Annotated in this window: 105 protein-coding genes and 1 pseudogene (1 of these 106 only partly in view); 64 read left to right on the forward strand and 42 right to left on the reverse strand. The window is 36.5% G+C overall.

Features of this window, described 5'->3' with window-relative positions:
- Positions 1-263: 263 nt before the first annotated feature.
- Positions 264-671, forward strand: coding sequence for a hypothetical protein (locus D1868_RS05590; protein ID WP_156006365.1), 408 nt, complete (start codon positions 264-266; stop codon positions 669-671).
- A gap of 46 nt (positions 672-717) precedes the next feature.
- Here D1868_RS05590 and D1868_RS05595 read toward each other — a convergent pair whose 3' ends face one another.
- The 3 genes from D1868_RS05595 to D1868_RS05605 all read right to left on the reverse strand — a co-directional run bounded on the left by D1868_RS05595 (position 718) and on the right by D1868_RS05605 (position 4,562).
- Entirely contained in the window at positions 718-2,697 is a 1,980-nt protein-coding gene (locus D1868_RS05595) for an acetate--CoA ligase family protein (RefSeq protein WP_156006367.1), read from the reverse strand.
- A 61-nt stretch (positions 2,698-2,758) separates the two neighbouring features.
- Complete coding sequence (gene pyk, locus D1868_RS05600; protein ID WP_231112480.1) at positions 2,759-4,123, reverse strand: pyruvate kinase; 1,365 nt, start codon at positions 4,121-4,123, stop codon at positions 2,759-2,761.
- Positions 4,083-4,562, reverse strand: a complete 480-nt coding sequence (locus D1868_RS05605) for a DUF2299 domain-containing protein (protein WP_156006369.1) — start codon at positions 4,560-4,562, stop codon at positions 4,083-4,085. Before D1868_RS05605 ends, pyk begins: the two co-directional genes overlap by 41 nt.
- Positions 4,563-4,633: 71 nt before the next feature.
- On the opposite strand from D1868_RS05605, the gene D1868_RS05610 reads away from it, so the two are divergent.
- On the forward strand, positions 4,634-7,006 hold the full coding sequence (locus D1868_RS05610) for a hypothetical protein (RefSeq protein ID WP_156006371.1): 2,373 nt from the start codon (positions 4,634-4,636) through the stop codon (positions 7,004-7,006).
- 371 nt (positions 7,007-7,377) lie between these two features.
- Entirely contained in the window at positions 7,378-7,944 is a 567-nt protein-coding gene (locus D1868_RS05615) for a ferritin family protein (RefSeq protein WP_231112481.1), read from the forward strand.
- Between the two features lie 313 nt (positions 7,945-8,257).
- On the opposite strand, the gene D1868_RS05620 is transcribed toward D1868_RS05615, so the two are convergent.
- Positions 8,258-8,851 (reverse strand): class I SAM-dependent methyltransferase, encoded by a 594-nt coding sequence (locus tag D1868_RS05620; RefSeq protein ID WP_156006373.1) that lies wholly within the window; start codon positions 8,849-8,851, stop codon positions 8,258-8,260.
- Between the two features lie 38 nt (positions 8,852-8,889).
- On the opposite strand from D1868_RS05620, the gene D1868_RS05625 reads away from it, so the two are divergent.
- Genes D1868_RS05625 through D1868_RS05640 form a run of 4 tightly spaced genes read left to right on the forward strand, consistent with a single transcriptional unit; the run spans position 8,890 to position 11,427 of the window.
- On the forward strand, positions 8,890-9,096 hold the full coding sequence (locus tag D1868_RS05625; protein ID WP_156006375.1) for a MoaD/ThiS family protein: 207 nt from the start codon (positions 8,890-8,892) through the stop codon (positions 9,094-9,096).
- Between the two features lies 1 nt (position 9,097).
- Positions 9,098-9,778, forward strand: a complete 681-nt coding sequence (locus D1868_RS05630) for a hypothetical protein (RefSeq protein WP_156006377.1) — start codon at positions 9,098-9,100, stop codon at positions 9,776-9,778.
- On the forward strand, positions 9,769-10,893 hold the full coding sequence (locus tag D1868_RS05635) for an FAD-dependent oxidoreductase (RefSeq protein ID WP_156006379.1): 1,125 nt from the start codon (positions 9,769-9,771) through the stop codon (positions 10,891-10,893). Before D1868_RS05630 ends, D1868_RS05635 begins: the two co-directional genes overlap by 10 nt.
- Before the next feature lie 6 nt (positions 10,894-10,899).
- A complete protein-coding gene (locus D1868_RS05640) occupies positions 10,900-11,427 on the forward strand; it encodes a DUF1955 domain-containing protein (RefSeq protein WP_156006381.1) in 528 nt (175 codons plus the stop codon).
- Here the strand turns inward: D1868_RS05640 and D1868_RS05645 are convergent.
- Together D1868_RS05645 and bax1 are read right to left on the reverse strand one after the other, a co-directional pair.
- Entirely contained in the window at positions 11,420-11,788 is a 369-nt protein-coding gene (locus D1868_RS05645; protein WP_156006383.1) for a hypothetical protein, read from the reverse strand. The genes D1868_RS05640 and D1868_RS05645 overlap by 8 nt on opposite strands.
- Positions 11,766-13,211, reverse strand: a complete 1,446-nt coding sequence (bax1, locus tag D1868_RS05650; RefSeq protein ID WP_156006385.1) for an endonuclease Bax1 — start codon at positions 13,209-13,211, stop codon at positions 11,766-11,768. Before bax1 ends, D1868_RS05645 begins: the two co-directional genes overlap by 23 nt.
- Before the next feature lie 32 nt (positions 13,212-13,243).
- On the opposite strand from bax1, the gene D1868_RS05655 reads away from it, so the two are divergent.
- The 7 genes from D1868_RS05655 (at position 13,244) to D1868_RS05685 (ending at position 20,547) form a co-directional block, all read left to right on the forward strand.
- Entirely contained in the window at positions 13,244-14,575 is a 1,332-nt protein-coding gene (locus D1868_RS05655) for a DEAD/DEAH box helicase family protein (protein WP_156006387.1), read from the forward strand.
- 105 nt (positions 14,576-14,680) lie between these two features.
- Complete coding sequence (locus D1868_RS05660) at positions 14,681-15,508, forward strand: winged helix-turn-helix transcriptional regulator (protein ID WP_156006389.1); 828 nt, start codon at positions 14,681-14,683, stop codon at positions 15,506-15,508.
- Positions 15,509-15,599: 91 nt separating this feature from the next.
- Positions 15,600-16,832, forward strand: a complete 1,233-nt coding sequence (locus D1868_RS05665; protein WP_156006391.1) for an ABC transporter permease subunit — start codon at positions 15,600-15,602, stop codon at positions 16,830-16,832.
- Complete coding sequence (locus D1868_RS05670) at positions 16,829-17,596, forward strand: peptide ABC transporter permease (protein ID WP_156006393.1); 768 nt, start codon at positions 16,829-16,831, stop codon at positions 17,594-17,596. Before D1868_RS05665 ends, D1868_RS05670 begins: the two co-directional genes overlap by 4 nt.
- 27 nt (positions 17,597-17,623) lie before the next feature.
- Complete coding sequence (locus D1868_RS05675) at positions 17,624-18,454, forward strand: ABC transporter ATP-binding protein (protein ID WP_231112482.1); 831 nt, start codon at positions 17,624-17,626, stop codon at positions 18,452-18,454.
- Positions 18,430-19,278 (forward strand): P-loop NTPase family protein, encoded by an 849-nt coding sequence (locus D1868_RS05680; RefSeq protein ID WP_156006397.1) that lies wholly within the window; start codon positions 18,430-18,432, stop codon positions 19,276-19,278. Before D1868_RS05675 ends, D1868_RS05680 begins: the two co-directional genes overlap by 25 nt.
- 111 nt (positions 19,279-19,389) lie before the next feature.
- Complete coding sequence (locus tag D1868_RS05685; protein ID WP_156006399.1) at positions 19,390-20,547, forward strand: MFS transporter; 1,158 nt, start codon at positions 19,390-19,392, stop codon at positions 20,545-20,547.
- Here D1868_RS05685 and D1868_RS05690 read toward each other — a convergent pair.
- Entirely contained in the window at positions 20,544-21,359 is an 816-nt protein-coding gene (locus tag D1868_RS05690) for a DMT family transporter (RefSeq protein ID WP_156006401.1), read from the reverse strand. The genes D1868_RS05685 and D1868_RS05690 overlap by 4 nt on opposite strands.
- Before the next feature lie 36 nt (positions 21,360-21,395).
- Between D1868_RS05690 and D1868_RS05695 the strand changes: the two genes are divergently transcribed.
- Both D1868_RS05695 and D1868_RS05700 read left to right on the forward strand, forming a co-directional pair.
- Positions 21,396-21,791, forward strand: a complete 396-nt coding sequence (locus D1868_RS05695; RefSeq protein WP_156006403.1) for a hypothetical protein — start codon at positions 21,396-21,398, stop codon at positions 21,789-21,791.
- On the forward strand, positions 21,788-22,324 hold the full coding sequence (locus tag D1868_RS05700) for a hypothetical protein (protein WP_156006405.1): 537 nt from the start codon (positions 21,788-21,790) through the stop codon (positions 22,322-22,324). Before D1868_RS05695 ends, D1868_RS05700 begins: the two co-directional genes overlap by 4 nt.
- On the opposite strand, the gene D1868_RS11055 is transcribed toward D1868_RS05700, so the two are convergent.
- The 3 genes from D1868_RS11055 to D1868_RS05710 form a co-directional block, all read right to left on the reverse strand.
- Complete coding sequence (locus D1868_RS11055; RefSeq protein WP_231112483.1) at positions 22,319-22,771, reverse strand: winged helix-turn-helix domain-containing protein; 453 nt, start codon at positions 22,769-22,771, stop codon at positions 22,319-22,321. The genes D1868_RS05700 and D1868_RS11055 overlap by 6 nt on opposite strands.
- A complete protein-coding gene (locus D1868_RS11060; protein WP_231112484.1) occupies positions 22,726-23,106 on the reverse strand; it encodes an Lrp/AsnC family transcriptional regulator in 381 nt (126 codons plus the stop codon). Before D1868_RS11060 ends, D1868_RS11055 begins: the two co-directional genes overlap by 46 nt.
- Before the next feature lie 123 nt (positions 23,107-23,229).
- Positions 23,230-24,708, reverse strand: coding sequence for a carboxypeptidase M32 (locus D1868_RS05710; protein WP_156006407.1), 1,479 nt, complete (start codon positions 24,706-24,708; stop codon positions 23,230-23,232).
- A 73-nt stretch (positions 24,709-24,781) separates the two neighbouring features.
- On the opposite strand from D1868_RS05710, the gene D1868_RS05715 reads away from it, so the two are divergent.
- Positions 24,782-28,204: an MMPL family transporter gene (locus tag D1868_RS05715; RefSeq protein ID WP_156006409.1), complete on the forward strand. Its 3,423-nt coding sequence runs from the start codon at positions 24,782-24,784 to the stop codon at positions 28,202-28,204.
- On the opposite strand, the gene D1868_RS05720 is transcribed toward D1868_RS05715, so the two are convergent.
- On the reverse strand, positions 28,194-28,802 hold the full coding sequence (locus D1868_RS05720; RefSeq protein WP_156006411.1) for a class I SAM-dependent methyltransferase: 609 nt from the start codon (positions 28,800-28,802) through the stop codon (positions 28,194-28,196). The genes D1868_RS05715 and D1868_RS05720 overlap by 11 nt on opposite strands.
- A 102-nt stretch (positions 28,803-28,904) precedes the next feature.
- Here D1868_RS05720 and D1868_RS05725 point away from each other — a divergent pair, with 102 nt between their 5' ends.
- The gene (locus tag D1868_RS05725) at positions 28,905-30,383 is read left to right on the forward strand and encodes an ABC1 kinase family protein (RefSeq protein ID WP_156006413.1); all 1,479 of its coding nucleotides are present in this window, start codon (positions 28,905-28,907) and stop codon (positions 30,381-30,383) included.
- A 65-nt stretch (positions 30,384-30,448) separates the two neighbouring features.
- On the opposite strand, the gene hsp14 is transcribed toward D1868_RS05725, so the two are convergent.
- Positions 30,449-30,829 carry an archaeal heat shock protein Hsp14 gene (gene hsp14 / locus D1868_RS05730; RefSeq protein ID WP_156006415.1) on the reverse strand — a complete coding sequence of 127 codons (381 nt, stop codon included), beginning with the start codon at positions 30,827-30,829 and terminating at the stop codon, positions 30,449-30,451.
- Between the two features lie 282 nt (positions 30,830-31,111).
- Here hsp14 and D1868_RS05735 point away from each other — a divergent pair, with 282 nt between their 5' ends.
- Complete coding sequence (locus D1868_RS05735) at positions 31,112-31,699, forward strand: hypothetical protein (RefSeq protein ID WP_156006417.1); 588 nt, start codon at positions 31,112-31,114, stop codon at positions 31,697-31,699.
- 1 nt (position 31,700) lies between these two features.
- Here the strand turns inward: D1868_RS05735 and D1868_RS05740 are convergent, their stop codons facing one another.
- On the reverse strand, positions 31,701-33,425 hold the full coding sequence (locus D1868_RS05740) for a hypothetical protein (RefSeq protein ID WP_156006419.1): 1,725 nt from the start codon (positions 33,423-33,425) through the stop codon (positions 31,701-31,703).
- A 208-nt stretch (positions 33,426-33,633) separates the two neighbouring features.
- On the opposite strand from D1868_RS05740, the gene D1868_RS05745 reads away from it, so the two are divergent.
- Genes D1868_RS05745 through D1868_RS05760 form a run of 4 tightly spaced genes read left to right on the forward strand, consistent with a single transcriptional unit; the run spans position 33,634 to position 36,713 of the window.
- A complete protein-coding gene (locus D1868_RS05745; RefSeq protein WP_156006421.1) occupies positions 33,634-34,491 on the forward strand; it encodes a heterodisulfide reductase-related iron-sulfur binding cluster in 858 nt (285 codons plus the stop codon).
- Positions 34,488-35,639, forward strand: coding sequence for an LUD domain-containing protein (locus D1868_RS05750; RefSeq protein ID WP_156006422.1), 1,152 nt, complete (start codon positions 34,488-34,490; stop codon positions 35,637-35,639). The genes D1868_RS05745 and D1868_RS05750 overlap by 4 nt, the downstream gene beginning before the upstream one ends.
- Positions 35,614-36,018: a hypothetical protein gene (locus D1868_RS05755; RefSeq protein WP_156006424.1), complete on the forward strand. Its 405-nt coding sequence runs from the start codon at positions 35,614-35,616 to the stop codon at positions 36,016-36,018. Before D1868_RS05750 ends, D1868_RS05755 begins: the two co-directional genes overlap by 26 nt.
- Before the next feature lie 2 nt (positions 36,019-36,020).
- A complete protein-coding gene (locus D1868_RS05760) occupies positions 36,021-36,713 on the forward strand; it encodes a zinc ribbon domain-containing protein (RefSeq protein ID WP_156006426.1) in 693 nt (230 codons plus the stop codon).
- Here D1868_RS05760 and D1868_RS05765 read toward each other — a convergent pair.
- Positions 36,699-37,253, reverse strand: coding sequence for a hypothetical protein (locus D1868_RS05765; protein ID WP_156006428.1), 555 nt, complete (start codon positions 37,251-37,253; stop codon positions 36,699-36,701). The two genes, D1868_RS05760 and D1868_RS05765, sit on opposite strands and share 15 nt — an antisense overlap.
- A 125-nt stretch (positions 37,254-37,378) precedes the next feature.
- On the opposite strand from D1868_RS05765, the gene D1868_RS05770 reads away from it, so the two are divergent.
- Together D1868_RS05770 and D1868_RS05775 are read left to right on the forward strand one after the other, a co-directional pair.
- The gene (locus tag D1868_RS05770; RefSeq protein ID WP_156006430.1) at positions 37,379-37,615 is read left to right on the forward strand and encodes a DNA polymerase II; all 237 of its coding nucleotides are present in this window, start codon (positions 37,379-37,381) and stop codon (positions 37,613-37,615) included.
- A complete protein-coding gene (locus D1868_RS05775) occupies positions 37,593-39,320 on the forward strand; it encodes a DNA polymerase domain-containing protein (RefSeq protein ID WP_156006432.1) in 1,728 nt (575 codons plus the stop codon). The genes D1868_RS05770 and D1868_RS05775 overlap by 23 nt, the downstream gene beginning before the upstream one ends.
- A gap of 320 nt (positions 39,321-39,640) precedes the next feature.
- Here D1868_RS05775 and D1868_RS05780 read toward each other — a convergent pair whose 3' ends face one another.
- Positions 39,641-39,952, reverse strand: coding sequence for an Sso10a family chromatin protein (locus D1868_RS05780; protein WP_196770205.1), 312 nt, complete (start codon positions 39,950-39,952; stop codon positions 39,641-39,643).
- A 577-nt stretch (positions 39,953-40,529) separates the two neighbouring features.
- Here D1868_RS05780 and D1868_RS05785 point away from each other — a divergent pair.
- Positions 40,530-40,820 (forward strand): DUF4898 domain-containing protein, encoded by a 291-nt coding sequence (locus tag D1868_RS05785; RefSeq protein ID WP_156006436.1) that lies wholly within the window; start codon positions 40,530-40,532, stop codon positions 40,818-40,820.
- 61 nt (positions 40,821-40,881) lie between these two features.
- Positions 40,882-42,039 carry an acyl-CoA dehydrogenase family protein gene (locus D1868_RS05790; protein WP_156006438.1) on the forward strand — a complete coding sequence of 386 codons (1,158 nt, stop codon included), beginning with the start codon at positions 40,882-40,884 and terminating at the stop codon, positions 42,037-42,039.
- 144 nt (positions 42,040-42,183) lie between these two features.
- On the opposite strand, the gene D1868_RS05795 is transcribed toward D1868_RS05790, so the two are convergent.
- Together D1868_RS05795 and D1868_RS05800 are read right to left on the reverse strand one after the other, a co-directional pair.
- Positions 42,184-43,029 (reverse strand): hypothetical protein, encoded by an 846-nt coding sequence (locus D1868_RS05795; RefSeq protein WP_156006440.1) that lies wholly within the window; start codon positions 43,027-43,029, stop codon positions 42,184-42,186.
- 150 nt (positions 43,030-43,179) lie between these two features.
- Positions 43,180-44,277 (reverse strand): hypothetical protein, encoded by a 1,098-nt coding sequence (locus D1868_RS05800; RefSeq protein WP_156006442.1) that lies wholly within the window; start codon positions 44,275-44,277, stop codon positions 43,180-43,182.
- 95 nt (positions 44,278-44,372) lie between these two features.
- Here D1868_RS05800 and D1868_RS05805 point away from each other — a divergent pair, with 95 nt between their 5' ends.
- A complete protein-coding gene (locus D1868_RS05805; RefSeq protein WP_156006444.1) occupies positions 44,373-45,176 on the forward strand; it encodes a M48 family metallopeptidase in 804 nt (267 codons plus the stop codon).
- Here the strand turns inward: D1868_RS05805 and D1868_RS05810 are convergent.
- The 5 genes from D1868_RS05810 to D1868_RS05830 form a co-directional block, all read right to left on the reverse strand.
- Positions 45,164-45,403, reverse strand: coding sequence for a DUF504 domain-containing protein (locus tag D1868_RS05810; RefSeq protein ID WP_156006446.1), 240 nt, complete (start codon positions 45,401-45,403; stop codon positions 45,164-45,166). The genes D1868_RS05805 and D1868_RS05810 overlap by 13 nt on opposite strands.
- Entirely contained in the window at positions 45,400-46,662 is a 1,263-nt protein-coding gene (locus tag D1868_RS05815; protein ID WP_156006448.1) for a DNA double-strand break repair nuclease NurA, read from the reverse strand. Before D1868_RS05815 ends, D1868_RS05810 begins: the two co-directional genes overlap by 4 nt.
- A 35-nt stretch (positions 46,663-46,697) precedes the next feature.
- Positions 46,698-47,600, reverse strand: coding sequence for a tRNA guanosine transglycosylase family protein (locus D1868_RS05820; RefSeq protein ID WP_156006450.1), 903 nt, complete (start codon positions 47,598-47,600; stop codon positions 46,698-46,700).
- Positions 47,601-47,784: 184 nt separating this feature from the next.
- Positions 47,785-48,330 carry a DUF5591 domain-containing protein gene (locus tag D1868_RS05825; protein ID WP_156006452.1) on the reverse strand — a complete coding sequence of 182 codons (546 nt, stop codon included), beginning with the start codon at positions 48,328-48,330 and terminating at the stop codon, positions 47,785-47,787.
- 38 nt (positions 48,331-48,368) lie between these two features.
- Positions 48,369-48,782, reverse strand: coding sequence for a hypothetical protein (locus D1868_RS05830; protein WP_156006454.1), 414 nt, complete (start codon positions 48,780-48,782; stop codon positions 48,369-48,371).
- A gap of 228 nt (positions 48,783-49,010) precedes the next feature.
- Between D1868_RS05830 and D1868_RS05835 the strand changes: the two are divergent.
- The 11 genes and pseudogenes from D1868_RS05835 to D1868_RS05885 all read left to right on the forward strand — a co-directional run.
- Positions 49,011-49,214: pseudogene (locus tag D1868_RS05835) on the forward strand (cytochrome bc complex cytochrome b subunit); the annotation flags it as partial.
- Positions 49,215-49,219: 5 nt separating this feature from the next.
- Entirely contained in the window at positions 49,220-49,516 is a 297-nt protein-coding gene (locus D1868_RS05840; RefSeq protein ID WP_156006456.1) for an antibiotic biosynthesis monooxygenase family protein, read from the forward strand.
- A gap of 718 nt (positions 49,517-50,234) precedes the next feature.
- Positions 50,235-50,783, forward strand: coding sequence for a hypothetical protein (locus D1868_RS05845; RefSeq protein WP_156006458.1), 549 nt, complete (start codon positions 50,235-50,237; stop codon positions 50,781-50,783).
- A 430-nt stretch (positions 50,784-51,213) separates the two neighbouring features.
- Entirely contained in the window at positions 51,214-52,329 is a 1,116-nt protein-coding gene (locus D1868_RS05850) for an MFS transporter (RefSeq protein WP_156006460.1), read from the forward strand.
- A 259-nt stretch (positions 52,330-52,588) separates the two neighbouring features.
- Positions 52,589-53,173, forward strand: a complete 585-nt coding sequence (locus D1868_RS05855; protein ID WP_156006462.1) for a YkgJ family cysteine cluster protein — start codon at positions 52,589-52,591, stop codon at positions 53,171-53,173.
- 206 nt (positions 53,174-53,379) lie between these two features.
- Positions 53,380-53,871, forward strand: a complete 492-nt coding sequence (locus D1868_RS05860) for an amino acid permease (protein WP_156006464.1) — start codon at positions 53,380-53,382, stop codon at positions 53,869-53,871.
- Between the two features lie 8 nt (positions 53,872-53,879).
- A complete protein-coding gene (locus D1868_RS05865) occupies positions 53,880-54,968 on the forward strand; it encodes an APC family permease (RefSeq protein ID WP_156006466.1) in 1,089 nt (362 codons plus the stop codon).
- Between the two features lie 11 nt (positions 54,969-54,979).
- Entirely contained in the window at positions 54,980-56,224 is a 1,245-nt protein-coding gene (locus D1868_RS05870) for an amidohydrolase family protein (protein ID WP_156006468.1), read from the forward strand.
- Between the two features lie 55 nt (positions 56,225-56,279).
- Positions 56,280-57,554: a glutamine synthetase family protein gene (locus D1868_RS05875; protein ID WP_156006470.1), complete on the forward strand. Its 1,275-nt coding sequence runs from the start codon at positions 56,280-56,282 to the stop codon at positions 57,552-57,554.
- Positions 57,555-57,596: 42 nt separating this feature from the next.
- Positions 57,597-58,619 (forward strand): amidohydrolase family protein, encoded by a 1,023-nt coding sequence (locus D1868_RS05880; RefSeq protein WP_338055775.1) that lies wholly within the window; start codon positions 57,597-57,599, stop codon positions 58,617-58,619.
- Positions 58,620-58,754: 135 nt separating this feature from the next.
- Positions 58,755-60,356: an APC family permease gene (locus tag D1868_RS05885; RefSeq protein WP_156006474.1), complete on the forward strand. Its 1,602-nt coding sequence runs from the start codon at positions 58,755-58,757 to the stop codon at positions 60,354-60,356.
- On the opposite strand, the gene D1868_RS05890 is transcribed toward D1868_RS05885, so the two are convergent.
- Positions 60,334-61,323 carry an acetamidase/formamidase family protein gene (locus D1868_RS05890; RefSeq protein WP_156006477.1) on the reverse strand — a complete coding sequence of 330 codons (990 nt, stop codon included), beginning with the start codon at positions 61,321-61,323 and terminating at the stop codon, positions 60,334-60,336. The two genes, D1868_RS05885 and D1868_RS05890, sit on opposite strands and share 23 nt — an antisense overlap.
- A 32-nt stretch (positions 61,324-61,355) precedes the next feature.
- Between D1868_RS05890 and D1868_RS05895 the strand changes: the two genes are divergently transcribed.
- Entirely contained in the window at positions 61,356-62,603 is a 1,248-nt protein-coding gene (locus D1868_RS05895; RefSeq protein ID WP_231112313.1) for an FAD-binding oxidoreductase, read from the forward strand.
- A complete protein-coding gene (locus D1868_RS05900; RefSeq protein WP_156006479.1) occupies positions 62,593-63,504 on the forward strand; it encodes a DUF1177 family protein in 912 nt (303 codons plus the stop codon). Before D1868_RS05895 ends, D1868_RS05900 begins: the two co-directional genes overlap by 11 nt.
- Here D1868_RS05900 and D1868_RS05905 read toward each other — a convergent pair.
- Positions 63,483-65,027 (reverse strand): APC family permease, encoded by a 1,545-nt coding sequence (locus tag D1868_RS05905; protein ID WP_156006481.1) that lies wholly within the window; start codon positions 65,025-65,027, stop codon positions 63,483-63,485. The genes D1868_RS05900 and D1868_RS05905 overlap by 22 nt on opposite strands.
- Before the next feature lie 206 nt (positions 65,028-65,233).
- Here D1868_RS05905 and D1868_RS05910 point away from each other — a divergent pair, with 206 nt between their 5' ends.
- The 4 genes from D1868_RS05910 to D1868_RS05925 all read left to right on the forward strand — a co-directional run bounded on the left by D1868_RS05910 (position 65,234) and on the right by D1868_RS05925 (position 69,975).
- The gene (locus D1868_RS05910; RefSeq protein WP_156006483.1) at positions 65,234-66,181 is read left to right on the forward strand and encodes an aromatic ring-hydroxylating oxygenase subunit alpha; all 948 of its coding nucleotides are present in this window, start codon (positions 65,234-65,236) and stop codon (positions 66,179-66,181) included.
- Between the two features lie 33 nt (positions 66,182-66,214).
- On the forward strand, positions 66,215-67,477 hold the full coding sequence (locus D1868_RS05915) for a dihydroorotase (RefSeq protein ID WP_156006485.1): 1,263 nt from the start codon (positions 66,215-66,217) through the stop codon (positions 67,475-67,477).
- A 132-nt stretch (positions 67,478-67,609) separates the two neighbouring features.
- On the forward strand, positions 67,610-68,749 hold the full coding sequence (locus D1868_RS05920) for an FAD-binding oxidoreductase (protein ID WP_231112495.1): 1,140 nt from the start codon (positions 67,610-67,612) through the stop codon (positions 68,747-68,749).
- Positions 68,746-69,975 carry an amidohydrolase family protein gene (locus D1868_RS05925; RefSeq protein WP_156006490.1) on the forward strand — a complete coding sequence of 410 codons (1,230 nt, stop codon included), beginning with the start codon at positions 68,746-68,748 and terminating at the stop codon, positions 69,973-69,975. The genes D1868_RS05920 and D1868_RS05925 overlap by 4 nt, the downstream gene beginning before the upstream one ends.
- Here D1868_RS05925 and D1868_RS05930 read toward each other — a convergent pair.
- A complete protein-coding gene (locus D1868_RS05930) occupies positions 69,955-70,752 on the reverse strand; it encodes a carbon-nitrogen hydrolase family protein (protein ID WP_156006492.1) in 798 nt (265 codons plus the stop codon). The genes D1868_RS05925 and D1868_RS05930 overlap by 21 nt on opposite strands.
- A gap of 155 nt (positions 70,753-70,907) precedes the next feature.
- Between D1868_RS05930 and D1868_RS05935 the strand changes: the two genes are divergently transcribed.
- From D1868_RS05935 to D1868_RS05945, 3 genes are read left to right on the forward strand one after another with little or no spacing between them, the layout of a single operon-like run.
- Positions 70,908-72,854 carry a xanthine dehydrogenase family protein molybdopterin-binding subunit gene (locus D1868_RS05935; RefSeq protein ID WP_156006494.1) on the forward strand — a complete coding sequence of 649 codons (1,947 nt, stop codon included), beginning with the start codon at positions 70,908-70,910 and terminating at the stop codon, positions 72,852-72,854.
- Positions 72,855-72,856: 2 nt separating this feature from the next.
- A complete protein-coding gene (locus tag D1868_RS05940) occupies positions 72,857-74,164 on the forward strand; it encodes an amidohydrolase family protein (RefSeq protein ID WP_156006496.1) in 1,308 nt (435 codons plus the stop codon).
- On the forward strand, positions 74,161-75,327 hold the full coding sequence (locus D1868_RS05945) for an amidohydrolase family protein (protein ID WP_156006498.1): 1,167 nt from the start codon (positions 74,161-74,163) through the stop codon (positions 75,325-75,327). The genes D1868_RS05940 and D1868_RS05945 overlap by 4 nt, the downstream gene beginning before the upstream one ends.
- Here the strand turns inward: D1868_RS05945 and D1868_RS05950 are convergent.
- The 4 genes from D1868_RS05950 to D1868_RS05965 form a co-directional block, all read right to left on the reverse strand.
- Positions 75,319-75,777: an Lrp/AsnC family transcriptional regulator gene (locus D1868_RS05950; protein ID WP_156006500.1), complete on the reverse strand. Its 459-nt coding sequence runs from the start codon at positions 75,775-75,777 to the stop codon at positions 75,319-75,321. The genes D1868_RS05945 and D1868_RS05950 overlap by 9 nt on opposite strands.
- 67 nt (positions 75,778-75,844) lie before the next feature.
- Positions 75,845-76,240, reverse strand: a complete 396-nt coding sequence (locus D1868_RS05955; RefSeq protein ID WP_196770207.1) for an alpha-E domain-containing protein — start codon at positions 76,238-76,240, stop codon at positions 75,845-75,847.
- Entirely contained in the window at positions 76,237-77,037 is an 801-nt protein-coding gene (locus D1868_RS05960) for a transglutaminase family protein (RefSeq protein WP_156006504.1), read from the reverse strand. The genes D1868_RS05955 and D1868_RS05960 overlap by 4 nt, the downstream gene beginning before the upstream one ends.
- A complete protein-coding gene (locus tag D1868_RS05965) occupies positions 77,025-78,338 on the reverse strand; it encodes a circularly permuted type 2 ATP-grasp protein (RefSeq protein WP_156006506.1) in 1,314 nt (437 codons plus the stop codon). Before D1868_RS05965 ends, D1868_RS05960 begins: the two co-directional genes overlap by 13 nt.
- Positions 78,339-78,578: 240 nt before the next feature.
- Here D1868_RS05965 and D1868_RS05970 point away from each other — a divergent pair, with 240 nt between their 5' ends.
- The 8 genes from D1868_RS05970 to D1868_RS06005 all read left to right on the forward strand — a co-directional run bounded on the left by D1868_RS05970 (position 78,579) and on the right by D1868_RS06005 (position 84,944).
- The gene (locus D1868_RS05970) at positions 78,579-79,556 is read left to right on the forward strand and encodes a metallophosphoesterase family protein (protein ID WP_156006508.1); all 978 of its coding nucleotides are present in this window, start codon (positions 78,579-78,581) and stop codon (positions 79,554-79,556) included.
- A gap of 173 nt (positions 79,557-79,729) precedes the next feature.
- Positions 79,730-80,056, forward strand: a complete 327-nt coding sequence (locus tag D1868_RS05975) for a hypothetical protein (protein ID WP_156006510.1) — start codon at positions 79,730-79,732, stop codon at positions 80,054-80,056.
- A 277-nt stretch (positions 80,057-80,333) separates the two neighbouring features.
- The gene (locus D1868_RS05980) at positions 80,334-80,996 is read left to right on the forward strand and encodes an urease subunit gamma (protein WP_156006512.1); all 663 of its coding nucleotides are present in this window, start codon (positions 80,334-80,336) and stop codon (positions 80,994-80,996) included.
- Positions 80,993-82,666, forward strand: a complete 1,674-nt coding sequence (ureC, locus tag D1868_RS05985) for an urease subunit alpha (protein ID WP_156006514.1) — start codon at positions 80,993-80,995, stop codon at positions 82,664-82,666. Before D1868_RS05980 ends, ureC begins: the two co-directional genes overlap by 4 nt.
- Before the next feature lie 9 nt (positions 82,667-82,675).
- Positions 82,676-83,158: an urease accessory protein UreE gene (locus tag D1868_RS05990; protein ID WP_156006516.1), complete on the forward strand. Its 483-nt coding sequence runs from the start codon at positions 82,676-82,678 to the stop codon at positions 83,156-83,158.
- The gene (locus D1868_RS05995) at positions 83,145-83,747 is read left to right on the forward strand and encodes an urease accessory protein UreF (RefSeq protein ID WP_156006518.1); all 603 of its coding nucleotides are present in this window, start codon (positions 83,145-83,147) and stop codon (positions 83,745-83,747) included. Before D1868_RS05990 ends, D1868_RS05995 begins: the two co-directional genes overlap by 14 nt.
- Positions 83,744-84,373: an urease accessory protein UreG gene (ureG, locus tag D1868_RS06000; RefSeq protein ID WP_156006520.1), complete on the forward strand. Its 630-nt coding sequence runs from the start codon at positions 83,744-83,746 to the stop codon at positions 84,371-84,373. Before D1868_RS05995 ends, ureG begins: the two co-directional genes overlap by 4 nt.
- The gene (locus tag D1868_RS06005) at positions 84,351-84,944 is read left to right on the forward strand and encodes an urease accessory protein UreD (protein ID WP_156006521.1); all 594 of its coding nucleotides are present in this window, start codon (positions 84,351-84,353) and stop codon (positions 84,942-84,944) included. Before ureG ends, D1868_RS06005 begins: the two co-directional genes overlap by 23 nt.
- Here D1868_RS06005 and D1868_RS06010 read toward each other — a convergent pair.
- Together D1868_RS06010 and D1868_RS06015 are read right to left on the reverse strand one after the other, a co-directional pair.
- Positions 84,935-85,567 carry a type 1 glutamine amidotransferase gene (locus D1868_RS06010; protein WP_156006523.1) on the reverse strand — a complete coding sequence of 211 codons (633 nt, stop codon included), beginning with the start codon at positions 85,565-85,567 and terminating at the stop codon, positions 84,935-84,937. The two genes, D1868_RS06005 and D1868_RS06010, sit on opposite strands and share 10 nt — an antisense overlap.
- 44 nt (positions 85,568-85,611) lie before the next feature.
- Complete coding sequence (locus D1868_RS06015) at positions 85,612-87,015, reverse strand: nitrite/sulfite reductase (protein WP_196770208.1); 1,404 nt, start codon at positions 87,013-87,015, stop codon at positions 85,612-85,614.
- Positions 87,016-87,247: 232 nt separating this feature from the next.
- On the opposite strand from D1868_RS06015, the gene D1868_RS06020 reads away from it, so the two are divergent.
- Positions 87,248-88,693 (forward strand): cytosine permease, encoded by a 1,446-nt coding sequence (locus D1868_RS06020; protein WP_156006527.1) that lies wholly within the window; start codon positions 87,248-87,250, stop codon positions 88,691-88,693.
- Positions 88,694-88,802: 109 nt separating this feature from the next.
- On the opposite strand, the gene D1868_RS06025 is transcribed toward D1868_RS06020, so the two are convergent.
- The 4 genes from D1868_RS06025 to D1868_RS06040 form a co-directional block, all read right to left on the reverse strand.
- The gene (locus tag D1868_RS06025; RefSeq protein ID WP_156006529.1) at positions 88,803-89,993 is read right to left on the reverse strand and encodes an FAD-binding oxidoreductase; all 1,191 of its coding nucleotides are present in this window, start codon (positions 89,991-89,993) and stop codon (positions 88,803-88,805) included.
- Positions 89,994-90,175: 182 nt separating this feature from the next.
- Positions 90,176-91,471, reverse strand: coding sequence for a M20/M25/M40 family metallo-hydrolase (locus tag D1868_RS06030; protein WP_156006531.1), 1,296 nt, complete (start codon positions 91,469-91,471; stop codon positions 90,176-90,178).
- A gap of 136 nt (positions 91,472-91,607) precedes the next feature.
- The gene (locus D1868_RS06035) at positions 91,608-92,669 is read right to left on the reverse strand and encodes a saccharopine dehydrogenase family protein (protein WP_156006533.1); all 1,062 of its coding nucleotides are present in this window, start codon (positions 92,667-92,669) and stop codon (positions 91,608-91,610) included.
- A 6-nt stretch (positions 92,670-92,675) separates the two neighbouring features.
- Positions 92,676-94,265 (reverse strand): APC family permease, encoded by a 1,590-nt coding sequence (locus D1868_RS06040; RefSeq protein ID WP_156006535.1) that lies wholly within the window; start codon positions 94,263-94,265, stop codon positions 92,676-92,678.
- 397 nt (positions 94,266-94,662) lie between these two features.
- Here D1868_RS06040 and D1868_RS06045 point away from each other — a divergent pair, with 397 nt between their 5' ends.
- Both D1868_RS06045 and speB read left to right on the forward strand, forming a co-directional pair.
- Positions 94,663-95,976 (forward strand): aspartate aminotransferase family protein, encoded by a 1,314-nt coding sequence (locus D1868_RS06045; protein WP_156006537.1) that lies wholly within the window; start codon positions 94,663-94,665, stop codon positions 95,974-95,976.
- A 13-nt stretch (positions 95,977-95,989) separates the two neighbouring features.
- A complete protein-coding gene (speB, locus tag D1868_RS06050) occupies positions 95,990-96,886 on the forward strand; it encodes an agmatinase (protein WP_156006540.1) in 897 nt (298 codons plus the stop codon).
- A gap of 1,055 nt (positions 96,887-97,941) precedes the next feature.
- On the opposite strand, the gene D1868_RS06055 is transcribed toward speB, so the two are convergent.
- Together D1868_RS06055 and D1868_RS06060 are read right to left on the reverse strand one after the other, a co-directional pair.
- Complete coding sequence (locus tag D1868_RS06055) at positions 97,942-98,466, reverse strand: zinc ribbon domain-containing protein (protein WP_156006541.1); 525 nt, start codon at positions 98,464-98,466, stop codon at positions 97,942-97,944.
- A 6-nt stretch (positions 98,467-98,472) separates the two neighbouring features.
- On the reverse strand, positions 98,473-99,741 hold the full coding sequence (locus D1868_RS06060; RefSeq protein ID WP_196770209.1) for a glycosyltransferase: 1,269 nt from the start codon (positions 99,739-99,741) through the stop codon (positions 98,473-98,475).
- Between the two features lie 310 nt (positions 99,742-100,051).
- On the opposite strand from D1868_RS06060, the gene D1868_RS06065 reads away from it, so the two are divergent.
- Together D1868_RS06065 and D1868_RS06070 are read left to right on the forward strand one after the other, a co-directional pair.
- Positions 100,052-101,821: a hypothetical protein gene (locus D1868_RS06065; protein WP_156006543.1), complete on the forward strand. Its 1,770-nt coding sequence runs from the start codon at positions 100,052-100,054 to the stop codon at positions 101,819-101,821.
- Positions 101,822-102,101: 280 nt separating this feature from the next.
- Positions 102,102-103,277 carry an MFS transporter gene (locus D1868_RS06070; protein WP_156006545.1) on the forward strand — a complete coding sequence of 392 codons (1,176 nt, stop codon included), beginning with the start codon at positions 102,102-102,104 and terminating at the stop codon, positions 103,275-103,277.
- Positions 103,278-103,422: 145 nt separating this feature from the next.
- Here D1868_RS06070 and D1868_RS06075 read toward each other — a convergent pair whose 3' ends face one another.
- The 3 genes from D1868_RS06075 to D1868_RS06085 all read right to left on the reverse strand — a co-directional run bounded on the left by D1868_RS06075 (position 103,423) and on the right by D1868_RS06085 (position 107,598).
- Positions 103,423-104,601: a metal-dependent hydrolase family protein gene (locus D1868_RS06075; protein ID WP_156006547.1), complete on the reverse strand. Its 1,179-nt coding sequence runs from the start codon at positions 104,599-104,601 to the stop codon at positions 103,423-103,425.
- Positions 104,602-104,736: 135 nt separating this feature from the next.
- On the reverse strand, positions 104,737-105,003 hold the full coding sequence (locus tag D1868_RS06080) for an aquaporin (protein WP_231112314.1): 267 nt from the start codon (positions 105,001-105,003) through the stop codon (positions 104,737-104,739).
- 42 nt (positions 105,004-105,045) lie between these two features.
- Positions 105,046-107,598 carry a GH116 family glycosyl hydrolase gene (locus D1868_RS06085; RefSeq protein WP_156006549.1) on the reverse strand — a complete coding sequence of 851 codons (2,553 nt, stop codon included), beginning with the start codon at positions 107,596-107,598 and terminating at the stop codon, positions 105,046-105,048.
- A gap of 265 nt (positions 107,599-107,863) precedes the next feature.
- Between D1868_RS06085 and D1868_RS06090 the strand changes: the two genes are divergently transcribed.
- The gene (locus tag D1868_RS06090) at positions 107,864-109,831 is read left to right on the forward strand and encodes a GH116 family glycosyl hydrolase (RefSeq protein ID WP_156006551.1); all 1,968 of its coding nucleotides are present in this window, start codon (positions 107,864-107,866) and stop codon (positions 109,829-109,831) included.
- A gap of 82 nt (positions 109,832-109,913) precedes the next feature.
- Here the strand turns inward: D1868_RS06090 and D1868_RS06095 are convergent, their stop codons facing one another.
- Together D1868_RS06095 and D1868_RS06100 are read right to left on the reverse strand one after the other, a co-directional pair.
- Positions 109,914-111,044 (reverse strand): hypothetical protein, encoded by a 1,131-nt coding sequence (locus D1868_RS06095; protein ID WP_156006553.1) that lies wholly within the window; start codon positions 111,042-111,044, stop codon positions 109,914-109,916.
- Between the two features lie 148 nt (positions 111,045-111,192).
- A complete protein-coding gene (locus D1868_RS06100; RefSeq protein ID WP_156006555.1) occupies positions 111,193-113,196 on the reverse strand; it encodes an ABC transporter substrate-binding protein in 2,004 nt (667 codons plus the stop codon).
- A gap of 299 nt (positions 113,197-113,495) precedes the next feature.
- Here D1868_RS06100 and D1868_RS06105 point away from each other — a divergent pair, with 299 nt between their 5' ends.
- Together D1868_RS06105 and D1868_RS06110 are read left to right on the forward strand one after the other, a co-directional pair.
- Positions 113,496-114,530: a MupG family TIM beta-alpha barrel fold protein gene (locus D1868_RS06105; RefSeq protein ID WP_156006557.1), complete on the forward strand. Its 1,035-nt coding sequence runs from the start codon at positions 113,496-113,498 to the stop codon at positions 114,528-114,530.
- Positions 114,531-114,865: 335 nt separating this feature from the next.
- Positions 114,866-115,343, forward strand: the 5' end (the start) of a protein-coding gene (locus D1868_RS06110) for an ABC transporter permease (RefSeq protein ID WP_156006559.1). It continues 524 nt past the right edge of the window; only the first 478 of its 1,002 coding nucleotides appear in the window; the start codon lies at positions 114,866-114,868; the stop codon falls past the right edge of the window.

A 115,343-nucleotide genomic window follows, 5' to 3' on the forward strand; every position in this document is an offset into this window, starting at 1 on the left:
TGACAAAAATTAGACAATAATTTTTGGAATAAAATTAATAAATCTTATACGTTATACCTTTTATAAATGAAAAGGCTGATATTGTCTTTATTTTCCTAGCAATAGCAATTTTAGTAATTCCTACAAATGCAGAAGTTCTTCTCATTGCACAACCTTTATATCTAGCAGTCTATCCCCTTTATACTGTTATTAACGTTGTAAACACCACGTATGTCGGTGCTACAAGCTATTTCAATAACAACGTAACAGATATAATAGATTTTGTGGCTCATAATTCTTCTATAAAAATCATAATAAGTAATGCAACCACTGGAGTTCAGATAGCGTGTTTACAAGCTATTATACCTAGTCAACTTTATAAATATGTCTATTACAGTCCTCAGTTAGGTTTGGCAATATTTCTCGTAAATGTTAGTGACGCTAACAAGTTTTATCAGATACCCTTAGGAGATCTGCACTTGGGAATTCTGCAGGTAGAGACTATTAACGGTACGTATACTAACAATATCTATGTTATACCTCTAGGACAATTATACACATTACAAGGAGGTACTCTTGTCTATGTTAACACTACTTCAATATTTCAACATTATCTTAACGGGACTCAAGCGATATATCAAGATGTTAAAGAAGATTTAGAAGGAGCATATGTGCTTATTTTCGTAAGCTAATTTCTTTTTTAAATATTATTATTTCCTCATTTTTATGAAAGATTTATTACCTTAGTACAATTCTAACGTCGGTAGCAAAGGCCCCTCTTTCGTTTACGAATAATGGGTTTATGTCCATTTCTTTAATGTCGAGGTCTACTATCATTCTCGAGACAGTAATTACAGTCCTTATTAGTGATCCCTCATCATAACCTCTTTTTCTTGCATGAAGCATGTCATGAATCTTACTCTCTTGTAACAATTCTTGTGCCTCGTCTTCATACACTGGGGATAGTGCGTAGGACACGTTTTTCAGGACGTCGACGTAGATTCCTCCACTTCCTACGAGCACAACATGCCCAAAAACTGGATCCTTCAGTCCTCCCACGAATATTTCTAAACCTGAAAGTTGCTCCTGAATTAGCACTCTTTTTGTCTGTTTGCTCAACTGTTTATATACTTCTTTAACTTGATCCTTCTCAACGTTTACAACTACTCCCTTCAACTCCGTTTTATGAATCGGCTGGTCAGGAGAGATCTTCATAACAACTGGGTAACCTATGTTGTCTGCAATTCTCTGAGCTTCATCCTCGCTCTCTGCTATACCCCACTTAGGTGTTCTAATACCGTAAATTTCCATCAATTTTAAAGCTTCATAATCACGTAAAGTGGTTTTTCCTTTAGTGAGTTCAACAGCAGCCTCAATGGGCTGTGCTATTCTTATTTTCTTTCTAGGCTCGGGTTTTTTAACGAGATACCTTATTGCCTTAACAGCATCTTCTGGGAAAGTATAAGCTGGTATCCCAGCGCTCTCGAGTATTTTAAGTGCATAGTCCTCATCGAGACCCATGGTTATTCCGATAATTCCCTTTCCCTTGAAAGATGTAATAACCCTGGCTACGTCGGAACAACTTACCATTGGTAAGGCTTGGACTATTACTAGTTTAGTGCAGTCTAAGTTAGAGACAATTTTTAGTGCAGATAAGTATCTGTCTCTGTTAGCATCTCCGGTTAAATCTAAAGGATTCTTAGGCATGGAGGTAGGAGGTAAGGCTTTCCTTAATTCCTCCTGCATCCATGATGGTATTTCGACTAACTTCAATCCGTTCTTTTCAATTTCGTCAGACGTTAATACGCCATGTCCTCCTGAATTAGTGATCACTAATATTTGATCTCTTATAGGTTCGGAGTACATTAGTAGCTTGGCTAGGTTTAATAGGTCATGGAGGTTTTCAACTAAAATTCCTCCACCAATCCTCACGGCGGCTTTGAAAACCTCAAATGATCCAGCCAAAGAGCCGGTATGGGTTTTAGCAGCTGCTGCACCGTTAGATGTAGTTCCTCCTTTCAGGAATACTACTGGTTTTCTCTTAGTTACTTCAGGGAGGGTCTCTAAGAAAGCGTTTCCGTCTGATACTCCTTCTAAATACACGAATATTGCTTTAGTTTCGGCGTCATGTGATAAGTATTCCAACACCTCATACTCCTTTATATCTGCCTGGTTTCCTAAACTCACCATATAACTTATGCCTATTCTGTTTTTCTGAGCCCAATTTAACATGTAAACACCTAGCCCACCGCTCTGAACCACTAGTGCGATATTCCCTCTCTTGACATCAGAGTAGGCGAAAGTGGCGTTTAACTCTGGAGTAATAATTCCAAAGGTATTAGGCCCTAATACCCTAATACTACCTTTTCTGGCTATACTGATAACCTCGTTCTCCAGTTTTTCCTCTCCAACCTCCTTAAACCCTGCAGTTATCACTATAGCAGCCTTGACTTGTTTTTCTACTGCTTCTTCCATTACAGTCGGTACTGCTTCTCGGGGGACTGTAATTACTACTAGATCTATCGGGTCTGGGATCTCTTTTACGCTTTTAAAAGCCTTTACTCCTTCAACGTCCTCAGCCTTTGTGTTTACTGGATATAATTTGCCGTGATATATTGCGAGTAAGTTTCTGAAAACAACGTTTCCTACCTTTTCTTTGTGCCTCGAAGCTCCTATAACAGCTATACTCTTGGGTTTAAACAGAGCATCTAATGTCATAACTTTCTCTTTTTGAGATTATGTATAAAAATTTTTACTTCGGCCTCTAGGTGATAAATCATTAATCTAACTCTTCTACTTTTAAAAATCTAGTAGTTTCTCCTTTATCTCCGTACACTCCTCCGACTATAACTATAAATCCCTTCTGACCCATTTGAATCGCTTCTTCCTTAGCTCTCTTCACAATGTCGTCTAAACTTTTCAGTTCCTCCACTTTTTTGGGATACACACCGTAACATATTTTCAGGATTTTAGTTAAGTCCTCAGACGGTGTTAAGGTTATTATAGGCACAACAGGTCTTAATCGTGATATTCTTATTGCTGAGGATCCAGTCCTAGTATACGTTATGATAACTGAGGCGGAAGAAAGTACGCTGGCTATTACTGCAGAATATGCAACAGCCTCATCAACGTTCCTGTATAGCTTAGTCTTTTTAGGTTTGAAAGTTTTTTCGACGGATATTATCAGATCGTTTATAGTCTTAACCGCTTCTAGAGGGTATTTACCCATAGCGGTCTCGTCACTTAGCATTATCGCATCAACTCCTTGTGAAACTGAATTAGCTACGTCAATAGTCTCTGCTCTTGTAGGTAAAGGCGAGTTAACCATTGACTCGAGAACTTGTGTGGCGAGAATTACGGGCTTACCGTACTTTCTTGACACGTTAATTATTTTCCTTTGTGTTTGAGGAAGATTAGGTAGACCTACTTCTACACCTAAATCGCCTCTGGCGACCATTATTGCGTCAGCTTCATTCACGATATTTTTCAAGTTCTTGAGAGCAGCTTTCTTCTCAATTTTAGCTACGACCCACGCTTTTCCTTTTACTATTTCCTTAACTTTTCTGATATCGTCCTCACTTACCACGAAAGATAAGCCTATGTAATTTGCACCTAAATCTAATGCCTCTTTTAAAAGCTTAAGATCCCTTGGAGTGATCCCTAAAGGAATATCGGCGTCAGGAATATTGATCCCTTTTCTCGAAGTTAATAACCCTCCTTCTTTTACTATGCCTTTAGCTGAGTTTTCATTGACTTCAGTTATCTCTACCCTTATTACACCATCAGCTATGAGTACTTCTGTCCCTACTTTTATCAGCTTAAAGAAAATGGGGTCTTCTATCGGAATTCCTTTATCTCCGAATGTCACTACATCGCCGTTTTTTAATGTGATAGGTCCTTTCTCTAATACACCAATTCTCAGCTTGGGTCCCGGCAGGTCTACTAGGATAGGAGCCCTATTATTCACCAAGTCAAAATATTTTTTATGTTGATCCTCGTCCCCATGGGCAAAGTTTATCCTTATAACGTCTACGTATTTCAGTAACTCGTCGATGAGTTTTTCACTAGCAGGACCTAAAGTCGCAATTATCTTTGTTTTTCTTTTATACATACCTAAGAGATCCCTTACTTTCTCCTTGGACATTACCGAATTTGTAATTTATTTTAGCTATAACTAACATCCCGGCGTTTCTTACTGTATAATATACATTTAAGAACTCGTTAGGGGTTAGGGAGTCCATAAAGACTAGTCTTAAGACTTGAATTACCTCAGGCGTTTCAGTCCCCGGAGGTAAAAAGGCAAAGTCAACACCCATCTTAAGGAGGTCTTCCGTTAGTTCCTGAAAGAACTTCTTCTTATCTTCCTTTTTCATTTCATTGATAGCGGCTTTGTGATTAGGGTGAATTAGTATACCCATTGAGATGAGATAAAACTTCGATGAGTCGTTCGGTCTGATAATATCTATTGAGGGAAACCCTTGGGGAGGTGCAGTTACTATGTGATAAGCTTCTTTAGCTTGAGGTGGAATAGTTATAGAAAGGCCTAGCTCTTTTATTAAAGCTTCTAATTCTTTGTCGTTCATCACATGTATTTGGAAACCTAAATTATAGCACTTTCGCTTAATCTTTTAATCCTTTTTAGTTAATAACACGTGTGGAAGTAAATAACAAGATCGTACTTGGACTTCTAGTACAATTTTCAGCTGCCGTCATCTTAGTATCCTTTCACCAAGAATTAAGTCTATATTACTTTCTTGCTATTTTTCTGTCCGGAATCTCGATAAACACACTTTTCGGGGAGCCAAAGTTCAACCTTTTAACAATAGGTTTAGCACTCCCTTTCATCTCAATTTATTCCTATCCAGAGTTTACCTTAGTAATAATAGGTTTATCAGCAATATCTTCATATTATTATAGAGATTTCGCTCAAGTTCTCCTAGTCCTAGCCTTCAACTTGTTCGTCCTCAATTTCTCTGACATAGTACTTTTTCTCTCCTTCGTTACACTGGTTATAGCCTTTAAGCTTAGTAAGCTGGACATGAGAGCTATAATCGCCTCAGGGCTTATCATGATAGTGATTGCTGCCTATAAGTCTGCTCTGACCGTAACCCTAGGTGACGTAGCTTACTTTGATTTGTTGTTTGGTACTATAGGAATAATAGTAGAGGGGGCTAGGTCAAAGATTCCGAGTAAATTAGTGGTTCCGTTGACCCTACTAGTAATTCCCCTCATTTCATGGCTGTTACCCTTACCTGAAACGTATTACTGGTGGTCTCCGAAGTCCTTCTTTTTCAATTATGGGATCATAAACGTCTGGCTCCCGGGTCTACAATATTTTCCTCTAATTGAGATGTTCCCGATATATTACATAGCTCACTTTCTTGTGTATAAAACAAGTGATTACGTGGCCTCTCACTTGTTCATTTCCCTAATTTATTACGTCTCGTCCCTTTCTTCCTATCTGTTTTTTTCCAGTTTCAACAAGCCCAGAAGGGTACTACTTATTTCCTCGATTCTATATGCAATGTTAACTCCTATTACTTCCATACCTTTGTCCGTGACATACTCACTCTTGCCTTTTGCACTTTATCTAGCAAGGATATTGAGTTTACGTAATTATGTAATCTTTTTCACTATTTCATTGATCTCTTCAAGTATAGCTTACCCCTTTAACTTCGCTTTTGCGAGTGTAACTAATGAGAAAGTCAGAAAGGAATATATAGCGGTAGCCTTTACAGCGTCTCTGTTCTGGATTATTCCATATTTCTTGCTAGGTTACCCGTCTTCATCATTGTCGTTTTACACTATTTTCAAGCCCATAGCAATATATTACGCACTATTCATCGTGGGTTTGGGTGTGGCGTTTGTAACGAGAAACAAAGTAGCTGGTATTAGCGTGTTACTCAGTTTAGCATATATCTTGTTTGGTTTACCTTACTTCTATCTCATTTACCCCTTTGTGATTTTAACCTTATTTGCAGCTCTCCTTTCCACAGAACTTAATAGTTTAATGCCAGTATTCTTTATTTCAATTTTCTTAATATCGGCTTATGCAAACGCTACTCAACCCTTTTTAAACATTCCCTCTTCAGCGAAATCTGTCGTTAAGCAGTTAGAAGGTTTACCCTTCGGTCTAGTCTACTGGAATTCATCTTATAAATTACTGTCTCCTCTGCCAGTCACGAATATCACGGCTTATGCAAGTTACATAGTAGAAAATGACATCGTCACGAACAATACCAACTTTGTAGGTTATCCGTTAGTGGTGGTTCTGTCTCAAAAAGCTTACAGCCAATACATTAGTCTCAACGTGAGTCCACTATTAAATTCTCACGTTGTCAGATATAACGGGTCTTTTGAATGGATAGTAGAGCAAGGAGGTAAGGAGAGTGAAGTGGCTCTAACTTTAAACCTCCCTCAACGCCTAGTGGGTAATCTGCTAATTGTCATTAATATAACGAATTTAGAATACTTCTACATATCAGTTCTAACTAATAATGGATATAAGATTTATCATAACACTACAATTATTCCCCTTAATACTACAGTATATGCTATAGACCTCATTTGTTATAATCCACAGCCTCATCAAGTCTATAACGTGAGTATCTTCTACGTTAACTCCTCAAATGAAAAGCTAAACTTACTCTTAATTCCTCCTAAACCAAGTACGCCCGTATTTATCCAAAAAGATAACTTTACTGACGGAAACTTAATGATCCAGATAACCTCTGAAGTTAGCTTCAACATAACATTTAACCCAGATCCACAACTTAACTTTACCATTAACGGAGCTAGTGCTAATATTACACAGACTTACGAGCTAAAGCCCGGAAAGTATATTATTGTAGGCTCATTCGCTTACAAGGACTATTTTATTTACGGGGAATACGCGACTATAGCCGGTTTTATTATAGGTTTTGTTTACGTCGTGATTGTATCACACGAGAATCTCAGGAATAAGCTCTATCGCGTACTCAAAATAGAGAAAATAAAAAGATATGTAGAGAGCAGAAAAAACAAATGAGACCTCCCATTTGACCGAGTAAATAGCCCTATAAACAATAATCAACGGTAAAGCCGATAGGATGAGCCCTATATCACCAAGTAATGTTACGAAAAGCGAACATATCATTATACTGAGCAGAGCAGAGAAAAAGCCCCTAACTATTTGAAAGTTGTGAGTAAATATTTTCGATAGAAATTCTAAAAATACTAGTGAAATAAGGAGAAGTATTGCGAAGTGTACTGACAGTATCACAATACGCGGTACGTGAAACTCACTCACTTTAACAATAATCATTAAACGACGTTTTAAATGTTTTCTAGCTAGAGTATAAACTTTTGTTAAATATTTTGAATAAAAGATTAATTAAATTTATCTTATTCATTTTTGGTATGGACTCTAACTGGAGGAGTGCGCCGGTTGAGATTAGAGAAGGCATAAGGTATCTTTCAGCTCATTTCTACCCGGAAGGGATGATGAGTAGATGGAGCGAGTTAAAGAAACTATCATTTAATGCTGCCAAGATGATAAAACTCTACTCATTACAGCAGGTAATAGAAGAGTTGGAACACTTCGACTTTTTCAAGGAGTACTTCAAGGAAGAACCACTTAAGGATGTTAAGCTTCCTCCATCGTATGTAGAGTTGTTTGACGGTTTAATTCAAGATTTTAAGACCGCTAATTGGAAGGACAACGTAGCAACTAGGTTTCACATGATCACTGAAGGAGTTTTAGCTACTGTAGGTCTGAAGATCCTTAACGAGACCTCCAAGAATTACGGTCTTAATAAATTCAATGAAGGTATAAGAACTATCATAGAAGATGAGGCAAGGCACGTAAACTTCGGGTTTTCGCTCATAGAGAATAAAGAGTATGCTATAAAGCGTATTGAGGAACTCTTTCCGTTAGCAGTGAGAATAGTAAAGGAAGGTAAAGAGAAGATAGAGCCAATGGGCTGAATCCTTTTTCATAACAATAGAAATCTTTTTTATGTTTATTTATCAACTAATTTCTTGAAGAGGATGATGAGGACTAAGGAGTTTTATCAACCCGATGGGGGCAATGCCCCAAGGGTTAGAGAGATAAGTGGAGATGTGAGCCCCGTGCCGTTGGGCTCGAATGAGTCCCATGACCCTTGTGGACTATGTGTCCACAAGGTTGAGGGCTAAGTCCCTACACTTGATCGTGAACATAAAATGAGTGAATGAAAGTGTAGGAACAAACGGTACAATATTGATGAACTGATAGCTCTGATGGAGGATCTGAAGAGGGCTAGGATCGAGCACATTTCTTCCCTAAGTAAATAGAATTGTTTGGAAAAATTGAATTTGCTCTATAGTTTTTCGAGAATAATGTAATGAAACCGAATTTTTCCATGAGTTTTTTCAGCTCCCACGGGTAATAAAGCTTATAGTACCTCTCAACTATTTTACCATTTATCGAGCTCCTGATAACGACGTGTCTCCTAAAGAAGAACTTAGGCTGTATTAACCAAACAGTAACTAAGATGTCACCCCCTTCTTTAAGTACCCTTACTGCCTCTGTTACTGCTTTATTGGGATCGCTCAAGTGGTGTAAAGAGGCTATATAAAGTAGCGCATCTACTGACCCATCTCTAAAAGGCACGAATTCCATGTCAGCTAAAACGAGGTTCTCGCACCCTCTCTTCTTTGCCTCCATTAGTTGTCTTTCTGAAAAGTCTAAACAAACTTTGAAATCTGCATTTGTCGCAAGACAGTTTTGTCCAGAGCCGCATCCTACGTCCACGACTGTTTTTTTCTTTCCTAATAGTTTCAAGTACTCTAAAGGCTTTCTTCTGTGTACAATGTATTCGTAGGCCTCCCTTGTCTTTTCTTTCTCGTTCACATAAGATTTTTCAGCTCGGTTGAATAATTAAATATCTTGTGAAGATTATAGTGAATCTAATAAGGGAAAATAAGAGGCTCGAAGTAGAGCTTCCTGAAAAAGCTACCGTTAGGGATTTACTCAAGAAAATTGGGTACAGAGTTCAAGGGAGTGTAGTCGTTAGGGGTGACGATCCTTTGATAGAAGACGAAAGGCTGAACGACGGAGACGAGGTCAAGGTATTCTTGGCTGCTTCAGGTGGTTAAAGTGGAGCAAAACATTAACATAAGGGAGGTTTTAAGGGAAAAGAAGGTCTGGTTGGACAAACTAAAAAGCCCTAACAAGGACGAGAGGGAAAAAGCTTGGGAAATGATAAGGCTTATCATTGATACAGGTAACGGTAACGAACTCAAAGGGTATTTAGGTTATTTGCGCTCACTGTTGTGGAACTCGTTGCAAGGAGTAAGAGAAGACGCATGGAATAACTTGGATGTATATAAAAAGCTTCTTGTGAAAGGGGTAGAGAGGGGTCTGACAGCTAATTCGGACAGAATAAAGTGGAGTGCTTGGTCAAAAGTTCTCGATATGATCTCCTTGGGTTTAGTTACCAAAGACCAAGTGATTCAAGTACGTTATTCCTATTGGAGGTTATTGAGGAGTAGGTGGATGACAATAAGGAAAAAAGCCTGGAGACTGTTCGTTAGGTTGGTGGAGGAAGGCATATTCCAGAGTAAGGACAAGGAGAGATTCATAGACTTTTTAAGGCATAGGAAAGCGGGTGTGAGAATTTATGCGTGGGATGCTGTACCGCGTTTACTTGAACTAGGTTTTATCACAAAAGAAGATATAGTATCTCAGATTCAATACTTAAAAGATCTTACTTCTCAAGAAAGTAATATAAAGAAGAGAGCAGAAAAGATCTTAAAGGGTCTTGAGAGTTGGAAGTAGCCGTAATAGGAGGAGGGATCGTAGGTTTATTCACAGCTTATTACTTATTGAAGGAAGGAGCAAACGTAACAATTTATGAAAAAGCTTTTCTTGGAAATGGTTCTGTTCACGCTGCAGGTCTAATTGAGCCTTACAGGTTCGACAAAATCAATAGTGTAGCTATGATAAGAAAGATGTTAAAATACAAGAAACTTGGAGTGACCGATATAAAGTCTGTAAATACATCTTGGTTATTTGCGCTTCTTGCTGAATTAGAGAGACCGGCTCCTTCGGAAGCATGGGAAATAATGAGGTCTATGGCTTCGTTTTCCTTAAGGGAATATAAGAACCTTGCAGAAGAGAAGAACGACTTCGACTATGAAGAAAGCGGACTTCTAGAGTTATATTACGATAAGAACGCATTGGAAAAAGCTATAGAAGAGGAGAAACAAAGTCCCTTCAAACCTAAATTCGAGGTGATAGACGTCAAGAATTTCGCTGGCGGGGTCTACTTCCCTGAACTATCCAAGGTCGATACGTTTAAGTTCATTGACAGAATAACGAGAGAGATAGCTAAGGCTAAAGTTATAATTAAAGAGGTAGGAAGGGTGACTTCTAACGGTGTAATAGACGGTGGAGAAAAATACGACAGAGTGGTCCTAGCTTCAGGCATTTCCTTAAGAAAGTTCGGTCTACCTGTTATGGCATTTAAGGGTTACGGTTATAGAGTTAAAGGTAATATAAATATAGGTGTAAATTACCCGTTTGTCTTAGCAGAATACGGAGTTGCAGTTGCTAAAAACACAGATAATATAAAAATAACTGGAGGGTTTGACGCTGACTTCTCTGATGATTCTAGTAGGGCTGAGTTCTTCCTTAGCATGGCTTCGAAAGTCGTTGACATAAATTATGTTTATGACTTGACCATGGGTTACAGACCTTGTTCTCCTGATGGATTTCCTATAATAGGACAATATGACAGCTTAGTGTTCAGTACTGGAGCGTGTAGGTTAGGATGGAGTTTCGCCCCAGCTATGGGAAAGATGACTTCTGACATGGTCTTAGGGAGAGTGAGTTCTTACGGTTATCTCTCACGGTATATTAGTGGAAGAAATTTAAGAGTGGACTCAAGATAATACATTATGGCTATTGTTAAGTCGGACCTAATTAAACGTCTAATGGACGCGAAGAAGTTCTTCATCAACGGATATGTTGATGAAGGCGTTAAGATAGTTCAAGATGTTCTGAAACTCTCACCGCAGAAAGAGGAATATAATTGGTTTATATGCAATGTAATTGAGAGTGTAGATTGTAAATACTTATTCACGATTCTTGACAAGATAGGTTCGAGTTTTGATATTTCAAAGTGTCAGAATCTTAAAAACGTGGTAATGTGTGGTATAATACAAAACATCTATAACACTCACGTAGATTTAGCACTGAACTCTCTAGTGGCTCAAGGAAAAAGGGACAGACTGGAGGACATAACTAAGGAGATATTTAAGGTAAATCCCGATGTAAATGGAGAGATCTTATACAAATTGGCTGAGGCATTAAGGAAAGCAGGAGATGAGAGAGATGCAGTGTTACTGTTACAAGAGGCATGTAAGAAAGGAATAAAGGAGGCATGCTCCAACGCCATGGTTCCTCCGCCAAGATCTGTTATGTAATCTCCTCTATTTCCCATTCGATCTCTTCCCCGAACTCTTTTCCTATTTCGTAAACAGTTACGCTCACAGTTTCGAAAAGTTCAGGATAGATCTTATCAACGAAAACTTTCACCTTGTTTTCTTCAAATATAACTTTCCTAACTCCATTTATTTGCGTTAACTTTTCTTTCAGTTCCTCTTTGATGGACTTAAACTTAACACTGTCTATAGTAAAATCTACTTTGTCTCTAACATACACTACTATCTCGTTTTTGTTCTCTTCGAGAGTAACTTTAATTAAATTATCTCCTAATTTCTCTCTTAATTCAATAAATTTCATTACAAAACGAAAAATTCTTTCATCGTTTTTCAGTTCCACCATTTTGTCGAACCACTACAGCATCAGTTATATTCTTCCACACTATTTTGTAGCCTAAATATTCTAATACTTCTATGATGTACTCACCATATTTTGACCTCAAAGAAGATAGACTCTCTCCATTAAAATCTACCTTACGTAACTTCTCCAACAGTTCCTCCTTTATGTAATAGTTCTTGAGGAACACATAGCCTGGGAACTGCCTGAGGTTCTTTCTGATCAAGTTGTTTGGGACTTTAAGTTTCTCCGCTATCTCCTTAATACTTACCACATCCTTATTAAGGGAGTATTCAATTTTCACGTTCTCTAAGCTCTTTGCCTCAAGGTCTTTAAGCCACTTATAAACTTTCATTACGTCTACTTTTTTCTTAAATTTGATTACGTTGTCTCCATCATAATCTCCTAAGCTCAGTTCCTCGTTTAAAAGTATTAAGATCGGTTCCTTTACCTCCTTAAGTTTCCTTACTTTTTCCCTGATGTACTCGTCAGTCCAAAAGCCTACTATCTCTATATAGACTTTCAGGTTCCCCTTCTCGACAAGGAAATCGGGGATGAATATCTTATCTCCAACCACTATCGGTTCTGGTTCCCTTAGCAATTTCCAGCCTGATGACAAGGAGTTAAACTCATAATAAAACCTCTCTTCAACTGAACTGTCGAAGACTTTTTCATCTACAGTTTCCTTTAGAATGTTCCTATAATCTTCTATCTCTAGCTTATATATCCTCTTCTTCTTTTTTCCCAATACGATATCAGCCTCTATCCTCCAGTGGCCTGCAGAGACGATATAAGGTAATAGAATGGCGAAATTCCGTCCGTATTTTTCATTCATTTTTAATAAGGTAGCAGGTCCGATGAACTCAAGCCTTAAGGGTTTATACGCGAAATACATTAACCCTAATAATTTTGCTCTCCTCACTATTTCCTTCCAGTTAGACGATACATAAACAGAGAGCTTGTAAGCTTTAAACAGTAGAGTTTGCAATAGGGATAGGTTATAAGCTTTAATCACATCTTGTGGCGTCAGGGGCGGTAATTCCATAATTTTCTTTTCATCTTCGAGATCGGAGAACATGTACTTTATAGGGTCTATTCCTAATTCTTTGCTTATTTTTTCTATGACTTTTTCTCTTTCTTCATTTTCTATTACCGGTCCGTACTCGTATAATTTTCTTCTTATAATTAAAGGATCTATAGGAGAATCCTCCTCAAATTTAGTGTATTTCACTATGACTTTGAATATACCCCTTATGAGTTTATAATTATAAATTTTCTCTAAATATTTTAGTTCTTCTTTTATCTCTCCTAAAGTTAACCCGACCTTAAACTTAGAGAGGATCTCTTCGACTATCTCAGGCTCTTCACAGAACAAAGGTACTACTTTATTCTTTGCGAGCTTAAATCTCGCTAACGACCAAGGTAACACATTTAATATTAAATGTAGAAATTTAAAACAGTTTGGTAACGCTCAGATACTTTAAAGGTCTACTCGTATTAGACGTATATGCTCCAGGGGCTAAGTGGTCCGATGAGCTAAAGGCATACATAACTTATGCCTATAAATATGCCGAAGTAAAAAAGTATTTCAGAAGTGAGGGTGTGGATATACAAGACTATGTATTTGATAATACTCCTCCTTTTCCGTCGATCGTTGACGAGATAAAACTTAGGGACTACCAGTTCGAGGCCCTGAGGTCTTGGATATTACGAGGAAAGAGGGGGGTAATAGTACTTCCTACTGGAGCTGGGAAAACTATTGTCGCTTTAAAGGCTATCGCTTCCTTAAGGGAGAGCACACTGGTGGTAGTGCCGACAATTGATCTAATGCATCAGTGGGCAAATTCCATAAGGGAGATATTGAAGGCAGATGTAGGGGAAATAGGAGGAGGAGTGGACAAGGTCTCTGGCATCACGGTAATAACTTATGACTCAGCTTATACAAGGGCTGAAGAGTTAGGTAACAAGTTCTTTTTCGTAATTTTCGATGAGGTTCATCATCTTCCTTCCGAAGGTTACTCTCTCATGGCTAAAATGTATGCAGCACCGCACAGGATGGGCTTGACAGCGACTCCTGAAAGGGAGGACGGAAAGCATATAATGTATCCGGATTTGGTAGGACCTATAGTCTATCGAAAAGGGGTAGAGGACTTTGCAGGAAAATACATAGCCAGTTTCGACATAAAGAAGGTTTATGTTAAAATGACTGAAGAGGAAGAGAGAAAGTATAAAGAATTAAGGTCTAATCTAAAGAAATTTCTCGAGAAAAGAAACCTGACTTTACGTAGCTTAGATGACTTTAACAGACTTGTGAGATTAGCCTCGAAAGATAAGGAGGCTAGAGAAGCCCTTTTAGCTTGGCATGAATCCTTAAAGATTGCGGTAAACTCAAAAGCTAAGGTAGACAAATTAAAGGAGCTTTTGAAGGAGTTCAAGGACGAAAAAATAATCATATTCACGAGGGACACACAATTAGCCTATGACCTTAGTAAGTTATTTTTAATTCCCGTTGTGACTTATAAGACCAGTAAGGACGAAAGGAAGGAAATTTTGGAAAAGTTCAGGAAGGGAGTTTACAGAGTGATAGTTGCATCTACTGTGTTTGATGAAGGAGTAGACGTTCCTGACGCTAACATAGGCATAGTATTGGGCGGTTACGGTACTAAGAGACAGTACTTACAGAGGCTCGGCAGATTATTGAGAGGAAAGGACAAGAATGCTCTCCTTATAGAGATAATAACTAAGGGTACAGCAGACTACAAGCTAAGTAAGAGGAGGAGTTATATCTCGTAATACTAATACGGCTCTGAGGTCGTGGTGTCACTAGTTAGTTAGAAATTTTTGTATTAGATAGATTTAGATAAAAGTATATAAATAAGGTCTCAGATTAGGCAATTAATGGATGGAATAGATAAAAAGATTATTATTTCATTATTCAAGGACGGTAGGATTTCACAGAGGAAGATTGCTGAAGATGTTAATCTCTCTGCTACTTCACTTAATTATAGGTTTAACAAGTTAATTGAAGATGGAGTTATAAGGTCATTTAAGCTTACCGTCAATCCCAATTTTTATAATAAGTATTACGCGTTCGTCTCTTTCAAGAACGAAAAGGACTTTAACGCACCATTTATAAACGTGAAAGTAAAGTGCTTAGAGGAACTTAACGTTTACAGAATACAAGGAGATTCTTACAATGACCTAACAGATAAGATATCTACAATGGCTAAGGAATTAGGAGAACCAAAGATGACTTATATTCCTGTTCAAACACCTGCTAAGCCCTCTGGAGTAGATATAGAGATAGTTAAGGAGTTGTTAAGGAACCCAAGGGCTGAACCTAGTGAACTAGCGAAGGTAATAAATATACCTACAAAGACAATTCAGAGGAGGATAAATGCGTTAATAAGTAAAAACGCTATAAAGGTGATACCTATAGTCGATTTGTCAAGGGCTGATATTGTAGTATTTGCTGTGTTCTCTAAGATAGTCACGAAACTGACTATGTTGGATAGCTGTAAGTTCTTATCATTTGTGGAAGGAGAAAGAGGACTTACCGTTTGTGCCACAGAGAACATAAAGGTTGCAGACGGTTATGTGAAGAAAGTTAGGGAAATAGATAACGAAGCTGAAGTAATGGTCGCTACAGACTATGATATAAATAATGACGTAGTACTAAAGGAACTTGAGGATATAGAGAATAGGGCTATAACTTCGGTTAAATGATCATTTTCGACAATTAACAGTTATTGCGTTTTTATAACATTATTTAAAATAACCTTATAAGGAGAAATCGCTTCTCATCTCCTGAACACAGTTGAAATTAAGCTTACTATTACTACTCTTATCAATTTCACTACTATTACTCGGTATATTAATTTCTGTAATTTCTATACAGCAAAAATATGTGGAAATATATAATTTCGGCTACGGAAACGTTGCAATTCCTCCAAATGATTGGCAAGAGTATTACTGGGCTGTTCTAGTAAAAGGTTATCCTAGTGCTACAGTATTTTACGATGGTAAGTTCGTAAACCTTCAAAATGTGTGTAATTACACTTTGCCAGCAACTTCATATTATACATACGTTGTGAAGGGATATGTTCAACCCTACGCTTTTCTTTCGCCGATAAGCATGTTTTTAATCCTTACTGGTACACTAATCGGTTTTAAGGGTACTACTCTCTTCTTTCAAGAGAGAATTTTGGGAGAAGATCTTGTAAAGGGTTATGCTGTAGGCGGTTCATTAACTAGATATGCTCTGAAACGTTTAAGTAGCTCATTAGTCTCGTTAATACTGGCCTTCGTAGTAATAATAATCCTTGAGTACTTACACGGTAGAAATCTTTATTACGCCTTATTAGGGTTCCTTGAGTTTAATGCAGGAGTTTCATCTTACTTTAAGGTAAGTATCACCAGCCTCATATTGACTACGCTGTCATATACCACGCTATTGCTAGGTATATCCTTCTCTCTAACGGTATACCTTAGCGCTTTCTTGGTAATTTACGGGTTACAAAGTCCATTAATAAGTAAGATTATGGACATGTGGAAATACATAGGCTCTGCCTTAGCTTCTTGGGTATTTGCTATGATTATAGTTTACCTCCTTCACTTTTTCACTGGCCTTCTTCCCTATGGAACGCCTAAAAATGATATACTGCCTTATTTAGTAATGCCAGTAATCTCACTGTTCTTCCCCTTTATAGGCATTTTCGTTAATAGAATGCTAACTACAATCCCTACAACGCCATTTTCCATAAAGGGACTTGATAGAAAGATCGTCATATACAGACACGTATTGGGAAATGCCACTGTAGTTATGCTTTCTTCTATTTCATCAGCATTTGTTGAGATGTTACTTGCGGAGATGTTGGTAGAAGGCATTTTCCAATGGCCTGGTTTCGGACTACTGTTAAAATATGCTGTTTTTAATGGAGACTATAAGGTAGTTGAGGGCTCGATGCTAACATATTCAACCTTAGCAGTCCTTTCCAATTTGGTTACTGATTTAGTTTACGGTGTGTTAGATCCGAGGGTGACTAGATGAGGAGGAGATTTGTCATTGTTTTTACAATATTTCTTATAATTGTGAGTATAAGTGTATTTTTTGACGTTTATAAGCTTCCTAAGGAAGAACCTTTACAGCCACCCTCCTATCAGTATCCCTTAGGGACTTACATAGATGGTAGTAACATGATCAATCTAAATGCTATAGCAATAGTTGACACGCTAATGTTCGGAGGGCTAGTAGGGGTTGGAGAGGTAACTTTAGCATTGGCTTACGGTATTATGGCCGGAGTTTATGGAGGAGTAGTGAGGAGTGTCATGGTGAGATTTATAGACGCTCTGAATTCTTTACCTAGGTTACCCTTACTTCTTTCCATAGCTCTATTTTACGGTGTACCTACTGGTAACTCGTTGAAGGCTAACTTCTTCTTAACAGTATTAATTGTAATGCTCACGGGTTGGAACATATATGCAAGGCAGATAACAGAGTTAGTTTACACTTCCTCAGTAGGTAAATCCACTAGAAGGATTTTAGGTAAAGTAGACATCAAGTTGGTGTTTAGAAGTGTCAAAAGACAAGGGTTAAACCTCTTAGTGCCGAGTTGCATTGATGGAATTGCTACATATACTGGAATGGGTGTAATAGGTGGAGTTGGAGATCCTAATTACCCTACTTTAACTACTTTACTGAATATAGCTTCTCATTTACTTTATGATTGGTGGCTGTTCTTAGTTCCTGCTGTTTTTAGGGGAATAGTTCTTGTTCTGTTACTTATTCTTGCAGACGAGATAAGGAGGTTATGATGGATGTTGGAGTACGAGTGTCTAACCGTGGATAACAAGTTAAACTGTTTTACAGCTGTAATTAATGATCACACTGGAATATTAGGTCAAAGGGATAGTGGAAAGGAAGAAATATTTAAGGCAACATTTAGGGTAGTAAAGGCTAAAGGAAGGATAAGTTTAGATGGAGTAAACATCCTAGAATTAGGAGAAGAAGATCTTAGAAAAATCCTTTGGACTAGAATAAGCTGGATGCCTTATGATGTTTCTCAACTTTTTAACCCTATCTACGATGTTGCTTCACACTTTGTTGAAATTGTTGTTAGCCACAACTTAGGAAGTTCAGAATACGCATTAGACTTAGCTAAGGAAAAATTGAAAATTCTTGGTCTAAACCCCGAGGAAATACTCAAGAGTTATGTCTTTCAGCTGTCTCCGTTAAAGTTAAAGAAAACTGCTATAGCGTTAGCAACTTTTATTGAACCCGATTACGTATTCATAGACGATATAGAATACGGGATCAGTGAGGTTGATCAAATACAAATAGTCAACTCACTTATAGACCTCATGTCTGTAATGCCTAGTAAGTTTTTAATCTCTGATAATGACGCTGCTGTTCTCTCCCGTCTTACTGATAAGGTTATAGTAATTTACAATGGTGAAGTAGTTGAAGAAGGATATAACGTGTTATCAGATCCACTTCATCCTTATACTATAGACGTGATAAGAGGATATGTAATCCCTGATGGGAAAACTTCCTCAGGATGTGTGTATAGTAATTCATGTTTATACTCCTCTCTTAAATGTCAAACTAAAAAACCTGAGCTAATTAGAATCGGTAAAAGGATGGTAAGATGTCATCTCTATCCGACCATGTAATTTTACAATTAGAATCTGTTTATGGGAACTTCGTTAAAGATATAAGTTTGAGTATTCACAGTAGAGAACTTACTCTTATTGTGAGTGAGTTGGGTAAGGGCACTGAAGAATTATCGATGTTATTGACTGGTGAAATAAAGCCGAAAAAAGGGAGAATTGTCCGAATTATAGATAAGAAACAGATAAGGCTTATTCCCAGAGAATTTATATCGAGTGAATTAAAGATAAAGGATATTTTGAAACTATATGAGAAAAAATTCGGAAAAGGAGATGAATTTTGGATTAAAACAATATTGGGAGATAGTATTATTGAAAATACAAAAATTAACGACTTGAGTGAAATTAATAAGTTCAAATTAGAAATTTTATCAATATTTTTCGGAAAAGTAAGCTTGATAGTAGCAGAAGATTTTCTATCAACGATTGATACACAGTTAACGGAATACGCTCTTAAGATGTTAGTCAAGGTAACGAAAATAAAGTCGGCAAGTTTAGTCCTATTCAATCCCTCTGTGATTTACCCCTACGTCTTTGATAAAATAGTGGTTTTATTCGGTAACGAAATCATAGAGGAGTCGAGTAAGAAGGAGTTTTATCATCCTTATTCTTTACTTATTCAAAACACGAAGCTCAAATTAGGCAAGCCTAGAGAGAAAATTCCTATAAAAGAGATAGGGGATCCATCGGACCACGGTTGTCCTTATCACCCTTACTGTGATCTAATTACCAAGGAGCTAAGAAAACGATGTTATACTGAAAATCCTAAATTATTCAACGTCAAAGGTAATAAGGTAAGATGTTGGTATTATGAAAATATTAAATAAGTATTTTAAGTATTTTAAGATATTTTTAATTAAAATGAATATAGTATCTATATAGTGACTTAAACATTAGTAGTTAAGCTTAAATTCGGTATCGAACTATTTTCTCAAGCCATGGCGGAGAACAAGTCAAGTTTAATATATGCAGCTATATTTCTTGTTTTAATAACACTATCAGATAGAGCAACTAATAACATGGTAACTACAACAGTTCCCTTACTTGGAAAATATGTTTTGCATTTCTCTAACACAGTAGTAGGACTTCTATCTACGGTAATCTTTGCCTTTACTTTCGTGGCTACATCATATATTAATCCTTCGTTGAACGCAATTACTAGGAAGAGAGTATTCATAATTTCTAACGGTTTTATCGTTTTGTCTCTTCTACTTTATTATTATTCTAACGTATTTACAATCTGGATCATATCAGCTTTAGCAGGTCTGATATTTGGCTTAGTTATGCCGAATCTAATAACCGCAGCGAGCTTAGCAAACGATCAAAAATCAGCCGAAAGGTTGTTGGCATTATATTCTACAAGTCTGAGCCTAAGCCTAATAATAGGTCCGGCACTTGAAACTTACCTCCTGACGAGGGTTGGTTACAGAGAAATCTTCTTGTGGTTCATTCCGTTAGCTATGGTAGCGTTTATTTTATCCACTAAGCTGAAATTCCCAGAAGTGAAAAGGGAAAGTAAGGGAATATCAGCCTTAAAGAACAAAGGTTTTATCTCTTCAATACTGTCAATAACGACTTATAACGTACCTTTTGCGGCATTTACAACTTTCTTAGCTATCTTAGCCAAAGAGAGATTTAATGTTCCGGACTTTGAGGCGTATTCTGTTTTCCTGCCTTTCTTTACAATATCATTTCTGACTAGACTTTCAATGACTATTAGACCCTTCAGTGATCTTAGAATGCCTTTAGCAATATCGATAGGTATTACAATTGCTGGACTGCTTGGAATTCTGTATGCTCCTTCATACACAGCTTTTCTCCTGGTAATAGCTTTGCTCGGTATACCTCACGGCTCTATCTTTCCAATGTCTACGATAATGATAAGCAGAGCTACTACAATCGCGGAAAGAAACGCTGTAAATTCATATTTCTTGGCTTATAATAATGTTTTATTCCTGGCAGTTCCAGCTGTAGTAGGGTTTGTATCGACATATTTAGGTTTGTCCCTGACTATGACGCTTCTGGTGCTCCCAGTGTTAGTTACGGCGATAACGTTCTTTAAGATGTTTTGGAGAGACAAGATTTTGAGGGGTTAGAACGAGACTAAAACAGCAGAGACTATTATTACGAGCGATCCTAGTAGTTGCAAAAACGTCAATACTTGATGTAGGATAAAAAAGGCGAGGATAATTGTAAACACTGGCTCTAAGGTAGAGATTACCGTTGCAGTTACAGAATCACTCTCCCCCATCCCTTTGTAGAAGAAATAGTATGGTAGAAGAGTAGCAAATAAAGCTAAATACACCCCCGTGTATATAGAGGCTACTGTAAGACCAAATGAGTTAAAGAAGAGGAAAATGAGTGAAAAGGGAAAACTCCACAAGGATTGTGAGGCTATTATCTCTATATTTGTCATTCTTCTTAGTTGAAGTCTTCTCGACTGGATTATTAAGAGTGCATAGGTTAAACCTGAGGCAAGTCCTAGGTATAAGTCTTTAAGAGTTATATTTGAGAGGTACATCAGGTAGACCCCTAGAAATACGGAAAAACTAGCTATTATTTTCCTAAGGTTAATTTCCTCGCTCTTAGAAATTAAGGAATATAATAATACCCATATGGGAGCTGTATATAAGAACACAGCCGAGAGAGATGCGCCAAGGTAGTTTATTGTATAGATATACGTTTCGTAAAACGCCAAGGTAACTATTCCAAGAAGAATTGAGGGGAAGTTTAGGATCCTCCTAATCTTAATAAGCGGTAAGATCAAAATGGAGGATATCAGCGATCTGATCATGACCATTTGAAAAGGGTTTGCACCTTCTTCATAACCTATTTGTACAGCTATACCTATTGTTCCCCACAGGAAAGAAGAGATGAATAGGTCTGTTATCCCTTTTTTCAGCTTCACAAGAAAAGTAATAAGGTGAGAAGATAATAAGCCAGTATGAACTGGGGTAAGATACTCGGTCTGGTCGGGGCGTTGATTTTTATCTTAATATATCTAAATTACATAACAATTACTTTTCATTATGGTATTTTACAAGTAGAGAATTTGAGACTGTTAAAGAGCCTCAACGTCAGTATAGTAGGAGCTAATTCTTCAGCAATTATAATTAGAATAAATAATCCGTTGAATGTGTCTGTGACTGTTTGTAATATTAGTGGAAAATACTTAGTCTTTGGAAAACCTATCGTAATTCCTCCCCAAACTTCTAAAAATATAACAATTGGGATAACTAATTATCAAGCCCTAGTAAATCAGATAAAAAATAACGATGAATACATTTCAATTAAGCTTAAGATTCAAAATACAACCATAACTTCGGTGAACTTAGTATGAGGACAACAGATAGAGTTCTGTTATCATACTACGTGAGTTCTATACTGATAGCATTTATTCCCTTACCTTGGTGGTACTATAGCGTTGGAGGAATTTTCGTAGTTTATGATTCACCCTTTCAGATTTCTGCAAGCCTTTTGGGTAGTAACTTGATCCTAGCTCAACTACTAAACTTATTTTTAAATGCATTTAGAATATACGTAGGAATAAACTTAGTGTACAATTGCTTGATGTTAGTGAAGGGTAGACAAGCGGCCAAATATTCCACAATGGCATGGTTACCGGTATTCTATATATTAGATCCTTTGCTAATTTACGTAGTATTTAATTACGTGGTATCTTCAGTAACGGGAGACACTTTTAGATATCCCTTACTTATTATAGGTGTCGAGAATTTTGTCACCTCATATAATAATGTGAACATAGATATGCTGATCTTTTCATACCCTACTCTACTTTACTGGTTTACTTTTATTCCTACAATACTTTACATAACAGCATTAGTAACAGGAACTAAGTCCTCAAAGTCATAAGGAAAAACTGGTGTTTATTTGATAGTCATAGATAACCATGACGTCGGCTTCTTTATCTGCTACGTTTCTCACAGCTTCTATGTACTTCCTGACGTTCTCTATTTTATCCGTTATACAACCTATTATACCTGCCTGGCCGTCGTTGATCTCTAAGATCTTACATGAGTCGAGGATTTTTCTAGTCTCTGCTACTCTTCTACTGAATATAGAGAACATAACTATATCAGTCTTCTTTAAGTCTATTATTGGAATTAACTTTACTATACCCTTTTCTAAGAGGATCTTAGTTCTTTTCTCCACAAGTTTCTGAGTCAAACCTGTCTCTTGAGCTATTTCTGCAGCTTGTGCCCTAGGGTTTCTGACAAGGTATTTAACTATTTGTAAATCATAAGGCTTAGACTCTATGATCTCCTGTTTAGGAAAGTACTTAAGAGAATAATCACCCAAGATTTTTTCATTCCTTCTATTTTATCCTCTATCTCTGGGATAGAACTTCCCTCAACTCCATAGACGTTTAACCACTCTAAGCACTTGAATTTGAAGAATATTCCTTCTCCTATATAGTCATAATAGTTCTTAAAAGCTACAAAGCTGTAATACTTACCGTAAAAGTTAGGATTTACTAAAACCGTGTAGCCTTGGAATACTCCTTCATCTTGGAGTTTTTTAATACGATAAGTTAGGGAAGGAGGCGTAAGGCCCAATTCCTTAGCTATATTTCGTTGGGACAGAAAAGGATCCCTAAAAAGATAAATTAAAATCTTCTTTTCGAGTTCATCCATCGTAATTACTGTATATGTAATACACTTAACCGTTTAATAGTTTTTCCTTCAAATAAATATACAATTACTTGCTAAATATGAAATCTAGATGTATAAACTTATTTTGTAATTCTGGTAAAGAAATTAACCGATTCCCTTCAGATTAATGTATTTGTCCCTTAAGTATGACAGTAACCCCTCAGGATCATATTCTTTTCCGAAGGACCTCCTCAATAAGGTCTTGGGTGGATAAGTAGCGCCGTATTTACAAATTAACTCTTTCAAAATCTCCTTTATCTCGTCGAACTTCCCTTGAGAAACTAAGTTGTAAAGGTTAGGAATCTTAAGGTAAAGCATTCCAGCCACAATATTACCTAGAGTATATGTAGGAAAATAGCCTATAGAGCCCTGAGACCAATGTATATCCTGCAGCACTCCTTCAGCATCGTTTTTAGGAGTAATGCCCAGATATTTCTCCATCATATCGTTCCAAAGGGAAGGTACTTCCTTCACCGTCATCTTTTCGTTTATTAGTCTCTTCTCAATCTCATACCTGATTGCAATATGGAAGTTGTAAGTAACTTCATCCGCGTCAACCCTTATAAGGCTCGGCCTTACAGTATTGAAATACTTGTAAATATCCTCATCGCTGTACTTACTTAAGAAGGGTAAGTTCTCCTTTAATGTCGGATATACAAGTTTTATAAATTGTATACTTCTACCAATAATATTCTCCCAAAATCTGGACTGAGACTCATGAATACCTGTTGATGCACCAGTAGCTATAGGTGTACCTTCAAATCTAGGGTTTATGAGGAGCTCGTAAATAGCATGTCCACTCTCGTGTATTACGGAAAACATCGTCTCCTTAAAGTCCTTTCCTTCATATCTTGTCGTAATCCTCACGTCGCTACCAGATATTCTAATTGTAAATGGATGAGCCGAGACGTCCAGTCTGAACTTGTCTGAAGGCATGTTAAGTAACTTTATCAAGAACTCGTTGACTTTCTTCATTCTTTCCGTTTCGTATTGAACATTCTCTAGTTCGTGACTTGAAGGGAAATATTGTGCCTCTTGAACCTTTTTAAGTATACCAGATACCTCGGGAAGAAGAGTGTTAAAGATTCTATCTCCATCTCCAGTGGTGAAGCCCTCCTCGTAAAGGTCTAGTAGAGCATCATAAGGTTGTTTTTCATAACCTAAGTAGTCGGCTATCTTCCTCGATAGGTCTAGTATCTTCTCTAGGTAGGGAGAAAAGAGGTTAAAATCGGACTTAGCCTTAGCATTTCTCCATATTACTACACTCTCATTTGTGGTCTTAGTGAATTCCTTTATTACCTCTATTGGGACTTTAGTATAGTATTTTATGCTCCTCCTCAATACTCTAACAATTCCCTTTTCTTCATCACTAAGCTTTTCCTCGTCTATTTTATCTAATTTTTCAGAAATCTTCAAGTAAACCTGTTTTTCCAGCTCATTAAATACGGAGAATACTTCACCCCTCGTAGAGGCATCAGCTTCCGGCATATAAGTTTCTGTGTCCCAGGCCATTAATGCTTCTGCATATCCGTATGCCCATAATTTCTTATATTCCTCTAATATCTCCTTAACATTATCAAACATATGTACCAAAATATTATATGAATTGGAGATATTTAGAGTAATGCTTTTTAAATTAAAGATATATCTATATTTTATGTTCGATGCACTAGGTAAGTTCATTGTTAACAAGTGGTATGTTGTTATCGCATTATGGGTCATTACGCTTGTCATCGCTGCGCCTCTATCTAGTCTATTCTTTAAGTCCGTTAGTTACAAAGTGACTATCTCCGTACCAGGTAGTACTTCAGAGAAAGCTGAAAGCATAGTGAGTAACTATTTCAACCTAAGCGGGGCTGCTGGCTCGAATGCCGTAATAATTGTGAGGGGGAATGTTACTCCTTACATTGGATATTTCGCAAACCTGACCAATCATGGAAACATATCCATTACCAACTATTTCTCGATAGAGAAATCTTTGCTCAATAAGACGTTGTATTCGTTAAATAAGGAGATAAGTAACCTTACAGACGTATTACAGAATATCACGAAGAGTGAAGCTAATGTCTCCAGTTTTCTCTTTAAAGTGAGGGAAAATATGACATCTGAAGTAAACAACCTCTTAAAACTTCATAATGCTACGCTAAAAGTGGAACAAGAGTTCGTTAACCTCTCCTACAAGATTAATTCGACTTCGGAACAACTTGTAGAGCTACATAACGCAATGATTCAAAACTATTCGACATTTGTTAAAATTCATGAAGGAGAAATACAAACTAATCAGACCGCTTATAACATTTCTAGATTCCTATACGTGCCGGTTTCTATTTTCTTAAATTACTGGGAGTATTACTATAATTTAACTCATAACGTTAGTGAGGCTAACTTTTACGCCTTTGAAAAGACTTATCCACTACTCAGCGGAAAAGAAGCAGAATACTTCTACTTGTTTTATCAGAAGTGGAGCTCATCACAACCTTTACCTGATCCATACGCTGTAGCACAACTAGTTGTGGAGAATGTAAGTGATGAAATTTTCAATTCTTCTCAGCTATTCTTCGTCAATTTCATGTTTAAGTATGTAAATCTGTCGAATTTCAATAATCCACTTTATGATGAAATTTTCACGATTTATTACTTCAATTACACATACAATGTACCTTTAAACTTGGCAAAATTACTTCTCTATAATACCCCTCAAACAGTCCTCTTCTTGGTCTACTCCGAAAAGACCGGAATACCTATAAATGTAATACAAGATGTGTTTTATGCTACTCCCTCAAATGTTAGTAAAGTCTCCTTATCTCTAATACTCTCCAAAGTAAACTCTACCAGTGAAAGAGAGTTCATCCAATGTGTTTACGAAAACCTAAGCGAAAACCCAAGTACCTTTGCGGTAAGATACGTAAGTGTCCATGCTAACGTTAGCTATGATATAGTAAGAGACTCACTTAACATAAATTCTACTTCAGATGCTGTCGCTTTCCTAGCTGAGGAAATATCTAACAAGACGGGTCTTCCTAGTTGGATGTTTTCTTCTCTTTATTATAAAGGTAATGTGAGTAACCTCTCAGCTTATTTAGTTTCACTTCACCTTAACAAACTGGAAAGCCTTCTTAAGGCCAGCAACTTAACCGCGAAACAACTTGCATTAAGGCTACTTAATAATACTGAGCCAAGACCCCTTGCTGTAACTTTGATTGTGAATTACATTAATTCGACCTCTCCCATAATAGTCCTAAACAAGACGTTGTTAATACAAGACTTATTACACAATTATACGTATTACCAAGTCCTGTTATCTGGAAAGTACCCAGTATATCTGAACATCAGTAATGAGCTTTACTCTAACGATACTCTATTACTTTTCTTAAAAGGGAACTTCACGTATAACGAAGCCAGCGATCTAGAGAAAATGATAGAAGGTCAGACCCACCTAAACTTAACATTAACAGGTTCGGAACCTATATCACAACAGCTTAAAGACGTCGCTTCAGTTGCCTATTCAACGGCTATACCAGTAGGTATAGCCCTTGCAATACTTTTAGCTGGTATCTACTTCAGGTCTTTCATTGCAGCCTTTATGCCGCTTACAATTTACTTCTCAGCGTTTTTCGTATCCTCTGTATTCCTTTACGTACTGGTGATTAAAGTTTTACATATAACGGTCAATTTCCTTACTCCGAGCGAAGTTTTATTGCTGTCACTGGGACTTGGCACAGACTATGTGGTGTTTATAGCTAGTAGGTATGTAGAAGAAAGAGAGAAGGGAGTTTCCAGTAAAGATGCTGTATACGAAGCAGTGAGGTGGGGAGGTAGGGCTGTAACAATAACAGCCCTCATAGTGATGCTATCGTTCTTCTTCATCTACATTTATCGTATCCCGTTCTTCTCTGACACTGCTATATCCGATATGCTCAGCGTCATAATTATATGGCTTGCTGCAATAACTTTGTTCCCTGCTATCTTAAGAGTCGCCGGTGATAGGCTGTTCTTCCCGAGAAGGTTTAATAAGAAGGAGGAGATTAAACCTAGAAGTTTGAAGAACCCGGGCAAAATTGTAGGACTTATCTCGGCTATAGTAATAGTGGCTTCTCTTTTCGCGTTATTCACACCTTTAACCCTTAACGTCTTAGCGCTCCTACCTCCTTCACAAGCTACGGAAGGTATTACATTCCTAAGCTCCTCTTTCACTTCTGCTAACGTGTTCCCGATCTATGTAGTGATACCCTATAACGGGTCTGGTAACTTCTCTCTTTCTGAATACAATTATTTTGTGAATATATACAAAAACCTTTCGAGTATACAGGGAGTAACAGCAGTAGACTCACCAGTATCTCCTTACGGCTATCTGGTAAACTATAGTAGTTTATCCTCTTATAATTATACGCAATATATATCTCACGGATACGCTCTCTTTATAGTAAACCAGAAATATCAGCCTTTCTCTCTTCAAGCATTTAACGTTGTAAAGCATGTGCTTAGCGTTGTAGGAAGCAGAGGGTATGTTGGTGGAGGCCCTGTGGACTCCTACAATATATATAACTTTGTCCAGTCCAATTTCTTCATAGTGTTAGGAGAGATCGCGTTCACGATGTTCGTGATACTTCTAGTAATGACGAGGAGTTTGTCAGTATCCTCTGTAATAATTTACGTAATATTGTCTGCTGTTGGGATAACACTGGGACTCGAGAGATTTATCTTTAACACTCTTTTGGGCTTTTCAATCTTCGCTGTTGTACCACTATTTCTCGTAGCGATCATCATAGGTATCGGAATGGACTATAACATATTTCTCATAGCCAGAATTCACGAGGAGTTAGAAAAGGGAAAGGACATGGACGATGCAATATCAACGTCTGTCGGAGCTTTAAGGCTCACTATTGCTTTCTTAGGTTTGATATTTGCAGGGACTTTAGGCTCACTTATGTTGGTTAACGCGTCTATTCTGCAGGAATTAGGCTTTGCATTTGCTGTAGCGGCGATCATGGAGACGACTGTATTGTGGGCTTACCTTGCTCCGTCTTTACTACTGATTTTGTACAAACGTTTCAAAATAAGGCCTAAACTCATTGTTTAACTGCCTCAACGCACACAAAAGAACCGGAATCTCCTTCCTTTATTTCGTCTATTTTTTCATCTTCATTAGGTGAGAAGAAAAGGGTAGACCTTATTGCCTTTATTTTCATCCCTTCTGAGGTAAACGCTTCGTAAAGCTCTCTTCTGCTCACGAAGTTAGCGTGAGAGTAATATTTGTGTCCCTTCCTTCCTAATGCTTCGTAGTATATTCCGAAAGGGGAATCTCTGGGTACGTAACATATGACAACCCTATCCTTACTAACTCTTTTCATTTCTCTCACTAGCTTTCTAGGATCTTCAACGAAACACACCGTAACAGAGGAGAAAACACAAGGAAAGGCATTGTCTCTAAAGGGTAATTGAAGTGCATCTCCCTGAACTCTATCTTCTTTTTCTGGTACGTTAATCAGCATAAATATTGAAATATCAAGTGAGATTACGTTCCCTTTAATCACCTCATGAAATATACCCGGCCCAGAGCCTACATCTAGGCAATCTTTCAAGTTGAAGGAGGATACAAGTTTCTTCTCACTCTCGTAACTCTTTTCATGGATTTTATACCACTTTGCATAACCTTCAGGATCATTGAATATTTCCATTTATTCCAATTCTAGTTTCAAGGGTAATAAATTGGTATTTAAATATATGGAAAAACTTTTTCGGTAAAAATCTAATTTAGTCCTTTTCCCGGAATTTATAATGTGCTGAATACTATTAAGGTGGGACTTAAACTTTTACCTCACGTCTTACGATTAAGGGATTACCGTTTGAGGACTTTGAAGGGAGAGAAAATAGACGAGGAGAAAATGTATAGAGATGCAGAGAAGTTTCTCAATATAATCGTGTCTCTAGGACCAGTGTTTATAAAATTCGGCCAAATTTTGTCAGTGCACTCTGATATATTACCAGAGCCCTACCTTAAAGTGCTTTCACGTCTGCAAGATGATGTACCTCCCGCACCCTGGGAAGAGGTATTTAAAATTATTAAGGAGGACTTGGGTGAGAAATTAGAAGAGTTTGAGATCAATCCTGAACCAATATCTTCTGCTAGTATTGGGCAGGTTTATTTGGCCAAGAGGAAAAGTGATGGTAAGACTGTAGTTATCAAGGTTAACAGACCTAGAATTAGGGAGATTGCTGAAGAGGATATAAAGATCATAAAATCACTACTACCCTACACTAAGTATTTAATTGACGAATCTTTTTATGAGAGCTTAAGGGCTATAGTTAACGACTTCAGTAGGCGAATTTTTGAGGAGATGGACTTCACGAAAGAAGAGTACTACATGAGGAAAATAAGAGAGGAATTGGCCGATTTCCCAGACGTAATTATTCCCACCCCTTATTTTTCCACAAAGAGAATACTTGTGATGGAATACATTAAGGGATATAAAGTAACCTCTGAAGAAGCTAAGAAAATAGTAAAACCATCAGAACTGGCTTATAGAATATTTAAGGCCTTCATGATAATGCTTCTTGAAAAAGAGTACTTCCACGCGGATCCCCATCCGGGCAATATAGCTGTAGATGATAATGGAAATTTGATCATTTACGACTTCGGAATGGTAGGGAAAATGGATCACGAAACTAGGCTAAGGCTTTTGAGGGCTTACGTAGCCTTAATACGTCTCGACGGTATAGGACTTGTAAAAGTTTTAGAAGAACTGGAGGCAATTCAACCTGAGGCTGATAGAGAGGTCTTGGCAAAAGGTATAGAATTATTTCTACAACAGTTTCAGGGAATTACGGCTGAGACCCTTGAAGTAGAACAGTTTCTCGAGGCTGCAAATGAGGTTTTTTATAGATTTCCCTTAAAGTTACCCGAAAAACTTACACTTTATATAAGGATGACTTCGATTTTAGGAAGTACGTGCCTTCAGATAGATCCAGACTTTAACTTCTTTCTCAACCTACAAAGACTGATAGAAGAGGAAGGTTTAGTCTTTGAGGCGATGCTGAGCGACTTCAGGAATACAGTCAATGCCGCAATACGTAAATTTAGATTGTCCATATTGGAAAAACCTATCATAGTTCAAAATAAGAGAAATAGAACTTATGTGAAGGCGATTTCAGTATCCTTAGTATTTGCAGGGCTAGTTTACTATTTGATCACTAAGGATTCTACGGTATCAATACTCCTTGGATTACTCGCCCTAGTTTTAGCAACGACCATAGACTGAAAATTATGCCTGGTACATACTCTTTACTTACGCGGAAAGAATACGTAAAGTTAAATCCTTACCTATTATTCTATCTTAATACTGGCTGTACCAGATATCGGTATCCTTATTGTAAGTACACCGTTTTCATATTTTCCAGCTATTTGAGCGTCTTTAGCCGGAGTAACGGGTAGCTTAATCTCTTTTCTCACATACTTCGGTCTTTGAGTAATGTATTTTACTCCAGGCTCGCTTATGTCTCTCTCCGCTTCTATTATTAGTTCGTTTTGTCCCGTAATCCTTGCCTTAATTTTCTCCTTGTTAAATCCAGCCATGTCGGCTACGACTACTAAATATCCTCCTTCCTCATACACGTCGACTGGTGGGTAGGCTATTTCGAATACGCTTCTACTTAGCTCTTCTGCTCTCTTCCCCAACTCCTTTCCTATGAAATAGGCAAAACTCATCTTTTTCACCTCTTACCTCCTCTTCTCCTCATTAATTGAGAAAGCAATTTAAATATCAGGTACCATCTGAGTAGACGTCCCATATAATCATTATCATTTTAGTGTTATTTATTTTTTTGTTTTGTAATTACTTAAAATCCTATCCTATGAGTATACGATAAAACTTAAGGTTATTACAAAATGACTTCAATTTGTGTTATGATATTATCATATAAAATCTAAGATTTAGTAATACACCCTGTTTTCATTTATAAATATTACGATATAAATAAATTAATCGCCTTGATAACAATTACTCTAAGTTCTGATAAATTTGCAGTACTCCATTTCTTACAAGAGCACAAGAGGGTATTAAGGTCATTTAGAAATATTACAATTACTAAAGATGAAAGAATTCTAATAAAAGATAGGGAATACCATTTAATTAAAAAGGAAGTAACACTGTTCGACGTAATTTATACACTTGCAAGACCCTCTATTCTCGGGAAGAATACTTTAGTGTTTAGATTTTCAGTACTACCTAAGAACTCAGGGTGTACAATATCGGTGTCAACAAAACCCGAGAAGTTCGAAAATGAGATAGACGAAAAGAAATTCATGGAAGAATTCAGCATTTTTCAAACAGAAGTCTTGGCGGTGGCTAAACCAATCCTTACAATGTCTGTGCCTCGTGACAAAATACCAGAGATTATTGAATTAGCAATTAGTAGGAGTTTAGGTAATATAATACTCCTTTGGTTCTCCTCTAAAGACTATAAATACGTTAGGGTTAAAGTAAAGAACGGAGAACTAGTAGAAAAAATCGGGGACTTTGAAGATATCTCAACAGATCCGGTTAACGTTATTGTTAAACAATTAGCTGAAACTTGATTCACTTTTTCCTTACGAAGATCAGTAATGCTCCCACAATAATCACAATAATTATACCTATGATAGCTATTTCAGGTGTTGATATACCGCTCGTAGAAGAGCTTGATGGTGCGATCATTACTTTACTGACGCTACTATTTCCTGGTGCTGAACTGGTTTGTGATGAGCTTGTCTGATTAGTACTCTGAGTATTTGAGGACTGTGTTGTTGACGCTTGTGGAGCTTGAGTTGAAGTTGTTTGTGAATAAACTATGAAATAGGTTGTGGTCGGATCGTCATATACAACTACCGTGTTATTTACCATGAAGTAATTAGATGAATTCAGCTCAATTACTTCTCCTGAAACTTCCTTATATACGGTTACGTTCCCTTGCATCATTAAGGTTACGTTAAACACAATACTTCCAGTTGAATTCACCATAACCTCCTGAGCCTGGTGCTGAACACCTTTGATCGTAACTATCGCGGGCTGTACTTGGATAGGCTTAACTACACTTACATTGACAGTCTGGTTGCTTTCAGTAACCACCACTACTTTCATGTTTCCAGATAGGTTTAGGTAGACCAGTGTACCTCCCTCAGTTCCATTAACGATAACCTTGTGGGACAAGCTAACTAGTGCAGTAGACATAACTTCACCATTATTACCTACTAACACTATGACCTCCTTTCCGTTAATATCTACGTCTCCATGACTCTCAACATGGATTTGTGGTACCCTAGCACCTTGGTATATTACGATCTTCTCCTCCCCGAAATACACGTTAGATGTAGATCCTCCTAAAAGTTTGGACTGAGTTCCATTAAAGCTCACCATGTGAACATACCCTAAAGCAGTTCCGTTAACTCCATAAAATTCTACAGTTTCGAAGTGGGCTTTTACATGGCCTATTAAACCCGATTGAGCAAATCCAAGACCTTCACCTTTCCAAATTAAAGAAGCCACTGTACTTCCGTTAAAGTACGATTGTGTGGGTGTTATATTCTCTTGACTCGCCATAAATAGCTGTCCGTTTATCTCCGTTGTGAAATTTAACGGCTGGTATCTTTTAGGTAAATTTATTTGTACTGTTAACTTTACTTCTGTCGTTAAGTTAGACGTAACACTTTGGATAGTATATAACTTCAGTGTAAGGTCTACAGTCTCTGGTTGTCCTACTTTAATAGTAACGGGGATGTTAGCTACCTCACTACCGTTGGCGAATTCTAGGTACACCGTTCCCGTCCCGTTTATATACGCAAAAGTGCTGACTTTAGTTGAGTTGAATCCAGACCATACGAGTGTAGAAGTTCCCGTCCCGTTTACTATAACCCCAATCAAGTTGGGAATGTTAGTTAACACTGTAAGGGTCATGTTGGGAAAAGCTTGTACTGTCAAATATCCGTTAACTGTGGAGAGTGAGTTTGAGAAGACAATCGTATATGTTGTTATGTTAGCGTATACGTCAAGTGTTCCTCCCACAGAACCTGTGTAATTAGCTCTTGCCGACTCCACTTTATATATAACTACTGAACCAGAGGCCAAAGGAATTGTATTTCCTACAAGACCGTTTTGGGCACTGTAGGAACTGTAATACCTCTCGTAGATCATGCTTACTTGTGCTTTAGATGATGAAGCATGAGAGAGCACTATATTAGGAGCGAGCAGTAGAGAGGCTAAAAAAGTGAATATTAAGGCATAAGCGAAAATTTTGTTTTTCCCTCTTTTTATAAATTCAGTTATCATCAATACCTAATAATTTGTTTCAACTATAAAAGGTTAATGAGAATATGAAGTTAATGTATTTTCTATGACTTGAATATTAAACTTTTCAACTTGTTTCATAGATTTTGGAACAGTCAAAGCTTTTCCACAAGTTCATTGATAGGGAAAAACACAGCGTTTTTCTAACTTCGTTCTAAAAGTTTATAACCTTTATGAATAATCGTAAATGGTGTTAGGGAAGTTAATTTTTCAAAACCTTCAAAAGTTTGGTTTTCCCTATCCTATAGACAAGTCAGTATGTACATCTTGGGCTAAGGACATCCCGAGGGGAGGAGAAACAATTATTTACACTTCGTGTATGTATCAGACTGCCTCCTTAAGTGATGTCTTCTCCAAATTCATTCCATATGCAGAAAAGCTTTCATCGTTATCAGCATTAGCTAAACTAATAAAACCCTCAAAGGAAGAAATTGAAAGGGCATATAGGATATTACAAAATATATCCTTAATGCTGAAGAGAAGAGGAGTTCAGTTCGGATACTTATATGAAGATGAACCGTATAGCGGTGCAATATTATTAGAGCTTGGCTATTTAGATGAGTTTGGTGAATACGCTAAGATTGTTACGGACTTCTTTAAGCAAAAAGGTATTAAGAGGATAATCACGGTAGATCCTCATACACATAACGCGTTGTTAAGGTATAAGGAATTCACGAATTTTGATATAGAGGTCGTAAGTTATTTCGAGCTTTTAGGTAACGTTAAAGCTAGAATTCAAGGCGAGATTGTAGTCCACGATTCTTGCTTGTATTCCAGGTTTTTAGGAAAGAGAGAAGTCTACAGATCTCTGTTAAATTCCTCAGGAGTGAAACTTGTTGAAGATGAGTTAGTTACCGGGAAAGACACTTCTTATTGTTGCGGAGGACCGATAAAGCCGGTGAACAGAGAGTTAAGCGAGAAAATTGCTAGGCTGAGAGTAGAGCAACTTAAAAGGTTGAGCGAGAACATAGTAGTAGTCTGTCCCATGTGTTATGCAAATTTATCTAAATATCACAAAATCCTCGACTTTGCTGAGGTGGTAGAATGAGTGAATGGGATATTGCAGTTGAAAGGACCATAAACAATAACGTGCCTAGAGTTTATAAAACACTATCCCAATACCCTTATATTCAAGACCTTGCAAAGGAGCTAAGAAAGGCTAAGCTAGAGGTTTTGAACAACCTACAAAAATACGTAGAACAAACCATGGAGTCGGTTAAGAGAATTGGAGGTAATGCATATTACGCAACTAACGTGTATGAAGCTAGAGAGATTATAGCGAAGATCGTGGGAAAGAACAAGATCGTAGTTCTTGGGAAATCCATGGTTGCTTACGAGATGGGGTTGAGGGAGTATTTAAAGGAACTAGGTAATGAAGTGTGGGAGACAGACTTAGGTGAGTTTTTAATACAATTAGCTAATGAGCCTCCCTCTCATATAATAGCTCCTGCCATCCATATGACTAGAGAGAGGGTTGTAAAGCTCCTCAGGGAGAAATTAGGAGTGGAGGTAAGTGAAAACGCGACGCACGAGGAGTTAGTAGCGATTGTAAGAAAGTTCCTTAGGGAGAAATTTGTTAGAGCCGATGTAGGTATAACGGGGGCTAATGCGATAGCCGCTGATACAGGCTCTATCATTCTTGTCGAAAATGAGGGAAATATAAGGATGTCCACTGTCTTACCCCCAGTTCATATCGCTGTGGCTGGGGTTGAAAAGATAGTACCTACATTTTACCACGCATTGTTAGAAGCTACGGTTCAAGCTGCCTATGCTGGTCTCTATCCACCTACATATATTAACCTAACCTCAGGTCCAAGTTCTACGGGAGATATCGAGATGAAAAGGGTTAGACCAGCTCACGGACCTAAAGAATTTCACTTAGTCCTCTTAGATAACGGCAGAGTTAAGATAAGCCAAGACGAAGTGTTAAAAGAGGCATTACTTTGTATAAGGTGCGGTAGATGTCACCTCCACTGCCCGGTCTACAGAGTTTTAGGAGTTAATTGGGGAGTTCCTCCTTTTACTGGGCCTATGGGGGCAATGTGGTCTTACATTGTTTACGGTGATACCAAACCGGCGACACTTTGTACCCATTCTGGGAACTGTAAAGAAGTCTGCCCTATGGGAATTAATATACCACGTGTTTTAGAAAAGATCAAGTGGATAGCGAATGACAAAGAGCGTAATAAGACATGAAAACGGTCTGCTAATAGAGCTCAACAAAAGAGGTATTGAAGCGATCTTGGTAAACGGAGAGGTCAGTTTAGGGGAATATGATGGTGTGGAGTTCAGGAAAAAACAAGTGAGTGAGGATAAGGTTGAGTTCGTCAGAAAAGTGGTTTCCGAAGTTAAGACAATGATGGAGAACTGCCCTCACGTAATAAGTATAATAATGTCCGACATGTTTTACGTGAAGTTTCTATTTAACGGTAAAGAAGTGGTAGCATTTGTTTCGGAAGATATGATAACCTTTAGTTCTGAAGGAGAAGTGGATGAGGAGTTAAAAGACGAAATCAAAAAATGTGTTGATAGGTTCAAAGAGGTAATTCTAAAAACGCAGAGTGGAAATGAGTGATTATGAAAAAGTGTCCTCGATGCGGATACGAGAATTCAGACACTGCAGTCTTCTGTGAAAAATGTCATTATCCCTTGCCGCTTACTCCGCCAAAACTTAATAAATGTCCTCGATGTGGTTATGAGAACCCTGAAGGAGTTATGTTCTGTGAAAAATGTCATTATCCTCTCTTTCAGATTCCAGTATCTAATGTTCAACAACAGCCAAAAGAGGAGGAGAAACCTAAAATAGTCCTCAAAAGCTCAGACTATATTATGCTCTTGATAGGGAGTGTGATCACGTCTTTCGCTATAGCTCTTTTCTTCTTGTTCTATCCAAATATGAAGATTCTTTATACGGTCTTTAATTTGATAGGAACTGTGTTTATTATAGTTCCATTTATTAAGGTAAATAAATTATATTGGTCTGCAGTTGTAGGAAGTATTGGAATATTCTTTCTGTCTCCTAATTCCTTAGTAGGAGTAGTAGGAGTAATTTTATTCTCCTTTGGAGGAGTCATAATCTCTACGGCTTTGAGGGAATTGTATTTAAACGTTAAAGACAACATAGTTCAATTCTCTTCATTACTTCTTTTGCTAGGTTATCTATTCGGTATGTTCGATCCAAACTTTTATATGGTAACTATTTCAGGCTACGCACTCTTAGCTATATATTCAGTCCAGCAAGCTTTTAAAAAGAATTCAAACCCAGGCTAAAAGTCCTTTGTTTTCTCCTCCTCTATATATTCCTTCAAATGAGATCGGGATCTCGAGCTCTTGCATTAAAGGGTGCTTCTTGATATAAAACCTATAACCCCACTTGCTACTAGATACCCTTACTATAACGTGCATTGAGTGGTGGTTAAAAGCCCCTCCCTGAGGCAGGCCATTAACTTCTCTTGTGAACACCCATACGTTTCTCCTAAGAGCTGAAGTAATTACAGTATAGTATTTTCTGTGAAAATATGGGTCAATAACTATTACCTCACCTTGAAAACTATCTATTGTAGGTTTTACGTCTTCTGCCTTGAAGGCCCTCCTTATAACTATTTCACCATAATTTCCAGTTATCCTTTGGAACTTCTTTACAAGAAAAGGATCAAACTTTCCGAACTCTTGTACGATCACTACATTTATTGGTGCTGAAGCTGCTACAGCCCTATGGGCTAGGAATAGAACGCTCTCCCAATCTCCGTAAAACTCAACTCTTTCATTGCCTTCAAGGATCTTATCAATATTTTCAATTCCTAGCCTCATATTTTTAACGCGTTTATTAAATAGTGAGGGAGTAAACTGAAATTATTGTAAAATTTTCAGTTAACTCTCCGTATTCATAATAAACAAACATACATACTTTTAGTAATCTTGGAGAGAGTAGGACTATGGGCAGGACACTTCCCTCACTCACGCAAGCAATAAAGGAGGAAACCGAGAGGTTAAGGAGAGTAGCGGAACGAGTCAGGGATGAGAGGTTAAGGGAGAAACTACTCAAAGCCCTTGATCACACTAGGGAGTTACAAGACGCGTTTTACGACGAGATAGCAGATCCTCAAGAGATAGTCCTCCTTACCCTGATCCTTTATATGTGTGGTGAAGATGACAAGAGGATACCTCATTGACGTTAAGCCGTTAAAGAGGAAACTGAAACTGGTATTCGAGAAGGGAGTTGAAGCTGAGATAAGTACTACTTTCCCTTTGTACTTAATTCTCGATAACCCTGAACCATTACTTGAACACCCTGCAGTTGAAAGGTTCGAAGAGGAGAGCTGGTACTTCCCGCCTGATTATAAAAAGAAGGGAACGGTTTATAGGATAGAGATCAATGACTTATCTTATTACCACGACATAGTGAAGAGAGCTAAAGAGAGACTTAGAGCTATCCACGTAAATACTTATCCTTCAGTGCTAACTCAAACACTTCTCAGGCTAAAAGCATATCCTATGTATCTAATCTCGGTAGAGAACGGTAGAGTAACTCTCTTAGAAGAAGAGGGATCTCTTTCAATGCCAGATTTGAAAATAGCTACGGTAGAGACGTATAGCTGGTACGGGTTAAGCGAGAATGGTGAAAAATACAAGTTGTACTTAAATGGAGAGGAGATTGATAGTGGTTATACTAAGGACTTTGAATATAATGAGTTTGTAGACATAGCTGAGTGTATGGGAGTTACTTGTAAGGGTTTCAGAAAAGTAACGGTTAGAATAGATCTGACTAAAGCATTCCTTAGGGCTAGGGGACTGATGGAGTGGAGTAAGCTTTCTAAGACTTTACTTAGGGAGATAAGATACAGTAAGATAGGTAAAGTAGTTACTACCAATGTCGCAATAAAGGCTTTGAGGAAGAAATACTTAATCCCAGACATTAAAGTTAACGTAGAAAAAGCGAAGACTTTAGACCAATTAGCTAGAGCTGACAAGGGTGGTTTGATACTCATACCTAAACCTGGTTGTTATAATGACGTATACCAGATGGACTTCTCCTCTTTTTACCCATCTATAATTATTAAGTATAATATATCTCAAGAAACAATAGACGAATGCGAAGACGTAAAGACAGATATAGGGCATTCCATTTGTTTCAAGAGAAGGGGAATAGTACCTGAAGCACTTGAGGAAATAGTAAATAGGAAAGAAGCACTCAAAAGAATTGACGAGGAGAGGGCTGAGGCTGTTAAGTGGGTATTAGTAGCTTCCTTTGGCTATTTAGGATATAGGCACTCCCGTTTCGGCAGGATAGAGGCTTATGAACTCGTCACTTACTTCTCTAGGAAGATCATGAGGAAGGCGATGAAGATAATTGAGAACAATGGTGGCAAGATACTTCATGCTATAGTAGACTCAATATTTTACCAAGGGGATAAAGATATCTCATATGAAGTAGAAAAAACTTTAGGTTTTAGGGTAAAGAGTGAGAAGTACAGCTGGGTGATCTTTACCCAGAGTAGGGGATATGGTGTTCCTACGAGATACGTTGCCAGATATCCTGACGGGAAGGTAAAGGTAAAGGGTTTGATAAGGGAGAATTTACCATTTGTCGTAAAGAGATTTCTGGAAGAATCTGTTAACATATTAGCTGAGGCTGAAACTTGCGAGCAAGTTAGGGAGAAAATTGTTGAAGTGGACTTAATGAAAGAGGAATTGTTAAGTAAATTAGAGCCTCAGGATTTCGTAATAAAAATTAAAGACAGAGTGTATTTAAGAGGGTCCTATGGATTTTATAATGCAGATCTGGGTTATAGTGGTGTTGATCTAAAGTATTATCGAGACTACGTGAACAGATGGGAAGAAATTTTACTATCCCCACTTTATATTATGAACGGATGATGAGCTTGACCGAGCTTGAAAAGGTGAAATAAGGCCAGCATCCTGACCTTGTTTACGAATTTTAAATTAGAAAAAGCGTTTATATTTTATCCATAACTTTATTAAATTAAGGAAAAATACACGCCAGTTTAATTTTATTTATCCTGTTTTTTAACTCATTATAAAAAGCATCAAATAAGAATCCGTAAGCAAGTAAAATTTTATAAGAGATTCAGTATTTCTTAATCTTAAAAAATTAAAAAAACTTTATTATTATAAATATTATAAGGAAGTAACTAAATATTTATTACGAGTCAATGAGTTAGTAATAAGATATGTTATCATTTACCGTCGTTTTTATATTCTATTTTCTTTAATTGGTCTAGCAATGTTTTCAATTCGTTCTTCTTAGCCTTTATCTGTTGTAAAACTTCAAGTGCTTGTTTCCCTTTTTGAGTTAGATAATATGAATTATCCTTCCTTATTAGATATCCTTTATTCTCTAACTCAGGTAAGTATTTTTTGGCTACTTCATATGTTATTCCTGCAGCATACATCAATCTAGTCTTGTTGATCCCGTCTTCTTTGCAGGCTGAAAGAATATCTGCAATTATGTCATATTTATCTCTCTTTCTCTTGTTAAACTCTATCACACGATAAATAAAAACAAACTTCTATTTAAAAATTTTTACCAGATTCAGTGCACGTAAATAACATATCAAATACCTTTTTTAGATTGATAATACTCTGAGTAGCTTAAAATGATAGAATCTTTTTGAACTAAACTAGTTTTAAATTAGTTTAGAATCTACTAAAAGTAAAATTAAAACATATTATTTTTAAAAAACTAGTATCAAAATTTACCATTAATAAATCTTTTTCTTTAGAACACTGGAAGTTAAACTCAGAAATTGGCTATGACCGTACTTTTATTATAAAATTGCTTATTGAGTATATACTTCAATTTCTGAGAAGAAAATTTATAAATTAAAATTAAGATATCAAGAAAAACTTCTATCTCTACGTAAAATTTTGAATAATTATTGAATTTTGTGTTCCATGCTTTTTTACCAAGAAGTCTATTTAAGCATTTCTAACTTAATCTATCGTCAACTCGATTTATACAGTGTTTTTCGGTGCTTTTCGTAAATCACGTTTTTCTTAAGGTAAAAATAGAATATGTAGTTTAAATAAAATTTAATAATAGCGCACCGATACTGATGTAATAAGATGCCCATAGAACCTTTAAGTGGAGAAAATAAAAGAATGCTTATGGTTTTCGGTATTAATTATGACGACCTTTCTGTTAGGAGGATATTAGTTCGTCTTATAGGAGATTATCAGAAGTTTTTCAGAAACATCATTCCTGAAAACGCGGAAGAGATAATTTTGTTCACATCACCTAGGATTAATGGAGAGGAAATCATGATGAGTTTAAACAATTCCTTCAAAGAGATTCCTATCTTTTTAATTCACTCAGACTCATTGTCTGAAGACGAGATAATAGTAATGACTAGATAGTAGTAACTTACTTAATTGATTATATTCTGAAATAAAAAGGAAGAATAAGATAATAGTATACATGGACTTTAATTTATCCGAAGAAGAAAAGCTACTAAAGGATAATATACATGAATTTTTACAGAAGAAATTAAGGCCCATAATGAGAACCATAGATCAAGAGGAGAGAATTCCAAGGGAATTTGTTAGAGAGGCTGGAAAGATGGGTATATGGGGAACAGTTTTTTCGAAAGACGTAGGGGGTTTGCAACTTCCCATGACTTCAGCAGTACTAATTGCTGAAGAACTTGGGTGGGCAGATTTTTCGCTTGCCACAGGGGTAATGTATGTTTTAGAGGAGGGATGGGGTTACGTTCTTGACAGATTGGGTAGTAGTGAGTTAAGGCAAGAAGTACTCCCTAAAGTTGTTGAGGGAGAATATTTCTTAGGAGTAGCATCTACGGAGCCTACTGGAGGAAGTGATGTAGCTTCGATTAGGACTCAAGCTATAAAGAAGGACGGGAATTACGTTATCAGGGGTCAGAAGATATACATAAGTGGGGCATTAGAGGCAAAGGAATGGGGAGGAGGTCATCTGGTTCTGGCAAAGACTAATCCCCAAGAAAAGCATAAAGGAATTTCGATAATTTATGTCCCTACTACGGACGAAAGAGTCAAGGTAACAAAGATAAACAATATGGGCAGAATGGGAATCTCAACGGCAATTGTTAACTATGAGGACGTAAGTGTTCCTCAGAAAAACTTGGTAGGAGAGGAGAACAAAGGGTTTTATCACGCAATGGAAGGGTTTAACCACGCTAGGGTTTTAGTTGCGGGAATTTGTTTAGGAGCTGCTAAAGCCATTCTTGATCAGGGTATTGAATACATTAAGAATAGAGAGGCGTTTGGGCAGAAACTTAAGGATTTTCAGGCTATTGCATTTGAGGCTGCAGAGTTATATACGCGTCTTGAAATGGCCAGACTTTTGACTTACAAGGCTGCATGGGCGTTAGACAAGGGCGTTAAAGATGCACATGTAATAGTTGCCATGGCTAAGTTAACGGCTCCACAAGTGGCCCTAGATATAGCTAAATCTGTGATGATGTGGATGGGAGGATATGGGTATAGTAAAGATGCTTTAATAGAAGCTGGCTTTAGGGGTATTGTAAGTTACCTAGTGGGTGCAGAGGGTGCAATGAACATAATGAAGCTGATAATTTCTAGGGGGATCCTCGCATAATTTACCTTTGTCGTTCTTATAAATTATTCCGGAATTAAAACTAGCGTGAAAAACTTCGTAGTTAAAGAATTTTTCTCGTTTAGAGTTTAGGTAGGGCTAATAGTTTTTTTAACCAACTTAAACTCATTACTTAACAACACGGCGTTAATTTTTTACTATTCCTAAATCAAATCCCATTCTGTTAACCTCATTTAAAGTATCTTTTACGGTCTTTATAAGTGAGTTAAATGATGCTTTGTACTCATTTACTAGGCTTAATAACAACTTTTCGAATCTACTTCCTTTTATATCAAGAATAAAAGTCTCTACTATTTTTGTTGTTTTTTCCACTTCCTTTTCAGTACTATTAATATATTCAAGGCTTGACCTTAAAGTCTTAATATAATCACTCGCTATCTGTCTTTTACTCTCGTCATCAAGACCTGAAGAAGATACGAGGGAGTAATAAAGTGTTTCTACTAACTTCTGAAACTTTCTAAATTCTGAGATCTCCCTTAAGAGTTTTAATCCTAATCTATAGATAGATATTTCATCCGAAGTAGTAAGCTGATTCACTGTAATTACTCTTCTCTTTAAGGCATCTATGTTATTCACAGTTTCGGTTAGTGAGATAGCTTCGTCAATCATGTGTTTGATTATCTTCATTAAACTCTTTAGTGAAGAATATATAGGGAAAACATTACCTATATCCTCTATTCTAAGTGTGTTCTTTATTGAATTTATGATCATTTCTATTTCATTCTCTAGTATTTCGTACTGTTGTTTTATCTTTAATATCTCCTCCTTTGTGTTTTCTATTGTATGATAAAGTTTAACCAGAGTTTCAATACTTCCCGAAAACTCGGGATACTGCATAAAAACTATACTACTGTAAAGTCTACCTAACAAAATTCCAGTAGAGGATAAGGTCTTATTATAGCTCACAAAAAGTTGTGTTAGCCTTTCGTTTATCTCTCTAACGAACTTAGTGTCGTCATTTCTCCAGCTCATAATATTAATACTATATAATCATGGAGATAATATTTGATAACTAGTGTTCCCTCAATAGAGATTGTTGAAAATTATATTTAATTCTAGAGGATTATTAAGGCTAAATTTCGTTTATTTTACCGGAATTATTAAAAATACTTTAATTCTATATCAACAATTAGTGAACATTTTATCACTTGTAATTATATACACTCTATTTCCTGCTTCAGATATCTTCTTTATTTCACGAAGAATTTCTGCCTTTTTCTCCTCAGTTTGATACTCCTCCGGGTATTCAATGATTACTATAGCATTCTTAGCCTTGGAAATCAAAGCCTTCAGGACAGCAAACGATAACGTAGAAGGATCCTTTACCTCAGTGTTATTCTTCAATACTCTACCCTCCTTAGTTAACTTTAATCCATCACCTAGGTCTCTATCACCTAGCTTCTTCAATTTATGTATTGTCATCCTACATTTCTCTGAGAACAGTTGAGCTTCTTCCTCACTATTGAGAGCGGAAAAAGAGGCTGAAAGAATAAAAGGCCTAGCATAAGGCACATAAATCAGTTCACTCACTCCCTCTTTCTTTATGAACTCCTCTCTGACGTCATATAGGAGAGGTTCTAAAATACTTTCAATGAGGGATTGGGATATGTCTGCTAGTTGTTGATGAATACCAATGGCTTTTTGATTTGTCTCCTTAGCAGTGACTACCAGTACTTTATTCAATTCGTCCGCACTTATCTCTCTGTTAAAACCCTTATTTTCCAACGGCAGTTTTATGTTTACTTCTGTATGTAAATTGCCACTGCTCACTTCCATTTTTGCGTCGAGGAAGAAGTTCCTTACACCCGTATACCGTGATAAATCAATGGAAATCGAGTTACTTGAGACATTTTCCAATTCGAAACCAGTGAACCGTCTGATCACGTCTGATACTCTAATATCAAACAGTAAAGGCTCTTTTAGCCTGATTACTCCATCTACAACAGTTAGCTCTAAGGTCGTGTTTAATGAATGTATTACAGACGGTAAGATATAGGAAGGATTAGCATTTCTGAACGCTAATTCTCTGTAAACTGATGCTACCTCAAATATCGTAAAGTAAAGCTTCCTTATTAAGTCTTCATACGCTCTTTCAAGTCTGAAATTTAACTCCCACGATACTTTCTTTTTGATATTCTCTAAACCTTCATCATCAAGGATTTTATACTTCTCGATTAAATCACTTAGGTCCTTATATCCGTAGAATACATGGCATGGCATAAAGTCTAGTTGTAATCGGTGTAAATAAAAAAGTGTTATGAAGTTCCTAACTCTTTGAAATAAGAATAAAATTGTCAAAATAGAATTGAGTAAGTATGTGGCGGTGGAAATATTACTTTTTGTCTTTCATGGTTATTCTACTGACTGAAACACTGATATCGTTGATAGTCCCTTCAACAGTTATTAATACTTTCGCTGAATTAGTTTTAGCGTTTTTAGTATGGTATCTACTATCTCCCTATCTAATGATATTAGCATTCAGAATTAAAGAGGTAAATGATGAAAACTTGTTAAGGCTAGCAAGCTATTCTGCCGCTCTCTTAGGTGTTAAACGTGTAAAAGTTTATGAAATTCAGTCAAATTATCTCAACGCTCTGGCTTTTGGTAACGTGTTCTTCAACGCCGTAGCATTGACTAAACCTTTAATTGAGGGTTTAAATGACAGAGAACTAGTTGCCGTTCTAGCTCATGAGTTTGCACATATAAAGAACAAAGATACGGAGATCCAGTGGTTTTACATCCTGGCAGTTAACATTGCGTACGCTTTACTATCATTTTACGTTTTCCCCTTAGGGCTATTTGCACTCGCTTTAGGAATAATAAGTATGTTCTATCTTCATAGATATTTGGAGAAAAAAGCTGATATCACCGCTGCAAGTACAACCCCGTGGTTGTCAGAGTACTTATCTTATGCTCTAATTAAAATCGCGTATCTCTCCACTACTCTACCGACGTCAATGCTTAAATATTTTCCCGAATTTCAGCTATTCTTCATTAAACAAAGTCTTATCGGAAGTAAGGAGAAGAAGAAATTCTTTTCCACACATCCCAGCCTAAGTGAAAGGTTAAGATATTTAGAGGACATATCGCGACGTTGGGGTAAAAGTTATTTTATATGAGCGTATCTACTCCAGTAAAGCTTACCCTCCTTTCTAATCTCTATAACCCTATGTAATGGTATGACATCTTCAGTGTCCTTTAGGTAAATGTATGTGTTGTCAACTCTCTCTATTCTTTCAAATGGTATTTCAGAACTCCCTTTAGCCCTATCCCTTATTACTAGGATGAACTTCGACTTTTCCTCCTCGCTCCATAGTACTCTGTTTATAACGTCCCTTATTCTCAAGCTAGACCACTAGAGATTTCTTTACTTATGCTTATAGCTTCAAGTTTAGAATCGTGTAGGATAGTTATAAAGTCCTTTAACACGTTAAATGATATGTAGAATAGACTTTTCGCTACTCTTTTTGAGTAGTTGTCTACTACCGAGATGTATGTTGGCAATATATCGCTTGTAATGTTACTAAATATCACTCCTATAGAACTATCTAAAACCGTCTGACTCGTGCTTTCAACCCTGAAAAAGCTCTGCACTCCACTAGGTATTTTGAGAATAGCATAATACGCATAACGTGTAGGTATGTCTTTTGGTTCCAATATTACTTGGTCAGTATCCTCTCTCTTGACGTAAATTTCGCTCTTTATCTCTAAAGGTCCTACAAGACAGAGACCTATTACGGAACTGCATTGAGTTTCTGAAATGAGTTCTAGTATTTCTGCGTCGGATAAGTCAGGAACACTGATAGATCCTATTAAATTTGCTATGCCCTTAGTCTTCTTTAGCTTTTTAGAATTCTCTAACCTCTTGACTACTCCTACTACATCTTTCCCCTTTATCAATTCCAGTCTTTCTTTAATTAGTGCTGCATACGCCCATCTGTGGGTTAATCTTCCCCAGTGCTTGATCTTGTCCTTTTCTTCTGGTATTCCGAATTGGAATGAATAGCTTAACTCAATAGGAGTAGGGAAAAGGGGACCGTCTAAGACTAGTAATTTCTCTTTTACTTGCCGTATGAGCACGTTTTCAGCCTCAAGCCTTAATTCGTCCGCAACATCGTCAAGATGATATAAGCTTTCCCTCTTAACCCCTTCTTTTGTCACCACGTCAACTTCATCTAGCGCAAACTCGTAACCTAATACATTATGAAAGGCTAAATCCGGAGAATTTAGAGAGCTCTTTAGTGTCCTAATGAGCTCGAGGTAAGACGCTATACCAAGATATCTCCCGCCTGCGTCAAATGGAAAGACTATCTTATCCCTCTCTGTAGAGTAAAGAGTGCCCCCTACAACAACAAGATCCAAGAAGGTAGTCCTAAGAATTTTACTTGAAGTATCAATTGAAGCAACTGAGCAGTCTGAAACATTAGGAGAGAACAAGTCAACCCTCTTTATCTTGTTGTCTAATAGTTCTAAACTCTCTTTATCTCCCAGTGATATCTTAGGAGTATAACTGGGTGTCATGTTCTTTATTTTTTCCTTGAACTTACTTACTTCAATTCCCAACCTCAGTAACTCTAATTGAATGTCAACTTCACTTTTAGACATTATTTCTACTATCTCGAGTAGGTTTTTAATTAATATTACGACGTGATGGTCTGAGAAGCTGAGGATAATTTAAGTTTTCCGCAAACGTCCATCTCCCTTATTTCGTTTGCACTGAGCTTTCCTATTTCTTCGCTCTTCCTTATTTCTGGTCTGCTCTCCGTATATTCGGACTTTAGAATAACCCACGCGTTTATTAGAGCTCTGTTTATCCAGTCGTCAAGGTTTATATCAAACGGGAAGTTTGTTTTTTCTAGAAATATTAACAAACTTTCCATTTCCCCGTTGTTGGCACTCCTCACGTGCCACTTTATTTTCCTACTCCCTACGTACTTTTCCCCTTTTCCGGGGATTAATACCATTCCCATAGCCCCTTTTACCCTATAAGTCGACGTATCTACACTGTCAGCGTTGTAGAACACTCTCCTCATAAAGGGTGAACCAGCTCCCATAACGTGTAATTTCTTTACCTTATTCCTAAGGTAATGGTAAATTGCTATTACTGTAGTCCTACCAACCCCCCTATGGAGGAGGGGTGGAACTACACCACCATATGCGATGAGCTTCGGGGGATGGGAACTGTAAAAGTCTAAGGCTTTGTCAATATGATCGAAAGGGTAAGCGTGGATGACGGGGATCACATCGAGTTCAGCTTCGTAAAGTTTCAAGTAGTACTCAAAGGTCTCCTTTGCCGGTGGGTTACAAACTGGTGTAGGGATGTCAAGAGATATAAAGTAGTCTCCTTTTACTTGTTTATACTTGTTGATTACTTCTTTCACGTCAATTTTGATCCCCTTCTTCATTATTTGATATCCTCCGCTGTCGACCCACGTTTCATTCTTCCAAGTCCTCTCAATTGTCCGTAACTGGTTAATCATAACTGGTGTACCAAGTTCCCAAATTGGAATCCTATCGTCAGGCATCCCAAGTATTACTTTCATTAAGAGAAATAACAGTAATACCAGGTTATAAAGTACTACTGAAGGTATTATAAAACCAAATAGCTTAGTATTATTTTAAAACCTCTATACGGTAAGACGGCGTCTTAACTTTAGAAGTTTATCGGCTGAGAGTTAAATCCACTGGTATTATGATAAAACTAAACTGGGTAGTCTAACTGTCACTCTATTTATAATCCTCAGCTAGTTTAAGAGCCTTTAGTGCTGCCTCTTTTACACTCCTGAAGGCTAGTCTTCCGTAAGGTATTAGTTCGACCTTGACTCCTGATAATCTTGAAGCTTCACTTAACACGTGATAGTGGTGTTTTGGTAATACTGCTATTATGTGTTTGTGATAAGGTGTGATTGCCTTTAATGCGGTAGTTAAAAGTTGGATAAATTCTTCCCTCTCCTCTTTAGTCATCTTTGAAGGAGGGTAATCGTAATCGTTAAATGGGTAGCAGTCTTCAAATTCTCTAGGCACTAATAGCATGGGTTCTGAAACGCTGTATAACTGTACTTTGTCTTTGACTATGCTTTCAGCTATTATATGTGTGGGGGAGTTATGGTAAGGTTTTTTCTCTGTGCATGGTAGGAGTAGGGCTATTTTCTTTTTTGACCTCCACTTTGTGAACAAGTAGTTATGCCATTCTACTACAGAAGGGTGTTTAAAGGGGTCAACACCATCCTCCTTAACTACTCTCCCACGATATGTTATTGGTGGGCAAGACACATCCTAGTTATTGTACAAATGAGGTTAAAAATAAAAGTCTAGATAGAGAACATTTGGATCTCGTCAAAACTAGCACTCTCTAACAGTATCCCGGAGTGGAACTTTGCCAATAAATACCTAATAAACTCCAACGAGTCGTAAGGTATTGTAAACTCCTCTCCTCCACTAACGAAAACACTTATGGTCTTCTTTATGTGGTCTACAAAGAGAATGAAATCTCTCCAGTCCAATTTGCTGACTAACTCCCTTAGTTTCATTGTGCCTAGTAACAACGTTCCGTAATTGTCCACTAATTCTGATAGGGTGAACCCTTCTACGTCGTAAACTATCATAGGTTTTGCAAAACTTAACTCTGCATTTTCAGGGATATCCTTGTCTTTTTTGACCTCCTTAATCCTCTTACCGTCGTAAAGGAATTTCTTATCTGGGGTGATGAACACTATTATGACCATAGGATAACATTTTAGAAATTATGAAATTTAAGCATTACTCATGAAAAATAATGAATATAGATTATCTATATATACTATTTTACTATATAATGTCTATATAGTCATATATAGTATATATAATGAAGTGTGTAATCACAATCGCTTAATTACAAAAAAGTATAATTAAAAATGAGGTATTTTCACATACATTATTCATTAATATCCACTGACGAATCGAGATTAGCTATGAAAAAGAACTTGGCTCAGGTAATAATGTTGATCCTCTTGGTAATAGCAATAATTATTGCTGTGGATATGTGGAGCATACCGGCTACTGGCTATTACTCTAACTTATTTGGCGTGGATCTAGGGTTGTTATTCTTAATAGCGGGTGAGGAGTTCTCGCTTTACCATTACATAGTTTATAAAAAGCCCGTAGAACCGGAGGAGTGATAAAAATGATTAATGTAGGTTTTTATTATAAAGTTAAAAGTGGTCACGAGAAAGAGTTCGAAGAGACGTTTAAGCATGTTGCTGAGTACTTGAAATCTTTCCAAGGTTTCAAAGGTGCCAAGCTTTACAAGAGTGTTGACGATCCTTCTGAATACCTGATATACAGTGAATGGAAGAGTCTTGATGCCTTTAGAAAATTCATAGAGAGTCAAGCTTATAGGGAGACTATAAATTACGGAAAGAGTATAATGGAAGGTAGGCCTCACCACAAGGTCTTCCAAGAAGTAAATAGCTTTTTTTAAAAATTTTTTGAAATCTGTCTATTTTATAACTGAAGTTAGGCACTAAAATTTTTTAATGCCTTTAGTTTAAGACTTCTTTCTATCAGTTCAGTTTAATATCGTGAGTTTGTAGATCATTTGAAATTATTTTTAATTAATGATAATAAACTCTTTAGAGTTATCATGTTACCTAGTTGAATAATTTTCATTCTTCTAACAAAAAGACTTTACGAAAATTGAAGTTATAAAAAAAGTTTACCTTGAGATAATAATTAAATCTGTGATCTCATTATTTCTTTTGGCTACCAGACTGACCTGACTGACCAGATTGACCTTCTGTCTTCTTCCCTTTCTTAGCCATACGGGTCTATTATATTTCTTGATAGACAAGTTATTAAGCTAATCTACCGTTAAACTTGATAAATATTTACGCAAAATGTAACATAAATTAAAAGATATTGATGTAAATTCTATTAATTAAGAATTAAACATTTGATGAAATATATTCCTTCAATAGATGTAAAATGTTTCCCCATCCCTTAAAATTCGAGGTAGGTGTTACCAAATCATCCCTAGTATCTACCTTATTCTCTTATAAGAGAAACAATTTTATAAACTCTATATTTATTTTTTCTATTATTAGTATTTGGAACATATCTTTATTAGTCTAATGTTATCGTGTATGTATTAAATATTTTCTAATTATAGTTTTTAATAATACTCAATGGATAAATAAAATATGTACGAATGCTGTAACAGAACATTTGAAACCTTAAATGAATTTAAGAAACACATCAAAAGCAGGAGGGTGCATAGTCTAACTAAGTCTAATGTTATAGATATCAACCTACCGAGGAGTATTGTTTACTCCATAATTTCGAAGAGGGATTTCTTCATGAGATTGTTAAACCTTGCTAGTTTAGATAATAATGACAAGTATCTTTTACTACTACCTACCAAAAAGTACGTCGTAGGGAGTACTTTAAAGAGGTCTCTAGCAGTGAGAGTTGAAGGACCGAAGTCGGACAAAGGTCTTCCTACTTACGTAATTTATGCAGGTAACTTAATTTACAAAATAAGTTTTAAAGTTGATTCTATAGCAGAGAGTAAGACTAGAGTCTCCCTAATTTCAACCTTTGAAGCAGACATAGGTAGGCTAGGTACTTTATTGCCTAGTGTAGTTATTAGGAAATTGAGCAATTTACCATCACCTGGTAAAATACTTGAAGAGTTTGAGAGGGAAATTAAGATCTTGGATTTACGTAGTTATGGAGTTACATCAAAATAAGGAATAGACCTACTGAAAATATGAATTTGTGGCGTTATCATGTAGGCCTAAATGAAAAACTAAGGACTTAAGAAAGCGTTTCCCCACTCACGGTACTTTTAATTCCGCGAGCGGGGTTAGCCCTTGGTGCGGATTCATTAGCTTCACCCGCACCTCATGGGGCTCAGTCGAGCCCAACGCCATCGGGCTCCCATCTGAGGATAGGTACTTTGATCCCATTACTTTCACCTTCTCTCACCGCAAAGCGGATCATTGAGGAAGTGAACTCACTAATTATTCAGTTTCTTCATTCATCATTAAGTAACTAGAAATATTTAGAAGTATTTAAATGTATCATTAACCTTGGAACAGCCTAGATGATACCCACTTAAGGTTTAATAAAAAGAAAAGTTCAGTAAATAATTTTAGTCCTCGTTACAGTCACAATTATATGAAAAAATTTCTGATTGTTTTTATTACTTCAGCGTCCTTTTTTCTCAGCTACTTCTCGAGAATTGCGTGGAGCATTGTTTCAGTCTACTCTTCGTTAAAGCCTACACAGGTTGAGGACAGTTTAATCTTCTCCCTATTTTTTCTCGGATACATAGTAGTTCAAATCCCTGCTGGGATCGCAAGTAACAAGTATCCAAGGACTGTCGCCTTAGCTTCTCTATTGGGACTTAGTGCCTCCTCTCTATTGTCTGGATTGGCTACTAATATACCTGAAGAGTATGTTGCTAGTCTTCTCATGGGGCTGAGTGCTGGTTGGATATACCCTACAACGATTAAAGTACTGTCAGCGTCTTTTTCAAGAGGGGAACTACCAGTTGTTATAGGATATTACAGCTTGGCGTGGCCCCTTTCTATTGTGTTGTCTGGGTTTATTCTACCTTTTATCAGTCTAAACATCGGATGGAGGTTTGCTTACTACTTGATCGCTTTGGTCTCGTTTTTAATAGCACTGTCCTACTTACCGTTGGACGTAAAAGTCGAGTTTAAGAATAACGGTGGTATACTCACGGTCGTCAGAAATAGAAACGTAATTACAGTAAGTTTCTCAGGCTTTCTCTTCTTCTTGTCGTATTGGATAATAACGTTGTATGCTTACAAATATTTTCTCGACATAGGATTGAACGCATATATCGCTGGTTTCGCCTATTCATTGTTAGCCCTTGCTGGAATTCCATCTACAATGATAGCCGGTTATATAATAAGGAATATAGGAGTTAGGAGTACACTTACAATGTTTGAGAGTATTTACGGAATGTTGACTATATCCTTAGCTTACTTCATATCGGTGGTTCAAGTGATGATGATTGCAACTTTGATGGGGTTTGTCAGGTTCGTAATCACTCCTGCTAATTCCAGTGCTGTATCTTTAATAGACAAAAACAATGCGGGGAGTGTGTCAGGTTTCGCTAACTTTTTCTGGCAAAGTAGTGGGATAGTAGCTCCTATAATAGCTTCGATAGTAATTTCAGCTCTCGGATTTCATCTCCTATGGGTAATTTGCGGTATAATAATCCTTGTCTCCGCCGTCGTATATTACATTCTGCTAAGAATATAGTGGAAGTCAAATTCGAAAAAGAATTTCTTCCTAAAGTTTAATGTGTATATTCATTATCATTTTAGATTTTACGTGATTACAAATTAAGCCATAAAGTTTGAAAATTGGCTGTTTGGTCTCAAATAGATTTAAACCACACTTGACTTTACCAAAGTAATTTCTATAAATTATTGAGTAAATTGTTTATCCTAAGTTAAAAATTTTTCTCTTCACATTCTTACGGGTTAGTGGTATAAATTTAGATTACTCAAAGGATTACATGAATGCCGATACTATAAACCTCCTTACTAAAAAAGCTCTAAAAGGTGATGTTAACAGCCTTAAGGAGGTCATCAAGTTCCTCAAGGGATACAACGCGCCTATTGCAAAATTCGCAATTTACTCTATAATCTATCAATTTGCAATGAATAATATAATTGATTTAGCGAATGAGTGCAAAACTTGTGGGGGTAAATGTTGTAAGCTCGGTTTACCAGTACCCGTATACCACTACGACTATGAAGAAATGCAAAGGCATTTGAGAATTAAGTTGGAGAGGAAGAACGGACTTTACTTATTACCCAGACCTTGTAAGTTTCAAAAAGACTGGATGTGTAGTATAAACTCATTTAAACCTTACGCTTGTTTGAGCTATCCATTCGCTACAGAGGACGAACAAATAGAAGTGATAAAAAACTATAATGGTAACGGTGTACCAGATTTCCAAGTTCCAGAGTTCTGTTTAGCAGGAGCAAAAGTTAAAAAGTTTCTCAATTCTTTAATAGAAAATCTTAAAAGAGAAAAGAGAACTGAACCAGACCCTGAAGAAATTATAGATGTGCTTTTGAAAGTAAAGCAACAATAAAACCGCTTTCAGTATATCAGAGAATTTGGAATATTTACCTAATAAGTATATTTATCAGAGTTATCAACTTTTCAGGTTTACGAAAATTACGAATGTTATTTGTATCGACGGTCGAAAAGATTTTAAAAAACTGAATGAAAAAATGAACAATATCTATATAAAACCCTGAATAATTTATTTATCAGTTTAAAGTTATATTTTAACCTATGCAAAAAGGTGGTAAAAAGATCTTTGTAAGAGAAAGTTCTGGATTAATAAGGGATATAGGTGCATTAGATGCATTTTCAATGAACTTCGCGTATTTAGGGCCAGCAGCAGGTGTAGCTTATCCCTTAACATTTGCAGTAGCTTTACTTGGTTCTAATTGGCTCTTAGCGACTGTCTTAGGAGCTGTGCTGATGTTCCCAGTAGCACTCCTTTATTACAAATTAGCAGGTTTAATACCTAGAAGTGCTGGAGATTATATATACATATCGCGAATTATAGGACCTAGAGTTGGATATATTCAAGCAATTGCTAACATTTTTGTATTTGCTTCAGGAGTGCCTTTATTAGCCCAACTCGAATTACCCTTAGTTTTACAGCCAGCGCTTGAAACTTTAGGAATTACCTTTCATAACCCGTCTTTGATTACCTTTGCCCAGAACTTTTCTTTCTCTTCAGAACAAACTCCTATTTTTTTGCAACAACACTCTTAATTATAGGCGTGGCTACAGTAGTTACAATTATTAGAACCAAATACTTTGCAACTGTAATATCTGCATTAACTATGCTTCAGTTAATAGGAACTATTGCCATGATAGTCGGAATTTTTACTGTTAGTGACTATGCATCAATTTTTAACTCAGTATCTGAATCTTACTCAGGGCCTACCTATTCCTCCCTAACAGAACCCTTAGAAAGCTTCAGTCTAATTCAAACCCTAGTGCTCATGGCAGCAATTAATTCCTTCTTATACTTGTACAATAATGCTCCCACATATTTCGGTGGAGAACTTAAGAGAAGTAAAAGCACTATGTTCATAGGGTTAGTTTTATCTTACATAGTGACGGCTATCATGGCTATTGCCTTAGTTGCTGGGATTCAGTATAAGATCGGTATTTCATTTTACGATTATACTAGTGTTAATGGTTGGACTTCTAGCGGAAATGGAATACCAATAGCTCCCAATTCGCTTTTATCTTACGTGGTTATACCCTTCCTAAATAATTCTCCTCTAGTTACACTTATGGTCTTATCTGCAATTACGTGGTATATATTATATGCTATAATCGACTTAGCTATACCAACAAGGACACTTTTCGCTATGTCCTTTGACTGGATGGCTCCCTCTTTCCTCTCCAAAGTAAACCAAAAGTTAAAGACTCCAGTTTATTCTGCCCTCATGATAACAGCAATGGCTGTTGTTTTCGATATCCTTGAGATATATTTCGGCTTCTCAGTTGGAGTTCTATCAGATATAATAGTCTACATTTTATACCAATATTTCCCTGCTGCAATTGCTGCAATTGTCTTAGTAAAGAAGAAATTATACGGTGTTAATGATAAATCTATTGCAGTAATAGGAACTATATCCGCAGTCGTACTTTTGTTATCAGCATTATTGCTGGTAATATTTGGATCTATTAATTCTAACTTTGGCTCTATGATCTTTGCTGGGAATCTCCCACTTAACATAGGGATAATAGTGGGTCTGCCTATAGTAGCGTTAGTTATGTACGAGGGAATAAGACTTTATAGACTAAAACAAGGAATAGATATAACCATTACGTTCAAGGAAATACCACCCGAATAATGTGAGCAACAATGCTGATTATAAATGTAAAGTTTACTACGGATAATAGGCTTCATTCGATATACGTTAATAGTGAAGGAATAATAGAGTGCATTGATTGCAACAAAAAAGACGGATTAGTTATAGATGCGAAAGGAAGAGTAATCTCCTGCCCATTCGTAAACCCTCATTCCCACCTAGGGTATGCATTAACGCTAAAGTATGCAAGGTATAATGAAAGCGGTACTTTAATAGAGGGCGTTCAGATTACTAGGGAGGAGATTCTCCGGAAAATTGATGAGGAAGATCTGAGGAAGAGGCTTAACATAATTGCAAAGATGTTGTTCATTAACGGTGTTCTATACGCTAGGTCTCATGAACCGGTGTTAAATGACCTCGCTATTAAAATGTTAAAAGTTAGAGAAGAGGTCTCAGATCTTGTTAAAATTCAGGTTGTGGCTTTCCCTACTCCAGGTTATTTTTATGAAGACAATATTGAAAAAACTGAGAAGGCATTAGAAGAGGGAGCAGAAGTAGTAGGTCTAATACCGCACAGTGAAGGAAGTGTAGAAGAGGGGTATAAATCGGTAAAATTAGCTGTAGAGCTCGCGTTAAAGTATAACAAACTAATTGACGGACATGTAGATGAGACTGATGATCCTTTTTCACGTTTTTCCGAGTTACTAGCTAGAGAATCTTCACTTAAAGGTATTGGTTCAAAGACTTCCATCAGTCACATGACAGCTTCTCATTCCTACGACAATTGGTATTTCCATAAACTAACTTTGCTTCTTAAGGAAAGCGGGGTTTCTGTGATTTCAAATCCAGTAGTAAGCATGCATTTACAAGGTCGATATGATAATTACCCTAAGAGGAGAGGTATTGCAAGAATTAGGGAAATGCTGAAGAACGGAGTAAACGTTGCCTTAGGTAGCGATAACGTAGTGGATGCAATATATCCTTTAGGTGATTATAATATGCTTAGGGTTGTACAAGAAGCATTTCTGGTAGACCACTTCGTAGCATCGGAAGTTACTTCTCTAATTAAAACCATTAGGGATAATGCGTATAGGGCTCTTAACATGAATAAGCCAATTATTAAAGAAGGTGAAAAGGCACAGTTTATAGTTTTACAGACAAAGAGTTTTTACGATGCCATCAGAACAGCACTACCTCCTTTTCTAGTAGTTAACGGTAAATATTACGCTCATAATAATCTTTCCCTTTCTGTAAACGGTAAAGATGTGAGTGATGAATTGATAAATTTAGTTGACTAACTTTTCCAGCCCATTGATAGCAATTTAAATATACTGGTCTATTAATTTTCGAATTATGAGTATAAAGGAGAAACTTAAAGATGTAAATATATTGAGGTTTACGTGGGTCGGACTTGATGGAATGATAAGATCTAAAGGAGCATATGTAGACAGTGTAGACGAGTTAATAAAAACCGGGATAGGACTTACAATGGCTATGATGAGCTTTACAGCTATGGATTATATCTCTCCTTACGGTAGTTTTGGACCCGAGGCTGAAGACGTTTTTCTAACCCCTGATCTATCTACACTCTCTGTCTTTCCACCTTCAGCAATGGTAATATGTGATCTTTACAGAGGAGGCTTACCTTGGGAATATGATCCCAGAAGCACGCTTAAGAGGACTCTTAGTAAATACTCAGAGTATGAGTTCAGATCCTCGTTTGAGATAGAATTTTATCTAGTTAAAGATAAGAGACCCTATGACGATGCAAAGTGTTTTGACTCAAGGGCTTACTATACAAATAAGATAATTCCAGAAATAGCCGAAACTATAAAGAGCGTTGGAATAGTACCTTTAAGGGTTATAAAAGAATACGGCCCTGGACAATATGAGTTTGATATATTACATAAGCCATCTCTGAGAAGTGCAGATGAAGTAATTATATTCAAAGAAGTAGCTAGGCAAGTAGCAAGCAAGTACGGTGTTGAGGCAATATTTATGCCTAAGCCCTTTAATAAGATGGCTGGTTCAGGTTTACACTTAAACTTTAGTATATGGAAGAATGGAAAGAACATATTCTATGACAAGAATGATCCCTTGGGTTTTAGTGAGATTGGATATAGTTTTATTGCTGGGCTATTAGAACATGCGAAAGCTTTAACAGCTTTTGCTGCCCCTTCAATAAATTCTTACAAAAGGCTAGTCCCAGGGTCATGGGCTCCTACTAAGATTACATATGGTTATAATAACAAGTCTGCAATGATAAGGATTCCAACACCTTATCCTTTTTCTGCAGAAATTGACAGGAGAATTGAATATAGGGTTCCAGATCCTACAGCTAATCCATATCTACTACTATCAGCGTTTATAGAGGCTGGTATGGACGGTGTGGAAAGGGGACTAAAGCCTCCATCTCCCACTAATGAAAACGCATATTATAAGAAGGACGTTGAAGACATTCCTAGGAACCTAAGGGAGGCTCTTCAAGAGCTAAAGAAGGATACGAGATTGATAGAAAGGATAGGAAGGAGTATAGTCGAGGAATTTATACGTGTTAAGATGGCTGAAGTCGAGGAATATGAAAGTTATGTAACAGATTGGGAGTATGAAACCTATAGGGGTGTCTAAATGATAATAGATGACCATGTTCACTGGTTTTCAGCAAAACCTATGACGGAGAAGGAGTTCGTTATGTCGGCTGCCGAAAGTTGGTTAGAAGGTGAGGTAAAAAATAGTGATGTTTATACAATGAATACACTGAGGCCTTTCTACCTTACTTTAAAGAGAAGACTCAAGGAGTTATTAGGAGAGGATTTCTTAAGCGAAAGGAACAAAATGATTAGAGATGATCCTGTAAATTACATGAAATTTCTATTCGAGGATGCAGGGATAGTGGGACTTGTTATTGATGAGGGCTTTGGAGTTAAAGAGATGGAAATTCCAGTCAAATACAAACTTCTGTTCAGAATAGAGACACTTATAGACAAAGGAGGTCTTTTTTCACTAACCTTTGATAAAGCTATCGAACTCTTTGAGGAAACTTTAAGGAGGAAGATAGCTGAGGGATATTCTGGATTCAAGTCGATAATCGCCTATCGTACTGGATTAAAAGTTAGATGTGAGGAAGAGCAAGCTAGGAAAGACTTTACTTCAGAGAAAATAGATTGGTTCGGCAAGTATGCAAAGGGTTTTAGAGATTTTCTTTTATGTAAGACCCTTGAAATAGCTAAAGAACTAAAGGTTCCGGTTCAGATTCACACTGGTGCAGGAGATAGGGATATAAAGCTTGATTTATCTAGACCATCATATTTAACCGATCTGGTTAGGAGATACGAGGGTGTTATAGTCTTTGTTCACGCTGGTTATCCTTATCATAGAGAAACGGCATGGATGAGTTATTTATTTCCATCCGTTTACCTAGATGTATCTCAAGTGATACCCTTTGCACCGATGGCGACTTTTTCGATCTTGAAAGAGATTTATGAAGTAGCACCTCTGAATAAGGTAATGTATGGCTCCGACGCTTTCAAAATTCCAGAAATAGCATGGCTAGCGGCTCATCTAGCTAAAGAGAGTTTTAATGAATTGAAAGAAGAGCTTGACAGAAAGAGGCTAATTGAGCCGGATGACATGGAAGAAATGGAAAAAAGATTTTTCTATTTAAACGCTAGAACTGTATACAATTTTGACTGATTTTCTTTTTCACATTATAATTTTTAAACTATTGTCATTTGAAAAAGTATATATTACAAGAAGAGTTATTGTTTAAAATATTTTTAGTTAAAATGAGATCTATGCTTAAAAATAGTTCACTAAAAAAACAGATATATGTCACAAGGTAAAAAGTTATTCATAAGGGAATCATCTGGTTTAGTTAGACAAATGGGAGCTAAGCACGCATTTGCTAAAGTGCTAGCACTGATTGTGCCGATATCACTTTATTATACTTTAATTTATTCACCTGCAATACCAGCTGCAAATTGGTATATAGGTATAGTCATAGCACCCATAATGGCTCTACCTATATTTCTAGTTTACTTAAAGCTAGCTGAGTATATCCCAAGGTCTTCAGGAGAATATATATACATTTCGAGAATAATAGGTCCATTACCTGCTACTATTCAAGGTATAGCTAACATTATTTCAACACCGTTATTGGCTGCAATATTGTCTCAAATAGAAGTTTCTGCAGGAATAGTTCCAGCATTTCAAATAATAGGTCTTGCATTTAATAATTCAGCGTTGTTTAATCTCGGTACGGAAATATTAACAAACCCAGTATATTTCTTCATTGCAAGTCTATTGTCGTTAATATTAATGTGGATTGTTAGTATATCACCGCAAAAAATAATGAGCAATTTCCTTTTTGCAATTGCCACGATGCAGGTGATAGGAGCAGTTCTTATAATAGGCTTATTTGCTGAAGGGAGAAGCGTTTTCATCGCTGATTTTAATAGGTTCTCTTCAATGTTTTCCGGGCCAACATATCAGACTCTCTATTCTAATGGATTAAACTATTATTCTCCATATGCGGATCCGATGCAGACATTCGTATTTGCGGTATTAATGCTAATGTGGTTATTCGTGTGGTTTTTCGGGCCTTCCTATTTTGCAGGAGAATACAAACAAGCCACCAGAAGCCTCAAGTTAGGTATGTTAATAGGTTATGGTATAGCTACTCTCCTCATCATAGGATTAACAGTATATACAGCAATAATAATGGGAATACCTTTCTTTAATTATGTCGCATTGAATGGTTGGGGTTCGAGTAATCCAGTAAGTGCTTCCGAAGGATATATAGCATGGGCAGGGATTATGGCTCTAGGATCACCAGTTATAGCTCTGCTTTTAGGAATTCTTAATATAGGCATTCAGTTTGTTGCAGGTCCGTTATCTTTGGCAATACCTGCGAGAGTTATGCTAGCAATGTCTTTCGATAGAATATTACCTGAGAAGTTAGCTTACGTGAATCCGAAAACACAGAGCCCGCTCATAGCGGCTGGTGTAGCCTTAGCCTTAAGTGTTTTCTTCGAATATGCAACACAATTTCTGGGATTTGCTATTTCTACAATAGCCTTAATCGCAATACTATTTATTTACCAGTTTTTACAAGCCACAATATCAGCTACAGTTGCAGGGATAAAGGGAATACCCAGTGTTAAACTATCACAAAAGGAGAAAAAGGAATTACTGATAACTGGCATAATATCCTCTGTAGTTCTTATTGTCTCTGTTATTGTAGCTATAGGTTATGCCGTTGTTAACAGTTTATATAATTCTATGGTTTTAGCAGGAAACTTACCTCTAAACCTAGCCTTAATTGCGATAATTCCGATCATAGGTGTAGTGACATATTACGTGGCTAAGTATTACAGACAAAAAGAAGGTATAGAGTTAAAATTAATATTCACAGAGATACCACCCGAGTAATATCTTTTAATTCATTTTTTATACTCTCATCCTCAAATATATCTAAGGGTAAATACGCTGTAACTATCCAGTTTGGGACGTCCACTACTTCACTAACTCTCAGGTTTACCGCTACACTTGCTAACATATAAGCTTCAACTGGTGTCATATACTTTGCTAACATAGAAATTATACCCTTAATAGCCTTTTTTGCTGCTACCCATAAATTACTATCAATCCCAGGATAGGCTAAATACTCCTCAAATTCCATCTTTTTTACCTTATCAGTATAAAACACCGGTTGGGTTAACCCCAAGTTCTTTATTATCCTTATTTTCATTGTTACTTCTAGAGGAGCTTCAATTGCTGTTCCACATACTTCACCGTCGCCTTGAGCTAAATGAGTATCTCCAATTGAGAGCAATGCTCCTTTTACGAATACCGGCAAATAGAGTTTAGAACCTTGAGTTATGTGCTTTATATCCATATTACCTCCGTTCTCTCGCGGAGGAATTGTACTGAATTTTCCCCTTTGAGGTAATGCTACTCCTATAACACCAGGGAAGGGGTAAGTCGGGATTTTTACTTTTAAGTCTCCGAATTTAGCATAAGCATAACTGTTCTTAACATCCCATATTTTCAGGGCTGGACCCTTGAGATCTATAGGGGCAGTATATTGCTCATCTGCTAAGAATCCGAATCCCGGTAGTACAGATGTCCATCCCCAGCCTTTATCCTTAAACTCAATAAATTCCACCTCTATTACATCACCTGGTTCAGCTCCTTTTATTTCGATCGGACCAGTTAACGGATGAATCTTATCGAAGTCTAAATTATACAAGTCTTTTACGGTTGATGTTGGAGTTATTTGCCCATCACTGGCCTCTTTAGTTTCTACAGTTATAACATCTCCGTCGTTAACTGAAAAAATAGGTGGTAAACTATTATCCCATTTGTTATGGGTTTTAGCGTGTATTGTATATTGCATGATTTATATACCGCAAGTTAGATTAAATAAAAATGTATAAAGAGATGTCCGAAACAAGTATATTTAGTGAATTCGAGAGAGAATTAGGTAAGAAGGTATCATTTGACAAAGAACAAATAGCTAAATATTCAGTGGCACCTTATGTAGTATCTCCAATACTCTCTAAATTAAGTAAAGGTATTCTAGGAATTGTTAATGTCTTTGATGAAGACGATTTAAGGATAACATTGCAGTTAGCTTATAAACATAATATTCCTCTGGTTTTAAGAGGACGAGGCACCTCAACAATTGGTCAAGTGATCCCGCTTAAGCCCTCAATAATAGTAGATATAAGTAATTTCAGCAACACTCTAACTATAGATAAAGATTATGTGACTGTCTACCCTGGGAATAAAGTTATTGATGTCCTTAAGTATCTAAGAAAACGTGGTAAGACTTTAAAGGTTTACCCAAGTAGTTTGTATATTTCCACTATTGGTGGATATATTTCAGGTGGAGATGTAGGAATAGGTTCATTCCAGTTTGGTTATCATTTTCATGCTGGAATCAGATATCTTAAAGTTCTAAGTAGTGATGGCAAAACTATAGAGGTTAGAGGTATTGATACTTTAGGTTTTGCACAAGCTGCAGGAACTAATGGTGCAATAACTGAGGCTGAAATTAGCATTATGAATGAGGATGATTGGAAGGATCAGTTAGTAAGTAGTGACAATTTAATAGAAATTCTAGAAACGATAAAGATACTTCCAAGAGAGAAAGTAAGGAGGGTTACAATAGAGGACTCACGTGCTTTAAGTCTCGTGGGAAGGTTAGAAGGACTTAGAAAGTGGAACTTGATTGTATCTTCAACCTTAAAAGTAGGAAACGAGATTAATGCTAAGTTCCTTGATGAACTAGCATTTGCAGCTGCTTATGTAACGTTTAGCAAAATATCTAATTTTAAAAACTTCTTTTATGAAGTGAGGTTGTTAAGTCTTGAGGAATTTTATGATGTGGTAAGTGAAATAAAGAAGTCTTTAGGCGATGAAGTCATGATCCATGGTGACGTTATGACATTACGAGGGAAAATAATCATTTATACTGTTTTTATGTCTGAGAAGAGTAATTTCAGATTAATTGAAGATGTAATGAGGAGGAAAGGAATTCCGTTTGAGATTCATTCCATCTACATAAACGATAGAGTAGATGAGCCTGAACGACTTGAGTTAATGAAGAAGTATAAAAGGTTATTAGACCCTAAAGATATCTTAAATCCGGGTAAACTTAGACTTGATACTTGAGAATTTAATAAAAGTTATTAATTCCTTAGAGACAAAAAATCCTAAACAAAAGGTCTTTGAATTAATAAAGGGCAAACATGTAGAAGTAGAAGAAATTAACCTCAAGGGAGATAATAATGAAGAAGTTACATATTTGAGATTTTACATTAAAAATTCTAGGAAAAGAACGATAGAAGTTTTAGGTAGATTAGGTTCCATACAATTAAGTAATTCTATAGGTCTAGTCTCAGATGCAGATGGAGCTATAGTCTCGTTAACAGTCTTAATGGAAATACTAAACCTATATGAAAATGGTTTTGATATTCCAGTTAACGTTACTGTGATAACTAACTTAAGTACCAACGCCAGGCTTATACCCCATCAACCCTTTTACTTCATGATTCCTCTAATAGGGCTTGAGGAAGCAATGAAATACGAGGTTGATAAAAATTCTGATACACTGATCTCAATAGATTCGACTAAAGGTAATAAAACAGCTAAATTTAAAGACTTTGCTATAACTCACGTGGTTAAAGAAGGGTATATCTTAAGAGTTGTTGATGAAATAATTGATATCTACACTAGAGTTACTGGTCATGAGCCATACTTTGTTCCGCTTACTACAGGCGATCTGACTCCTCTAAGCTTCAACGTATACCATATAAGTACGCTTATCTCGCCATGGATGTACACAAATGCTGCAGTACTTGGAGTAGCTACAGTCTCAACTTACCCAATACCAGGATACGTTACTGGCGTAATGGACATTACTATGTTAGAACATGCATCGAGATTTATAGTCGAATTGATAAAATACCTAGATAATGAACGTTTAATATATTATGATAATGAACTAAAAGAATTGAAAGAAAAAATCGGAGAATCAAATTTAATGAGATTTCATTCTGGCGGGATTTCTTGATATAATAACCTTAGATCTATTCCCTCGTTCTTTTTCAATGTATAATATCTCAAAGCATAAATCACAACCCCTGCAATAACTGCTATACCAATGAACTCGTCAGCAAAAGCATTTCCGCCTAATGCTGGGTCTTTTATAAATACATAAGAGAGATAGATGAAATAAATGAATGATAAAACAGAAGCTATAGTTATCACTGGTATCTTACCTATCTTGATTCTACTTGAGTTAGAATCTTTAAAGAAGGATTTTCTGGCATACAGTATTCCCCCTAGTGATACTATAGCAAACCAAACCATGCCTAAAAGAGTAGTGCCGAATAAGTCATATATAGAGGCAAAGAATATTGATACTACAATTATAATCATTGTTCCAGCAAAATCGAGGAGATGAATATACACTGGGGACTTAAATTTAGGACTGATATAAGCAAATTTCTCGGGTAAAACTCTATCAAATGACAGAGCAAATACGTACCTGGCGAAAATTACGATACCATAACCAATTGTCGCTAGATCCCAGAACGGATATCCTATTGCCACGATCCAGTCTAATATTGGATTCTTTATCGTCAAGATCGCATAGGTTAGAAAGTTAGGAGAAACTGGTGCCGAAGTAGGCCAATTAGATGGAGCATTATTGGCAAAATTTATTCCTACTACACCATACATTACAGCGAGGCTTAATGTTACTATTATTCCAGTAAAGACTAAAGATAGAAAAAGATTGTATTTCCCCTTTCTGTTTAGGCCTTTTATCTCGGCTGCTATTCCAGGGGAGGCATTAAGCCAAGGATATATAAATACTACAAACAAAGGTAAAAGGCTCATCGTAGCAGAGAAAGAAAATGAAGAAGTAGACACTGTTGATATCTTATAATAAGATGTATTATAGGTAGCAAGAAGAGAGTTTATAGAAGATACAAAAGCTGAGTGACCGTAATATAACATTCCCACAAGTGTCATTATAGTAGCTACTATGGCAATTATTGCCGTTACGGATATGAACATAAAACCGAATTTGGGCTTAAATATATTTACGGCTATTCCTATAGAAAACACTATTGCTGCTAAGATTGCTGTATAAGTAGGTTGTAGAAGTGTAGCAGAAAAGCTTGATAGGGCTGTGTTAGAAGAAGCAACTGCGAGGGCTCCTAATGATGAACTCAGAAATGATGGAACCGAGAGCGCTATAAGAGCGATATATGCTAATGTCTGTAATGCTAATGCTATAGCTAAAGGAGATGCTATCCATGGAGACACTAGTCTAGACATCCAAACGTAATCTCCTCCAGTTCTGGGTATGTCCAGCATTAATAATGTGTATAGTATAGCTTGAGGTATTGTAAGAAGTAGTCCTATAAGGGAAGTTACTATTGCATTACTACCTGGAGTTAAGGCTGACGTAATAAAGTAAATTCCTGCACCCGCCGACATATTGCCCAGATTTATCATTATAGCATCTAGTACAGATGCGTCTTTTACTAGTCCTGAGCTCTCTCTTATAAATAACTTCTTTTCCACAATGAGTTTATACTATACACTATTTAAAAACTTATATGTTATTTTAAACATGAAAGGAATGTAAGTTGCTGAAAAATGTTTATATTTTTAGCAAGGTTTTTTTCCGTCGAAGGGAAAGTCAATGATAAATTAGGTACGAAATACTGTATTGTTTTTAGCAAGATTATACCTGATTCTTATAATCCGTTTAAGAAATTAAGAAAATCATGATAAATGAGTGGATTCCACTTACTTTCTCTGACGAACTTCGGGATATGAAGGGTGTAACCACTCTAGGTAAAAACGTATTGCTTTTACGGTACAAGGATCAAGTATACGCATTTAGCGATTTATGCCCACACAGATTGGCAAGACTTTCTATGGGAAGAGTAATTGACGGGGAAATTCAATGTCCTTATCACGGGTGGCGCTTTAATTATAAAGGTGAGTTAACTCTCGTTCCCTCCTTAGGAAAAAAGATAAATGTAAAATTAACTAGATATAGTGTCATGGAAAAATATGGGATTATATGGGTTTCATTGATAGAAAATCCGTACCATTTCGCAAATATCGAGGAGTGGGAAGACAAGAAGTTTAGAAAAATAAAATGCGGTCCCTATTATATTGATGCTAACCCCTTTAGAGTAATGGAAAACCTAATGGACGTATCACATTTCCCTTATGTTCATGAAGGCTATCTAGGAGATCCAAAATTTCCACAGATCCCCGAATACGAGGTAGAGATAAATCATGATGGAGAAATAATAGCAAAGAGTATTTCAGTTTGGCAGCCTAACCCTGACGGCACGATAAATGGTAGGTTCTTTAATTACACTTATAAAATTCTTTCTCCTTTCGTACTTTATTTTAGGAAGGAGGATAGAGGAGATATATTCTCTATGATTTTTGCAATCAACCCCGTGTCTAAAGATAAGACCGTTGTGTATGCATGGATATTTATGAATTACGCATATGATGTTGATCCCGATAAGATAAGGCAATTTGAAGATGAAATAATAAATCAGGACAAAATAGTTTTGGAATCACAACCCAAGGAATATTACTTAGACCTTAGGAGGGAGATAAGCGTAAGAGCGGATAAACTATCTATTTTCTACAGAAATATGCTAAAACAAAGGCTCGGAATTATACCAGAACTGGGTCTCGTAGAGTAATTTTTATAATGATAACAATGTTGAGTAAATGCGATGATAATAAAAAACGTAAAATTGATTACAGAGGAGAACAAAGTTATAGAAGCCGAAGTTAAAATTGAAGGGGAAAGGATAGCAAAAGTTGGAAAGAACATTCAGGATAGTTCTGAAGAGATATTAAATGGAAATGGAAAACTCTTATTACCCGGTGGAGTCGACAATCACGTACACATTTACAAGAGGTATTTAAAAGTCCCCACCTCGGACGATGTGAGGAGGAGTACTGAAGCTGCTGTTCTTGGAGGGACTACTACAGTTATCGATTTTGCATTCGTTGATAGAGAACCCAATTTGGATGAGAGAATAGAACAGTTTAAGGACTCTGTGACTAATTATTCATTTCACATCTTTGCAAACAAGATTTCTGAGGAATTGAGTAAAATATTTGATCGCGGGTTTAAGTCAGTAAAATTTATGATGATTGAGTATGGTGGTCTAAAAAGTAATCTCTATGATCTAGTGAAGCTTAATGAGTTCGTTGAAAAGAGAGGCGGATATATAATGGTTCATGCGGAGGACGAGGAATTAATTAAGGCTCTCTCAGAAGGGAAAAAAGGAGAACCCTTGTTACATATGTTAACAAGACCGGAAGAATCAGAACTAGCTGCAGTAGCTAGAGTAAATGCAATAGTAAGTAGAGGTTTGATAGCTCATACTAGCGTGGGAAGATCTCTTGATATCATTGACCAGAATAGAATTAAAGCAGAAGTAGTTTTGCATCACTTAATTCTTGATAAAAGTGTTTTTAATAGGAAAGATTCTTATATGTTCGTAACTTCTCCACCGGTTAGAGATCCAGAGGAGTTGTGGAGAAGAATTGATAAAATTTTTATGATAGCTACAGACCACAATTGGTTTGACAGAGACGTTAAAGAAGCCCATAAGGAGTTTCCCGACTTGGTACCGGGATTGCCTGGAGTAGAACTACGGGTTCCTATTATAATAACGGAGTTTATCAAGAGGAGGTTACCCTTGAGTAGGGCGGTAAAATTACTATCTGAAAACCCGGCTAAATTTAACGGTCTTGACACAGGAATTATAAAGGAAGGGTATAGAGCTGACTTGATCCTTTACGATCTTAATACTAAATGGAAAATAAGTGTCGATACTACTCACATGGCTGACTGGACGCCCTATGAAGGTTATGAAGTTATAGGGAAGGTTGACATTACTATAGTCAACGGGGAAATAGTGGTAGAAAACGGGGAAATAGTAAGCCAAAAAAGAGGACAATTGCTATACAACCATGATTTGTAAAGGTCATAGTTAAAAGCTTCAAGGCGAAATTTTTCTAGTTCTTAGAACGTTAATCTTTTCATTTTCTCACTTAGTACATTCATCATTTATTTTTATATACTTTAAAGTAGATAAACTAATAATGTGGGATTAATGATAGAGGGTATTCTCTCTAAATATTTTACCGTATATACACAGAAGGAAGTCTTAGAGAAATATTCAATAGATTACGGATATCTATCACCCATATTATCTTCTCTCAGAAAGATCCCCAAGGCTCTCATAAAGATTAGGAACGAGGAAGAATTGAAAACACTTATGGATCTTGTTAATGAGTATAATTTTCCGATTATTCCCAGAGGTAATGGGACAAACACACTTGGTGAAACTATACCTATTAAAGACGATTCTGTAATAGTTGACACAACGGAGTTCAAAGGTTTCGAGAATAAGGGCACTTATATTATAACAAAGCCTGGAACTGAGTTTAATGATATAGGAATAGAGAACTTACCGGTAGTGCCAACCAGCTTTAATATTGCAACGATAGGAGGGTATGTAGCTGGGGGATCATTGGGATTCGGTTCGCTTAGGTACGGTGCAGTGTGGGATAACGTTAGGGAAGTAACCGTCTACACTCCCAGAGGCAGGTATACGTTAAAAGGAAGTAATGTATATAGTGTTGTTCAAGCAGCTGGGACAACTGGTATTATCTCCGAGATAAAAATCAATGCTCTGAGGAGACCTAGAAAAGTAAGTGTAGCCAGGCGCAGCTTTAACTCTCTTAAAGAGGCGATAGATAAGGCATTGGAACTCATTGATAGTGCAGAGTTTATCAGTATTAGAAATAAGGCTATGGCGAGTGTTATAGAGCCTTATTACAGCTGGGGTAACTGGAATTTGATTTATGGTATAAATGAACCAGACCTAGACACTTCGATTCCTTTAAAAGAAATTGTCACCACCTTCGCAGGTGCTTACTTTACCGTAGTTAATAAGACTAAGGTAAATTACGCCTCTATGGATATCACTCTCGATGAGCTAGAGAAACTTGAGGGCATTAAGTGTTTAATAGACGCAGAACTAGCAAAGAGTAGAAATAAGTACTTTTCTCACACATATTTTCTAAATTATACTTATCTACCTAATCTTAATTCATCAAAGTTTGATCTTCATTCTTTTAGAGTTAATGATAGGGTAGAAGATGATAGGTTAAAGAAAATGATAAGTTTTAAGAAATTAGTAGATCCAGAAGATTTACTAAATCCGGGTAAGCTGGTGACAGATTCGTGATCCTAAAAAATGCATTGAATGAAAACAACGAACGTATAAGTATAGTTCTGGACGAGAGTTCTGGTATTATAAAACGAATCGTGAAAGGTGAAATATCGAGTATTGGTGATAAAGTATTAGACTTAGGCGGGAGATTCGTTTCGCCCGGCCTTGTAGATTCTCACGCTCATATAGATAGTAATTTTCTATTAGACGTTTGTAAGGAGGTAGAAACTCCTAAGTTTACTGAGGCTTTAAAAGCTCTTATAGAATGTAAGGAGAATTTAACGGAAGATGAGATATATAAACTAGCGAAGAAATCAATAGATCATTATATCACACATGGGACTCTCTTCGTAAGAACACATGTAATGATAGATGGCAAGAAATGGAAGGAAAGAGTTAGATCGTTGGTTAGACTAAGGGAGGAATTTAAAGGAAAAGTTTACATTCAGCTAATAGGCTTTGTCCAAAGTTATGATTACTTTGACAAGGAACAAGAGGAGAGGGTTATTAAAAGTATAGAGATGGGGTTGGACGGAATAGGAGGTCAGCCACATCTTCAACCATCTAGGGAAGATGGAATATACATGGTAAAAAGTCTGTTTGACATAGCGGAACAATTTAACATTATATTAGACTTTCATGCTGACTATGCCGATGAGCCTGACCTAAAATTCTCCGAGGTTATAGTCTCGGAAACTATTAGGAGGAAACTTTACGGAAAGGTCTCATTAAGTCATCTCATAGCCATGCATTCATACCATGATGACTATGCACACAGGCTTATGAGGTGGATAAAAAGTGCCGATATTAATGTTATTGTTTCACCTATAACGGAGTTACAAGGTTCAGGTGCTCATGAGAACTATCCAAAAAGGAGAGGTATACCAAGGGTAAGGGAACTTTTAGAGGAAGGTATTAACGTGTCTCTAGGACACGATGATATTCAAAACCATTTAAATCCTATAGGTGATGGTGATTTACTTAAGGCTTCCTTTGCGTTAATGATCGGAGATTATATGTTCTTTACGAGGTATTTTAAAGATATACATAGAATGATGACATACAACGGTGCTAAGACTTTAAGAATTACGGATTACGGTCTTGAAGAGGGTAAAAAAGCGAATATAGTTATATTTAATACTAAGAGTCTGAGAGACACGCTTATAGAGATCCCTTCTAATCGCTTGGTGATATCAGGAGGGAAAATACTTTATAATAGTTTAGAGTCCATAACTATTTAGTCTCTTTTTCAAGAACGGTCTTTTTATTCTAGCCTGGGTTATCTCATCCACGTTTATATCTGCATAAACTATTCCCTCCTCTTTTCCCAATCTGCTTACTACTTCCCCCATGGGATTAACTACCATACTATCACCAAAGTATTCTTCTTTTTGTTGGGGGTATTCTTTTCCTATTCTATTTATTCCAACTATGTAAGATGTATTAAATACCGCATGAGCTCTTAACTCTAACTCCCATATCTCCTTAAAGGCAGCTACAGATGGGATAAACACTACCTGGGCACCTTTTACTACTTCCGCCCTTACTGTCTCAGGGAAATGCCTATCATGACATATAACTACTCCGACTGTTAAATCACCTACTTTAAACACTGGAAAACCAAGATCTCCCACCTTAAAGAAATAATATTCATTAAACCATTCCTCTTGTGGTAAATGTGTCTTTCTATATTTTCCAATTATTTCCCCTTTATCGTTTATTATGAAAGCCGAGTTATAAAAGGTCGAGTTATCCACTTCGAATATGGGCACTATTATATTTACTCCTCTTTCCTTTGCAACCTTCCTAAATGTGGATATGGTTTCTCCTCTTTCGTCCTCAGCCCAACTGAAATATTTTGGATTCTGTTCAAATGGGAAATAAATTGTATTACTTAGCTCATCCAACGCTATTATTTTCGCTCCGTTATCCGCAGCTTTGTTTACGAGCTCGACTTGCCTTTCTACATTATCTTTTTTATCCCAACTCATATGAGTTTGGATAGCCGCTATTCGCATAGTTAATATTTACCGGTTACCCGAGTTAATAACTATTTTCATTTACTTGATCAAATAAAAAAGAGTTGACTGTTCTAAGATAAATGATTTATTGAAATACGTAAAGAAATCTCGATAAATGTTTAAATAGTAATGTCAAGGAGTAAAAAGATCAAATGCGTTGGAATCTAACATATGTAGACGACATTGCGGGTAGTTACCAGTATGTAAACTTCGTAAGGTCTACGTACGAGCATGCTAAGTTCGATATATCAGGGAGGGCATTCACTTACGAAGATATAAAGGAATTTAAGATCCCATATCTCTACGACAGAAGCCTGCTGAAACTGCCAACAAATCTGTCCTTACTCCCTCGGTTTAAGGCAGTATATAAATTTCAACCCTTAGCTGTTGTGATAGGCGAAGATCCCTATAAGGCAGAAGATTTAGCGGAAAACGTAACTGTAGATTATACTCCAGTATCAGGTCCTCTCTATGAGGAGATCCCTGATAATATTATCTACAGAGAGGAAGTGAAGGGCGAAGTAGAAGGGAAAAACGTTATAACGCTCACTTTAGATTTCGACAGAAATTCTCAGTACTCTTTGGAGGGAAGAGTGTTAGGTATACGATTTACGGGCGACGATATGATAATACACATTTCTACACAGATACCTACTGTAGTAAGAATGTTAGTATCGGAAATGTTGGAGATCCCTCAGCATAGAATAATTATAGATACTCCTAGAGTCGGAGGAGGATTCGGAGCAAAACAAGACGTGATATTTGAGGAGCTAACGGTTATAGCTCTAGCGTATAAGTTAGGTAAGAACCTCAAATGGGTTGAAAAAAGAATAGAAAACGTTATGACCTCTCAAGCAAGGGGGCAAAGACACGAAGTTAATGTAGGCTTTAACGATAACGGGAAAATAGAGAGTATATATGATAAAATAACTTATGATGTAGGAGCGTATCTATTGCCTTGGACTGGAATATCACCGCTTTTTGTCACGCTTGCTACCATGAAAGCAGTATACGATTACGAACTTTACTATAACGCTATAGCATTACTCACTAATAAGCCTCCTCAGGGTGCATATAGAGGATTCGGCAGACCAGAAGCAGTATTCGTTATAGAAAGAATAATAGATGAAGTTGCTAGATACCTCAAGAAAGATCCCTTAGAAGTGAGAGAGGTTAACCTTAAAGAACCTTCAGGTGATGTAGGTGATGTAAAAACGGTCTTGGCCAAACTTAGGCATAAATATTACGCGTTAAAGGAGAAATATGGAAAGGGAGTTGGTGTAAGTTTCTATATCCAGTACGCTGCTCCGAACTCAGAGATCATGATCAAACACGAAAAATCGCTAGTGCCAGGGTATGAATGTGCAAGAGCTATACTTGATACCGATGGATGGATAGAAGTCGAGATAACAGCTACGGATCAAGGACAAATGATGGACAGAGCAATAAGAAACCTAATAGTTAAAGAGTTAGGATATGATAAAGTTAGGGTAAAATTAGCAGTGACTAACGTAAAGGGTTCGGGAGTTTGGGCTAGTAGGACAATGCTTACTATGGGAAACGCTGCGTTGTTAGCTATTAGGGAACTTAAGAATATAGCTAAGAAGATTGACCCTGAACTTAACTGGGAAAAACTGGCAATAAAGATGAGGAATGAACCTTGGCTAGTTAAGGACATATCTAGTGTCGCTTGTTATGAACCCCCTCAATTCGTTGGTACCGTCAGTGGTCAGATAAGCGTAATTACGGTAGACGAATTTTCTAGGATCAAACCTATATATCATTACATCATAGCCGATGTAGGAGTAGTAGGTGATAAAGATAACGTAATAGGTCAACTGATAGGCGGAGCTTTACAAGGTATTAGTGGTTCATTATACGAAAGTGTTAAGGACGAGTATTCGTACTTAATAGCTAAGGCAAATGAATCACCATTCTTTGAAGTTGAATTACTTCACACACCTTCCTCAACACCCACTGGAGTTAGAGGAGTAGGAGAGAACGGACCTACCGGGGCTTATGCTGCTGTGATAAATGCGGTAAACGACTACGGAATAAGATGTAATAAGGTTCCGTTAGACCTCAGGGAGTGCGAGTAATAATGATAATAAAAAACGCTAGAGTAATAACCACTCAAGGTATTTTAGACACTGACATAAGGATAGAAAATGGTAAGATATCGGAGATAAGAAAAAATATCGCAAACCTGGGAGAGGAGGTAATAGACCTTTCTGGCTATTACATATTGACCAGCGTAGTAGATGGACATACACATTTTAATTCCAGGTATTTAGGTGCTAGGGAGGTAATACCTACTGCCGACGACTATAGAAGTGGAAGTGAGGTAGCCTTAGCAGGAGGTATAACTTCATTTATTAATTTTATTGATCCTGTTGAAGACCCAGTTAGATCTTCAGTTGAAGAAATAGAAAAGGCTAAGTCACAGTCTATGGCAGATTTCTCTTTTCATCTTATAGTGAAAAAAGGTGAGCACATAAAATATTTAGATGAGGTCTTTAAGCTGGGCGTGAAAAGTGTAAAAGTCTTTACAGCTTACAAAGGTACAATGCAACTAGATGATGAAAACATCTTTAAAGTTATGAAGAAAGTGAAACAATTAAACGGTGTAGTTGCTGTCCATGCTGAGAATGGCGATGTAATAGACGAGCTTCAGAAAGAATATGGTGAGAGACCAGAAGCAATATATCATGCATTAACGAGACCTCCAGAAGTAGAGGAGGAAGCTGTATATAGAATATCTACAATGGCTTATCTAACTAAAGCCAAAGTTTATATTGTTCATACTTCTTCTCCTAACTCGGTACAAATCGTGAACGAGTGGAGGAAGAGAGGAGCAGAAATTTATTCTGAAACGTGTCCTCACTATTTAGTATTCGATGAAAGTTACTATGAAAGACCAGACGGTAAGAGGTTTATAATGTCACCTCCTCTGAGAAGTAAGGAGCTAAGGTTAGAACTTATTAACAACTTAAATCTCGTGGACACTTTAGGTAGTGACTATGCAGGATATCTGTCGCAGTATAAAGATAAGGCTTTGAGTTATCTAGAGGTCCCTAACGGTGTCGCTTCCACAGAATTTTTGGTACCAACTATTATGACGCTCATGTTCAAAAATTACATTACTCCTCAGAAAGTAGCTGAAATAACGTCTGAAAATCCTATAAAATTATACAATCTTAAGGATAAGGGGTTTAAGGTTGGTGCCGATGCGGATTTCGCTGTGATTAAGAGAGAGACATGGAGAGTTAAGGACTGGCACGGTAAAATGGACCACTCAATTTACGAAGGCGTGGAGTTCGATGCAAAGGTAGTAAAAACGTTTTTGAGAGGAGAGCTAATATTTGATGAGGACGTAAAGGGTGGTAAGGGGGTAATGTTATCAAGATGACGAAGATTGTGAACGTTTCTGGATTCAAAGAAGTCCTAGATGTTAAAGATGGAGATGATATTGTCGTTGATGCAGAGGGCAGAATCGCAGTTCCATCCTTTTACGACATGCATGTCCACCTAGAAAACGCTCTAACCCTTAGCTACACTGGAGATAATAAGAGCGGGACTTTATCAGAGGCTGTTGAAAGATGGGCTAAGGTGAGGGATACATTAAGTAAGGACGATATTAAACTTATCATGAAGAAGGCTATAATTTTAGAGCTCTATAATGGAGTAACGCATATAAGGACTCATGCAGATACATGCTCTAAGAACTTGAACTCGGTTAAGGCTGCACTGGAAGTTAAAGAGGAAATGAAAGACTACGTTGACATACAAGTTGTTGCATTTCCGGAACAAGGTGTATTTAACTGTGACCAAGAAAAATTTGTTAAGGCTATAGAGTTAGCTGATATTATTGGGGGTAAACCTGATGGGGAGGATAGTGAAGATCTCGGGAAGGAACAGCTAAGGCTAATAGCTGAGTTGTCGTTAAAGACCGGAAAGCCGATAGATGCACATATAGACCAAGGGGATGTACTTACCAAATTTGCAGAATATTTACTTTCTCTTAGGCACACTCATGTAGCTTTATCCCATCTTACAGCACTTCACTCAGCTCCACGTGAATACGCAGAAAGACTTATGAGTTTAATAAAGAGAAAAAGCGCATCAGTTATAAGCTCTCCCTTGACCACAGTATACCTTAATTCTAGATATGGTGATTATCCTAAAATAAGGGGTATTACCAGAATAAAGGAAATGCTTGAAAGAGATATAAATGTGTGTTTAGGGCATGACGATTTTCAAAATCCTTTCTTCCCCTTAGGATTTGGTGATATAATTCAAGCTTTATACCTCGCTGTGCTATTAGATCAGATCAACCCGGTAGATGAAGTGATTAACCTCATCACGGTAAACGCTGAGAGAGAGTTTTCATACGCTTCTCGACCATCCAAAGATGATATTGTAATCCTTGATGCAAAAAGTATAAGAGAACAACTATCCACTCTATCCAGTCGGTTCATGGTAATAAGAAAAGGTAAAATTATAGCTAAGACAAATAAGAGAGGTGAGGTAATAGTAGGAGGAAATACGTTCAATCCATTTTCTTTAATCTAGAACGTAAAAAGGAGTTTCTCTTATTATCTTAGCGATTATTTGTGTGTTAGTTCTTTCTATCTCTGGCATACTCATAAGTTTTTCAAGGTATTTACTCATCATCTCGTCCCGGTTTCTGAACCTAGCGAGGACAATAAAGTCGTTTTCTCCTAATACGAAATAAACTCCCCAGACGCCAGAAAGTTGAGCAATTTTCTGGCCTAAGATTTCGTGGTAGTCCTTACCGTATTTGGCTTTAACTAAAGTCACAACTAGATAGTCAAGGTTTAAGGACGCAGGGTCTATGTATGCGTAATAGCCTCTTATTACGCCTGATTTTTCAAGTCTTTTAATCCTATAAGCTACTGTGGACTTTGGGGCTCTAACTTCTTCAGCTATTTTTTCTAGAGGATATTTGGCATCTGTTTGAAGTATTTTTAATATTTTGAGATCTACCTCATCCAGTTGCATGGTTATATTTTATACAGCTATCCTATTTAAAGATTGTATAAAAAACAAAATATCTTGTAATTTCTATCTATTGTGTCTTAATTTCCTCTTGTTTTCTTGGATAAAATATACCGGTATTTGGTCTTAGTTTATCCTCAATAACGCTTCCTAGGTATAATGACGCTTGTAAGATTCCGTTAAAGTAGTCTTTTAGGTTATCACTTTTTGCATGTATTGCACCTTCCAAAGTAGTTACAGCATTAATTACTGCCTCATCGCCGAAACTCCTTAGGTCTTCTCTTAAAAAGTCAAGGTTATCCTTTAGATAAGTGAAGACGTCTTTATTAATACCCAGAAGTTTGGATATTTCATCAGTAGTTTTTCCACATTCAACTGTAAGTAATCCAATTCTAGCTATATTTTCTATCCTTTCGAGGTATCTACCAGCCCATAATATCTTATATCCAGTGCTCTTCGTTATCAAACCTTTTTTACCCCCACAGTAAGTTTCTTCAACCATCCTCTCCCTTTGCTTACGAAAGTACCCACAATGGGAGCTGCATCATAATAGTCTCTTCCTATAGCGAACTTTACATATTTTATCTCATTGTAAAATTTATTCCTAGTAGGGTCTATGGGTATCCAGCCGAAAGGTGTTTTAACTTCCACCCACGCATGTGTTGTAGTGGGGTTATTGTGTACTATACCCATTACATATCTGGCAGGAAATCGCATAGCACGAAGTATCCCAATAGTTATTTGAGCTATATCTTGGCACACACCAAGTCCCATTTCGAAACTCTTATGTGCGGGTGTATCAACGTTAGTAACACCTTCCTTATAAGTTATTCTATTTTTGACGAAAGATACTACTTTATGAAGTAGCTCATCCAGAGTTCTAGATTCATTATAGATCTTAGCGGCTATTGGTTTAAAATAATCAATGTCAATTAATCTAGTAGAGTCCATATACAGAGGTTCATAAACGTTACAAGGCAACTCACAATCAGTGAAGTCCATGACGTTCACTATCACTTTACTCATACTCCTAATAGTCATTGAGTAATGGGGCTTAATTATCTTCACCCTATATACTGTATTGCCTAGTATGTCCTTATATTTAGTCACGTACCCATCAGGTTCTGTCTCAACCCTCTCCTCTAAGACAGTCTGGTTTTCTCCGTCATATGGTACAATCTTCAGTGTATTGTCGTTAGAAGTCACAACGTCCTCGTATTCATATCTAGCCTCATAAAATACCTCGTAGTTTATAATATCCATACCGGTTTCACCAACCCTCCAGAGGAATTATTAGTTATTCTACTACCGAACGGTGCAACTCTACTTAGAATTGATGTAGACGCCTCGTCGATAAACATGAATACTCTAATATCAGCATAAGTCTGGTAAAAGTTATCCTCAATCGCTGAAATTACAGTATCAAAGTCCAAGGTCTCCTGGATCATAAATTCTTCAGGATAATTTCTAGCTTCTCTTAAAATTTTAACTCTTTCCTCTGACGGTAAATCTTTTAAAACGTAAGTACCGGAACCACCGTAACCCTCTCTTCGCTTAATTACAAATTTCTCTAGTTCCTTTTCGAATTGTTCCTTAGTTCCCTCGAGGGGTAACGAGAAGGGTTGTCTGATGACTTCTTTTATCCCCATGAAGTCCATTATTTTGGGCATAAAGCAGAATGTTATCTTATCGTCAGCTATCCCAGTACCCGGTGCGTTAACTATGTTTACCCATCCCCTGAGGTAAGCATTCATCAAACCTGGCGTTAATATGTCTAAATCCTCAATCCTTCTGTAAATCACATCCACGTGAACTTCGCCACTATCAATAGTCTTGACAACTACCTCACCTTCCTTTACTGCTATGTCGGATGGCTCAGCGAGAATTATGTTAAGGTTATCAGAGTAAAACTTATGTTCGAAATATGCTGAATTATAAGTGCCGTCAGTTAATATTACGATCACTGGATCTTTAGTATCTGACGCTTTTTCTAGGGTTGATTTAAGTTTACTTAGTCCATCTCCTATATCTCCCTTCTTGGAATATACGTCCTTAAACTCCCTATTTACTAGCTCAACAGTTTTTATCGCATAACTCATGCCTGAAGGTATCCTTACGTTATCTTCCAAAATGTATGGTACACCATGTACCTTCACTAGGTCTTCTCCATATATATAAACGTAAATTCCCTTAGGCGGATCAAAACCGATCATTTCAGGTCTAAAATAAACTGAGGATTTAATAATTTCTTCAGGGACAACTACTTTGTCACCGTGATACCAAGAATAAAGAAACTTATTAATAGCTTCACCTCTCTTCTTAAGTCCATCGGAAATTAGATTAAATTCGTCTCTAGTTATTATTCTTGGTAGAGGATCTATTTTTATACTTCTATAATAATAAGATGTGTAAAAAGTAAACCCTTCTCGGTATGCAATTTCATTTACCAACTTAACATGCTTAAAATAATCTTTAGAGTTCTCTACGTCAGTAATAATTTGTTTGTATCTCTCATCATAATACTCTAGGTAAGATGATGAGTTAATTTTTTTAAAAGGTATCACAGTTTAATTTTTTCTCTACTGGTTAATAAACTTGAATAAGAAGTTAAACTCTAACCGTCGAAAACTGTTCACTTTTCAGCATTTTTTGAGAGTGATTATGTAAATATATTTGTAAGTTTTTTAAAAAATTACGTAAAGATAATGATGGAAACTAGGCTAAAAATGAACAATTTGTAATTCGAAAGCCATAACCGTTGATAAAATAACACTTATATATTAGGGTTAAAGAATGTTAATAGTATGGGGTTATTTAGGAAGAAACAACAAGACGGAGTGGAAACTAAGTCTCAGTTTAAGATATTATACACGTCAGATGTGCACGGCTCAGAAGTAACTTTCAAGAAGTTTCTAAATGCTGGAAAAATGTTCAAAGTAGATGCATTAATAATTGGCGGAGATTTAGCCGGTAAAGCGTTAATACCTATAATAGACTTAGGAAACGGAAAATATGACATTCAGGGAACTGAAGTTGGAAGAGAGGGTTTAGAAATGATAAAACAAAGGATAAGAAACGAAGGAAATTATTACGTAGTTGTAGACAAGAAGGGATTTGAAGAGCTTAATTATGATAAAAGGAAAGTAGATGAGGCTTTCAAAACAGCAATGATAGAGAGATTGAGGGAGTGGATAAAGATAGCTGAGGAGAGATATAAGGGTACTAATATTCCTATTTACGTTAATCTCGGAAATGATGATCCGACATACCTTTTCGACATAATAGACGAAAGTAGTGTTGTGAGAAGGACTGAAGGATTCGTTATACCTTTAGGTAAATATGAGATGATCTCCTTTGGATACGTAAATCCCACTCCATGGAATACGCCAAGAGAGATGAGTGAAGAAGAGTTATACTCAAATATGAAGAGTATGGTGGAGAAGCTCTCCAACCCTAATTTAGCTATATTTAACTTTCATGCACCTCCTTACGGGACCAATCTAGATAACGCACCTCTATTAGACAAAACGTTAAAACCCGTTGTAAAAGGAGGGGAGATAGTTATGACACACGTAGGTTCTAAGGCAGTTAGGAGTATAATTGAGGAGTATAAACCTTTAATGGGAATTCACGGTCATATTCATGAGTCTAGGGGTTTCGATAGGGTAGCAAGTGCATTAGTCCTTAACCCTGGAAGCGAGTACAATTCTGGTATATTTCATGGCGTGTACATAGTTCTGGAGGGAGAAAAAGTAAAGACTCATCAGTTCATAACAGGTTAAGTTATTAAGAGATTATTATTTTATTTTCATTTTAAATTCCTTAGTTTTTATCAAAATAATGTAACATCTATATTCTTGTTTAGAGTTTCAGAATCATATAATATCTGTTAAGAACAACTAATATAATATAGAGAATTGTGAATAAACTTATTATTAAGAGACAGTCAATTTTAATGAGAAGAGTTATGGATATCAGATATAAGGAAAATCAACTAAGTACTACGTTATTTCGTATAATAATAACAAAAGTTATTGGAGCTAATCTAAACTACATAGACGAAATGGAACTAGAAAACTTTTCAGAAGGAGACTTAAAATTAACCTTAGAGCATCTCATTGCATCAGGAGCAACTAAAATAATAATATTAGCAAAGTACAATGAAAAATATATTTCAACAATAATCGAGACGAGTAAATTAGATGTGCCAATTTATTTTGTTGAAGAACAGGAGCTTGAGGATGATAAAAAATTTATAATTTTAGTAGAGAGGGTTCAATAAACTATTAAAAACTATTATAATATTTTTAGAAGTCAATGTATGTTAAAGGATCTTTATATCGAGAATCCAAACATCTCGATAAATTCCCATATAGATTCTTCGCAATTCTATCCATAGGTAATACAAAAGATGCTGAATAATGTTTAGTTTTATTGATGTGTAATGATAATTACAGAACGTGATACGCTTAATAGATAGCCTAAATTTATGAAAGTCTTACATTATTAAACCATTTAACTTTATAATATAATTTACCATTATACCATTTGAACATAAAATGTTTTTAACACCCCGTGAGCAGGAGAAACTATTAATCTCATGGGCAGCAGAAGTTGCTAGGAGGAGAAAGCAAAGGGGAATAAAATTAAATTACGTAGAAGCTCAGGCAATAATAATAGATTACATTCTCGAAAAAGCTAGAGAAGGAGCTAGAATGGAAGACATTATAAAGGGCGCTCAAGAACTCCTAACAGAAAACGACGTAATGGACGAAGTGCCTGAAATGCTTGATCTGATCCAAGTAGAGGCTACTTTCCCAGACGGAACTAAACTGGTAACAGTCAGAAACCCAATCAAGTCTTCAAAGAAAACTCTAAACACATTTGTAATCAATGAAGGGGAAGTAAATATTGATGATAAGGAGGAAGTAGAACTGGAAGTCACAAACACCGGTGATCGCCCTATTCAGGTCGGTTCTCACTATCACTTTTTCGAGGTTAATAAAGCCCTGAAGTTTGATAGAGAGAAAGCATTCGGAATGAGACTTTCTATACCTTCAGGAACTTCTGTAAGGTTTGAACCAGGTCAAACTAGGGTTGTCAAACTGAGAAAGATAGGTGGTTCTCGTAGGGTAACTGGGCTTAACGGTTTAGTAGAAGGCTCTCTAGACCACAATAAAGATCAAGCTATAAAGAGAGCGAAAGAGAGGGGGTTATTGTGAAAATAGACAGACACCGCTACTTCGAACTATATGGTCCAACAGAAGGAGACAGTATAAGACTGGGAAACTCTAACTTATATGTGACAATAGAGAAGGATCTAATACAGAAAGGAGAAGAACTCGTTTTCGGGGCAGGCAAAACAGCTAGAGACGGGTTAGGACTTTTACCTACTGTTAGAGAAGAAGATGCAATGGACACGATAATTACAAACGTAGTAATATTAGACCCCTTATTGGGCGTAGTTAAAGCCGATATAGGTATAAAGGATGGTGTAATAGTAGGGATAGGTCATGGAGGAAACCCGTTCACAATGGACGGGGTGGATTTCGTGTTAGGTAGTAATACGGAAATAATTTCTGGAGAAGGGTTAATAGCTACTCCGGGCTTTATAGATACTCACGTACATTGGGTAGCACCGCAACAAGTATTTGACGCACTTTCAGCGGGTTTCACTACTCTTATTGGAGGTGGGACAGGCCCAGCTGAGGGTACTAAGGCAACTACAGTAACTCCAGGTTCTTGGAATATTAAGATAGTAGCAGAAGCTTTGGATTATTTTCCGCTTAACTTTGGGCTGACCGCAAAAGGTTCCTCAAGTAGGATAACTATGGAACAAGCATTAAGGGCAGGAGCTTTAGGTTTTAAGATCCATGAGGACTGGGGGGCTATGCCGAGAGTTGTAGATGAAACCCTTACTGTAGCTGACGAGTATGATGTACAAGTTGCGATACACACAGACACTTCAAACGAAAGTGGGTATTTAGAGGACACACTAAACGCAATAGGTGGTAGAACTATTCATGCTTATCATGTGGAAGGAGCAGGTGGAGGTCACGCTCCTGATATAATAAGAATATGTGGAGAGCCTAACATATTACCATCTTCAACAAACCCTACTAAACCGTTTACAATTCACACATATGAGGAACATCTGGAGATGCTAATGGCTGTGCACCACTTAAACCCTAAAGTACCAGAAGACGTGGCTTATGCAGAGTCCAGAATTAGGGAAGAGACTATGCAAGCTGAGGACTATCTACATGATCTAGGAGCAATAAGTATGATGTCATCAGATTCACAAGCGATGGGTAGAGTTGGTGAGACTGCAATCAGAACTTTCCAGTTAGCTCATAAGATGAAGGAGTTAGGGCTCATAAAAATGAGTGATAATGAGAGGGTTTTACGTTATTTGGCTAAAATTACAATTAACCCAGCCATAACTCACGGTATATCGTCTTACGTAGGTACTTTATCTCCAGGCCACTTGGCGGATATTGTATTATGGGATCCTCGGTTTTTCCCAGTAAAACCGTACATGGTGATTAAGGGTGGGGCTATAGCTTGGGCACTTATGGGAGATACTAACGCTTCAATAGCGTACTCCCAACCAGTGCTTTATAAGCCCATGTTTGGATATTATTCAGCAAAGACTATCTCGTTATGGTTCTCAGCAGCTGATGGAGTTGAAAACGTATCGAAGGTAGTTAGGAGGAAAGTAGTACCGGTGAGAAACACGAGGAATATCAGCAAAAAGGACATGGTGTTTAACAACTCTTTACCTAAGATTGAAGTAGATCCTGATACTTACGAGGTCAAGGTAAACGGTGTTGTCCCAAAGGTCCCACCTTCTAAGTGGCTACCTTTCACCCAGTTGTATTTCATGTACTAGGTGATGGAAATGATGGTCGTCAGGAAATTGGGTAGAAGGGACGAGTTAAGGTCTGTTGTTGAAAAGGCACAGAAAAATGGTCTGCTCAGGATAGTTAAATTATCGAGAGAATGTATAGAAAAAGGAAAATGTAAAAGCAAGACTAACTTAAACGAAGACGTAGTTATTAACTTAAAGGGAGTCCCGCTTAACGAAGGTGACATATTAGAGGCTGATAACGGTCTACTAATCCTAGTGGAGTTAAAAGAAGAGAAAGTAATTGAGTTTGAGCTAAAGGACCCAATAGAAGCGTTTAAACTCGGTTTTGCTTTGGGCAATTACCATATGAGAGTAATGTTACAAGGTGGTAAGGTATATATCTCATCTGAGTTAGGGGAGGAGTTCCTCCTAGAGAGATTCAAAGAATATAATCCCAAAGTAAGAGAGTTAGTGTTCAAGCCCAACTTAGAACTCCCAGTATCTCCGGTGGTGATAGATTTTGCTAACACCTAGAATATTCCAGCTGTTTGATTCATCTCTACCTATAGGCTCGTTCAACCACTCCTATGGCGTAGAAGAAGCATATTATTCCAACTTAGACATTAAGTCCTTTATTGAAGATATCTTCAAAAACGTGATCTTGCCTGGAGATGTTGCAATTGTTAAAATCGCGTACGACGATCCGTATAGGGCTGATGAGATCGCTTATGCTTCAAAACTCACTGCTGAGCTGAAAAACGCCACAGTATACTTAGGTAACTCCCTAGCATCTCTAGGTATCTGCGAAAACGAGTTCATACAAAAAGTCAAGAAAGGAGAAACTTATGGTACTTATCCCGTAGTTGTTGCAGTGTGTTGTAAAGAACTCGGTATTTCGAAGGAAGACTGTATGGTGGGGTTAGCGTATTCGGAGTTAGCCCAGTTAGTGTTTGCATCTGTAAGGCTTAACGCTATAGACTTCGTCGAAGGCCAGAGGCTAATATCAAGACTGTTAGGTGAGTTGAAAGTTACTGAAATTACCGAGTTTAAGCCTTTTTCCCCTGTCTTAGATAAATTAAGTAAAAATCATGAAATTAGGGAACCGAAGGTGTTCATGTCATGATGAAAATAGGTGTTTTAGGTCCTGTGGGTTCAGGTAAGACCACACTAATCGAGTTTCTCACCGAGTACTTTGTGAGAAAATTCGGTATCTCTGTAGGGATAATAACTAACGATGTAGTATCGAATTACGACGCTATGAGAGTATATGAAAACTTAGTAATAAGGAAGAAGATAATACCTAAGGAAAATGTCGTAGGTCTAGTCACGGGCGGTTGTCCTCATACTGCTATCAGAGAAGATCCGTCAATGAATTTAAGGGCTTTAGAAAAATTAACCAGACGGACTAAAGTGGAAGTAGTCTTTATAGAGAGTGGTGGAGATAATGTGATGAGTACCTTCAGTAGTTTGTTGGCAGATTACACTATTTACGTTCTTGACACTTCTGCTGGAGATAAATACCCTGGAAAAGGAGGTCTGGGTATATCGGAAAGTGACCTACTTGTGATTAACAAAATTGACCTAGCCCCCTACGTAGGTGCAGACCTAGAGAAGATGAGAAATGATGCGGAAAAGGTGAGAAAAGGTAAGCCTACAGTATTCGTAAGCCTTAAAACAGGGGAAGGAGTTGATAGCCTTATAAACATATTAAGAGAGGAACTGGCAATTGAAGGGATCCTTAGAATATGAAGACGGAAAGATCGTAAGGAGTGGTCCAGTAAACCTACTTCATAGTGGTGGCTATCTTGTGATTGTTAATCCGTCCGAAGTTCTTGCTCATGAAGATGAATTGTTAGTGAAGATTCAAGGAAAAAAGATGAGGATAACTGACCAAGCATATACTAAAATACTAAAGATGAGTAACGTAAAAGTTACTATTAATATTGACGGAGATGAAGTGTATTACTTTCCGCATCCGGTGATCTTCTACAACTTAAGCAGGGCTAGAATACATACTCGAATTAATGTGAGAAAAAGAGGTAGAGTAGTAGAAGCATTTATTTTGGGTCGTACAGGTTCTATGGAAGAGTTCACCGAAGGGGAAGCTTTAGCCGTGACAGAGGTCTACTTTAAAGATAGACTGTTGATATATGACGTGTTTAGAGGCGACAAGAGTTACAAGAGTAAGAATATAATGGGTAAGGAAGCTTTACTCGCAGTGTACGAGATTGAGGATGGGGAATACAAGTTTGATAAAGTTATAACTGACTATAAAAACTTAGACAGGTTATGGAGAGAAGTTACTAACATTCACTTTTGATTCAGCCACCAGTTTATAATGAATTCTAGGTTCTTTCTAAACGTTTCTTCTTTTTCCTTAACCTCTTGTACCAGTTTAGGATTTCCCTTATACTCCTCGACCCATTTACTTACCATTTTAGCGTCTACTTCTAGGTGGAATTGGAGAGCTAATACCTTTTCTAATCTAAATGCTTGAAAGTATTTCTCACTATAAGCTAATAACTCTGATGAAGGAGGCAATGTAAATGTGTCACCATGCCATTGGAAAACATCTATCTCTTTATCACCTAGTTTAGGTAAGAGTTTTACCTTACTCACGCCAATTTCAGGGCCAAAAGCTCCTTTCTTTACGCTACCACCTAGGGATTGGGATATTAACTGAGCTCCGAGACAGACACCCAAGACCCTTTTGCCCTCTCTTTTAGCTTTTCTAATTAACTCCATTTCAGTATAAAGAAATGGATACTGATCTGCTTCATACACTCCCATCGGTCCTCCCATAATTACTAGAATATCGAAACTTTCATTTCCTTTCAGATTTACCGCAAGTTCTTCCTTAACTTTGAACCCTTTTTCTGAGAATATTTCTGCTAAACTACCTAGTCCTTCTATCGGATGATTTAAGACTCCTAAGACGTTCATATTGTACTCCCCATTTAAAGTATTTTTAGTCTCTGAATTTTATCTTATTTATACTCCTCAAATCCCTCTATGTCCCTAAAGTTTTTCTTTAACTTGTCCACATCTATGTTATCTAAGTTTATTTCACCTTCTTTTACCAATTTTATAAATCTATCAACAACTGTCATGTACTTGTCAGCAGGTATTGATCCTATTACTTTTCCGATATTTTTATTTCCTCCACCGACTACCACATTTAATCTTACATTTCCTCTATTTGCAATAGCACCAAATCCTAAGTCCATAACCCAGTGCTTACCGCATGAGTGAGTACATCCGCTAAATGAAATCCTTACCTTAATTCCCTCATCCTTAAGCCTCTCATAGACTTTAGTAGCCATTTCAGTCGTAGGGACTAAAGCAGGTGGACAATAGTCGTTACCTATACATGAATTAACGTTGAACTTCTTTTCCCACATTCTGGTATCCGTAATCTCATAAGGTGCTCTTATATTAAGATGGACATCTTCAGTTTGTATCGGAATATAGAGTTCCTGAGTATTAAACAGATACCCGTATTCCAAGTTTTCTCTCATAACTGAAACTATTTCTGGGATATCATCAACGTGGAGCCATCCACCTATTGGTTTTATCCTAACGATTTTTTCCATTTGAATAGTTTTAGGTAAAGAAACATCGTCTACTAAGGGAGGTAAAGAAGGTGCGACAATTTCCGCTTCCCTCATTATCATCTCTTTGATCTTCTCCTCTCCATATTTTTCTACTACATGTTTAAAACCTCTTTTTTCGTTTTCCTTTTTTAATATGTTAGCAACAGCTACACAAATAGGTAGTAACTTGTCTACGGTTATGTCGGTGAAGAGTGTTTTTCCTTCAAAAGCTTTTTCTCCTATACCTCCCCCGATCATTACGTCGAATTTACCATTTTTCTTAGCAATTATTCCTACATCCATAATTGCTGGGTGAGCACACCCGACTTCGCAAGCTGATATTGATATTTTAACCCTCTTAGGCAAGTTAGGATATTCATACTCTTTGTTATATCTAAAGAAGTTTGAAATGTACACAGCTAGCTTTTCTGCGTCAACATTAGCCTTTGGGCATATTTGCGAGAGGCATGGAATAACATTTCTTACCGACGCTCCACAAGAGTCTCTCGGACTGAGGCCCACTTTTTCCAGTTCGAAGAGAATTTCATCAAGATTTCTCATGTCAATTCCGTAAAGTTCTACGTCTCCTCGTGAAGTTAGATGAATTTTATTATTACCATAATCTTTTGCAATTTCCGCTAATTTTTCAAATTGTTCAGCACTCCACTTTGCAGGATCTCTTCCCTTTCCTTGTCTAATTCTGATAGAAATTAGTGGATTGTCTCCTCCACTTGTATATATACCCTCGTATCTTCTAGGATAAAATATTTTATACTTATCTTTAAAAGATATACTCATTATGCAAAATATCATGAAATAGTAAATAAAGTAGAATCGTCATCTAACTAAACATTTTTAAAATATAATTATAAATACTTTTAGGCAAGTTGAAAAACTAGCAACGGAATAAGTTCTTTATATTCAAGATAACTTATTCTTTTTACTCGTGTTTTTTCGTGTTTATATTTTTGAATTATATACAACTAAATACCCTTAAAGTTTATTATATTGTTTAATTTAAGCCATTCATATGAGAGATATAGATTCAATAATAGTAAATCCTGAGATCCTCCCTGTTCCTAAGGAAATAAAGAAGTGGAAAGCTCCGGACTATACCATGGCATGGATTACAATGTCTGTAGGAGTCCTCACATGGGAGTATCCGTGGTTCGGAATCTTTTTAGGAATACCTTGGTATCTTGCCTTAGCACTAGAGTTCTTAGGTATGTTTTTAACTCTAGTTCCAATGATAATACAGTCTCATGCTGGTGCAAAATACGGAATAGCAGAACCTCAGGTGACAAGGAGTAGATGGGGCATATGGGGAGCGCAGCTACCCTCAATAATTAGAGCGATTATAGGAACCGGATGGTGGGGGATAAACGTATTTATAATAACTGAGATTATTGTGGGACTTTACCTTAAACTATCAGGAAACCTGGAATCTACTGTGGGTCCACTGCTAAAGAGTGGTCAAGCTAACTCGTTCACAATATCCTTAGCCGATCCTTCATTATTCTGGGTAGTCTTTGTTGTGGTAGTCTTAGCTGAAATAGGAATATTATATTATTCTCCGATACTTAAAGGACAAGAGCCACTAAGAAAAATGAGCTGGATTGTCGCACCTATAGTAATGTTGTCTTTAATTTCAATCTTTGTATTTGAGGTCACAAAATACGGTTTGAATTTTGCATTACCTACAAACTTTAATGCTTCCTTACCTACAATGTTAGCGTATTTAGGAGGTAACATGGCAAGCTGGTTAACTATGGCTATATCAATGCCTGACTTAACTAGATTTGCAATAAATCAAAGGGCTCAAATATTCGGACAAGTTATTCTACCCTTTATGTACTTTATATTCGGTCTGTTTGGAATATTAGGATCAGGAGTAGTGTATTCCTCAACTCATCTTCTAGTTATAGATCCAGTTCTGCTTACTTTATTAACTGCACCAGCTCCGGTTTCAATTCTATTATTAACTCCACTTTTAATAGAAACTTTTGCGGTTAATACACTTGCTAACCTATTGCCCCCAGCTTATGACCTTAGTAATATCTTCCCTAAAAAGATAACGTGGTTCAGAGGTGTATTATTAGCTACCTTAGTAGGGATTTTAGTTGGAGCATGGAGCTTTCTGGGTAGTGCTTATGGTTTCATGGAAAGTTGGCTACTTACTTATGGTACTGCACTGGGTTCTATAGTAGGTATTAACGTAGCAGACTATGTATTTATAAGGAGATTTAATATAGACATAGATTCGTTATTCACAACCAGAGGAGTTTATAGATATCTAAAAGGATTTAATCCCTCGGCTTTTATTGCATTTGGTATATCGTCATTAATAGGATATCTCAGTGATTTAGGAATAAAGAATGTGATTACGTTATATATAGGGAGTCTAGGTCCTTTAGTTACTTTACCACTAAGTATAATTTTATATCTGATTTTCATGAAACTGTTTAAGAATTATTGATTTTTTCTATGAAATTTAGTATAACTATCGATACAATCAATAAACGTGGTGTTTTAAGGCTAAAGAATTGTCATACTAAAAATAGCTTTTCCATTAGTCAAAAACATTTTTATTGGAACTTGACTTTTCCTGGATTAATTAGATCTTCTTTATCGTAAGCCTTCTTGTAGTTCACAATCTTACTAACATGCTCTCTCGGTAATCTATCATTTATATATATAGAATGTAAATTGAACGAACTTTCGGAGAACAGTTCTAAGAGTTTGTTGAATCTTTCTCCTCCTTGGACTATGAAGTAAGTATGTCCCTTCCAATCATTTGCAAATTCACTCTCTATTATTGGGTTTATTTCTCTAGTTTTAGTTATCCATTCTGATAACTCCTCTATTGGTATATGATATTGATTATAGTAGATCCCCTTCATTAGCATATTAGATGTGACGTATACTGCTGCAAAGAACAAGTTTCTTCTACCCCATAACAGTGTCCCATCGTAACCCCCTTCTAGTTTTATCTCCCTGTTCTCAGGGTATGTAATTAATACTTGCCACTTATCAGTGGAAAATCCCGTAGATTTTTCAGTCAGTTTTGCAATTTCCGGAGACCTTAAAGTTATATGATATAAAGGTATTTCATCTTCATATATTTTCTGTATAAACTTAATTGCGTCTTGATAAGTATCGAAAAGGAAAAGCTTGCTAACGTCGTTAGCATATTCTCGTTTAAGAATTTTTAATCGAGTAACTATTCCGGTAGTACCTTCAGCATGAGCAGCTATTTTAATATCTCCACCTTTTAGAGTAACGAGTTTTCCCTTAGGATTAACCATAGTTACTTCTATCACTTGATCCCAATTGGGTCCATATTCATAAGATCCTATTCCCCAAGAACCCCCACAAAAATAACCTCCAACAGTGGCTTTCTGATATATAGTAGGATATACTCTGGCATTAAAGGTAAACTTAGCACCGGCTTCTGCCTCTACATAATCTTCATGTTCCTTAATATGATTCATCTTACTCATGTCAACTATAAGTCCTCCTTTTAAAGGTATTAGACCTCCTACTGTACCATAACCAGCACCTCTAGGAATAAGTGGTACATGCATTTGTAAAGCAAACTCTACTATACTTATTACTTCTTCCTCATTTTTCGGAAAAGCCACTGCATCAGCTTTTAATGAAGTATACTTAGAGAGTAGAGGGGATACGAAGCTCCAGTCCTTACTTTTTTCTTCGATTATTTTAGGATCTTGCGATACTTCTATGCCTCGTTTAATTAGGTAACTAAAGACGCTCATTTGCCTAACTGTTTATCTAAATTAATAAAAATAAAAATATTTGATCAGCATCTATTTGCATATTTTCCAAAGTTATAAAATAGGATATTAAACGTTTTAAAGGTTAAACTCACTTAGAAAGATTTTTTGTTCTTAATAAGACAAAAAGAGAGAGATAACATGAATTAGATTTCTCCTTTGCTCTACTTATTCAACTTCTCGTATTCATTATAAAATTCATAAGCATGTTCAATGGCTTTATAGAAATTTTCAAGATTTACATTTTCGTTGGGAGCATGAGCATTAGATGAGGGTGTCCCCACTCCAATTGCACTTACAATCTCCTTTATCCCAAGATCTGCAAAAACACCCATAGGTTGGGTTCCTGCTGAATTAGGTATTATCACTGGATCATTTAGATAAACTCTTTTAGCGGAATTAATCATAGCCTTAACTACGTTAGAATTAGGGCTCGTTCTGACAGGCTTTTCCATTCCCATAACCTCTATCTGTGCTTTATCCTTAATGTGGTCTATTAAAGACGAAAGGATCTTTTTAGGATCTTGATTAGGCACCAACCTGAAATCCATCTTGACCATAGCATAAGATGGTACTATAGTCTTACTTCCTTTACCAGTATAGCCTGATATGATTCCGTCTATGTTGCAAGTAGGCACTGTGAACAGTGACTTAATGTCACTCGTTTTTAGCTTAAATACTCCTAATGATTTCCTGATATCTTCAGGGTCTACATCATACTTTTCCAATAATTCCTTTATTTCTGCATTAATAGGTTCTATGTCGTCATAAAATCCCTTCAGTTTAACTTTTTCTCCATCATATATTGAATTTAGTATCTTTATCAATTCCCATACGGGATTAAATACTATAGGTGCATTGGAGGAATGAACATCCCTATCACCGGTCCTAACAGTAAGCTGAACGTATAATAGCCCCTTTACACCAAGAATAATCATAGGTCTTCCTTTAGCATCTAATCCTGCCCCTTCCATGATTACAGCATCTGCATTTAATTTTTCCTTGTGCTTTTCTACATATTCAGATAGGTGGACACTTCCTATCTCTTCTTCTCCTTCAAATAGAAATTTAAAATTAAGATTTCCTTTATACTTTGAAAATGCGATTAGCCTAGCTATTAACACTCCTTTATTATCAGAAGCTCCTCTAGCATAAACAACGTTATTTTCAATAGTGGCAGAAAAAGGTGGATATTTCCATTCGTTAAGCGGATCAACTGGTTGAACGTCATAATGGTTATAAACTAAGAGTGTTTTATCTCCTCCGTTATTTACCTTTCCTAATACTACTGGGTGCCCGCCAGTATCTTCTATAGTCGAATCTATTCCTAACTCTGTCATGAAGTCTTTTAGCCACGATGCTGTATCTCTAATTCCTTCCCCTGTTGCTGAAACAGAAGGATGCTGTAAAAATTCTATGTATTTTTTAAGTGCATATTGTTTCTCTTCCTGGCTTAACATAAAGAAGTATATTTCACAAGGCAGTTAAAAAGAATACTTTACAAGAATCCATTTGATAATTGTCCAAATCATTAAAAATAAAGGTAAATCATGAATTTTAGTATGATAATTCACTTATTCAAAGTTCTCAACTTTGCTATAAATCGACTTTTTCTTGGTAAATTAATTTTATACCCTTTTCTTTTAGCTTCTGTAGGAAGGTCTCGCTTTCTATAACTTTTTCTGGAGGTAGGACACCACTTCCCCTAACTTTCATATTAATAGCTATTACTGGTGATATACCAGTAACGTATTGAGTTCCGTCAAATTCGTCCTTAGGATAGGATACGAACTCCATTGTTACTTCTCTATCTTCATATTTGAAAATTACTTTACACGCCTCCAGCTCTTTCGGCTCTTCACTATTATAACCTATTAAACCTTTAGACTTCAGAACCTCTTTTAGGTATTTCCTAGTCTTTATTCCCATAACTTCCCTATCCTCACCGAATAATTTAGATATGAAAGCAATATACTCAAATCCAGTACCACCCTCCATCCAGTCTACGTATTTTACCCCCTCGAAAGAGCTAGGAAAAGTAGCTAATTCACTATGTATCGTAAGGTATACTCTGATTCTACCTATAGAAAAATCCACCTCTTCACTCCTTGAAAGTGGTTTATAGTATCTATATTCACCGTTCTCAAAAACTGGGGCATCCATTATCATTTCGTCTATTTGTGTATCTATACTCCAATCTATTTTCTCGCTGTTGTTGATCCAACCGTCCCTAAGCATTATTGCCTCTGGAGTACCGTATTTGTTATAAATGTATCTCGCTATTACGTTCGTTACACCTGGTTCAGCACCCATTCCTATTAGGGCGAGAATTCCCTCCCTTTCGAAATCCTTGTTAAGCTCCAGTTGTTTCTTGGTCATCCAAAATAGTCCTCCTAAGTCGATGTAGTTTACTCCAGACTTAAGCGCAGCCTTCATGGCGTTTAAGTTAAAATAATACTGTGCGGCGTTTATAACGTAATCACTGTTCTTTATTTTTTCCGCTATATCATCTATATTGTTCAAGTCACCGTATATATAATCGACGTTTGAATAAGCGGATCTTACTATGTCTATAACTTGTACTTCATGTTCCTTTAATAGTTCTTTTGTAATTACCCTCCCTATTAATCCAGAACCTCCTAGTACAGATATTCTCAATTTAACTCACTCTGGCGGAATCTCCTTAAATACTAAGTCTAACTCTATACCTTTGGTCTTGTTAAGATAATAAGAGATTACATATATTGATACACCTAGAGCGTATATTATCCCTAATGATGCCAAAGTAGGCAAGTTTATTGGCAGGAGTATCGGATTCCCCCATGTAATGTACAAGGAATATACCAAGAACGAGAAAGTCAAAGCTCCTATCCACGTAATAATAGGAACACCTAGTATCTTCCTTTTTATGGGTACAGCGTTTTCATATATATTTCTCCTAATATAGGGCATTAAGGCTACCGAAATAGCAAATATTGCGTAACTTATTTGGAATATGACTGTTACGTCCACAATAGAGATCTGAGGAACGTAAGCGTAAAGTAGTACTCCTATTAAACCTATTATAGATACTAGTAACGTAGATTTTAACGGTATATGTAACTTTTCACTTACATCGGCCATCCAAGAAGGCATTAATCTATCAAAAGACCATGCAAACAAATATCTAGTTAATCCAATTATCAGCGGAGGATTACTGTAAAAGTTCGGTAGCCAGAAGGCTATAAACATGATTATGAAAAGAGGTATACTTTTGTTCACCAATAAAGCGAAAAATGGTGTAAATGTGCCTATGGACGATAAGTCGTTATAAACGGTATCATTAACTCCGTTACAGCTTATATATCCCCAAGCAGTCAAAAACCTTTCTCCGAATGCGTTTATATTTAATTGTGTGAATAGAATGTAATAGGCAGCTATAATTAAAATAGCCACAATGATCGAGTACAAAACATTTATTCTCACGTTTTTCATCTCACCGCTCCACGAAGCAGGTAGATTATACCACGTATAATAATACCAAATTACCGGAATTCCTAGAACAGCTGCTATTATGGGACTTGACACGAATGAAAGACCGTTAGAAGTTGCATCCGATATTACATTCTGATAAGCGTTTGGAACGCCGGTGAAAGAAGAAAGAGCATTAGAGAACGCGGTAGGATTAATAGTTGATAGTACATAAAACATTACTATTGTAGCTATTATACTAACTATACCGCTTATAAGAGTGAATTTCCACGCAGCTCTGTTAGAAAACGATAATATGGCGGAAACTACAATAATTATAAGTCCTACAGCTACACTACCGCTAGTGGTTGAGAAAAACGAACCTAAATTCATTAGGCTTGTGTTATTTAGAAACATGCCCAATCCAGAAAACAAGTAAGCAAACCATCTAGCACCTAAGTAACTGTAGAGTCCAAGTGATAATGCGAAAGCAATGAAGAGTGCGAAGTAATTCACAAACCCTACTGCAGGGTGTGTAGCCCTACTATTAAAAACGTAATCTCCACCTGCTCGAGGCATTGAGATTCCGGCTAAGTAAAATAGAAAAGCCATGGAAAGAGTAGGTACAAGTGTTATTAAGAAAGCCAACGTCCAGTCTATACCGGGTGCTAGCCAAAGCCATGAGATTATTAAGATAGGAACACCTCCCGTCACCAGTGCGAAAGTTGCCAACATTGATGACCAAGGACTTACTTCTCTTACCAAGCCAGAGGTTTCTCTAATGAAGATTCTTTTACTCTCCATAATAGTGTGTAATAGTTGATAAACATTTAAAAAATATATTTGTCATTTGTTATAAATATTTTTTACAATTTAAAGAGCCCATTATGAATAGTGTTAAAAAAGATCATAATATTCTCTATTTATAACTAAATTTAGGACGCTAAAAAATATTCATTATAAATTGTGTAAGCTTTAACACTTAACATTTTTTGCGTATATACTTCTACGTAAATATAAACAAAAACAAGCAAATATTTATATACTTTCTCATTAAGTAGGATAAAGAGGTGGTAGAATTGAGACCTCAAATTAGTAGTGAGAAAAAATTCGATTTAAGTCTATATTATTATATATTTCTTGAGATTTTAAAACCTAAACAATAGTATTTATACACTTCTTCTACATTCTGGTGATAATTATGATAAGCGACTATGTAAATAAGACGCCAAAATCAAAACTTCTCTATATAGAGAATAAGCATTTCATGCCCTATGGTGTAAGCAGTAACTATAGATACTTTGACCCATATCCCTTATACCTAGTAAAGGGTAAGGGAAGCAGAGTATGGGACGTAGACGGAAACGAGTATATAGACTATAATTTGGGCTTTGGAGTCCTTGAGGTAGGTCATGCTAACGAGAAGATCATAGAAGTAATAAATGATGCAATTAAGGACGGCTCCATAATGGGTTTTGAATACTATAAGACAGGGACTTTAGCCAAAATGATCTGTCAAAGATACGGACTAGATATGGTGAGATTCTCGTCTTCAGGTACAGAAGCTACGATGCACTCAATAAGGCTTGCGAGAGCTTTTACGAAGCGAAAGAAGATAATAAAGTTTGAAGGACATTATCATGGTAGTCACGACCAGCTTTTGGTAAATGTGAACCCCTTAAAACCCGGAATTAAGACTCCGTCATCTTTAGGTATCCCTGAAGAGATTATACAGAATACTATTGTAGTGGACTGGAATAATATAGAATCTTTTGAGAAAGTAGCAAAAGAAGACGTTGCGGCAGTTATAATGGAACCCGTAGCAATGAACATGGGTCTAATACCAACCGATAAGGAGTTCTTAAAAACAGTGTTTGAGCTCTCGAAAGAAAAGGGATTTCTTGTGATCTTTGACGAGACAAAAACCGGTGGAAAGTTCTATTCAGGTGCTGCAGGATACTTTAACGTAAAACCCGATATTGTAATACTAGGAAAAGCGATAGCTGGCGGTCTTCCTCTCTCCGTTATAGGTGGTAAGCGAGAGGTTATGGAGTTAATTGGCCCCGGAAAGGTAGCACATGGAGGTACTTTCAACGCAAACGTTTTAGCAGTAAATTCCGCAATTGTTACACTGCAGGAACTCCTTACAGAGTCAGCATTCTATCATATGCATAGGCTTAGTGAAATGCTTGAAATGGGATACACTGATATAGCGGAAGATTTAGGGGTGGAATTAAGTATAGCTAGGTGGGGACCTAGTGGTTCAATTTACTTTTCGGAAAGTGTTCCTAAAAATTACAAGGAATTCATTAAACTTGACTTCAGTAAATGGTTCACATATTTCTACGTGATGTTATCTAGCGGTGTTATACCTATGGGAGGCTTTAACGAACAATGGACTGTATCTATAAAGCATACTGAGGAAGATATACAAAAACACATAGAAGTAGCCGAGGAGGCAATAAGAAAAGCAAAGGAAATTAAGACAAACATGCCAATAGAAGAATCATTTTAGGAGAGGATAAAGTATGAGGCAGATAGACGCTCTGAAATCTCCTAGGTTTACTCAAATCTCGACTTTTGCTAGATTGCCCTTATGCCAAAAATTGGATGAAGGTGAAGCGGTATTTTTGGGTGTGCCTTTTGACGATGCGACAACTTATAGACCTGGTGCTAGGTTTGGACCCACCGGAATAAGACAAGGTTCAAGACTGTTAAGACCTTATAACCAGTTCTTAGACGTGTATCCTTTTGACTCACTTAACGTCTGTGATATGGGAGACGTCAATATAATTCCAGGCTACATAGAAGATACAATGAAAATAATAGAGGAAGAAATAGTAAAAATTCGAGGGGTTCCTTTTATAGCAGGAGGAGACCACTCAATAACCCTGCCTATACTTAGAGCAATGTATAAAAAACACGGAAAAATAAACTTAGTACACTTAGATTCTCACTATGACTTCTGGGACTCATATTGGGGTAAAAAGTATACACACGGAACGTGGTTAAGAAGAGCGCTAGAAGAAGGAATATTAAATGAAGTAGTGCAAATGGGAATAAGGGGGTCATTATACTCTAGGGATGACGTAGAAGATTCTAAAAAATTAGGTGTGAAAAGTTTCACAATAAGAGATCTAAAATATAGATTGAAGGAAGTTCTGAAAGAGTTACCGTCAGGTAAGACTTATGTATCGATAGATATAGACGTTGTGGATCCCGCCTTTGCACCAGGTACTGGGACTCCTGAAGTAGGTGGGCTTACTAGCTTTGAGATATTAGAGATAATTAGGAGTTTTGATTTTAGTATTATAGGCTTTGACGTTGTTGAAGTTTCGCCGCCCTATGATGTAAGCGAAATAACGTCAATGTTAGCTGCTAATATAATTTATGAGGGTCTTAGCGTTTTAGCAAAGCATAGATAGAGTGTTCCTACACCTTTTTAGAAAACTAATTTTTAATCATAGAAATTTTCCTGAACAACAATAATTGTTATTGGTTTATTTTGTCAGGAATCACAATTGTTTTAATTAATTAAGGAAATAGCAATAATATCCGAAAAATTGGAGATAGAGCTTAATATTAATAATATAAAATTTGATTCTACGTTAGCTAGAGAAAGACGAAGGTCATTATATATCTATTAGTTTCATTTCAATGGGGAACTTATAATGTATACAATTTGACTCACTTGGAGAAGAATTATCACCCTTAACCGTAATTGTGTAAAATCCAGCCAACAAGCTTATGTTAGATATGAAAATATCTCTATACTTACTTAAAGGATTTCAAGAAGGAAATTCGATTATTTATTTTACGGTAACTTCGGTTGAGCCTTTAACATCTTATCCACTAAATATGTTAATGTCACACCATATGTAAAGTCGGGATCATATACAGTTAATTATACTGTTAAGCTTTATTAAAGAGTTGTGTGGGTATTATTAATTCACGTATGACAATTGCTCTTTAAATCCTAATCAATCGCTATTGGAGTACACCTAACCTCTACTGGATTATTACTTGTCTAATTCGAATTTTTCATGCCCAATGAAACTTCTCCAAGTGTATATCTTGTTAACATTTACGGCACTTATATCTATGCTGGCAACATCAGTTGGGCAGTCGATTTACGGGGATCAATATAGTAGTGCTGTAGCTCAAAAACCCCAGCTGGTTTTATAATTACGAGATTATATCTGGGATAGCTGCTATAGTTCCGGCTTATCGAAAACGGAACCGTCAAAGGCTTTAAGATATGAAGTCTAAATTGAATAACATTGTAAATAAAATTTGTTGTTATTAGTCTAGATATAAAAACTGATACAAAAGCTAACTATTAATTTTAACATGACTTTGCAATTACTGTAGGTGCTCTAGGTCTGGTTACTCCTAGCGAATTTTCACTACTTAGTTTAATAGTATGGCTACAAATGCAAAAAGAAAAAGTTAAAGTATAGAAAGTACACACAGAATCATATTACTCCTCAAAAAATTCTATTTCTATGCCATAATTTTTGGCATTTTCAATGATTTTACCGTCTACGTTAGGAATTATTAAATTATTTTGCCTGCTCTGGTTTAATAATTGTAGAAATACTAGCCTTATTTTTTCTTTATTAATCTTGTTATAATCTACTACTTCATTTATTATATCTACTATCTTTTTTTCATCTTGTACTGTGTACAGTAGGATTTTATTATTATTTGCTAGCTCGATGATATAATCAAACTCCACATTACCTATTTTAGTCCTTCTTCTTGTGGCTATTATATCGGGATACTCACTTGTCTTTTCAAGGAATTGTGTTAGATACTTTTGTATCAACCATTCCTTAATTTTTTCCTGATTAGTAGTTAGTGGCTTAGAACATTTTTCACAATAAATGTTAACAGGATGATTTTCATGTCCGCAGAATTTACATTTTTTTAAACGATAAGTATATTTTAGCTTATTTTTCATAGATTTTAGTTCTTTATATATTTTAGGTTGTTTTTCTTCCATTTTATATCACCTAGTTAACCAATCTGTAACATTTCTATATGTTAACATAGCATATAGTGTCATGGGATATATTACGAATAATCCAATTAAACCTAGAATTATATTATCGATAAATCTTATTTTTAACTTTTTAATTTCTACTTTATCTATATTCATTAATTTTATTGAAACGGTAAAAGTAATACCTATCCCTATAGAAAAAATTATAAATGATAGTAAAAGGAGGGGAATATATAATCCAGTACTAAGGAGAATGCCACTATCTAGTATTTCTACTGCTTGCACATTAAGTATTAACGTTTGAATTAGGGCTGCTGTAAAAGATATTGGAGAAAACAAGTAAGTTATCTCTTGAAATCTATATCTTCTTGGAGCCTTAAAAAATAATCCCTCTTTTATATCTTTGATAAGATACAAGTAACCACTTCTAACCCATCTCAGTTGCTGGGTAATAAACTTAAACAAAGTAGGTTGTGCAGCAGATCTAGCGTATGCAGTGGACTGATACACTGTTTTATATCCTTGTTGATTAGCTAAAAATGTTAACGCCCTATCATCTGCTAATATTATTCTACTTTTTCCCCATGATTCAACTAGAAAATTTCTTATATTTTTTATAACAAAGTCTCTTCTATAGGCAGCGATTTTTCCGTCTATTACAACTAAGAATCCATCTAACATTCTGCATACTACATCCCTTGATAGTTCTATCACTTGTCCCATTATATATGACAGTCTACTACCAGTTTGGAATAATAATGGATGTCCTTGTACACCAACAACCTTAGGATCAGCAAATGGTTTTATAATTTCATTAATTGTATTAGGTTCCATAATTGTATCACTATCTAACTGTACTATTATATCTCCAGTAGCTAATAACCATCCCAAAGATAGAGAAGCTCTTTTCCCCATTTTTTTACCGGGAAATACATAACGTATATTGGCACTTGGGTACTCTCTTTGAAGCTTTTTAATCAGTTGTTCTTCTTCCTTTCTACCATCATCACAAAGTATTATAATTTCATCGGGGTTATTGTTTATTGCACTTCTTATTACCTTTTCTAGTATAGATAACTCTTCTTTGTACTCTGGGATTATTACACTAACCTTAACTTGGTTCCTACTTAATCCTTCAGTATATGGTTTATATTTTCTAGCTAGAAATCCTCTAATTGTAGATGCTAAAATAAAAAATAATATAAAATGAAATGGCCAATACACAAATTGATGAGTTAATATCATATAGAATAGCTCTAATAATTCAAAGATCATTACTATCATGATAGTCTCAAAACTAATATAAAAATCCTTTTCCTTATTCAAATAATAAAATTGATTGAAATATATTATCTTCTAAATTCTCTAAGTTATTTCCTAAATATCAACTAGTTACCTATTCAATATTGCCATCAGTTAAAAAAAACTTATTACATAATTACTTTAACTATATCCACTGAGAAATAGTATGAACTTTGGGAGATATGCTGGCATTTTTAGAATAATACTACTTACTCTTGTTATTTTGACAGTTCTAAATTTTAGTGTTATAAATTCATATTCTTCTGATAGTAAAACGAATGCTTTGGTTTCATCAATTTTCCTTTCATCGTGGGCAGTCCCTCCAAATACTCAAGGTTATGGAATAATAAATATAAGAATATTCTATGCAACTTCAACATTGCAGGCAAATCTTTTCGCCCTTAAGTTAGTCATTTCTTTACCTGAAGGAGTATACAATTCAAGCGGTGGCTCTTACATAATTAACTATTTTCCTATAACTTATCCAACTTACATATCATATAATTTTAGCGTTATAATAAACAGTAGTGTTAGCCCAGGTTCTAATCTTAATTTTCAAGCTACTTTAATCTGGTTCCTATCCTCGTATAATGGTTCTGTATTGCAGCAAGTTACGCCGATAAACTTCACTCTCCCCTATTTAGGTGATATAGGAGTTAAAGTGATCTCTAATACCTCTTTTCTTCATTTAGGCTTAAATCATGTTGCTATAAGCATAGTGAACGAGGGTAAAAGTCCAATCAAAAACGTATGCTTGTATGTAGATGGACAAACTATTTACATACCTACAATTTTATCACAATACACATATAACTTATCTATCTTCATTTTACCCCATAATCAATTCCAATATAAGTTACCAATATCCTTAACTTATTATACCCCATACTATACGTTTGAACACTACAATACGACATTAGATTTTGTAATATTATATAACACGACGTCTCCTGTGCTGTTAGATTATTATAACTTGTTGTCACCTAATCCGTATTATCTAGAGCCTGGTCCTAATTATCTAGTGTTATATCTCAATAATTCCTTAGGAATGACATTTAACTCATCGTGGTTATTAATAAGCAAAGACAATACTACACTATATTCATTCTTCATAAAGAACTGGAGTTCAGGTAATGTGATTAAGATTTTCTTACCTATAAATATAACTAGCTTTACCACTAATTTGGTAAGGCTTAACCTTATCCTACTAACTAATAATCAAACTACTTATAATCTTACTAGTTTTAGTATTCCAGTAGCAGACATACCTAGATTATCATTTAATATAATATTAGAAAACTCATCGACTTATTTACAGGTAAGAAATAATTTAAATATTACTGTAAATAACGTAAGTATTACAATAAAAGAACTAAATAGCAATGTAGAGTATAATTATACGTTGAGCGAGTTAGGTGCGAATAGTTCGATTTTGTTTAAATTAAATAATACGATAAATCAAAGCAAAGAATATCTAGTATATGCTAAATTTAGAGCCTTTAACTTTATTATTATAGAAAGTAACTTTATAAACATAAATATAACTAACCTTATAGTAACTAAATATAGTAGTATAGCTAATCTTACAATAACAAATTATAGTGTTTATTTCTCTAATAATCCATACGTGAATAATCAAAACATGATATACTTATTAATACAAATAAAAAATATAGGGAAAGAACCTGCTGTTGGCTCATATTTAATTTTACACTCAAATAGTTCTACAGTGTACATATCGCCATTCTTAATTCAACTCGGAACCATAAAACCAGGGGAAATTGTTTTCGAATCTATTACAATCTATATTGGAAATTCAGTACCTAAAACGCTCGATATTTACTCGGAGTTGGTATACAACAACAGTATAAATTATGTTGAACAAAACTATACGTTACAAATTCCAGTCTATACTTTATATTATCATTATAATTACCCTCTATACCTTGTCATGTTAGTATTTGGGTACACTATATATGGAATCCCATTAATTTTTATTGTAGTAGTGATTATATTAGCAATTGTAATACTATTTCCAAGGATAAAGAAATAAGTATTAATACTTTTTATCCTATATAAATCATTAAATCCCCTCTACACCTTTCACTTTCTGTAGTTGAAAATAATTAACACTATGCCCTCCTTCAGTTACAACTTATTAATCAAGAGAAGATTCTTTAATTAGAGTTCAAGGAGATTAACACGATTGTCAGTATCTAATATAAAAAGTTTAACAATTTTTAATTAATTATAAGAGAAATTTCGTCCATGAGTAACTAATTTCCAGCAGTTATGATAGGAATTTTTAAAAATGAAAATTAAAGTAAGAACTTATGAAGGACTATATACATGCTACGATATCTAGTACTTTATCATGGGCAGGAAATATATACGACTTGCTCTTGATCACCTACGTTTATCCTTACATTGAAGCTGCGTATTCGCTAAGCTATCTTGGAATTTCTGCCCTCTTCGCATTAGGGCTTATAGGTAGGGTAATAGGAGGTATAATTTTCGGTAAATATGCCGATTTAATAGGAAGAAAGCCAATCATGATTATAGGAACAGGAGGTTACGCTCTTTTCCAAGGGCTTATGGCAATATCTCCTTCAGCTATTTTCCTTTTCTTATTTAGGGGATTGGAAGGAATATTCATGGGAGCAGCTTGGACGGCTGGAATGGTGATTGCTTACGAAAAAGCCCCCGTAAGTGTGAGAGGGCTAATAAGCGGAATTTATCAATCAGGTTACGGAATTGGTTATGCCTTAACTGGCGTAACATATTATTTCTTCTTATCGAATTTAGAATCCTCATGGAGACTGTTCTTAGTAACCGGTTCTCTTCCACTTCTTCTCCTACCCTATATTTACCTGAAGGTAAGTGAAAGTTATAAAATGGCGGAAAAGAATGAAAAGGTTAGATATAAGGACTACCTTAACGTGTTGGTAAAGTCTACGATAGCCATGAGCGGAATGTTTATAGCTTATTTCTCTGTCTTCGGTAACTACACTACTATTGCATCACACTATATTCACATGAACAACCAAATGCTTGCAATACTAATGATTGTGGCCAACATATTTCTCGCGATTTCTTTCATAACCTTCGGAAGGCTTGCAGATGTAATAAACAAGAGAAAATTGATCATTTTAGGCGTAATAGGGTTATTAGTATCCGCACCATTCTCCGTTCCACTGTTTATAATTAATCCGTTAGTATCATTTATAGCTACTACAGTCTTTGCATTTTCTACTGGATTCTGGCCCTTGATGCCTCTTCTTTTAGCAGACTCAGTTCCGATAGAAGTTAGAGGATTTCTTTCAGGATTTGCTTATAACGTAGGAAGCCTAATGGGGGGTTTGGCAAATATAATTCTAGGAGTGATAGGGTCTATTTACGGTATTTCTATGCTAGATAAGGCTATTGACGGCTTCGTATATTTCTCACTTATCTTAGTATTCCTGAGTGTAATAACTTGGCCTAAGATACCGCAAAAAGTTAGCAATTAGCACGAAAACTACTGTCGTCATAATCAAAGTTCTTCTTTCTTAATGAAATCCGCTTTTTAAGCATAATATACACACACCCACGTTTATTATTAATCTTCACTTCATAGCAGTTTGACGAAAACACAACTAGGGGTTTTTTCCAAGTTCAATCTTGATATAAACCATAACCTCTAAATATCTTACCATCTTTTATCACGTAAAGAACGTTAGAAGGGGATAAATCCTCAATATTGTTTAAAGGATCACCCTTTAATACAATAACATCACCTCTGTATCCTTCTCTCAAATAACCAGAGTTAAGCCCTAAGCACTTAGCGGCGTTTGAGGTAATAGTCTTAAGAGCTTCCAGATTACTCATATATTTTGCCAATAACACAGCTTCCCTATAATTTCCCCCATGAGGTCTCTTTTTCGAACCCACGTAATCAGTTCCAGCTGCTATTAATAAACCATGATTTACTGCTATTCTCATGTCCTCATTGAAGTGTCTTTTAATTAAATTCTCTCTGTAAGGATTAGGCAAACCAAAAGGAATTTCGTATGTAGATAATGTGGGAACGTAACATATTTCCTTTTCCTTCATCATTTCAGCAACTTCCTCATCAATTCCCAATCCATGCTCTATAGTATCAACTCCAGCTAGAATTGAATTCATTATGGCTTCTTTTCCGTAAGCATGAGAGGCTACCTTTAGTCCAGCCCTATGGGCTTCATCCACTATAGCTTTTAGCTCATCAAGTGAGAATCCAGGCAGAATCCTTCCACCTTGAGAGAAAGCACCAGAGGCATAAACTTTAACTACTCCTGCACCTTGCCTGATGACTTTTCTAACAGCTTTCCTACACTCATATGGAGAATCGCAGTAGAAAGAATAGGAGAGTTTTTGTGCAATATCCAATGGTAAGTCTTTTGGATCGTCGTTTCCACCAGTTATTGCTAATGAATATCCCGAAGCTATTACGGTAGGACCTATAATTTCACCCTTAGCTTGAAGATAAGAAAGCCTAACTGCTACTTTACTGCCTAAATCTCTAACGGCTGTAAAGCCAGAACGTAGTAACTTTTCCATATCTCGTGTACTTCTTATTGCCACGTCAATTTCGTTAACTAAATTCCAGGCTAAAACATTGTCATCTTCGACTCCGAAAAAATGCATATGCGCATCAATCATCCCTGGCATTATAAAATCTCCTTTTATTACTTGAGCTCCCTGAGGTATTTCTATGTCTTCTGTCACCTTAATGATAGAAGACCCTTCAATAAGAACTGTACCCTTATCAATTATCTTTTCACCATCAAAAATCTTGCCTACTAAAGCAATCATACAAAGAATATTTATGTGTTATAAAGTTAAATAGGGATAAGTATCATGCCATGTCCTAACGTATTATAGTCTGCTCATGAGTAAAGTACACTGCAGCTATATTAGCATACAAAAAAGTTGGAGGATTTATTCTTTCTAGCTAGTTATTACACCTCCCCACCTCCAGTAATTGTTCCTAAAATCTGAGATATGATGAAGGAATAACATCAATCCATTTACAGCAAATGCTAACGTTATATTAGGATTTACATGTCCTCCAATAATAGGACCAGCGGTGTAAATTGCTAATACTATGTCCTTATCCTTTTCCTGCCACTCGTCATTGATTAAAACCTTATTTTTAAACCTTAGATTGTGGAATTCGTTTAAACTTAAAGCCAATCTAATTTTAAAAATTTGCACTCCTTGTGTAGTTAGGTATAATATTAAATCCCTACCCTCACTCTAGCCTAATTGCATCAAGATTTCGTCCCCCTCCCTTGCAATAATCTCTTTATCGAGCTCAATCATATCTGCTATTACCCTGAAGTTTCTGCTTTCACCGTTAACAGTTATCCTTATCGGTTTACGCTTAAGATATAGCTTAGACACCTTTAGTTCTCCGTGCACTACGTTGATCTTAACTTCTTTATTATTCTCCTTTAATTCTCCCCAAGCTGAAGGCAAGATGAAGATCCAGTCTATCTCCTCTAGGTTAGGAGTTATCGTGAGAGTATTTGTAAACCCATCATACTTTAACCCCTCAAAAGCAGGGATAACAGAGATCGCTGATAAAGGTCTCATATAGTGTGAACCCCATTCTAAATGATCCCAGAAGTTCCCGGCTAGAGCATAACGTTCGTAAATCTCCTTTAAAACCTTTTTAGCCTCTTCTATCATCCCCTCATATGCTAAATGAGATGCAAGGTAGAATTCAACACCGGACCAAGGAGTGTCAAAATGAGGACTTGAGGGTAAGTTAAGGGCGTTTTTGTAAGCTCTACCTAATGGCCTAAATCCGTCAGGATATGCTCCATTTATAACTCCCTCCTCTTCCTTAAAGTTATATTTCATGATAAAGGCTAAAGTCTTCCTTATTATCTCTTCGTCTAAGAATTTCAACCCCAACAAAGTCGAATACCAATGCCCTAATAGTTGAGAGGCACAACTTGCCTTATCTCTGAATCCTGATAGGGGGTCAAACCAGAGGTCGAAGTATTCCCCATTCCACAAGTAGTCTTTCAGTTTCTGAACTAAACTTTGATAGTCATAACGTTTGTCTTTTCCTAACACAGATGAGGCTTCGTTAAACGCTTGTAATGCTGCTATCCACAGTATGGAAGTGAAAGAGGTTATCCCTAACATTGTCCAATCGTCGTAGGTTTGAACTGAAAGTGGAATCAAATCTCGTGCAAATAAGCTGTAAATAGTATTTCCTTCCGCCTTGGGAAGTACACCTAGCATATTATTTACTGTCCTCATCCACTCGAATCCAGCAGGCAATGAGTGATAAATTAACCCGTCATAAGTCTGAGTTTTAAATGTTGTCTCAATGGCAGATAAAGCCTTATCATATAACCTCTTTAAGAAATCCTTATCACCAGTCATCTTAGCCGTTAGATACCACATCAATACAAACTCGGGGTTTAGGTCTACTCTGTGATATTCGTCTACATTTAGACCGTCAGTGAAGAAGTGAGCTATTCTCCCTTTAGGATCCTTTCCAGTCTCTTTAACTATTTCCTTAACTACCTTCAACAATTTATTTAAGTCGGTAGAAATTGAGGGGTCTTTTTCAAGCCTTTCTAAGTACTTCTCTCTATTCTCTTTGAATGCTAATGCATAAACGGCATAAAGTGGAGTGTTATCCTCTATGCTCTTTGTCTGTTCGAGAATTCTCTTTGCAAGTTCAGGGAAAAGGACTATGAGAGAATATATAGCATAAGTCAGCACATCTATAGTATTCAATGCTGTGTGTAAGGGACCGTCAGTGTAAGGGAAATCGCCGTATTTTCTCTCATCAGCTGTGTTAAAATACCCTTCCCATATGCCAAAGAACCCATCCTTACCGAACCAACTTGTCTTAATGAGCGTTGTGAGTTGAGATCCTAAGAGATCTGCTATCCACTCCTCTACTCCCCTAGGTTTGTAAAGTAGGTCATGAAACTTTGTAGTCTTACCCTCGAGATAATTGAGATTTGATTTTACGTGATCTGACACTTCTTTACAACTTGTGAAAAAGTTCTCATAATAATGTCCTAATACCTTACCATCGGATAACACGTGATTAGGGAAATACCAAGAGAGTATGTAGGTTACCTCTTTTCCACTACCCTTTAGCATACCGTAAAGATTCCCTTCAGTTACCCTTAACTCGCCCTCTTCCTTATACCTCATCCAGAATTCGTAGTCAGGCTGTTTACCCAGAGTGATAGCAGTTGCGTTCTCTGCGATAACACTTAAACAGAGATTACCCTTATATCTCGGGTCTTTCGGCTCCACATCTCCAGTAAAGATTACTGTATTATCTGTGACTTTTATAGAACCTCTTTCATAGGGATTCTTAATACCAAAGATAAACTCAGTAGGATTGGATGATGATAGTTTGAATATAGCTACTGGTAAGGATGAGTTTTTTACATCACCTGGAATGAAGGGTGAGAAGGCTTTCATGCTTACAATAAAATCGTCTATGAATTTAACGTATGCAATAGGAGGTTCTCCAGTAAACTCTACCTGCTTTACGGGTCTCAACCAAGGAAGAGTATAGGGATTCCCACCGTGGTAATAGTTATATCCCTGAAGAAGCCTAACCTTCTTATTTTGTTTCGCTACTATGAAGCTATCCATCTCTGTTAAATAGTAAGTGTATCTAATGTCTTGTCTCTCTGCATAACCACCGTTATTAAATATTGTCCATTCGTAAAGCCTTCCATCAGCCCTTATCTCTAACGAACCAGTGCCCAAACCACCTAAAGGTATTCCGGAACCTAAGACGTAGGAGTGAAGGTATTTCATATAGATAGATAGTCTCTTTTTAGTTTAAATAATCTTTATTTATTAAGAGAGAGGAAGTTGGCATTAGGTATTTTCATTGCCTATCGTGTAGTAATGAGAATGATCGTGACGTAATTGCTGTTATTAATATAATGGGTCTCTGACTCTCTCGACTGCCCCTCAAATGTAATCCTGAACTAATGAGGGAAACCTCGCTGTCAGGGAGAAGTCAGAAAATACAATTCCTAGCAAGAATATATAACGCTCGTTCATAATCAGATCTGTAATGGAGTTCCCCTCAAACTGTGGTATTCCTATAGGTTCTTTAGGAACTGGAAAAATCGACTTCTATAAAGACTTAACAATCGGGAATATAACCATTATGAACAACTGGAGTAATCCGTTAGTTAGTGTAAAAGGATTTCACATAGTGGACCTCAATACTAATACGTTCTTACAAGGTAATCCCGCACGTTCTTCAGAGATAAAGTTTACCGTCAAGACTCCTGAATATATTCACGCTGATGCATTTTTCCCCGAGGTTACTTACAAGATTAAGAACCCTAACTTTACCATTAGGGTTTTTTCTCCTTTCATCCCAGGCAGTTTGAAAGATTCGTCACTTCCAGTAATAGTTTTTGAAGTGCATGGAAAGGGTACGATAGCCATATCTTTTCCTAACATAACAGGTAGTAGGCGATGGGGGAGGGTAAATTACAAGGTAAGGAGAAAAATTAACGGAGTATTAATGAAAAACCTTAGGGCTCTACAGTCTGATCCAGCTTATGGAGAGTTATTTCTTGGCTGTGAGGGCTGTAACGTTTATGTAGGGCATAGACATTGGATACCTGCAGCTACTGAGGGAATGACAGAAGACTTAAGAGTGTTCGACATTAAAAAACTAGAAAAAAGAGACGAAATTGACAAGTACGAAATACAGCCTTACGCTAGGGAGGAAATATCTGGAATAGTCTGGAGGGAAGTTGACGGTGTTGTAAGGTTCTATTTAGCATGGTTCTTTAACGGTAGGCCTCATCACTATCCTTACGGGCATTACTATGAAAATTGGTTTCACAGTGCTGTAGACGTTGCTAATTACGTTCACGATAAGGGTTTAGACGTAGAGTTAGACAAAAGTAGGGACTGGATAAACGAAGCGGTAAGAAACAGCATGTACGTCTTGACTTACAGTTGGCTAACTAAAGACGGTAGGTTTGCAATATATGAAGATCCAAAATATTCCCTTTTAATGAATACAATAGGAGGTATGACATGGGACGCAGTTTCATTCCTTCTCCTCGAGCTCTTTCCTGATCTAGTTAAGAGAATGGATGAGTACTTTGGTCAGTTTATTAGGTACGGAGAAGTTCCTCACGATTTGGGAGAGGAGAGTATTGAAGATCCCATATACGGGGCATCTTATCCTTATGCTTGGAATGATCTTGGTCCTACGTGGGTACTTATGATATTTAGGGATTATAAATACACTGATGATATTGATTTCCTTAGGAGAAATTTTGATAAAATGAAGAGTGTTATCGATTGGTTAGTTAATAGGGATGAGGATGGTGACGGTATTCCTGACTCTAGAGGGGGATTTGATAACTCTTACGACGGTACATATATGTACGGAGCGTCCTCTTACGTAGGCTCACTCTTTACTTGTGCGTTAAAGGCATTTATAAAGGCTGGGGAAATATTGGGGTATGACACTTCTAACTACGTCAAAGTCTTAGAAAAAGCTAAACAGACAATGCTCTCCTTATGGAACGGGAAATACTTCATCTCATGGAAACACGGTGAAAAGCAGAAAGATACTTGCATGAATTCTCAAATACTTGGAGAATTCTGGTGTGACTTACTGGAGTCAGGAAGTATAGTCGGAGATGACAAAGTAACCACAGCATTAAGGAGCATATACGAACTAAATGGAAGAGCTTCACCCTATTGTCTCGTAAATAGCGTTAACCCAGACGGTAGTATTGACACATCTACAGATCAGATGTTGTCATGTTGGCCTAGAATATCTTTTGCTGTAGCATCCCATATGATATTAAGGGGGATGGTTAAAGAAGGTCTAGAGATAGCGAGAAAGGAGTGGAATACAATATCAAATAGATATCCTTGGAATCAGCCATCCAAGATAAACAGCTTTACTGGAGAACATTTCGGTCTACCGTATTACATAGGTAGTTTGGCTATTTACCTTGTTAAGTTAGCATTAAAGAAAAAGGGAATTAGTATAAAAGACTAGACATGATTTGCAGATTCAAAATAAATTGACTTTATTTATTTATGTTCTAAATTTTTGAGGATGAACGTTAAATAAAAATCACTCATCCTTCTAACACAGTTTGTTTTTGTGACTCACTCCTTGCAAATATTACCGATGCTATGAAGACAAGAGGGAGAATTGAGACTACTTCCTGACTCGGCGAAAAAATAGCTATGAAAACTTCAGACACAGAGGACAGTATCCTTCCAGTATTCAACAACACTTGTCTATTCACTAAATAATCCATTAAGAACCTTCTGTCCATATTATTCCAATTAATGACGTCAATTATCGGATAAATTAATGGGCTAGTGACGTTATATATAACAAGGTAAACGAGAGGTAAACCCAATAAGACGAAAATACCAGATAGGACTAGCGTAAGTGAAGAAATGAGAACAAGCTTATACGGTCTGATCCTATCTATCAGTCTATCCCTTAACAAGTATACAGAAAATACGGACAATGATGTTAATATATAGTTTAAAACTGTGAAGTTGAAATAGGACTTCGAGATAGTATAAAGCAAGATAACGTTAAGACTTCCCAGTATATAGTTTACTCCACTAACTAAAGCTAATGATATCATAGTACTTCTATATGTCTTATTATCGTTAATCACTAAGAGCGAATTCCTTATGTTAAGCTTTACCGAGTCTATCTTAACGTCCTCGACAAAGAGCTGAGCAAATAGTAACAAGACAGCTGTTAAGACGAAAAGAATGCCATATCCCGAATTGTGAAAAATTGATAGTATAGATCCGTAAACTCCGGGTGATAATAAGCTAGTTATAAAGCCTAGATAAGTTGATTTATTGAAAAAGTTTAGTTTCTTAGGAGTGCGATAAAAGATTATATCCCAACCAGACCAGTAGAACCCTTGTGCTAATCCATAGAGTGAACCTACTATATCAATGTATTTAGGAGTATCTTTATTAAGAACAAAAATCACAAGATAAAAGAGTATGAATAGAAAGATCCCTATTCTATAATAGATAATTGATTGTTTCCATATAGATGATAAATGTCCAACTATTATATAACCTACTAAGATAAAGATGGAACTAATAAGGAGAAAATTAATAGTGTATAGGATGTTGGAATAAATGTAAATGTAAAGACCCAAAAGAGGGGCAGAGAAACTATTAGCCAAACTAAATAACCATGATGAAAATAGGAAATTTTTCTTCATTCGTATTTTTTCTTTTAGTGATATAAAATTAAGCTTTTCGTCTCATTTATTACGCGAGAAGAATGTTAACTCGTAAAAATCAAAGTAAGCGGTAAATAGGAATAAAAAAGAGATAAATTAATACCTTTTTATAACTTCAGGACTTCATTTATCTCCTTCTTCTTAGCGCTAATACTGCGGCTATTATTACAATAATTATTATGACAACGGCTACTGCTGCTATTGCAAGGGTGTTAGATGATGAGGTAGTTATTGTTATAGTAGTTGTAGTTGTTGATACAGAAACTGTTGTTGGTACAGAAGTTGTTGATGACGTAGATGTGGTAGTTACTGAAGTAGTCACAGGCTGGAAGTATCCTGCAGTTATTCCTAACTGGTTTATAGCAGTGCCTCCTATTCCGTAGAAGTATTCTTCCCAGAACCATGAATTAGGAGGTGGTGCAATTAAGTCATGGGTATTTACGATAACCTGCTGGCTCTCATATACCAGAGGTAATGCAGGTAAGTAGTAGTTCAAAGCATAAGCCATCTCATCGTTAGCAGATATAAGTTCTGAGGAAGAGTTCGGAGCTATTGTGGCCTTGTACAAACTAGTGACATTAACTTGAGTTCCGTTAGGTAATTTTACTATTCCGTCCCACTGAGTTACGTTATAAGGTATTCCGTTTAGATACTGAGTCTCTAAGAACCAGTCTACTGTTCCTGGATAGTAGCCTCCCCATGCTTGCATGACTAGATCGTACCCTTGACCCGTCTCATAATCTTTCAATAACACACTGCTAACAGTCTGTACATAATAAGACGTTGGTATTCCGAACGAAGTTAGTTCATTCTCTATTACATTTAACATATTGATCAATCCCGGTCCAGGTGAGAAAGGTACTAATATAGTTAACGTGAATGGCGTTCCGTTAGGAGTATACCATTGCCCGTTCTTCATAGTGAACCCGACGCTCTCCAGTAACTGTGCTGCTTTCTGCAGGTTAGTATTATATGGATTAAGATTCTCTACTGCAGGAGTTATAAACTGCTTATAGTACGTGAAGTTCGGTATTCCGTTAGGTATCGGTACTGGTGAATATTTAGGACCTCCAGCAAGTACTATTGAAGTTCTGTTAAGAACATATGCAATAGCTTGCCTTACTTGAACCATAGATAACCATGGATTCTTGAAATTGAAATACAAGGCATATCCACCTGGATTAGGAATGTTAATTACTTCATAATAAGACGGCAAGCTAGATATCAAAGTTGAGGGCAAGGACATGAAAGCACTATACTCTATGGATACTTGACCATTCAAAACTGCAGCCTCTGCTGAGGACACTGAAGAGAACTGATAGATTACGACTTGGTTGAACTTTATGTTATTCGCAGCGAAGTAGTAGGGGTTCTTGTCAAGTATTATCTCATTAGGGGTGATTTCAGCAACGTAGAACGGGCCGTTATAGTTAGCTGATATAGGACCTGGCGGTACGTAGCTATGAAGCTCTTGCCTGAATTTCTTTATAAGTGTAGTATTGCCCTGCTGTAGTTGACTCCAATTACCCTCTATTTGTTGTATCAGGGGTTTATACTGGAAGTAGCTAGTAATTAGAGCTACTTCTCCAAGACCTATAGTATCTAGATACGTAAATGGAAGCAAATAGGGAGAGAGAGTTCCCGGTGGGTAAGATATCACAATAGTGTAGTTGTTTATAACCGTGTAATTTGGATATGGAGGAGCCCCTAATATGTCAAGGATCAAACTCGTGGCAAGGATATCGTAAGCCGTTACTGGTGCACCATTAGCCCATCCAGAATGTCTCAGAGTCATTGTAACATTAACAGTCTCATTTTTCCATACCTGCTCCCAGTTAGGTGGAGAGAAGCTCCAATTCTCTATAAGACAAGGTATTATACCGTTATTTGAAACATTAAGAAGGGCTGTATATGCGTAGACTAACCCGTAGAATGAGCCGCCTAAACCTCCGGCGAATAAGTTTGGATTATAAGTTGAAAGGCTTTGGAATGGATGTGGCGTAACCCAGGCTATATATAACGTATTTGAGGTGTTCGTTTGTGCTAATGTTGTTATAGAAGATGTTAAGGGGACTAAGAGTATTAAAACAATTCCCAATGTTAAATACTTTGATAGTTTGTGTGAGTTCATACTATCTCTGATAAACATGTAAACATCATTATATTTAAACCTTTAATCTTTTTTCGGAATAGTCTATCATTTAACAAATCTTTTAGTTCATAAAATATTAACTAACAAGACTCCACGATCTGCTTACATTTCAATGTTTAACGTAAAAATTTCTCATTTCTACATTAACTTTCTACTTAATACTGAGAGAGCTCATTAAGGTGATCAGTCGGAATTACATAATCCTCATCTTTTTTATGAACTAACTGAGCATCTCTTACTACATTATCATTTTAATGCCGTAAATAATGTGTATAATGATGAGATCTATAGGTATACTCTCACAAGCATGGAGAAAGGAGAAAATAGAAGAATTAAAGGCAATTGCGGAAATGGCTGGAAAAATGGGATTTAATGAAATTTGGTCTGGAATAGACCCACACTATGTTGAAGGAATAAAGGAGATTGCTAAAATTGCCGAAAAGTACAACATGTACTTTTTCGTTGACATTAATCCTGATATATTAAGGGATTTTGGAGCATCCCCATCTAACCTTAAGATATTTAAGGAGTTGAAAATTGGCGGTCTCAGAGCTGATTACGGTTTCACAATAGATGAATTAATTAAAATGGCAAATAACGATCTAGGCTTAACCATAGAGCTAAACGCAAGCATATTCCCGTTAGAAAAACTTGACTATCTAGTGAAAAATGTGAAAAATATTGAACAGTTGAAAGCCAGTCACGATTTTTACCCGATAAAATATACAGCATTGTCGTTAGAAGACACAATAAGAAAATCAAGAGAGTTTAAGCAGAGAGGGATACCGGTTGCTGTATTCATACCAACACCTAGAGAAATCGAGGGGAGGACTACTGTGGAGATGCTTAGGGGGAAGAGTACTGGGAAATCCGCTTCAATCATATTCAACACAAAAGTAATTGACAGAGTTATCATAGGCGATCCTTTTCCTACTGAAGAAGACTTACGTGAGGTAGTGGAAGCAAGAGAATACACTAAGATCAGAGTTCTTGTTTACCCCGGCATTACTGAGGAGGAGAAAAAGGTGTTCTCCATTAAGTTCGAGGATGTGAGAATTAAGGAATACTCCATAGCGTTAAATGCTATAGTTAAGAACGAGATCAAGCCAAGAAATATAACAAGGAGATTTAGGGGAGCTGTTACTGTAATGAATAATAGGCCAAATGTAATTGAGGTATGGATATTTAAGAAAGAAGTGGAGGCAGACAAGAGATTTAATGTAATAGGAGAAGTCCTACCAGAGGATATGGATTTACTAGATTATCTAGGAGAGTTCACGCCGGTTAAGCTCATACCAGTAGAAATGAAATGAAATGGTGGGGAATATGAAAGATAAATCACTTCTCTTAGTCTACAAAAACACTTTTTTCTCATTTAAGTGTTTCAAAGCGGTAATCACATTCAATCTGTTTATAGTACTTAATCCTTGCATTAATATAAAATATCAATAGAATTATTAATTAACTAATATACAAAAAATTTTAGCTTTAAATAATGAAATTATAATAAGACATCGTAAATTGTTGTAATGAAATGCGATGAGTACATTATTTCAGTTAAGAGAACCAGTTTAGTTTAACCCTACGTTAGGCTTCAGGTTTACATTATTCGTAGAAAGTTTAAAAGTATGTGGGAGAAAGAATAATTATGAACAAGTTATGGCTTATTAGAAGATTTCTTATGGCATTTCTCACAATTATTATTACAATCATCATCAGTTGGGCTTTGATAGAGTATTCCCCTAATAGCCCGGCAAATGCAATATTGAGTAACCTGAGGGTAACCGAGGCGAGTAATCCTAAATTTGCACAGATTTATGCTTCAGAACTTCAGTTCTACAAAGATCTTGTTCCTCATGGAAATCCTATAATAGAATCCCTAAATTACATAATTCAAGTTTTACACGGAAATCTCGGATTAGACGTTATATCTGAAGAACCCGTCTCAGCTATAATAGCCCAAGCTTTACCTTGGACTATATTCATTGTATCCACGTCCTTAATAATAAGCTTCTTTATAGGCATTAGGATCGGGCAAAAAATGGGATATAAAAGGGGTACTAAACTCGACTCTTCTCTAACTACTTTCTTCACGTTGCTAAGGTCCATTCCTCTTTACATAAGCG

The sequence above is a fragment of the Stygiolobus azoricus genome (assembly GCF_009729035.1).
GTDB lineage: Archaea > Thermoproteota > Thermoprotei_A > Sulfolobales > Sulfolobaceae > Stygiolobus > Stygiolobus azoricus.

What these genes read in the sequence shown, in the direction of transcription:
- D1868_RS05910 (WP_156006483.1), top strand. Translation starts at nt 65,234, where the DNA reads ATGATAAATGAGTGGATTCCACTTACTTTCTCTGACGAACTTCGGGAT.
- D1868_RS05800 (WP_156006442.1), bottom strand. Translation starts at nt 44,277, where the DNA reads ATGCCATGCCATGTATTCTACGGATATAAGGACCTAAGTGATTTAATC.
- D1868_RS05880 (WP_338055775.1), top strand. Translation starts at nt 57,597, where the DNA reads ATGACGGAGAAGGAGTTCGTTATGTCGGCTGCCGAAAGTTGGTTAGAA.
- D1868_RS05685 (WP_156006399.1), top strand. Translation starts at nt 19,390, where the DNA reads ATGGCGGAGAACAAGTCAAGTTTAATATATGCAGCTATATTTCTTGTT.
- D1868_RS05920 (WP_231112495.1), top strand. Translation starts at nt 67,610, where the DNA reads ATGATAGAGGGTATTCTCTCTAAATATTTTACCGTATATACACAGAAG.
- D1868_RS05765 (WP_156006428.1), bottom strand. Translation starts at nt 37,253, where the DNA reads ATGAGGCTAGGAATTGAAAATATTGATAAGATCCTTGAAGGCAATGAA.
- D1868_RS05710 (WP_156006407.1), bottom strand. Translation starts at nt 24,708, where the DNA reads ATGTTTGATAATGTTAAGGAGATATTAGAGGAATATAAGAAATTATGG.
- D1868_RS05785 (WP_156006436.1), top strand. Translation starts at nt 40,530, where the DNA reads ATGCCCATAGAACCTTTAAGTGGAGAAAATAAAAGAATGCTTATGGTT.
- D1868_RS05680 (WP_156006397.1), top strand. Translation starts at nt 18,430, where the DNA reads ATGTCATCTCTATCCGACCATGTAATTTTACAATTAGAATCTGTTTAT.
- D1868_RS05930 (WP_156006492.1), bottom strand. Translation starts at nt 70,752, where the DNA reads ATGCGAATAGCGGCTATCCAAACTCATATGAGTTGGGATAAAAAAGAT.
- D1868_RS05945 (WP_156006498.1), top strand. Translation starts at nt 74,161, where the DNA reads ATGACGAAGATTGTGAACGTTTCTGGATTCAAAGAAGTCCTAGATGTT.
- D1868_RS05870 (WP_156006468.1), top strand. Translation starts at nt 54,980, where the DNA reads ATGCTGATTATAAATGTAAAGTTTACTACGGATAATAGGCTTCATTCG.
- D1868_RS05980 (WP_156006512.1), top strand. Translation starts at nt 80,334, where the DNA reads ATGTTTTTAACACCCCGTGAGCAGGAGAAACTATTAATCTCATGGGCA.
- D1868_RS05670 (WP_156006393.1), top strand. Translation starts at nt 16,829, where the DNA reads ATGAGGAGGAGATTTGTCATTGTTTTTACAATATTTCTTATAATTGTG.
- D1868_RS05975 (WP_156006510.1), top strand. Translation starts at nt 79,730, where the DNA reads ATGAGAAGAGTTATGGATATCAGATATAAGGAAAATCAACTAAGTACT.
- D1868_RS05960 (WP_156006504.1), bottom strand. Translation starts at nt 77,037, where the DNA reads ATGGATATTATAAACTACGAGGTATTTTATGAGGCTAGATATGAATAC.
- D1868_RS05660 (WP_156006389.1), top strand. Translation starts at nt 14,681, where the DNA reads ATGGATGGAATAGATAAAAAGATTATTATTTCATTATTCAAGGACGGT.
- D1868_RS05840 (WP_156006456.1), top strand. Translation starts at nt 49,220, where the DNA reads ATGATTAATGTAGGTTTTTATTATAAAGTTAAAAGTGGTCACGAGAAA.
- D1868_RS06030 (WP_156006531.1), bottom strand. Translation starts at nt 91,471, where the DNA reads ATGTTAAGCCAGGAAGAGAAACAATATGCACTTAAAAAATACATAGAA.
- D1868_RS06020 (WP_156006527.1), top strand. Translation starts at nt 87,248, where the DNA reads ATGAGAGATATAGATTCAATAATAGTAAATCCTGAGATCCTCCCTGTT.
- D1868_RS05795 (WP_156006440.1), bottom strand. Translation starts at nt 43,029, where the DNA reads ATGAGCTGGAGAAATGACGACACTAAGTTCGTTAGAGAGATAAACGAA.
- D1868_RS05740 (WP_156006419.1), bottom strand. Translation starts at nt 33,425, where the DNA reads ATGATAACTGAATTTATAAAAAGAGGGAAAAACAAAATTTTCGCTTAT.
- D1868_RS05755 (WP_156006424.1), top strand. Translation starts at nt 35,614, where the DNA reads ATGACAAAGAGCGTAATAAGACATGAAAACGGTCTGCTAATAGAGCTC.
- D1868_RS05850 (WP_156006460.1), top strand. Translation starts at nt 51,214, where the DNA reads ATGAAAAAATTTCTGATTGTTTTTATTACTTCAGCGTCCTTTTTTCTC.
- D1868_RS05885 (WP_156006474.1), top strand. Translation starts at nt 58,755, where the DNA reads ATGTCACAAGGTAAAAAGTTATTCATAAGGGAATCATCTGGTTTAGTT.
- pyk (WP_231112480.1), bottom strand. Translation starts at nt 4,123, where the DNA reads ATGTCCAAGGAGAAAGTAAGGGATCTCTTAGGTATGTATAAAAGAAAA.
- D1868_RS05830 (WP_156006454.1), bottom strand. Translation starts at nt 48,782, where the DNA reads ATGGTCATAATAGTGTTCATCACCCCAGATAAGAAATTCCTTTACGAC.
- D1868_RS05940 (WP_156006496.1), top strand. Translation starts at nt 72,857, where the DNA reads ATGATAATAAAAAACGCTAGAGTAATAACCACTCAAGGTATTTTAGAC.
- D1868_RS05890 (WP_156006477.1), bottom strand. Translation starts at nt 61,323, where the DNA reads ATGCAATATACAATACACGCTAAAACCCATAACAAATGGGATAATAGT.
- D1868_RS06010 (WP_156006523.1), bottom strand. Translation starts at nt 85,567, where the DNA reads ATGAACGTCTTAGGAGTCTTAAATCATCCGATAGAAGGACTAGGTAGT.
- D1868_RS06095 (WP_156006553.1), bottom strand. Translation starts at nt 111,044, where the DNA reads ATGAAGAAAAATTTCCTATTTTCATCATGGTTATTTAGTTTGGCTAAT.
- D1868_RS06045 (WP_156006537.1), top strand. Translation starts at nt 94,663, where the DNA reads ATGATAAGCGACTATGTAAATAAGACGCCAAAATCAAAACTTCTCTAT.
- D1868_RS06040 (WP_156006535.1), bottom strand. Translation starts at nt 94,265, where the DNA reads ATGGAGAGTAAAAGAATCTTCATTAGAGAAACCTCTGGCTTGGTAAGA.
- D1868_RS06060 (WP_196770209.1), bottom strand. Translation starts at nt 99,741, where the DNA reads ATGATCTTTGAATTATTAGAGCTATTCTATATGATATTAACTCATCAA.
- ureG (WP_156006520.1), top strand. Translation starts at nt 83,744, where the DNA reads ATGATGAAAATAGGTGTTTTAGGTCCTGTGGGTTCAGGTAAGACCACA.
- D1868_RS05990 (WP_156006516.1), top strand. Translation starts at nt 82,676, where the DNA reads ATGATGGTCGTCAGGAAATTGGGTAGAAGGGACGAGTTAAGGTCTGTT.
- D1868_RS06100 (WP_156006555.1), bottom strand. Translation starts at nt 113,196, where the DNA reads ATGAACTCACACAAACTATCAAAGTATTTAACATTGGGAATTGTTTTA.
- D1868_RS05715 (WP_156006409.1), top strand. Translation starts at nt 24,782, where the DNA reads ATGTTCGATGCACTAGGTAAGTTCATTGTTAACAAGTGGTATGTTGTT.
- D1868_RS06015 (WP_196770208.1), bottom strand. Translation starts at nt 87,015, where the DNA reads ATGAGTATATCTTTTAAAGATAAGTATAAAATATTTTATCCTAGAAGA.
- D1868_RS05640 (WP_156006381.1), top strand. Translation starts at nt 10,900, where the DNA reads ATGGCTATTGTTAAGTCGGACCTAATTAAACGTCTAATGGACGCGAAG.
- D1868_RS05615 (WP_231112481.1), top strand. Translation starts at nt 7,378, where the DNA reads ATGGACTCTAACTGGAGGAGTGCGCCGGTTGAGATTAGAGAAGGCATA.
- D1868_RS05700 (WP_156006405.1), top strand. Translation starts at nt 21,788, where the DNA reads ATGAGGACAACAGATAGAGTTCTGTTATCATACTACGTGAGTTCTATA.
- D1868_RS05860 (WP_156006464.1), top strand. Translation starts at nt 53,380, where the DNA reads ATGCAAAAAGGTGGTAAAAAGATCTTTGTAAGAGAAAGTTCTGGATTA.
- D1868_RS05935 (WP_156006494.1), top strand. Translation starts at nt 70,908, where the DNA reads ATGCGTTGGAATCTAACATATGTAGACGACATTGCGGGTAGTTACCAG.
- D1868_RS05845 (WP_156006458.1), top strand. Translation starts at nt 50,235, where the DNA reads ATGTACGAATGCTGTAACAGAACATTTGAAACCTTAAATGAATTTAAG.
- D1868_RS05805 (WP_156006444.1), top strand. Translation starts at nt 44,373, where the DNA reads ATGTGGCGGTGGAAATATTACTTTTTGTCTTTCATGGTTATTCTACTG.
- D1868_RS06075 (WP_156006547.1), bottom strand. Translation starts at nt 104,601, where the DNA reads ATGATTGCTTTAGTAGGCAAGATTTTTGATGGTGAAAAGATAATTGAT.
- D1868_RS05775 (WP_156006432.1), top strand. Translation starts at nt 37,593, where the DNA reads ATGACAAGAGGATACCTCATTGACGTTAAGCCGTTAAAGAGGAAACTG.
- D1868_RS05595 (WP_156006367.1), bottom strand. Translation starts at nt 2,697, where the DNA reads ATGACATTAGATGCTCTGTTTAAACCCAAGAGTATAGCTGTTATAGGA.
- D1868_RS05770 (WP_156006430.1), top strand. Translation starts at nt 37,379, where the DNA reads ATGGGCAGGACACTTCCCTCACTCACGCAAGCAATAAAGGAGGAAACC.
- D1868_RS06090 (WP_156006551.1), top strand. Translation starts at nt 107,864, where the DNA reads ATGGAGTTCCCCTCAAACTGTGGTATTCCTATAGGTTCTTTAGGAACT.
- hsp14 (WP_156006415.1), bottom strand. Translation starts at nt 30,829, where the DNA reads ATGAGTTTTGCCTATTTCATAGGAAAGGAGTTGGGGAAGAGAGCAGAA.
- D1868_RS06105 (WP_156006557.1), top strand. Translation starts at nt 113,496, where the DNA reads ATGAGATCTATAGGTATACTCTCACAAGCATGGAGAAAGGAGAAAATA.
- D1868_RS05645 (WP_156006383.1), bottom strand. Translation starts at nt 11,788, where the DNA reads ATGGTGGAACTGAAAAACGATGAAAGAATTTTTCGTTTTGTAATGAAA.
- D1868_RS05760 (WP_156006426.1), top strand. Translation starts at nt 36,021, where the DNA reads ATGAAAAAGTGTCCTCGATGCGGATACGAGAATTCAGACACTGCAGTC.
- D1868_RS05750 (WP_156006422.1), top strand. Translation starts at nt 34,488, where the DNA reads ATGAGTGAATGGGATATTGCAGTTGAAAGGACCATAAACAATAACGTG.
- D1868_RS11060 (WP_231112484.1), bottom strand. Translation starts at nt 23,106, where the DNA reads ATGGATGAACTCGAAAAGAAGATTTTAATTTATCTTTTTAGGGATCCT.
- D1868_RS05820 (WP_156006450.1), bottom strand. Translation starts at nt 47,600, where the DNA reads ATGAAAGTAATACTTGGGATGCCTGACGATAGGATTCCAATTTGGGAA.
- D1868_RS05895 (WP_231112313.1), top strand. Translation starts at nt 61,356, where the DNA reads ATGTATAAAGAGATGTCCGAAACAAGTATATTTAGTGAATTCGAGAGA.
- D1868_RS06025 (WP_156006529.1), bottom strand. Translation starts at nt 89,993, where the DNA reads ATGAGCGTCTTTAGTTACCTAATTAAACGAGGCATAGAAGTATCGCAA.
- D1868_RS05875 (WP_156006470.1), top strand. Translation starts at nt 56,280, where the DNA reads ATGAGTATAAAGGAGAAACTTAAAGATGTAAATATATTGAGGTTTACG.
- D1868_RS05970 (WP_156006508.1), top strand. Translation starts at nt 78,579, where the DNA reads ATGGGGTTATTTAGGAAGAAACAACAAGACGGAGTGGAAACTAAGTCT.
- D1868_RS05855 (WP_156006462.1), top strand. Translation starts at nt 52,589, where the DNA reads ATGAATGCCGATACTATAAACCTCCTTACTAAAAAAGCTCTAAAAGGT.
- D1868_RS05915 (WP_156006485.1), top strand. Translation starts at nt 66,215, where the DNA reads ATGATAATAAAAAACGTAAAATTGATTACAGAGGAGAACAAAGTTATA.
- D1868_RS05950 (WP_156006500.1), bottom strand. Translation starts at nt 75,777, where the DNA reads ATGCAACTGGATGAGGTAGATCTCAAAATATTAAAAATACTTCAAACA.
- D1868_RS06055 (WP_156006541.1), bottom strand. Translation starts at nt 98,466, where the DNA reads ATGGAAGAAAAACAACCTAAAATATATAAAGAACTAAAATCTATGAAA.
- D1868_RS05695 (WP_156006403.1), top strand. Translation starts at nt 21,396, where the DNA reads ATGAACTGGGGTAAGATACTCGGTCTGGTCGGGGCGTTGATTTTTATC.
- D1868_RS05790 (WP_156006438.1), top strand. Translation starts at nt 40,882, where the DNA reads ATGGACTTTAATTTATCCGAAGAAGAAAAGCTACTAAAGGATAATATA.
- D1868_RS06070 (WP_156006545.1), top strand. Translation starts at nt 102,102, where the DNA reads ATGAAGGACTATATACATGCTACGATATCTAGTACTTTATCATGGGCA.
- D1868_RS05605 (WP_156006369.1), bottom strand. Translation starts at nt 4,562, where the DNA reads ATGAACGACAAAGAATTAGAAGCTTTAATAAAAGAGCTAGGCCTTTCT.
- D1868_RS06085 (WP_156006549.1), bottom strand. Translation starts at nt 107,598, where the DNA reads ATGAAATACCTTCACTCCTACGTCTTAGGTTCCGGAATACCTTTAGGT.
- D1868_RS05815 (WP_156006448.1), bottom strand. Translation starts at nt 46,662, where the DNA reads ATGTCTAAAAGTGAAGTTGACATTCAATTAGAGTTACTGAGGTTGGGA.
- speB (WP_156006540.1), top strand. Translation starts at nt 95,990, where the DNA reads ATGAGGCAGATAGACGCTCTGAAATCTCCTAGGTTTACTCAAATCTCG.
- D1868_RS05720 (WP_156006411.1), bottom strand. Translation starts at nt 28,802, where the DNA reads ATGGAAATATTCAATGATCCTGAAGGTTATGCAAAGTGGTATAAAATC.